This is a genomic window from Rouxiella badensis (genome assembly GCF_002093665.1).
Lineage (GTDB): Bacteria > Pseudomonadota > Gammaproteobacteria > Enterobacterales > Enterobacteriaceae > Rouxiella > Rouxiella badensis.
The window spans coordinates 1-115343 of sequence record NZ_MRWE01000014.1; the positions used below are offsets into that span (position 1 = coordinate 1).

The window sequence follows — 115343 nt, forward strand, 5'->3', positions numbered from 1 at the left end:
GAAGTGAAACGCCGTAGCGCCGATGGTAGTGTGGGGTCTCCCCATGCGAGAGTAGGGAACTGCCAGGCATCAAATTCGTTCCTTTTTCCCCTGACAAGGAAAAATACAAGGAACAAACTGATAACAGACCGATTGTCTGTTGTGAGTGAAAGAACCGGTGGAGCGGTAGTTCAGTTGGTTAGAATACCTGCCTGTCACGCAGGGGGTCGCGGGTTCGAGCCCCGTCCGTTCCGCCACTAATTTAAATTATGCCTGCTAAAATTTAGCAGGCATAATAGTAAGCAGATTTAGGGGCGTAGCTCAGTTGGTAGAGCACCGGTCTCCAAAACCGGGTGTCGCGAGTTCGAGTCTCTCCGCCCCTGCCATATAAGAACCCTTCGCGAAAGCGAGGGGTTTTTTTCGTTTTGAACCCTCTAAACACAGCTCGAAAACCTATAAAAAGTCCTCTTTCTGCTCAAATACCTCTCGTTTATTGCCTAAAAAATTCCCTGATTTTTCTTTATTTTCCATATAACGCTCACTCTGGCCTCATATTTCCCCGCCATTTCTCCTTTTTTACTCCCCAATTGTTGTGATCTTTTAGCTGAATACATGCACGAATTGATTGTTAATCATCTATGTGACCGCGCTCAACCCCCCATTCCTGCAATGGTCTAAAACTAAGTGTCATCGGGTAGAGCTCTGCTCACCGATAAAACTCGGTTTTGGCGTATCTCTATCTATGCTGCACCCTACAAGACGCAACAAAAAGTAGCTCAGACTACACGCGAGGAAATAACAATGTATAAACGTTTATTGCTGGCAGCCGCGGTCGCAACGGCATTCTGTGGAGCCGTTCAGGCGGCACCTTTGGTCGTGGGTTTTTCTCAGATAGGCTCTGAATCGGGCTGGCGTTCTGCGGAAACAAAAGTCTCTAAACTCGAAGCGCAAAAACGCGGGATCACTCTGAAAATTGCGGATGCCCAACAGAAACAAGAGAACCAAATCAAGGCGATACGTTCGTTTATCGCGCAGGGTGTTGACGCCATCTTTATCGCCCCCGTGGTCGCTACCGGCTGGACGCCAGTGCTGACAGAGGCAAAAGAGGCGAAGATCCCGGTGTTCCTGCTTGACCGCACTATCGAGGTAAGCGATCCCTCTCTCTACACCGCAGCGGTAGCCTCTGACAGCGTTCACGAGGGCAAAGTCGCGGGAGATTGGCTGGTTAAGGAGGTTGCTGGCAAACCGTGTAATGTCGTTGAGCTACAGGGCACGGTGGGGGCCAGCGTGGCGCTCAATCGTAAAAAAGGTTTTGCCGATGCCATAGCGTCAGCGCCAAATGTGAAAATTATCCGCTCGCAGTCCGGAGACTTTACGCGTAGTCAGGGTAAGCAGGTGATGGAGAGTTTTATCAAGGCTGAGCAAAACGGCAAAAACATCTGCGCCGTGTATGCACATAACGATGACATGGCAATTGGAGCCATCCAGGCAATCAAAGAGGCTGGCCTGAAGCCGGGATCGCAGATCAAGGTCGTCTCAATCGACGGCGTACCGGATATCTATAAGGCCATGCTTAACGGGGAATCTAACGCTTCGGTCGAACTGACGCCAAACATGGCAGGCCCGGCGTTCGATGCGCTGATTAAGATGAAAAAAGACGGTACTCAGCCTCCGAAGTTTATTCAGACCCAGTCCACGCTCGTGCTGCCAGACATGGCCCAGAAAGAGTATGACATGAAAAAAGACATGGGCTACTAAGCCTGTGTACCGGCTCTGACTTAGCACGGAGCCGGTTTTATCATCCCATTTTGCCCATCCAGCCGTTATCGTGCGCATGCAGTCGGGGTAGAGAGTCTCATGGATAATCTTCAGTCAACAACCTTACTCGACGTTCGCGGTTTATCCGTTGAGTTCCCCGGCGTGAAGGCGCTGGAAAAAGTCGATTTCACGCTCAATCGCGGCGAAATTGTTGCATTATTAGGAGAAAACGGCGCAGGAAAATCAACGCTTATCAAGGCGTTGACCGGTGTTTATAAACGCTCAGCGGGTACCGTGCTGCTAAACGGTGAGCCGATTGAAGCCACCAATACCGCGCATGCTCAAGCGCTGGGCATTGGCACCGTCTATCAGGAAGTGAACCTGCTGCCGAATATCTCGGTGGCCGCCAATCTGTTCATTGGCCGAGAACCTACCCGTTTTGGGCTGGTAAATCAGCGCCAGATGGATAAACAGGCCCAGGTACTGCTTACCGGCTATGGCCTTAATCTCGACGTTAGCCAGCCACTTGCAAACTATTCCATTGCCATTCAGCAGATTGTCGCCATTGCACGGGCGGTCGATCTTTCTGCCCAGGTCCTAATCCTTGATGAGCCCACCGCCAGCCTTGATGCCAAAGAGGTCAACATGCTGCTCGATATTCTGATGCAGCTGCGCGACAAAGGTATGGGTATGGTGTTTGTCACTCACTTCCTCGACCAGGTTTATCGCATCAGCGATCGCATTACCGTATTACGTAACGGCAAGCTGGTTGGAACCTCGGAAACGCGTAATCTGCCGCGCATCGAGCTGGTGCCCATGATGCTGGGGCACAGCTTTGACGAAGCGCTGCTCAAGCGCGGCGAACATCGTGCCGTGACCGGCGATCCTCTGGTTGATTTTAAAAATTATGGCCGACGTGGATTGGTCGAGAATTTTGACCTCAACGTCAAACGCGGTGAGATAGTCGGTCTTGCCGGGCTTCTGGGTTCAGGGCGTACCGAGACGGCGCAGCTTATCTTCGGCATCAAGAGTCACGACACCGGCACTGCGACGGTGAGCGGAAAGCCCGTGACGATTCGTACTCCGCGCAAGGCGGCGAAACTGGGATTTGGCTATTGCCCTGAAGATCGCAAAACGGACGGCATTATCGGCGCGGCCACGGTACGCGAAAATATCATTCTGGCTTTGCAGGCACAGCGCGGCTGGCTTCGTCCGTTGTCAATGAAGGAACAGAACCAGATTGCCGAGAAGTTTATCAAGCTGCTGGGCATCCGTACGCCGAGCGCCGAACAGGAAATCCAATACCTGTCCGGTGGAAATCAGCAAAAGGTCCTGCTTTCACGCTGGTTAGCGACGCAGCCGCGTTTCCTGATCCTGGATGAGCCGACACGCGGTATTGATGTCGGTGCACACGCCGAAATTATTCGTCTGATTGAGCAGCTGTGTGACGAAGGGCTGGCGCTGCTGGTCATCTCTTCGGAACTTGAAGAGCTGGCGGGTTATGCCGACAGGATAGTGGTGCTGCGTGACAGACGCCATATTACGCAAATCGAGCAGGATCAGATTTCGGTTCCAGCCATTATGACCGCGATCGCGGTCCAATAAGGGGATTTCCATGACGAACAGGAGTCTGCCGATGACGGGAAGGCCGCGCAAGGTCCGCTGGGTATTTCCCAAGGGGTCAATACAGGTCGGGGCATTTCTGGCTATCCTGGTGATTGATAGCCTCGTCGCACCCGGTTTTTTCAACATTCACCTACAGGATGGTCGACTGTTTGGCAGCCTGGTCGATATTTTTAACCGTGGCGCACCGGTCGCCATTTTTGCACTCGGTATGACGCTGGTCATCGCGACCGGTGGCATTGACCTGTCTGTTGGGGCGGTGATGGCGATTGCCGGGGCGACGGCCGCTACCATGACGGTACAAGGATATCCGTTGCTGGTTGTTTTGCTGGCTGCCGTCGCGGTGGGCGCCGCCTGTGGACTGTGGAACGGCTTCCTGGTGGCGGTTTTACAGATACAGCCGATCGTGGCAACGCTAATGCTTATGGTTGCCGGTCGCGGAATTGCCCAGCTTATCACTGAGGGGCAGATAGTCACCTTTGAGAATAACGGCCTGTCGCAGTTCGGGAGTGGATCGCTGTTTACGCTGCCAATGCCGGTGATCATTGCTGCTGTGATGTTGATTTTGCTGTGGTTATTAACGCGTAAAACCGCACTCGGGCTGTTTATCGAGTCGGTGGGTATCAACCTCCGCTCTTCTTATAATGCGGGCGTCAATGCGCGTCTGGTGCTGATTGCGGTCTATGTCATTTGTGGGATATGCGCTGCGGTCGCGGGAGTGATTGTGACGGCAGATATTCGCGGGGCCGATGCTAATAACGCTGGCCTGTGGCTGGAGCTGGACGCCATTCTGGCCGTGGTTATCGGTGGCGGTTCGCTGCTCGGCGGGCGTTTTAATCTGCTGCTCTCTCTGGTTGGCGCGCTGATCATTCAGGGAATGAATACTGGCATCCTCCTCTCCGGGTTTAAACCTGAGTTCAATCTGGTACTTAAGGCGATCGTGGTGTTAGCCGTGCTGGTCGTGCAGTCCCCTCGCGTATCTCTCAGCAGTGTGTTTAGGAGGAAGGAATAATGCTCAAGCGTAATCTCCCGCTGTTGATAACCGTTCTGGTTTTTATTGCAGGGTACGCATACTGTTTTACCCAGTTCCCCGGCTTCGCGTCTACCCGCGTGATTTGCGATCTGCTGACGGATAATGCGTTTCTCGGTATTGTTGCGGTGGGTATGACCTTCGTGATTCTGTCCGGCGGTATCGATCTCTCGGTAGGCTCAGTTATCGCCTTTACCGGCGTCGCGCTGGCAAAGCTGATTGGTGACTACGGGGTGCCGCCTTATCTGGCCTTTGCTATCGTGTTGGTCATGGGGGCGTTCTTTGGTGCACTGATGGGCTGGATAATCGACACCCTAAAACTCCCGGCGTTTATTATTACGCTGGCGGGCATGTTCTTCGTACGCGGTATGAGCTTTATCCTGTCAGAGGAGTCGTTGCCGATTAATCACCCGCTTTACGCCACCCTTGCTAACTATGCCTGGAAAGTCCCAGGAGGCGGGCGGTTTACCCTGCTGGCACTGGTGATGCTCTGCGTGGTGGCCGTCGGGATTATCCTCGCGCACAGAACACGCTTTGGTAATAACGTCTATGCGATAGGCGGCAACATCCACTCGGCCGGCCTGATGGGCGTCCCTGTCAGAAAGACCATCATTGCTATCTACACGCTCTCGAGCACGCTGGCCGTCCTGTCGGGGATTATTTTCTCGCTCTATACCTCGGCGGGCTATGCGCTGGCCGCGAGCGGCGTGGAACTGGACGCCATTGCCGCCGTGGTGATTGGCGGAACGCTTTTGAGTGGGGGCGTAGGCACCGTGCTGGGTAGCCTGTTCGGGGTGATGATTCAGGGTCTGATTCAGACCTATATCACCTTCGACGGGACGCTAAGCTCGTGGTGGACCAAAATCGTTATGGGGATTTTGCTGTTTATCTTCATCGCGCTGCAAAAAGGAATGGGCTCTTATTGGACCACACGGCGAGCCCGCCATCCGCAGCTTAAAACGACGTGATCGTCGCCGAAAATGCCTTAATATTGAGTATCCATCGGTATTTTAAGCAGTTGTCTGATGAGCACCTGCTGGTCGCTGTTTTGCAGCCATACGGCATACAGCGGCCTTATTACCGGCGGTACGTCGGGATAAACCGTCAACTGTGGATAGTCTTTCTCCCAGTGGCCTGGGAGGAAGGCGCATCCGCCGGTGGTCTCCAGCAGCTGACGCGTTAGATGCGCCGAGGTGGTCGTTAACACCGGTTCCTGCTCGTTTGCCTGCATTCTGCTTTCTTGCTGTGGAAAGTCTGCGCCCCATTCCAGCCTGATGTACGCCCCCTGCGCAGTTTTATCGTGTTTATTGGCGCAAAAAAGACGTAACGAAAAATTACCCAGCAGCTGGCTAGACAGTTCGTCCATCTTTGGGGGTTCGGTGGTAATGAGTAAATCGAGCTGTCTTTCATGCAGCTGTTTTACCAGCGACTGGCGCAGTGCGACCCTTGCCTCGAGGCGCAATGATTCACGCTGCTGATATAACGCCTGCAGCCACGGTGTTAAATAGGACTCCCAAAGTGACGCTGTCGCCCCAATTGACAGTTCAGTGTGCTGTAAAGAGCGCACAACCTCTTTTTTTGCCAATTGCCACGTCGACATCAGGTTTTCTGCGTAGGGCAGCAGACGCTCTCCTGCGGGCGTTAAACGTATGTTGTTTCTGTGGCGAGTGAATAAATTTGCCCCGAGCTGAGTCTCTAACTGGCGTATGCGAAAGCTCACCGCCGACTGGGTCAAATACAGAGATTCAGCCGCCCGACCAAAGTGACGAGTTCTACTGACCTCCAAAAAGGTTTTCAGTAATTCCGTGTCCACTACCATCTCCAAAATTTTTTGTCGTTAAGATTTAAATGTTTTGTTTTACAGATTGTCAAGCCTATCTAATACTCCGCGCCATAACAGCACGACCATGAATGAATTAGGAGCGTGTCAGATGGCGGAAAGCTTCACCACGACAAATCGTTTTTTTGACAATAAACATTACCCTCGCGGGTTCTCCCGGCATGGCGATTTCACCATTAAAGAAGCGCAATTGCTAGAACGTTACGGCTATGCTTTCAACGAGCTGGACCTGGGAAAACGCGAACCGGTAACCGAAGAAGAAAAGCTGTTTCTGGATGTTTGCCGCGGTACCCGCGAGCCAGCAACTGACGCTGAGAAAGTGTGGAATAAATATATTATTCGCACCCGTCGCCCGAAGAAATTCCATACGTTGTCAGGCGGAAAACCGCAGGCTGACGCGGTGGAAGATTACACCGACAGCGACGATTAACAAAACGGGGCTTGTCCCCGTTTTTTTATGCCAGATTTTTATGCAATGTTAACAATAGTCGATCCATACAACGATAGCTTAATGCTTCAGAAATATGTGCTTTTTCGATAGTCGACTGGTGATTAAGATCTGCCAGAGTCCTTGCCACTTTCAGAATGCGATGCCACGCCCTGACCGACAGTCCCAGCTTTTGTAACACACTTTCCAAAAACTCCGCATCTTCACGGCTCAATTTACAAAATTGCTGAACTTCACGGCTGCTTAAGTGGGCATTGAGTTTGCCTGCTCGACTTAACTGAATTTCACGCGCGGCAATCACTCTCCCTCTGACCTGTTCGCTGCTCTCCTCTGCGATGTGCGTTACCTGTTGATGCTGGCGACTCAGCAGCCCGGGTGGCAGCATTGGCACCTCCAGCGAGAGATCGAAACGGTCAAGAAAGGGGCCGGATAACCGACTGAGATAACGCAATATCTGCTGCGGCGGTGTGCGATTATGCTGACCCTGATAGTGTCCCGTCGGGCTAGGATTCATCGCGGCGATAAGCTGCATCCTCGCCGGAAAGTCGACCTTGGCCCGAGTGCGGGAAATGGTGATTTCTCCCGACTCCATCGGCTGTCGCAGGGCATCAAGCACCTTGCGCTCGAATTCCGGCAGTTCGTCAAGAAATAGCACGCCGTTGTGCGCCAGCGAGATCTCCCCCGGTCGCGGAATAGAGCCGCCGCCGACCAGCGCATTGAGCGAAATGCTGTGGTGCGGTGCGCGAAAAGGGCGCTGTCGCAGATAGGCCAACTGTGGCCCCGGTTGCCCCTCGTTTTGTTTGTCGGGCGAATAGACCAGACTGGCTATTGCCGCAGTTTCAAGCGCCTCTTGCTGAGTCAGCGGCGGCAGAATACCCGGCAGACGGCTCGCCAACATGGTTTTGCCGGTACCGGGTGGCCCGAGCAGCAGCAGGTTGTGCCCGCCTGCGGCGGCAATTTCCAGGGCGCGTTTTGACTGCTCCTGACCGATGATATCGCTCAAGTCACCGCTTGGAGGTTCTGGCAGCAGCTCCGCGGCTCTTTCGACCTCCTGAAGCTCCCCTTCGCCCTGTAGAAAGGCACAAACCTGCAGTAGGTGGTCGGCGACCCACACGGTATTTTGCGCCAGCAGCGTCATCTCACGTTGGTTATCCACGGGTAAAATCAGCCGTCTTCCCTCACGTTGGGCCGCGATAGCCGACGGAATAGCGCCATTAACGCCACGTAACGCACCAGAAAGCCCTAACTCGCCAATAAACTCATATTCTCCCAGCCTGTCGGTAGTGAGTTGCTCAGAGGCCGCGAGAATCGCTAATGCGATAGGAAGGTCATAGCGGCCGCCCTCTTTGGGTAAATCTGCCGGTGCAAGATTCACCGTGATACGTTTGGGCGGAAAGGTAAACCCGCAGTTGATGAGCGCACTGCGCACCCGATCTCGGGCCTCTTTGACCGTGGTTTCGGGCAGTCCGACCAGCGTTAGCGCGGGCAATCCGTTGCTAATATGAACCTCGATCGAGACGCGAGGGGCAACCACGCCCAGCGAGGCGCGAGTATTGACTACCGAGAGCGACATGCGGCCTCCCTGTGAACTTCAAAAAGCCATTATCGTAAGCCTGATGTTTTATGGTATCGGCAACCCCTTGTTTACTATCATCTGCCGCAATCTTTTTCTGCAACCAACGTCACACGACATCTTGCCTGGGAAGCGTCTCCAAACGTGTAGAAACACTCATTAACACTCGGTCTTTTTTGGATACACATTAGCTGGCTAATGATCTTGCTGGTAATTTGGCCGCCGTGTATTAATTAAACATGTGTATTTAACAATAAATAAACAAATACATCTTCTCTGTAGCAGCTTCCCCCTACCTATTCGAATAAGGTAAATCACATGTTTGGTTGGACTTCCCGACAACGCAATGTCGCCATCGCCAGCTTTCTTAGCTGGACACTCGACGCCTTTGACTTCTTCCTACTGGTCTTCTTATTAAGCGATATCGCAACCTCATATCACGTTGATATAAAAGACGTTACTTTAGCTATTTTGTTAACGCTGGCGGTGAGGCCGATCGGCGCATTGCTGTTTGGTCGCGCAGCGGAGAAGTTTGGCCGCAAACCGGTCCTGATGGTTAACATCCTGTTTTTCTCATTCTTCGAGCTGTGCACTGCGGCGGCCCCTTCACTGACCGTTTTCCTGATCCTCAGGGTGATTTACGGCGTGGCGATGGGCGGAGTCTGGGGTGTTGCATCGTCACTGGCGATGGAAACCATTCCTGACCGTTCGCGCGGTCTAATGTCAGGTATTTTTCAGGCCGGTTATCCGTTCGGTTACCTGCTGGCAGGCGTGGTCTATGGCTTGCTTTACAGCGTAGTCGGCTGGCGCGGTATGTTCGTCATCGGCGCGGTGCCGGTGCTGCTGCTGCCGTTTATTTACTTCAAAGTTCAGGAGTCGCCGGTCTGGTTGGCGGCGCGCGAGCGTCATGAAAGCACGGCGTTATTGCCGGTGTTAAAGTCCCACTGGAAACTCTGCGTTTACCTGGTGGTGCTGATGGCGGCGTTTAACTTCTTCAGCCACGGCACTCAGGATCTCTATCCGACCTTCCTCAAGGTCCAGCATGGCTTTGATGCGCACACGGTGAGTATTATTGCTATCTGCTACAACATCGCGTCGATTATCGGTGGGGTGACTTTCGGTACGCTGTCCGAGCGTATTGGCCGTAAAAAAGCCATTATCATCGCGGCGCTGCTGTCGCTTCCGGTGTTGCCGCTGTGGGCCTTCGCGGGCGGCTCCTGGACTCTGGGCATCGGCGCATTCCTGATGCAGTTTATGGTGCAGGGTGCCTGGGGCGTTATCCCGACCTACTTGACCGAGCTGGTGCCGGCCAATACGCGCGCCGTGCTGCCAGGTTTTGTTTACCAATTGGGTAATCTGATTGCCTCGGTCAACGCTACGCTTCAGGCTTACATCGCAGAAAGTCATGGTCACAATTACGGATTAGCGATGGCGATGGTCGCCGGAACCGTGGCAATAGTTATTTCGGTACTAGTGTTCTTCGGGCGCGATACTCAGGGCAAGGTTATAAATGCAGCATCAAATGCTAAAGCCTCAGATGTCGGCTCCAGAGCCTGATAACCCTGAGTTTTTTGTGATTTTTTGTACAGAAACCTGAGATGGTAACGAAAGAAAAGTGTTGTCATTGAACTTATAACTGTGATAACTCTGTAGGCAATCGTTCGTAAGAAGAATTTAAGAACCCAAAAAATGAAAGCTCTCGTCCTCGTGCTAAGCCTAGTCGTAATTCGTGTGGTGGTGATTATTATCCCACCGTGCGGGGCTGCACTTGGACGAAGAAAGGCTTACTAAACAAGCCTGAAGCTGAAAAGAACCCCCGCACCGAAAGGTCCGGGGGTTTTTTTTTAGCCAGGTAAAAATGTAGCGGAATGAGGCGGGAGAAAATATGAACAACAGCATAATATTCTGCGCTAATGACAAAAAGGCAGGGGAATAAGATGAATGGAGCACAGTGGGTAGTACAAGCGTTGCGTTCGCAAGGGGTGGATATGGTCTTTGGCTATCCTGGCGGAGCAATTATGCCAGTATACGATGCACTCTACGATGGCGGCGTGGAACACCTACTGTGTCGTCATGAGCAAGGCGCGGCAATGGCCGCTATCGGGTATGCCCGTTCTACCGGCAAGGTTGGCGTATGTATTGCCACCTCCGGTCCGGGTGCAACTAACCTGATAACCGGCCTGGCCGACGCGCTCATGGACTCTGTTCCTGTTGTCGCCATCACCGGTCAGGTAGGCTCTGCGATGATAGGTACCGATGCATTCCAGGAAATCGACGTATTGGGCCTGTCTCTGGCCTGCACCAAGCACAGCTTTCTGGTTGAATCCCTCGAGGCGCTGCCGGAAATCATGGCCGAAGCCTTCGCTATCGCCAACAGCGGTCGTCCGGGCCCGGTTCTGATCGACATCCCGAAAGACATTCAGCTCGCGGTCGGTGATTTGCCCCCCCACCTGATGCCCGTCGAGCAAGAGATGCCGCATCCAACCACCGAACTGCAGCAGGCTTACGACATGATTGCCAAGGCGCAGAAACCGATGCTTTACGTCGGCGGTGGTGTAGGGATGGCCGGCGCGGTTACTGCTCTGCGCTCATTTATTCGTGCCACGGGAATTCCGTGTGTTGCTACACTTAAGGGATTGGGCGCACCTGATGCCAACGACCCGTGTTATCTGGGTATGTTGGGCATGCATGGCACCAAAGCTGCCAATATGGCGGTTCAGTCCTGCGACCTGCTGATCGCCGTCGGTGCACGTTTCGACGACCGCGTGACCGGCAAGCTGAACACCTTCGCGCCAAACGCCAGCGTTATCCACATGGATATCGACCCGGCCGAATTAAACAAACTGCGCCAGGCGCACGTTGCACTACAGGGTTCCCTGCAGACCCTGCTGCCTGCGCTGGAACAGCCATTATCAATCAACGCATGGCGTGATGAAGTCATGACGTCGAAAGCGGCCGGCGAGTGGCGTTATGACCATCCGGGTGAAGCCATTTATGCCCCGCTGTTACTCAAACAAATTTCCGATCGCATGGATGCCAATACCGTGGTGACGACTGACGTGGGCCAGCATCAAATGTGGACCGCGCAGCATATGACCTTCTCACGTCCCGAGAACTTCATCACCTCGAGCGGTCTTGGAACAATGGGCTTCGGCGTTCCTGCCGCAGTCGGTGCACAGGTGGCTCGCCCCGACGATATGGTTATCTGCGTTTCTGGTGACGGTTCCTTCATGATGAACGTACAGGAGCTGGGTACCATCAAGCGAAAACAGTTGCCGCTGAAAATCCTGCTGCTGGATAACCAGCGATTAGGGATGGTTCGACAGTGGCAGGAACTGTTTTTTGATGGACGCTTCAGTGAAACCAACCTCTCAGATAACCCCGATTTTATTACGCTGGCCAGCGCATTCGATATCCCGGGCCAACGTATCAGCCGTAAAGACCAAGTCGACGCAGCCTTGGACGCTTTCTTTAATAGCAAAGGCCCGTACCTGCTTCAGGTATCCATCGACGAAAATCAGAATGTCTGGCCACTGGTACCGCCGGGTGCAGGCAACGAAACCATGTTGGAGAAAATGTCATGATGCAGCACAACGTCTCGATTCAGGCTCGTTTCCGTCCAGAAGTCCTGGAGCGCGTACTGCGCGTCGTTCGTCACCGTGGATTCCAGGTCTGCGCCATGAACATGAGCACGATGGTCAACGAAGAGAATATTAATATCGAATTGACCGTTGCCAGCCTGCGGTCCGTAGATTTACTGTCAGTACAGTTAAGCAAGCTTATGGACGTCGCCAGCGTCGAAGTCCAACAACACACATCACAACAAACTAACCAACAAATGCGCGCCAACGCGTAAGTAAGGAATTGAGAAATGTCTACGAAGAAAGCTGATTTTATTTGGTTCAATGGCGAGATGGTTCCATGGGAAGACGCCAAGGTTAGCGTCATGTCCCACGCACTGCACTACGGCACCTCCGTATTTGAAGGCGTCCGTTGCTACGACTCGCACAAAGGACCAGTGGTTTTCCGTCATCGTGAACATATGCAACGTCTGCACGACTCTGCAAAAATCTATCGTTTCCCGGTAAAACAGTCCGTTGAAGAACTGATGGAAGCCTGTCGCGCGGTACTGCGTAAAAACAACCTGAAAAGCGCCTACATCCGTCCTCTGGTCTTCGTCGGTGACGTGGGTCTGGGCGTTAACCCGCCGGACGGTTATGAAACTGACGTTATCATTGCGGCGTTCCCATGGGGCGCGTACCTCGGTGCAGAAGCGCTTGAAAACGGTATCGATGCAATGGTTTCTTCATGGAACCGCGTAGCGGCCAACACCATTCCAACCGCAGCAAAAGCGGGCGGTAACTACCTGTCCTCCCTGCTGGTGGGCAGCGAAGCGCGCCGCCACGGTTATCAGGAAGGTATCGCACTGGACGTGAACGGCTACGTTTCTGAAGGCGCGGGCGAGAACCTGTTCGAAGTGAAAGACGGTATTCTTTTCACTCCGCCATTCACCTCGTCTGCACTGCCGGGCATCACCCGTGACGCTATCATCAAGCTGGCGAAGGATCTGGGCATCGAAGTGCGCGAGCAGGTTCTGTCTCGTGAATCTCTGTACCTGGCCGACGAAGTGTTCATGTCTGGCACCGCGGCTGAAATCACCCCGGTTCGCAGCGTAGACGGCATCCAGGTGGGTGCGGGCAAACGTGGTCCGATTACCGAGAAAATCCAGAGCGCGTTCTTTGGTCTGTTCACCGGTGAAACCGAAGACAAATACGGTTGGTTGGATCCAGTAAACCCTGCATAAGACTAAAAATATATTCCGTGGGCGGCGGTTTCGCCGCCCACATAAAAGTATTAATTGGAGTGAATAGAGCATGCCAAAGTACCGTTCCGCTACCACGACTCAAGGCCGCAACATGGCCGGCGCCCGCGCATTATGGCGCGCCACCGGGATGACCGATGACGATTTCAATAAACCGATTATTGCCGTCGTAAACTCCTTTACCCAGTTTGTCCCGGGCCACGTTCACCTGCGTGACATGGGGAAACTGGTCGCAGAACAAATCGAAGCCTCCGGCGGTGTGGCGAAAGAGTTCAACACCATCGCCGTAGATGACGGGATCGCCATGGGCCATGGCGGCATGCTGTATTCATTGCCTTCTCGCGAACTGATTGCCGACTCGGTGGAGTACATGGTGAACGCGCACTGCGCCGATGCCATGGTCTGTATCTCCAACTGCGACAAAATCACTCCGGGAATGCTGATGGCCGCTCTGCGCCTTAACATTCCGGTGATCTTCGTTTCAGGTGGCCCGATGGAAGCCGGTAAAACCAAGCTGTCAGACAAAATCATCAAGCTCGATCTGGTCGATGCGATGATTCAGGGCGCGAACCCTAACGTCAGTGACGCCGACAGCGCGCAGATTGAACGTTCTGCCTGTCCGACCTGCGGTTCCTGCTCCGGGATGTTTACCGCCAACTCGATGAACTGCCTGACCGAAGTTCTGGGCCTGTCCCAGCCGGCCAACGGCTCACTGCTGGCGACTCACGCCGACCGTAAAGAGCTGTTCCTGTCTGCCGGTAAGCGCATCGTTAGCCTGGCTAAACGTTACTACGAAAAAGACGACGCAAGTGTGCTGCCGCGCAGCATTGCCACTAAGGCTGCATTCGAAAACGCCATGACGCTTGATATCGCCATGGGCGGCTCGACCAACACTATTTTGCACCTGCTGGCCGCCGCGCAGGAAGGCGAAGTCGATTTCAACATGACCGACATTGACGCGCTGTCCCGCAAGGTTCCACACCTGTGTAAAGTCGCGCCAAGCACGCAGAAATATCACATGGAAGACGTTCACCGCGCCGGTGGCGTGTGGGGCATCTTGGGCGAGCTGGATAGAGCTGGCCTGATGAACCGCGACGTCTATAACGTGCTGGAAATGAAATTCCCGGAAACGCTACAGCAGTACGACATCATGCTGACCCAAGACGAAGCCGTGAAGAAAATGTTCCGCGCTGGCCCGGCCGGTATTCGTACCACCAAAGCGTTCTCACAGGATTGCCGCTGGGACACGCTGGATAACGACCGCGCCGACGGCTGTATCCGTTCTATCGACCATGCGTTTAGCAAAGAAGGCGGTCTGGCCGTGCTTTACGGCAACATGGCTATCGACGGTAGTATCGTGAAAACCGCAGGCGTTGACGAAGAAAACCTGACCTTCCGTGGCCCGGCCAAAGTCTACGAAAGCCAGGACGCCGCGGTTGAGGCTATCCTCGGCGGTAAAGTCGTTGCCGGCGATGTGGTTGTTATCCGTTATGAAGGACCTAAAGGCGGCCCAGGCATGCAGGAAATGCTGTATCCGACCACCTATCTCAAATCGATGGGGCTGGGCAAAGCCTGTGCGCTTATCACCGACGGCCGTTTCTCAGGCGGTACCTCGGGTCTTTCCATCGGCCACGTTTCTCCTGAAGCGGGCAGTGGCGGTCTGATTGCCCTGGTCCAGGACGGCGACATGATTGATATCGACATCCCTAACCGCAGTATGGTGCTGGATGTGGCAGACAGCGAGTTGGCTGCGCGTCGTGAAATCGAGCTGGCCCGCGGCGACAAAGCCTGGACGCCGAAAGACCGCGTGCGTGAAGTTTCCTTCGCCCTGCGTGCCTATGCGCTGCTGGCGACCAGCGCCGACAAAGGTGCAATTCGCGACAAGAGTAAGCTGGGAGGCTAACTGCATGGCGGTATCACAACCTCTGCCCGATCAACCCTGCGGAGCAGAATATCTGCGCGCAGTGTTGCGAGCACCCGTTTATGAGGTGGCGCAGGTCACCCCGTTACAGGTCATGGAAAAAATCTCGACCCGTCTGGAAAACACCATTCTGGTCAAAAGAGAAGACCGTCAGGCGGTGCACAGTTTTAAACTGCGCGGCGCTTATTCAATGATTGCCGGGTTGACGGAAGAGCAGGCGGCGCGCGGTGTGATTACGGCTTCGGCCGGTAACCACGCGCAGGGCGTTGCCTTGTCGGCTACCCGCAAGGGGATCAAGGCGCTGATTGTGATGCCGGTTGCGACCGCCGATATCAAAGTGGATGCGGTGCGTAATTTTGGCGGCGAGGTGCTGCTGCACGGCGCCAACTTTGACGAAGCCAAAGCTAAGGCGCTTGAGCTGTCACAGGCTCAGGGCATGACCTTTGTGCCACCGTTCGACCATCCGGCGGTTATCGCCGGACAGGGCACGTTGGCGATGGAACTGCTGCAACAGGATGCACACCTTGACCGGGTCTTTGTCCCGGTTGGCGGCGGCGGTTTGGCGGCGGGCGTAGCGGTATTGATTAAGCAGCTGATGCCGCAAATCAAGGTCATCGGCGTCGAAGCCGAAGACTCTGCCTGCCTGCGTGCCGCGCTGGACGCCGGTGAGCCGGTTGATTTGGCGCGCGTCGGGCTGTTTGCCGAGGGCGTGGCCGTGAAGCGTATCGGCAACGAAACCTTCCGCCTGTGCCGTGAATACCTCGACGACGTGATAACCGTTGACAGCGATGCCATCTGCGCCGCAGTGAAAGATCTGTTTGAAGACGTCCGTGCCATCGCCGAGCCTTCGGGCGCACTGGCGTTGGCCGGTCTGAAGAAGTACGTGCAGGAGCATAATATTCAGGGCGAACGTCTGGCTCACGTGTTGTCGGGGGCTAACGTTAACTTCCACGGCTTGCGCTATGTGTCTGAACGCTGTGAGCTGGGAGAACAGCGTGAGGCCTTGCTGGCGGTGACCATTCCTGAGCGTAAGGGCAGTTTCCTGAACTTCTGCCAGCTGCTCGGCGGTCGTTCGGTGACCGAGTTCAATTATCGCTACGCGGATGCCGACAATGCCTGCATCTTCGTCGGCGTGCGTTTGACGCGCGGTCATGCGGAGCGTAAGGAAATCATCGATCTGCTGAACGACGGCGGGTATCAGGTGGTGGACTTGTCCGACGACGAGATGGCCAAGCTGCACGTGCGTTATATGGTCGGCGGTCGCCCGAGCAAGCCGCTGCGCGAGCGTCTTTACAGCTTCGAGTTTCCGGAGTCGCCGGGCGCGTTGCTGAAATTCCTGCACACGCTGGGGACGCACTGGAATATCTCGCTGTTCCACTATCGCAGCCACGGCACCGATTTTGGTCGCGTGCTGGCAGCGTTCGAGTTGACGGATCAGGAGCCGGAGTTCGAGAAGAACCTCTCAGCGCTCGGTTATGACTGTCATAACGAATCGGATAATCCTGCCTTCAGGTTCTTCCTGCAGGGATAGCGAGCAATAAAAATTAAAACAGGGACGGCGTATGAGTACTGCGTTTAATGGCTTCAGTCAGCAAGGGTTGAATTTCCTTCAGCAGGTGCGGATTGAAAACGACAAAGAGTGGTTTGAGGCAAATCGACAGGTGTACGACCAAGAACTGCTCACGCCGTTTCGGGCGTTGGTCGAGGCACTGAGTGCGACCATGCTGGCCATTGATCCGCAGTTCGAGACTCGTCCCGCCATCGGTAAAACGCTGTCGCGTATTCATCGCGACACGCGTTTCTCACACGACAAAAGCCGTTATCGCAGCCGTATGTGGCTGACGTTCAAGCGTCCAAGCAAAGACTGGAAGGACGCACCGGTTTATTTCTTCGAGTTGGGACCGGACTTGCTGCGCTATGGACTGGGTTACTACAGCGCCAACAAGCAGACCATGGACCTGTTCCGCCATACCTTACATCGCCAGCCTGAGCTTTTCCTTGAGGTAGCCGAATGTTGCCGTGCGCCGTTCGAACTGGTGGGGGAAAGTTATAAACGCCCGCTGGTGAAAGAACAAAACCCCGAGATTGCCACCTGGTACAACCGTAAATCATTCGCAGTAATGGCGACGGACCTTCACGTCGAAAAGCTTTTTAGCCCGACGCTGGTGGACGAGCTTGTCAAATTTTTTCAACGGCTTGAACCGCTTTATCACTGGTTAATGCGCGTAGAAACCCTGAAACAGGTCGATCCCGCCGATCTTTAAGCGCAAAAACGATCCGCACTACAGCTTCAGTTCCACCTGCAATAGCGACTGCCAGAATGCCTCGATCAACGGTTCATTGAGGCGTTTACGCTGCACGCACACGCCTAACGGCAGCGGTGCACCGATGGTCACGTTGTCATGCACCGCAATACGATTGCGGATCAGGTCTGGGCTGTTTTCCAGCACGACCACGGGGATTAGCGCTACGCCGCAGCCCAATGCCACCATGGACACAATCGCTTCATGACCGGAAACCGTGGCGTAAATCAGTGGGTTATTCAATTTATGCTGACGAAACCAGCTGTCGATGCGTTTACGCGCCGGTCCATGCTCGGGGATGATAAACGGAATTTGTGACCATTCCGGTGAAGTCTGCGTGACCTGCGTTCTCACCGCACAGGGCAGCGAAGGAACAATCAGCGCCATCGTGACCTCACCAATCGGTGTAAAGTCTATACTTGAAGGCAGTGTTTCAGGATGCCCGGCTATGCCGAGGTCGGCTTCGGTAGACTGTACTTTTTCGACCGCATCGGCGGCATCGCCGGTGGTCAGTTTGATTTCAACCAGCGGATGCTGGGCGCGGAAGCGGTCGAGTATCGGCGGCAGATGGCTATAGGCGGCGGTCACCGAGCAGAATAACCGCAGTTCGCCGGAGAGCGTCGGGCCATGTTGCCCCATCGCATGACGCAGCTGCTGGTACTGCAACAGCGTTTGCTGGGCGAAGATTTTTAACTGTTCGCCTGCCTGCGTGAGCTGCACCGTGCGGTTATCACGCTGAAACAGCGCCTGCCCAAGCTCTTCCTCCAGCCGCTGAATTTGTCGAGAGAGGGTCGACGGGCTGACGTGCGTCGCCTTGGCGGAACGCCCGAAATGCCGGCTTTCTGCCAGATTTAAAAACAGTTTCAGATCGCGTAAGTCCATAAGTTTTTCCCGACTATGTCATGCGTTTGCTGTGGATTATTTTACGTTGCATAAAATGCAATATCATCTTCGTAATATATCAATTTAAGCAATGCAACGCATGACATATAGTGATTTCACAGCAACCCGTCATGCTTCAAGCTGCAGATGCATTGGCTATGCTCGTTCACCCCAGTCACTTACCTGAGTAAGTCCACGGGGACTCACGAACTTGCCGCCTTCCTGCGACTCGAATCATTCAGGGCTCAACAATTTTGTACTAACAACCCCAATCGCAACGGAGTTTTACCATGGCTAACTATTTCAACACATTGAACCTGCGTCAGCAGTTGGCGCAATTAGGCAAGTGCCGCTTTATGGCTCGCGATGAATTCGCCGATGAAGCCAGCTTCCTAAAGGGTAAAAAAGTGGTGATCGTTGGTTGTGGCGCACAGGGCCTGAACCAAGGTCTGAACATGCGTGACTCCGGTCTGGACGTTTCCTACACCCTGCGTGCAGAAGCGATCGCCGAGAAGCGTGCTTCATGGCGTAAAGCGACCGAAAACGGCTTCAAAGTCGGTACCTACGAAGAGCTGATCCCTCAGGCGGATCTGGTTGTTAACCTGACGCCAGACAAACAGCACAGCGCGGTGGTTAAAGCGGTTCAGCCTCTGATGAAAGACGGTGCGGCACTGGGTTACTCACACGGCTTCAACATCGTTGAAGTTGGCGAGCAAATCCGTAAAGACATCACCGTAGTGATGGTGGCTCCGAAATGCCCTGGTACAGAAGTTCGTGAAGAATACAAACGCGGTTTCGGCGTACCTACGCTGATTGCTGTTCACCCGGAAAACGACCCGAAAGGCGAAGGCATGGCGATTGCTAAAGCTTGGGCTGCGGCGACCGGTGGTCACCGCGCGGGCGTACTGGAATCTTCATTCGTTGCGGAAGTGAAATCTGACCTGATGGGCGAGCAGACTATACTGTGCGGTATGCTGCAGGCGGGTTCTCTGCTGTGCTTCGACAAACTGGTTGCTGACGGTGTTGACGCGGCTTACGCAGAAAAACTGTTGCAGTTCGGCTGGGAAACCATCACCGAAGCCCTGAAGCAGGGTGGCATCACCCTCATGATGGATCGTCTGTCTAACCCGGCTAAACTGCGTGCCTTCGCACTGTCAGAGCAGCTGAAAGAAATCATGGCTCCGCTGTTCCAGAAACACATGGATGACATCATCTCTGGTGAGTTCTCTGGCGGTATGATGGCTGACTGGGCGGCAGACGACGTTAAACTGCTGACCTGGCGTGAAGAGACCGGCGCAACCGCATTCGAAAACGCACCACAGTTCGAAGGCAAAATTTCTGAGCAAGAGTACTTCGACCACGGCGTTCTGATGATTGCCATGGTGAAAGCAGGCGTTGAGCTGGCGTTCGAAACCATGGTGGCCTCTGGCATCATCGAAGAATCCGCTTACTACGAATCACTGCACGAGCTGCCGCTGATTGCGAACACCATCGCACGTAAGCGTCTGTACGAAATGAACGTGGTTATCTCTGACACCGCAGAATACGGTAACTACCTGTTTGCTAACGCGGCAGTACCGCTGCTGAAAGAGTTCATGACTACCCTGCAAGCGGGCGACCTGGGTAAACCTGTTGCCGCGACCGAGGTTGACAATGCTCAGCTGCGCGACGTGAATGAAGCTATCCGTGCCCACGCTATCGAAGCGGTTGGCCACAAGCTGCGCGGCTACATGACCGACATGAAACGTATCGCAGTAGCAAGCTAATACCGGTTTACGCGTTACGGTTGTACCCGATAATAAAAAGTAAAAAAGCACCGCCTTGGCGGTGCTTTTTCTTTTACTGCGTTCTGTGGAGCAAACTTAGTTGCGGTACAGAACCTTGATCAGGTGGTAACCGAACTGGGTCTTAACCGGGCCAAGAGGTTTCAGCAGTTCACCGCTGAAGACCACTTTATCGAAAGCTGGCACCATGTCACCCTTGCGGAATTCACCCAGTGAACCGCCGTCGCGCTTGGACGGGCAGTTTGAGTGCTTGCGTGCCAGTTCCTGGAAATCAGCGCCTTGTTGCAGCTGAGCCAGCAGCTCGTTGGCTTTCTTTTCGTCATCCACCAGGATGTGTAGTGCAGAAGCGGTATTCGCCATGATAAGGGACCTTTAGATAAGATTAATCAAAGACTGCTCAGGGGCGTAATGTAACATTTGCCACGTCGGATGTGGACCGCACAATGCCGTCTTACCGCTGAACCTTACACTTTTGACTGTCTTTTCTGGCGGAAGTTTCTGCTACAATCGCCGTCCCGCGTCTATCAAGTGAGCAGAATTAACCCAATGCGATTAAATCCCAGTCAACAACATGCCGTCGAATTTGTTACCGGACCCTGCCTGGTGCTGGCCGGTGCCGGCTCGGGTAAAACGCGGGTTATCACCAACAAAATCGCTCACCTGATCCGTGAATGCGGCTACCAGGCGCGTCATATAGCCGCCGTGACCTTTACCAACAAGGCCGCACGCGAGATGAAAGAGCGCGTCGCGCAAACGCTGGGGCGAAAAGAGTCGCGCGGGCTACTGATTTCTACCTTCCATACCTTGGGACTGGAAATCATAAAACGCGAATTCGCAGCACTCGGCATGAAATCCAATTTCTCGCTGTTTGACGATCAGGACCAGTTGGCGTTACTGAAAGAACTCAGTGAAAAATGGCTCGAAAACGACAAGGCGTTGCTGCAACAGTTGATCTCGACGATCTCCAACTGGAAAAACGATCTTATCGACCCGGCGGGGGCGGCGAAGACTGCGCGTTCCGAACGCGACAAGATTTTTGCCCACTGTTATAGCCTGTATCACGACCACATGCGCGCCTGTAACATCCTCGATTTCGACGATCTGATCCTGCTGCCGACGCTGCTCCTTCAGCGCAACGAGGAGGTACGGGAGCGCTGGCAGAATAAGTTGCGTTATTTGCTGGTCGATGAATATCAGGACACCAACACCAGCCAGTACATGATGGTTAAACTGCTGGTGGGCAATCGCGCTCGCTTTACCGTGGTCGGCGACGACGACCAGTCAATCTATTCGTGGCGCGGTGCGCGTCCGCAAAACCTGGTGCTGCTAAAAGAGGATTTCCCCGCGTTGCAGGTTATCAAACTTGAGCAGAACTACCGCTCGTCGCAGCGTATCCTCAAGGCTGCCAACATCCTGATTGCCAACAACCCGCACGTGTTTGAGAAAAGGCTGTTCTCCGAGCTGGCCTATGGCGAACCCTTGAAGGTGATTACCGCCAATAATGAAGATCACGAGGCAGAGCGCGTGGTGGGTGAGCTGATTGCGCACCGGTTTGTCAAAAAAACCAATTACGGCGATTACGCCATTCTGTATCGCGGAAACCACCAGTCGCGGCTGTTTGAAAAGATGCTGATGCAGAACCGTATTCCCTACCGTATTTCTGGCGGTACGTCGTTCTTCTCGCGGCCTGAAATCAAAGACCTGCTGGCTTATTTGCGGGTGCTGACCAATCCTGATGACGACAGCGCCTTCCTGCGCATCGTCAACACTCCACGGCGTGAGATTGGTGCCGCAACGCTGCAAAAGCTCGGTGAATGGGCTAACCAGCGCAATAAAGGCCTCTTCAAGGCGAGCTTCGACTTAGGACTGAGCCAGTATCTGACCGGCCGGGGACTCGAGGCATTGCAGCGATTCACTCACTGGATGGGCAATATCGCCGAACTGGCCGAGCGCGAACCCATCGCCGCCGTTCGCGATCTGATTCACGGCATGGATTACGAAAGCTGGCTGTTCGAAACCTCGCCAAGCCCGAAAGCGGCGGAAATGCGCATGAAAAACGTCAATCAGCTGTTCAGCTGGATGACGGAAATGCTCGAAGGCAGCGACCTCGATGAGCCGATGACGCTGACTCAGGTGGTGACCCGCTTCACGCTGCGCGACATGATGGAGCGCGGTGAGAGCGAAGAGGAGCTGGATCAGGTCCAACTGATGACGCTGCACGCCTCTAAGGGGCTGGAGTTTCCCTATGTGTTTCTGATTGGCATGGAAGAGGGGCTGTTGCCGCATCAAAGCAGTATGGATGAGGACAACGTCGATGAAGAGCGGCGACTGGCCTACGTCGGCATTACCCGTGCGCAGAAAGAGCTGATTTTCAGCCACTGCCGTGAACGCAGGCAGTACGGCGAGCTGATCCGCCCGGAGATAAGCCGCTTCCTGCATGAATTACCGCAGGATGATTTGGCCTGGGAAAGCGAGCGTAAAGTGGTGTCGCCACAGGAGAGGATGGTGAAGGGACAGAGCCATCTGGAGAAGATCCGCGCTCAGCTGGCCGAGGCCAAGAAAAAGGGAGCCTAAGGCTCCCTGATACGTTAATTATATTGCATGAACGTCGTTTATTTGCTGGCTTCTTCTATGAACAGCGGCCAATGGACGTAACTTTGCCAATGACTTTCCTGCTCCAGCTCTTCGGCCCGCAGCGGATGCTGTTCCAGCCATCCGTGAGGCACTAACACGTTCAACTCATCATCATTAGCCCGCAGGCGAACCGCAGGCAGCGTGTCATCACGACGACGGCTGGCGAAGATAATCGCCAGTCGCATGATGCGACACAGACGCTCGGCCTGACGCGGCGGCAGGGCGTTTTGCTGGTTAAGCAGCGGCAGATCCAGGTTATTGCTCTGGTTTTGCAGCAGCGTTGCCAGCAGTTTTTTCTGCGCCGGAGTAAAACCGGGTAAATCGAGATGACGAATCAGGTAACCTGCGTGATTCTGCGCCTGCTTGAAATCAACGCTCAGCCCAATCTCATGGATCAGACAGGCGCTAGCCAGCAGCTCACGGGCGCGGGCATCCAGCTGCCAGGTGTTTGACACCTGAACGGAAAAGTTCTCGGCAAGCGCCGCAACGCGATTCGCCTGCTCAACGTCGAGCAGATAGCGGCGTTGCAGGTTGTGCAGGGTGCGTTGACGAATGTCCTGTTCAACGGGCAGATGCAGCATGCCGTACACCAGACCCTCGCGCAGCGCGCCACCCGCCAGCATCATGGATTCAATATTCAACGTTTTGAAGATAGCAATTAGGATGGACAGCCCGCTTGGGAACACCAGTGCACGCTCAAGCGTGAGCCCTTCAATTTCGAGCTCTTCGAGCTTGCCACACTGAATGGCACGCTGTTTGAGCTGCTGTAGCTTGGAGAGGGTAATCCGTTCGTCCATCCCCTGCGCCACCATGATTTCCTGCAATGCCTGCACCGTACCGGACGCGCCAACGCAGACCTGCCAGCCGTTGGCGAGCAGTTCGGGTGCGACGGGGGTAATCATTTCAACTGCGGCTAGCTCGGCCTTGTCAAAATTCTCTTTGACCAGGCTTCGGTCGGTGAAATAGCGTTCGAGCCAGGTCACGCAGCCCATAGACAGGCTGAACAACGTGTTGGCCTGTGCGCCTGAACCGGTAACCAGTTCGGTGCTTCCGCCGCCGATATCCACCACCAGGCGCTGGTCAGGACCGCCGGTGGTGTGGGCCACGCCCTGATAAATCAGGCGTGCTTCTTCTTCACCGCTAATGACCTGAATATTACAGCCAAGAATGGTTTCAGCGGTTTTCAAAAACTCATCGGCATTTTTTGCCAGGCGCAGTGTCGCCGTTGCAACCACGCGGATCTGTTCGCGCGGGATATCCTGTAGACGCTCGGAAAATAATTTCAGGCATTGCCATCCTCGCTGCATCGCTTCGGCGGAGAGGTGACTATTTTTATCCAGCCCGGCCGCCAGACGCACTTTGCGTTTAATTCTGGCCAAAGTTTGAATACTGCCTGCCACCTCACGGACGACCAACATATGAAAGCTGTTGGAACCCAGATCGATCGCTGCATAAAGTGAGGTGGAGCTCAGCATAATTTTTTTCAGCCCGAACGTTTACGGTTGTTACGTGGTGCATTGCCACCGCGTCGTGATGAAGATGAATTACGGCGTGGGCCGTTGCCGGTGCGCGTACGTGCCAGACGTTTTGGTGCCGGCAGGTCGGTTAGAAGCGCATCACTGTTGTATTTACTGACGGGAATGCTGTGGCCGGTATAGGTTTCGATGGCCGGCAGATTCAGCGCATATTCTTCACATGCCAGGCTGATTGAGTGTCCGCTCAGGCCAGCACGACCGGTACGGCCGATGCGGTGAACGTAGTCTTCGCAGTCGTCAGGCAGGTCATAGTTGAAGACGTGGGTCACGGCTGGAATGTGCAGACCACGGGCAGCAACGTCGGTTGCGACCAGAATGTCGATGTCACCCTTAGTGAAGTCTTCGAGCACGCGCAGGCGTTTTTTCTGCGCCACGTCGCCGGTCAGCAGGCCTACGCGGTGTCCGTCGGCAGCCAGGTGGCCCCAGACATCTTCACAGCGGTGCTTGGTGTTGGCGAAGATAATGCAGCGGTCTGGCCACTCTTCTTCTATTAAGGTTTGCAGCAGGCGCATCTTTTCTTCGTTTGAAGGATAGAAAAGCTCTTCCTGGATGCGGTGACCCGTTTTCTGTTCCGGTTCGATCTCAATCGATTCGGCGTTGTTCATGTTTTCAAACGCCAGCTCTTTAACGCGGTAGGACAGCGTTGCCGAGAACAGCATGTTCAGGCGTTGAGTCGCAGGCGGCATGCGGCGGAACAACCAGCGAATATCTTTGATAAAACCGAGGTCGAACATGCGGTCGGCTTCATCCAGTACCACGACCTGGATTGCACCCAGATTAATATGGTTCTGTTTTGCGTAATCGATTAACCGGCCAGTCGTGCCGATCAGGATATCGACGCCACTTTCCAGCACTTTAAGCTGTTTGTCGTAGCCGTCGCCGCCGTAGGCCAGACCGAGTTTCAGTCCGGTGGATTCGGAGAGCGCTTCGGCGTCCGAATGAATTTGTACCGCCAATTCCCGCGTCGGTGCCATAATTAAAGCACGTGGCTGATTGGTCTGACGACCTTCAGCAGCCGGGTTAGAAAGCAGATAATGGAAAGTAGACGCTAAAAAAGCCAGCGTCTTGCCGGTACCGGTTTGCGCCTGACCTGCAACATCACGTCCTGAGAGCGTGATAGGCAATGCGAGTGCCTGAATAGGCGTGCAGTAATGAAACCCTTTCTTTTCAAGGGCTTCGACTGCTAGCGGGTGCAGGGCGAAGTCGGAAAACTTCTGTTCGGTTAAGTGTGTTTTGCTCATAGTGTGGTAGAATATCAGCTAACTATTGCTTTACGAAAGCATATCCGTTGAAATAAACATGGTGAAATAGAGTCAACCTACTGTTGGTTAATGCTACATCAACAAGGTAAAGATAAATCCTTTGGAGTAGAACATGAGCGATAAAATTATTCACCTTTCTGATGACAGTTTCGACAAAGACGTACTGAAAGCCGAAGGACTGGTGCTGGTCGATTTCTGGGCAGAATGGTGTGGTCCATGCAAGATGATTGCTCCGATCCTGGACGAAATTGCCACCGAGTTCGAAGGCAAGCTGACTATTGCCAAGCTGAACATCGATGAAAACCCGGGCACCGCACCAAAATACGGTATCCGTGGCATTCCTACCCTGCTGCTGTTCAAAGGCGGCGAAGTGGCTGCGACTAAAGTCGGCGCACTGTCTAAAGGTCAGCTGAAAGATTTCCTGAACGCCAATCTGTAATAGATTTGAATGACCTAAATCAGGCGTTTGGCGGGCTACGTGTGTTTTTCACACTGACCGCTAGACGCCTGCAAAGAAGCGTGCTAAGTTTACGCTTACTGCATATTTAAGCTTACCTGTAGTTTGATTCTAGCGTTTTATTCTGTGTTGAAAACATCTGCCTATTAAAGTTGCTTTGATAAAAACTGCTTGCGTAGAAAACGACTTGTTGAAAAACAGGTGTAATGGCGATGTGCTTTGACAATCTTACGGTTTAAAAAAAATCGGCTTTGAGACACCTTCAATTTAAGTCTGCCCTCTTTCAAGAAATAGTTCGCGAGTCAACACGCCCGTGACCTTTAATCAGAAGCTGCAAATTGAGAGTCTCTACCCTAAAAGTAATTTAAGCTGGCATGGACGTCCTTGCCATCCCCATTCACGACAGATTTTCGAGACCTACCCCGAGTTTAAGAACCCACCATTATGAATCTTACCGAATTAAAGAATACGCCGGTTTCTGACCTGATTACACTCGGCGAAAATATGGGACTGGAAAACCAGGCCCGCATGCGTAAGCAAGACATTATCTTTTCAATACTGAAGCAGCATGCCAAAAGCGGAGAAGATATCTTCGGTGACGGTGTTCTGGAGATACTGCAGGACGGATTTGGTTTCCTCCGCTCAGCAGACAGCTCCTACCTCGCCGGTCCAGATGATATTTACGTTTCTCCCAGCCAAATCCGCCGCTTCAATCTCCGTACCGGTGACACTATTTCCGGTAAAATCCGTCCGCCAAAAGAAGGCGAGCGCTATTTTGCCCTGTTGAAAGTTAACGAAGTTAACTACGACAAACCAGAAAATGCCCGTAACAAAATCCTGTTCGAGAACTTGACCCCACTGCACGCCAACTCACGTTTGCGCATGGAGCGTGGTAACGGTTCTACCGAAGATTTGACCGCACGCGTACTCGACCTGGCATCGCCAATTGGCCGTGGCCAGCGTGGTCTGATTGTGGCACCGCCTAAAGCCGGTAAAACCATGCTGCTGCAGAACATTGCGCAAAGCATTGCCTACAACCACCCAGACTGCGTACTGATGGTACTGCTGATTGACGAACGTCCGGAAGAAGTGACCGAGATGCAGCGTCTGGTTAAAGGTGAAGTAGTTGCTTCTACCTTCGACGAACCTGCATCTCGCCACGTTCAGGTAGCCGAAATGGTTATCGAGAAGGCCAAGCGTCTGGTTGAGCACAAGAAAGACGTTATCATCCTGCTGGACTCAATTACCCGTCTGGCGCGTGCTTACAACACCGTGGTTCCTGCATCAGGTAAAGTCCTGACCGGTGGTGTTGACGCCAACGCCCTGCATCGTCCAAAACGCTTCTTCGGTGCAGCACGTAACGTGGAAGAGGGCGGCAGCCTGACTATCATCGCGACCGCGCTGGTTGATACCGGTTCGAAAATGGATGAAGTCATCTACGAAGAGTTCAAAGGTACAGGTAACATGGAACTGCACCTCGCGCGTAAAATCGCCGAGAAACGTGTATTCCCGGCTATCGATTACAACCGCTCCGGTACCCGTAAAGAAGAGCTTCTCACCACTTCTGAAGAACTGCAGAAGATGTGGATCCTGCGTAAAATTATCCATCCAATGGGTGAAATCGACGCAATGGAATTCCTCATCAACAAGTTGGCCATGACCAAAACCAACGATGAATTCTTCGATATGATGAAACGTTCATAATTTTACTCTGCCCGCCAACTTGCCGCTGCAAGTGAAATGGGTATAACGTAAAAATATTAAAACGCTGCGTGAAGACGTGGCGTTTTTTACGTTTGGTCGCTACGATGTGTAGTAATGCACGGCGCACTGCGCCTTATGCACCCTAGAATCAGATAACACCGGATAGCCTCAACGGGCATCATTCATTAATTTGTCGCTGTATAAAAGCGGACAGGAAGGATCCTTCGGACGACGCACAAAACGTAATAAAATCCGAAAGCCACATAGGATATGAACGCAAAACCGCGAGGTGGTAATGACTACTGCCAAATTCAAGACCAGGCTGCCAGATAGCTTGCGCAGATTTACCATTAATGCAGAGACGTTTTAACTGTGAATTTACTCACTATGAGTACTGAGCTCGTCATTGTTTTCTTGTTTTCATTTGTCTTTTTATTTTTGGCGCGCAAAGTGGCCAAAAAGATTGGATTAGTTGATAAACCTGACTACCGCAAACGCCATCAAGGACTTATCCCCCTGGTTGGCGGTATCTCTGTCTATGCAGTGGTCTGTTTTACCTTTTTCATTACTAACATTCAGATCCCCCATAAGTTGCTTTATCTCGCCTGCGCGGGATTATTGGTATTGGTGGGTGCGCTGGATGACAAATACGACATCAGCGTAAAAATCCGCGCCTGCATTCAGGCACTCGTTGCCGTCATCATGATGATTTACGGTGATATGGTGCTGCATGACCTGGGGCGCATTATCGGTCCCTGGCAGATGTTCCTCGGCCCGTTTGGCTATCTGGTTACCCTGTTTGCCGTATGGGCTGCCATCAACGCTTTCAACATGGTTGACGGTATAGACGGTCTGCTGGGCGGGCTGTCGTGCGTGACCTTCGGCTCAATGGGCATCGTGATGCTGTCCAAAGGCTACGACTCGTTGGCGCTGTGGTGCTTCACGATGATTGCCGCCATCATTCCTTATGTGCTGCTGAACCTCGGTGTTTTTGGCCGTCGTTACAAGGTATTTATGGGCGATGCGGGCAGTACGCTTATCGGCTTTACCGTGATCTGGATCCTGCTGCAATGCACCCAGAGCACGCGCAGCTTCGCGCATCCGCCGATGACCCCCGTGACCGCGCTATGGCTCATCGCCATTCCACTGATGGACATGATTGCCATCATGTATCGCCGTCTGCGCAAGGGAATGAGTCCCTTCTCGGCGGACCGTCAGCACATCCACCATCTGATTATGCGGGCGGGATTCTCCTCGCGTCAGGCTTTTGTACTGATCACCTTGGCCGCTGCCGTGCTGGCCGCTATCGGCGTGGCCGGTGAGCGACTTCACTTCCCCGAATGGTTAATGCTTGGGCTATTTTTTGTCGCATTCATGCTCTATGGCTATTGTATTAAACGTGCGTGGCGCGTGGCGCGGTTGCTCAAACGTGTCAAAAGAAGGCTGCGTCGTCACTCCGCACAATAGCGTCGCCTTACCGTCTGCTATACCGTCACCAGGGATCACACGCCGCGTCTGACTCCGTCTGATGGCAACACAATTAATTAATCAAAATTTGGTGGGAATGATGAAGTCAGAGACGATGTCTACAGGGAACGAACTCGCCGTTGATAATGAACTGGATATTCGCGGGCTGTGCCGTGCGCTGTGGCAGGGAAAACTGTGGATTATCGGTCTGGCGCTCGGGTTTGCCCTCGTCGCGGTACTGGTTTCACTGCTGATGAAGCAGGAGTGGAGCACCACCGCCGTCACTGACAAGCCTACTGTTAACAATCTGGCGTCATACTTCTCGCAGGAGCAGTTCCTGCGCAATCTCGATGCCAAAAACACCTTTACCCCGGCGGGCGATCAGGCCTCGATTTCCGATGACGCCTACGGTGAATTCGTGATGCAGCTGGCCGCCTACGATACCCGCCGGGATTTCTGGCTGCAAAACCCTTACTACATTCAACGCAAGACCGGCGAAAGCGGAGCCGATGCCGTGCTGCTCGACAAACTGATCGGTGCGATTCAGTTCACCGCGCGCGACGAGAAGAAGATGCCTAACGACAGCGTAAAACTGACCGCTGAGACCGCCGCCGACGCCAACAAGCTGTTGCGTCAGTACGTCAGCTTCGCCAGCGCACGCGCTGCCCAGCATCTGTATGACGAAATCGAAGGTGCCTGGGCCGCACGCACGCAGTCGATGAAGGCGCAGGTTAAACGTCAGGAAGAGGTAGCGACCGCCATTTATAACCGCGAACTGAACAACACCCAGCAAGCGTTGAAGATTGCCGAGCAGCAGAATATCGACCACAGCATGACCGACGCCACGCCGGACCGCCTGCCGGACTCCGAGATGTTCCTGTTGGGTACGCCGATGCTACAGGCGAAGTTAAAGCTGCTGCAGGCCTCAGGCCCGAGTTTTGATATCGATTACGATCAGAATAAAGCGATGTTGGCTACGCTTAATGTTGGGCCCGTATTGAACGCCAAATTCCAGACATACCGCTACCTGCGCACGCCGGAAGAGCCGGTAAAACGCGACAGCCCGCGCCGCGTATTCCTGGCAATCATGTGGGGAGTTGTGGGGGGATTTATCGGTGCCGGTGTGGCGCTGGTCCGCCGTCGCGTAAAAACAGCAGAATAAAAAATAAAAAAAGATAGCGATGAATAATCGGGCGTCTTTGACGCGCCCGCTCCGCAGGAAAGCGCTGCGCCTATCAAAAGAGAGTGCCTCTGTGAAAGTATTAACGATTTTCGGTACCAGGCCGGAAGCAATAAAAATGGCACCCCTGGTACATGCTTTGGCTCAGGATTATGCCTTTGATTCTAAAGTTTGTGTGACTGCCCAGCATCGTCAGATGCTGGATCAGGTGTTAGGTCTTTTCTCCATCAAGCCGGATTACGATCTCGATATCATGAAACCGGGTCAGGACCTGACCGAAATCACCAGCCGCATTCTGCTGGGGCTCAAGCCGGTGCTTGAGGATTTTAAACCGGACGTCGTTCTGGTTCACGGCGATACCACAACCGCGCTGACTGCCAGTCTTGCCGCGTTTTATCAGCAGATCCCGATCGGTCACGTTGAGGCGGGTTTGCGCACCGGAGACATGCTTTCTCCGTGGCCGGAAGAGGGTAACCGTCGGTTGACCGGCCATCTGGCCAAGTGGCATTTTGCGCCGACCGCGCTGTCGCGTAGCAATCTCATGCGCGAAGGGATCGACGCACAGGATATTATTGTGACCGGCAACACGGTGATTGATGCGCTGCTGTGGGTGCGTAATCTGCTCAATCAGTCTCCCGAACTCAGGGCGGATGTCGCAAGGCGCTACGATTTTATTAGCCCGCAAAAGAAACTGATTCTGGTCACTGGTCATCGACGCGAGAGCTTCGGTGACGGTTTTGAGCGTATTTGTAGCGCATTGGCCGAGATAGCCAGACAGCATGCCGATGCGCAAATACTCTATCCGGTGCACCTTAACCCGCAGGTTCGCGAGCCGGTTAATCGCATCCTGCAGGGTATCGATAACGTCATCTTGATTGAGCCGCAGGACTATCTGCCGTTCGTTTATCTGATGGACAGCGCCTATCTGATCCTTACCGATTCGGGGGGCATTCAGGAAGAGGCGCCGTCGTTGGGCAAGCCGGTATTAGTGATGCGTGAGACAACCGAGAGGCCCGAGGCCATCGAAGCAGGCACCGTTAAACTGGTCGGAACGCACACCGCGAGTATCGTCAGCGAAGTGTCCAACCTGCTGAACGACGCCGATGCCTATCAACGCATGAGTCGGGCGCATAATCCTTATGGTGACGGCAGCGCCTGTGACCAAATTTTGGCGGCACTCAAGAAAACTCGAGAATTACCATGACTCTAACAACCTTTCCGAGTGTGAATAAACACCGAGCCTTTGAAACCATCTCTGTCATCGGGCTGGGCTATATCGGGCTGCCGACGGCCGCCGCCTTCGCCTCGCGGCAAAAAAAGGTCATTGGTGTCGATATCAATCAGCGTGCGGTCGACATCATCAACCGCGGCGGCGTACATATTGTCGAGCCAGAGCTTGAAGAGCTGGTGAAAAAGGCGGTAGACGAGGGCTTTCTCGAGGCAGTGACCGCCCCACGGCCCGCTGACGCCTTCCTGATTGCCGTGCCGACGCCGTTCAAGGACGGGCATCAGCCGGATCTGGATTACGTCGAGCAGGCGGTCAATGCACTTGCGCCAGTGCTCAAGAAGGGCGACCTGATTATTCTCGAGTCGACCTCACCGGTCGGAGCAACCGAGCAAATGGCGGACTGGCTCGCCGCGCTGCGCCCTGACCTGTGTTTTCCGCAGCAAGACGCGGCCGCGCCCGATGTGAATATTGCCTACTGCCCAGAGCGGGTGCTGCCGGGCAAGGTCATGGTTGAGCTCATTAAAAATGACCGCGTGATTGGCGGTATGACCCGCGAGTGTTCGGCGCGTGCCAGCGAGCTCTATAATATCTTTCTGTTGGGCGAATGCGTGGTCACTAATAGCCGCACCGCCGAGATGTGCAAGCTGACCGAAAACAGTTTCCGCGACGTGAACATCGCGTTTGCCAATGAGCTTTCGCTGATTTGTGACGTGCAGGGCATCAACGTCTGGGAGCTTATCCGTCTGGCGAACCGTCATCCGCGGGTCAACATTCTGCAACCCGGTCCCGGCGTGGGTGGGCACTGTATCGCTGTCGATCCGTGGTTTATCGTTTCTCAGCATCCTTCTCTTGCGCGGCTTATTCATACCGCCCGCGTGGTCAACGATGCTAAGCCTTTCTGGGTGGTCGACAAGGTGAAAGCAGCGGTCGCCGACTGTCTCGCCTCAACCGGTCTGCGTGCCGCCGAGGTGAAGATTGCCTGCTTCGGGCTGGCGTTTAAACCGAACATCGACGACCTGCGTGAAAGCCCTGCGGTTCATGTCGCCGAGCTGATTGCCGACTGGCATGCAGGAGAAACCTGGGTGGTGGAGCCGAACGTGCCCCATCTGCCGCCAGCGCTTGAGAACAAGGTTAAGCTCCAGTCGTTAGAGTTCGCGCTGCAACAGGCCGACGTGCTGGTGATGCTGGTCGACCATGCGGTGTTTAAGCTCATCCCCGGCCAGCAGATCAAGCAAGACTGGATAGTCGATACCAAAGGCGTATGGCGTTAAGCCAGCCTTAAGCGAAACGTGTAATGGTGAACTCTGGCCGATGGCATGAGGTTCCAAATGAACGATAATCATATCCGCGGACGACTTGACTATTTGCAGTGGGAAAGTGATTTTTTCTTCAGGCCGAGCGCTAAACTGACGCTGGATTCGGCGGGGGAGAAGCTGACGCGCGAGGCGCTAAGCGCTTATCCACTGGTTCAGGTCAAGGTCCCGGCAGACGAAAGTGATATTCTCGAGACGCTTTATCGCCTGGGATTTCGTATGGTTGAAGGGGAGATCGATTTCTCGCTCAACCTTCTCGACGGTGAAGCGTTTCCCTGTGAATATCAGGTTGCCAGCGAGGCAGATATCCTGCGGGTGAGCCAGCTGGCCGCCGGTGCGTTTCAGCTGAGCCGCTTTCGCGCGCCCTGGTATGAGCCCGATGACTCGGGACGGTTCTATGCCCTGTGGGCCGAAAAAGCCATTCTAGGTACCTTTGATACCCACTGCCTGACGCTGCTCGCCGATGACGGCCAGCTGCTGGGTTTCGTCACGCTAAGGACTCTCGAACCCGGCGTGGCGCGGATAGGCCTGCTGGCCGTGCAGCCGCAGGTGACCGGTCGAGGTATCGGTAAGCGTTTAATGCACGCCGCTAAACACTGGTGTCTGGCGCAGGGTGTAACGCAGCTCAGGGTCGCCACTCAAACGGGAAATATTGCCGCATTAAACCTCTATCGCGCCAGCGGCGGTGTTCTTTCTCATTCAGCCTATTGGTTGTACAGGTAATTTTATGATCCCATTTAACTCGCCGCCTATCGTCGGTACCGAGCTGGACTACATGCAGGCCGCGATGGGCAGTGGCAAACTCTGCGGCGACGGCGGTTTCACTCGTCGCTGCCAGCAGTGGTTCGAGAAAAACTTCCGCAGCAGGAAGGTGTTACTGACGCCATCCTGCACCGCCTCTCTGGAGATGGCCGCTATCCTGTTGGACATCAAGCCCGGCGACGAAGTTATCATGCCTAGCTATACTTTTGTCTCGACCGCCAACGCCTTTGTGCTGCGCGGTGCACGCATCGTGTTCGTCGATATCCGCCCTGACACCATGAACATCGATGAGACGCTGATTGAGGCGGCCATTACCGACAAAACGCGGGCCATTGTGCCCGTACACTATGCCGGCGTGGCCTGCGAGATGGACACCATCATGGCGCTGGCCGAGAAACACGGTCTTTTCGTCGTCGAAGATGCGGCGCAGGGCGTGATGTCGACCTATAAAGGCCGCGCGCTTGGCACCCTCGGCCATATTGGTTGTTTCAGCTTCCATGAGACAAAAAACTACACCGCCGGGGGCGAAGGGGGCGCGACCCTGATTAACAGTCCTGAGCTGGTGGAACGAGCCGAGATAATTCGTGAGAAAGGCACCAACCGTAGCCAGTTCTTCCGTGGACAGGTCGATAAATATACCTGGCGCGACATCGGTTCCAGCTATCTGATGGCAGATTTGCAGGCCGCCTATCTGTGGGCACAGCTTGAGGTGGCGCAGGAGATTAACAAGCATCGCCTCGAGCTGTGGAAACACTATTATCGGGCGTTGAAACCGTTGCAGGACAGTGGCCAGCTGGTGTTGCCGACGCTAGCGCCGCACTGTGCCCACAACGCGCATATGTTCTACATCAAGCTCAAGGATACGGAACAACGTGACGCCTTTATCGCCTATATGAAAGAGGCGGAGATCCTCACCGTTTTCCACTACATCCCTCTGCACTCCTCGACGGCAGGAGAAAAGTTCGGGTATTTCCACGGTGAAGACGTCTTCACCACCGAGGAAAGCGCCAAACTGGTTCGTCTGCCGCTGTTTTACAATATGAGCAATGTGATGCAAAAAACGGTGATTTCTACCCTGCTGAGCTTCTTCGCCTGATATGTCTCTCGCTAAAGCCTCTATTTGGACCGCCGGTTCGACGCTGATTAAAATCGGTGCCGGTCTGGTGGTCATCAAACTGCTTGCCGTCGCCTTTGGGCCGAGCGGCGTGGGACAAGCGGGGAACTTTCGTCAGCTGATTACCGTATTAGGCGTACTCTCCGGGGCCGGGATATTCAACGGCGTCACCAAGTATGTTGCTGAAAATCATCAGCATCCCGACAGGCTGAAAGCGGTGCTGGGGACTGCTTCGACCCTGATTCTCAGTTTCTCGACCCTGCTGGCGCTGGTGTTTCTGTTCGCCGCCGAGCCAATAAGCGTGGCGCTGTTCGGCCACGGCGAATACCAGTCGGTGGTGCGGGCGGTGGCGTTAATCCAGATGGGCATTGCCTATGCCAACCTGTTTCAGGCTATTTTAAAGGGCTATCGTGACGCGCAGGGTAACGCGCTGACGGTCATCGCCGGTAGCCTTATTGGCCTGCTGGCCTACTGGATTTGTTTCACAGTGGGCGGATATCGCGGGGCGCTGATGGGTTTCGCGCTGGTTCCGGCGCTGGTGGTGTTGCCCGCTGCCGCGATGCTGTTGCGCCGCCGCACGTTTGCGCTTAACTTTTTAACACCGAGCTGGGACCGCGAGCTGGCGCGTCATTTCGGCAAGTTTACCCTGATGGCGTTGATGACTTCGGTCACGCTGCCGGTCGCCTATGTCATGATGCGTAACCTGCTGGCGGAACGCGATGGATGGCAGGCGGTGGGGATTTGGCAGGGCGTGAGCAGTATTTCAGATGCCTACCTGCAGTTCATCACTGCCTCATTTAGCGTCTATCTTTTGCCGACGCTGGCGAGACTGACTGATAAAGAAGAGATAGCCAAAGAAATCATCAAGGCGCTGAAGTTTGTGATGCCGGTGGTGGCCGCGGCCAGCTTTACCGTCTGGCTGCTGCGTGATTTTGCTATCTGGCTGCTGTTCTCACATCAGTTCAGCGCGATGCGCGACCTCTTCGCCTGGCAGCTGGTGGGGGACGTATTAAAAGTCAGCGCCTATATCTTCGGGTATCTGGTGATTGCCAAGGCATCGCTGCGCTTTTATCTGCTCACAGAGGTTAGTCAGTTTTTACTACTGACGCTGTTTTCCCATTGGCTGATCCCAATACATGGCGCACTGGGTGCCGCGCAGGCTTATATGGCGACCTACATTCTCTATTTTGCGCTGTGTTGTACCTTTTTTGTTATCTATCGTAGACGAGCATGACAACGCTGATTCACGTTTTGGGATCTGATATCCCGCACCATAATTCGACCCTGCTGCACTTCTTTAACGACGTGCTGGTTCCCCGTGTGCCGCGCGAAAGTGTGCGAAACTTCATGGTGGTAAGCCGTGACCCTGCCTTGCTGCCGGTTTTTGAACACCTTGATATTCAGACGCTGAGCGACAAGAAGTCATTGGCGCAGGCGGTGATAGCCAGAGCGCAGGCCGACAGAAACTGCCGCTTCTTTTTCCACGGCCAGTTTAATCCCGGCATTTGGCTCGCCCTGCTGAGCGGAAAAATCAAGGCGCGTCAGGTGTTGTGGCACGTTTGGGGTGCCGACCTCTATGAAACCTCGGGCAGCTTAAAGTTTAGAATGTTTTATTTGCTGCGCCGCCTGGCACAGGGCCGCGTTGGCCACGTTTTTGCTACTCGCGGCGATTTAGCCTATTACCGCCATCGTCATCCGCGCGTCGCGTCATCGCTGCTCTATTTTCCGACCCGCATGGACCCCTCGTTGACGTTGGCCGCCGATGCGCCGCCTCCTGAAGGCATGCCTCGCGTACTGGTCGGCAATTCCGGTGACCCAAGCAACCTGCACATCGAGGCGCTTCACGCGCTGCATAAAGCGTGGGGAGCGGGTATCAAGGTGGTGATTCCAATGGGGTATCCGGCAAATAATCAGCCGTATATTGAGCAGGTACGCCGTGAGGCGCTCGCGCTTTTCCCGGCGGAAAACGTCGAGTTGCTCACCGAATCGATGGCCTTTGATGACTACCTGCAAATGCTCAAAGATTGCTCGCTGGGCTATTTTATTTTTGAAAGGCAGCAGGGGATCGGCACGCTTTGCCTGCTCATCCAGTTCGGTGTGCCCTTCGTGCTGAGCCGCAAGAATCCGTTTTGGCGCGACATGGCGAGTGAAAATCTGCCGGTGCTGTTTTATGGCGATCCGCTCGACGCCGCCACTCTGGCCGAGGCGCGCCGTCAACTGCTGGCCACCGATCGCCAGAAGATTCAATTTTTTAGCCCCAACTATATCGAGGGCTGGGTGCAGGCACTGGAAATAGCCACAGGAGTGGCATCATGACGCTGGCGCAGTTGGGCGGCCTGAGCGTCGTCTATGCTTTATCCCTGTTGTTTATTCTGACGCTGACCTATCTCGAGTTCCGCCGGGTTCGGTTCAGCTTTAATCTGTTCTTTTCCGTGCTTTATCTGCTGACCTTCTACTTTGGTTTTCCGCTCACCTGCCTGCTGGTGTTCCAGTTTGATACCGAGGTGGTGCCGGTGGCGTATCTGCTGCAGGCGATGCTGTCTGCGACCTGCTTCTATGCGCTCTACTATGTGGTGTACAAGACGCGGCTGCGCAAGGCGCGTGCGGGTCCGGGCCGCGAGGTGTTTGGCATCAACCGCGTCGAGGCGCATCTCACCTGGATAATCATGGCGCTGGTCGCCATCGTCACGCTAGGCATCTTCTTCGCCCACAACGGTTTCCTGTTGTTCAAGCTGACGTCTTACAGCCAGATCTTCTCGAGCAACGTATCGGGCGTCGCGCTCAAGCGCTTCTTCTACTTCTTTATTCCCGCGATGCTGGTGGTCTATTTTCTTAAGCAGAACAGCCGTAACTGGCTGTTATTCCTGGTGACTACCTTTGCCTTTGGTTTGTTGACCTACTTGGTAGTGGGCGGCACGCGTGCCAATATCATCATCGCGCTGGCTCTGTTCTTATTCATCGGCATTATTCGCGGCTGGATAACGCTGTGGATGCTGCTGCTGGCCGGTATTATGTCGGTGGTCGGCATGTTCTGGTTGGCGTTGAAGCGTTACAACCTCGACGTCAGCGGTCCGGAAGCGTTTTATACCTTCCTCTATCTGACCCGCGATACCTTCTCGCCGTGGGAGAATCTTGCGCTGCTGCTGCAAAACTACGACAAGATTCATTTCCAGGGGCTGATGCCGATTATCCGCGACTTCTACGTTTTCATCCCGAGTTGGCTGTGGCCGGGCAGGCCCTCAGCGGTCATGAATACCGCCAACTATTTCACCTGGGACGTGTTGAAAAACCATTCCGGGCTGGCGATTTCTCCGACGCTGATAGGCTCCTTGGTAGTGATGGGCGGCGCGAGCTTTATCCCACTCGGTGCGGTGGCGGTAGGGCTGATTATCAAATGGTTTGACTGGCTTTACGCTCTCGGCAAAAACGCCGCCAATCCTTATAAGGCCGCCATCCTGCAGAGCTTCTGTTTTGGTGCGGTATTCAATATGATCGTGCTGGCGCGCGAAGGTGTGGACTCGTTCTTCTCGCGGGTGATCTTTTTTGCCTTGGTGTTTGGCCTGTGCCTGATTGCCGCCAAGCTGTTGTACTGGCTGTTTGACGTGGCCGGATTGATAAAAGTGCGCACGCGGCGTTTCACCCACGTTGACCCCGTCGCGGTGGCTGAGCCGTACCTGCGCGATAAAGGATAATGATGGATTCGACTTCTGCTCCGCTCTCTATTCCCCGCTACAGCATTCGTGGCATCGATCTGTGGGGATTTCGCAACATGGACCAGTTTGGCGATTACCTGCTCTCCGAAGAGGGGGTTAAGGTCGGCACGCTGGTTGCCATCAACGCCGAAAAAGTGCTGACCGCCGAGCGCGACGCCCAGCTGCGCGCGCTCATCAAAGAGGCAGACTATAAATATGCCGACGGCATCAGCATCGTTAAGTCCATTCGCCGCAAATATCCCGAGGCGCAGGTTGAGCGCGTCGCGGGGGCAGACCTGTGGGAGGCGGTGATGGAGCGCGCCGGAAGACTGGGTACGCCGGTCTTTCTGATCGGTGGCCGCGAAGACGTTTTAGCAAAAACCGCAGACAAACTGCGCACGCGCTGGAACGTGAATATTGTTGGCAGCCAGAACGGTTTTTTCACCCCCGCCGATCGCGACGCGCTGTTTGCCCGTGTTAAATCCAGCGGCGCGAAGGTGGTGACGGTGGCCATGGGGTCGCCGCGGCAGGAAATCCTGATGCGCGACTGCCGTATAGTGTATCCCGATGCGCTCTATATGGGCGTCGGGGGGACCTACGACGTATTTATCGGCGCGGTGAAACGTGCGCCGAAGGCCTGGCAGAAACTCGGACTGGAATGGTTGTATCGCCTGCTCAAGCAGCCGAGCCGCCTGCCGCGTCAGCTCAGGCTGCTTAAATATTTGTTTTATTTCATCACCCGCCGCCTGTAAGTCACGCCCTGATGGCCCGCGATTTCGTTTGGGCCATCACAATTTGCCTTTGCCCTCCCGCCGAAATTTCGAACTGCTCCGCTATTTTGTCTATTCCCGTTTGCAACTGACTGCAAAATACGGAACCATACCGCCGTTTTATCTGCCCTGACCTTGGGAAACAACAATAATATTCCGGCAAACCCGGAAAAAAGAACAAACACAACATATTGAGAATCAGAGGACTTATGGCGAGTAGCGAAGAGAAAAAGGGGCTCCACCGAGGGTTGGAGGCGCGCCACATTGAGTTGATAGCTTTGGGCGGAACTATCGGGGTCGGACTATTCATGGGGGCGGCAAGTACGCTCAAATGGGCGGGGCCCTCCGTTTTGCTGGCGTATATTCTGGCCGGCGTTTTTGTGTTTTTCATCATGCGTTCAATGGGCGAGATGCTGCATCTCGAACCGGTGGCGGGATCCTTTGCCGTTTATGCCCATAAGTATCTGGGACCTTATTTCGGCTATCTGACCGCATGGAGCTATTGGTTCATGTGGATAGCGGTGGGGATATCGGAAATCACCGCCATCGGCGTCTATGCCCAATACTGGTTCCCGGAATTGCCCCAGTGGATACCGGCGCTGGCGGCCGTCGCCATTGTCGCCGCAGCCAACCTGGCCGCAGTAAAGCTGTATGGCGAGATGGAATTCTGGTTTGCGCTGATTAAGATAACTACCATCATTGTGATGATTGTTGTGGGTCTGGCGGTGATCTTCTTCGGTTTCGGAAATCATGGGCAGGCTATTGGCTTTGATAACCTGACCGTGCACGGCGGCTTCTTTGCCGGGGGCTGGAAGGGCTTCCTGTTTGCACTTTGTATCGTCGTCGCGTCTTATCAGGGCGTCGAGCTGGTCGGGATTACCGCCGGTGAAGCCAAGAATCCGCAGGTTACGCTGAAGCGTGCTATCAATAATATTCTTTGGCGTATCCTGATTTTCTACGTCGGTGCGATTTTCGTCATCATTACTATCTTCCCATGGAATGAGATGGGCACCCACGGCAGCCCGTTCGTGTTGACCTTCGCCAAAGTGGGCATCACTGCCGCCGCCGGTATTATCAACTTTGTGGTGCTGACCGCTGCGCTCTCGGGCTGTAACAGCGGCATGTACAGCTGTGGACGTATGCTCTACGCGCTGTCGCAAAATCGTCAGCTGCCTGCATTCTTGTCAAAAGTGTCGGCCAGCGGTGTGCCGGTGTACGGTATTGCGGTAACGATTCTGTGCCTGCTTGTAGGCTCGTGCCTGAACTACCTTATCCCTAACCCTGAGCAGGTTTTTGTTTATGTCTACAGCGCAAGCGTGCTGCCGGGCATGGTGCCGTGGTTTGTGGTGCTGGTAAGCCAGCTGCGTTTCCGTGAGGCGCATCGCGCCGCGCTGAAGAATCACCCGTTCAAGTCGATTATGTTCCCTTATACCAACTATCTGACGCTGGCATTCCTGTTTTGTGTGCTGGTGGGCATGGCAATTAACCCGGATACGCGCGTTTCTTTGCTTGTTGGCGGGATTTTTATTGCCGCTGTGTCACTTATTTATCTCGCGCTGGGGATGAATCGCCGTAGTCATTAAGGGTCTTAAAGGGTGAAAAGTACGGGTGGGGACCCTGAAATGCTTACTTTTAGTGCGTAATGGACAATTCGTAATCAAACGAAACTTTTTCAAAAAAAAGCACTAGACAGCATGACGGTTAAGCCGTAGTATCCCCACCCGCAACGGCGCTAAGCGCCCGTAGCTCAGCTGGATAGAGCGCTGCCCTCCGGAGGCAGAGGTCTCAGGTTCGAATCCTGTCGGGCGCACCATTGACCTCGGTTGGTTTTGCGCAAAGAGTTGCGGTGTTAGTTTCGGACGTGAAGTAAAGATACGATGGTGGCTATAGCTCAGTTGGTAGAGCCCTGGATTGTGATTCCAGTTGTCGTGGGTTCGAGTCCCATTAGCCACCCCACTTCTTCTTAATGAAGTGAGTGTGAGTAGTAAAGAGTAAACAGTTTTTGTGACAGTGCGAAGGTGGCGGAATTGGTAGACGCGCTAGCTTCAGGTGTTAGTGTTCTTACGGACGTGAGGGTTCAAGTCCCTCTCTTCGCACCACACGAAAGCGTTTAAACTCTGCACGTGACGGAAGACAGGTTGTAAAAGAAAGCAGTACATCGGCGAGTAGCGCAGCTTGGTAGCGCAACTGGTTTGGGACCAGTGGGTCGGAGGTTCGAATCCTCTCTCGCCGACCAATTCAAACAAAAAGCCCTGCAGAAATGCAGGGCTTTTTGTTTTCCGTTATTCCCCGTTTTGATTCCTTACCCTGCGGTACAGATCACAAAACACCCCCACCCAAAAACGTTATAACTCTTTGGCTAACAAGCACAGTTCATTTGAACGGAATCATGCGTGTCCGAAAAAAGCGATGCGCCGCCAAAGGGAATACTATGAAAATAACTAAAATCGGCCTGTTTACGGCCTGTACTCTGCTTTCTGCGCCCGCTTGGGCCGCGCCTCAGCTCAAAGATGCGGAATCTATCACCGCCGTTATCTCAGCCATGACGCCGGAAGAAAAGGCTGCGCTGGTTTCCGGCACCGGTATGAATAACGCGACCCACGTCGCGGGTGCCGCAGGTTCGACCTTTGCCATACCCAGGCTGGGTATTCCACAGATTGTTTTTGCCGACGGGCCGATTGGCGTCAGACTGGGCGCAGGCCCAACCGGCGGTGAAAAGCGCTTTGCTACTGGCTTCCCGGTTTCCGTGGCGATGGCCGCGACTTGGGATCCGGCACTCATTCAGCGCGTGGGCGGCGCGATAGGCGATGAAGCACGCGCCTATGGCGTCGATCTCATGCTCGGTCCGGCGATTAATATCCAGCGTAATCCACTCAATGGCCGCAACTTCGAATATTTCTCCGAAGATCCGTTGCTCAACGCGATGATAACCGCAGGCTATATCAAGGGTATGCAGGCAGAGGGGGTCGGTGCGGTGCTCAAACACTTTGCCGCCAACAATCAGGAAACGCGCCGCCAGACGGTAAATGAAATTATCTCGGAGCGCGCGCTGCGCGAGATTTATTTCCCTGGCTTTGAATACGCAATGGAAAACGCTCAGCCTTGGGCGGTGATGAGCTCGTATCCTTCCATCAACGGAACGCCGTCGTCGCAAAACCCGTGGTTATTGAAAGAGGTTCTGCGCAAGCAGTGGAAGTTTAACGGTTTTGTCATGTCGGACTGGTATGGCGTGACCGATCCGGTGCGTGCGCTGCTGGCCGGTAACGATCTCAATATGCCGGGCGGCTTGTCCAAAAAGGACACCCCTTTCCTGCGCCGCAATACCGACCCGAAAGACGTGGTGCTTGCGGCGCTGAAGTCGGGTGAGATTAGCCAAAACCAGATAGACGAGAATATTCGCAACATCCTCAACGTGGTCATTAAGACACAGCGCTTTAAAAATCCTTCCGCCGCAGCCCAGCCGGAGATGGCCGACCATGCGGCGCTGGCACGCGAGGCCGCCGCTGAGTCGATGGTATTGTTAAAAAATGAAGCGAACACGCTGCCCATTAAGTCCAACTTGAAGGTGGCTGCTTTTGGTCACAACGTTGAGAATTTTTACGTCGTGGGTGGCGGTAGCGCCGAGGTTAACATTGCCCCTAATCGCCGGGTAACGCTGCCGCAGGGGCTGAAAAATGCGGGACTGACGCTTATTGATGACGGTAAACAGGCGCTGGACGAGAACGCCAAAAATGACGCCATTGCCCACGCCGCGCAGCAAAGCGACGTTGCGATCGTCTCGATTGGTCGCAGCTCCACCGAGGGGGCCGACCGCTATTCAATGGCGATGCACGCCGACGAAATCGCGATGATAGACAATGTGGCGACGGCGTTTCACCAGCAGAATAAAAAGGTAGTGGTCCTGCTCAACGTGGGTTCACCGATTGAGATAGCCTCCTGGGAGGACAAGGTTGATGCAATTCTGCTGACCTGGCAGCCGGGCGAACAGGCGGGTAACGCAGTGGCCGATATCCTCACCGGCAAGGTCAATCCTTCTGGCAAACTGCCGCTCACGTTCCCTAAACGTCTCGAGGATTCGCCGAGCTACGGAAATTATCCGGGCAACGCCAAAACCGTTAACTACGGGGAGGGCATCTACGTCGGTTATCGCTATTATGATACGCGCCGCATCGCACCAATGTACCCGTTTGGTTATGGTCTGTCGTATTCTACCGTCCATTACGGGCAACTTACCCCGCAGAATTCACCCTTCAATATTGATAAGCAGGACGCAGTCGACGTCAGCATTACCCTAAAAAATACGTCCTCGGTGGCGGCTAAAGAGGTGGTGCAGCTTTACGTACATGATGATGCCTCGCGCCTCGACAGGCCGTTGCAGGAGCTTAAAGCCTTTGAGAAGGTGAGTCTGGCGGCAGGAGAGGAGAAGCGCGTCACTTTCAGGCTCGACAAGCGGGCTTTCTCGTACTTTGATGCCGACATGAATGCCTGGGTGCTGGAGCCGGGGCACTTCACGCTGCGCGTTGGCAGTTCGTCGCGAGATATTCGCGCTGAGGCTCCGCTGAGGGTCATTTCTGCCACCCCGGCGTTCTCGTTTGCCACGCCGTGGATTGACGTCCAGACCTATGAAAAAGCGGCGACCATTGTGGCTGGCGTGATAGGTGACGATGAGACCAATGCTTGGATCCAGGGGAGTCCGACGCTGGGTGAGAAACTCGACGCGTCGCTGAAGCTCAAGCCCGAATTGGCAAAAGATGAGGCGAAAAGGCAAGCGGTTAAGCAGGAAATTCTCCAGCAGATCAACGCGTTGTAACCATTTGGCGACACATGCCAATAACGCATTGTTTTATAAGTGAATTTTACTCTATTTTAGAGCAGGTAATCGGTTATCTCTCCGGCGCAGGGTTTACCCTGTCGCCGGAGGGAGACATCCATCTCATTGTTTTAAAATGATATAGGGATTGCAGATCGAGACTGTCGTTTCCAGGCGACAGTCTCCGCAGAGGCTGCGGCCGTTAACGGGGTAATCCGCAGAGTATTTTTAGGCGCTGAAAAAAAAGATAAATTATTAATTTATTAAATCATGTAGTTAATTTTTATTTTTCAATTCTTTGTGGGTTTCTTAAAAACTGGCACGCCATATGCAATAATCACCCCGTAGATGCTCATTCCACCCTCTTATGATTGCGTAGCTTCATATACCTGGGAATGATGCAGAGCCAAATTACAGTGTCTCTTGTCTATCTGACCGATAACCTCTGGGTTATCAACCAGCAGGCAAAACGTTGAGTGTGACACTACCCCTGTTGTCTAAGACCTGATTGTTTTGACACTTGTCTCTCCGGCAAGTGTTTTTTTTTTGCCTGCCGTCTGACGATAGCCAAAAAAAACGGCCCGCCTGAGGCGAGCCGTTGAGAGTAAAATCTGTTTAACTGACTATTATTGCTGAGAATTATTAATTGTCAGCATCAGGCCCTGATGGCGCATCTCGGCGGCTTCTGCCGGTTTGTGCAGCTTGTCGAGAGCATCGGCCAGCCAGGCAAAGTCATAGGCGTCAGGGCGCTGAGACAGCGCTTCCCGGAAGGCCTCGCTGGCCTGCAACCACTCACCGTGCTTCAACAAAATCTGGCCGAGCGTGCTGTTGAGCAGCGGCGTTGAACCGTTTTGCTTGATGGCCTGACGCAGGAATTTCTCGAGCTGCTCAGGATTCCCGGAGCGCAGTTTAGGCATCATCGCGACCAAACGATCGTCATACTGACGCTTCAGGCCGTCGAGGATCACTTCCTGAGCCAAGTCGTGATCGTTGCACTTAATCAGATGGGCCGCCATCGCCACTTGCAGCGCGGGCTCATGGCGAGTTTTACGGCTCTGATTTTTCCACCAGCGCTTCAGACCTTCGCTGCCTTCTTCCGACATCAGCTGATTCATCATGCCGAGGTAGGCTTTTTCCTGAACCTGCTGGAGCTGCTCGTCGTCATAGATATTAGCTTTTGCCATCGACGGCAGAATTTCCAGTACCGACGCATAGGCACCGGTGCGCATATACGCCTGTTCCGCCAGTCTCAGGATCTCTGGATGGCGAGGCGACAGACCTATCAGGCGGTCAACGCCATGGCGCGCCGCGTGGATTTCGCCCTGTGCCAACTGAATACGCACGCGGGTGATATCGACCGGCAGTTGGTCGGTATCGGCAATTTCCGCCGCACGTTCGAGATACTGATTGGTGCGCACCTCGTCACCGCGCTGCGAGGCGGCCTCGGCAGCCAGCAGGTAATTAACCATGGGCTGTTCGGCGTGATCGGCATGACTGGCGAGCAGTTTTTCCATCTGACGATGGTCGCCCTCCGCCAGTTTGATCATCGCGCGCTGCGTCTGTCTGCGCGCCTTTGAACGTTTACGGCCGACAAACCAGCCGCGTGTACGCGCGCCAGTGTGGAACACGCGGCGCAGTACCCATTCAATGAAGAACAGCACCACAAAGAGCAGAATCGCCATAATCACCAGGCCGGTGACGCTGGTTTCAACGTTGTAGTTGTCGGTCTGGATCAACACATAACCCTGATGACCGGCCAACATTGGGCCAACGACAATCCCGGCGATAACGATCAGAAACAGTATGAGAACACGTAGCATGCGTTATTCCCCCTGTTTGGTCGTGGCGGCCGGCTGTTGAAGCAGATTACGCACGCGCGTCTGCATCAGTTTTTCCAGCATCGGCTGGCTTTTCAGCTGGTCTGGAACGTCCATGGAAACAGACTGTTGGCTCAGATTGTCCAGATCGGCAAGGAACGCCTTGGTGGTTGGATCAGTGGTATCGAAATAGGCGCGAACCCAGGTCTCCACCGTTTCCAGCGACTGTTTGTAGATTTCATTCTGGTGGCGCGGTACCGCCTGTGCGGCAATCAGCAGACGAGAGCGGATATTCTCACGCAGATAGATGTCCTGATTCGGTGCCAGCAGCGGCTCGGCGCTGGTGTCGCGACGACGAATGGTGATGAAGTCGGACATGAAGTTGTGCCAGCTCTTGCTCAGGTTCTGACGCCATTCGGTCAGGGAGCCTGAAAGCTCACCGCTGTCGCTGTCCATCGGTGAATCGTCGGTGTCGTTATCCGCCAGACGCAGGTTATCGACCTGATTTGAAAGCTGATTAACCTTCAGGATGATGCCATCGAAGTCAACCTGCGTAACCACAGACAGGCTGCCGATGTCTTCATTAATGGCCTTGCGCACGTCAATCAGGCTTGGGTCATTCATGTCGGCCAGGCTGGCATCGGCGCTTTTCAGCAGCGCAGCAGCGGTGGTGACATCCTGATCGCTCCACAGTTTTCTTCCCGCCAGTTTGACCAGGAAGTCGGCCTGAGAAAGCATCCAGGTTTTGGCGTCGCTGCCTGAAATACTGGCGACTTTATCCTGCAGTATGTTCAGCTGACGGCCGAAGGAGGCCTGCTGGTTTGAGGCTTCCTGCAAGGATTTACCCTGCTGGTCGAGCAGCGAGTCGATCTGTTGTTTGTCCTGCTGCTGGCTATTTTTAAGCTCGGCAAGCTGGGCCTGCAACGCTTCATTGGCGGAAGCTTCCGCCTGGGCCTGTTGGTGTCCGTGATAATAAATGCCTGCACCCAGCGCAATCACCAACACAATGGCGATCGCACCCAGTACAGGACCCGTACGTCTTTCCTTTTGTACGGTTTCACGAGAAGCGGTATCTGGCTGTTGGGGGCTCTCAACCGCAGTATAAGTTTCATCAACCTTTGCGGAAGGATTTTTTTGTTCCGTCATCTGGGCACATCCCTTAGTCAGGTTATTTTAATGCACGGATCAGCGCATCATTATCTGCGTTCTCTGCAACCCTAATAGATTGCCAGCCAAGTTGGCGGGCAAGGGTCGCCAAACGTTCACTTACCACTATCAATGTACAGCTTAAAAGCCAGGTAGTTCGATAGTAATCAGGAACTAACGTATATAACTGTTGTAACATTTCTCCGCTGGTGACGACCAGAGTATTCACCCCTGCACGCTGCCAGCTGGAGCTTTGCTCACTGCCGTCATAGTGAAGCGGGCTGCGTCGATAACATTCACAGTAGGTAATGTTTACGCCGCGCTCTTTCAGCGTGTCGGCCAGCAGTTCGCGACCGCCGTTGCCGCGCAGTATCAGGGCATTGCGGCCTTTGAGGGACTGAAGGGCGGGTAGCTGGAGCAGCGTTTCGCTGGTTTCACCGTCTTGCGGATAGACAATAGGCAGGCTGGTGGCGCGATGCATCAGCAAACCGGTTGTTCTTCCAATAGCATAATAGCTTACAAAATCAGGCCAGTGTTGCGCATGTTGACGCACTGCGCGGTCGGCGTAGTTCACCGCGTGCTGAGAAAGGACAAAAATAAGGTCCTGCGGCACCAGTGAGGCGAGCATGCCGGGCAGCGCGGTAAGCTCGCTTCCCGGTGCAAACTCTATCAACGGCGAGTGATAGGCAACCCTGCCCAGCTGGCGCAGCCGGGCGACAAGCTGTTCTCCTGAAGGAGAGGGGCGGGTCACCAGGATAGTCATTTCGGTGCGTTGCCCTGGTAGACTTCCTGCAGGATTTCACGCGCGCCGCCGTTCAGCAGTTCTTCGGCCAGGCTAATGCCCATGCTTTCTGCTTCAAAGGCGGGACCGCGACGTTCGCCGCGAACCATCTGGCTTCCGTCCGGCGCGCCAACCAGCGCACGCAGCCAAAGCGTATCGCCTTCCAGTTCGGCGTAGCTGCCGATAGGCACCTGACAGCCGCCCTCAAGTCGGGTGTTCATCGCGCGTTCGGCGATAACGCGCAGCGTGGTTTCGCTGTGTGCCAGCGGAGCAAGCAGTTCGCGGGTGCGCACGTCGTCAAGACGACATTCAATCCCCACCGCGCCTTGTCCTACGGCAGGCAGGCACTCTTCCGCCGACAGTGCCGCCGTGATGCGAGACTCCAGGCCTAAACGTTTCAACCCGGCGACGGCCAGAATAATGGCGTGGTAATCACCGTTATCGAGTTTGGAAAGACGGGTACCCACATTGCCGCGCAGGTCGCGGATTTGCAGGTCAGGACGCTGTTGGCGCAACTGACATTGGCGTCGCAGGCTTGAAGTGCCCACGATGCTGCCCGCTGGCAGGTCAGCGAGGCTGGCAAACTGGTTAGAAACAAAGGCGTCGCGTGGGTCTTCGCGTTCGCAAATGGTCACCAGGCCGAGACCTTCCGGAAACTCTACCGGCACGTCTTTCATTGAATGCACGGCGATGTCGGCGCGGCCCTCGAGCATGGCCAACTCTAATTCTTTAACGAACAGGCCTTTACCGCCCACTTTCGCCAACGGAGTATCGAGAATAATGTCGCCTTTGGTCACCATAGGCACTAATTCAACCTGCAAATCAGGGTGAAATGCCTTGAGCTGACTTTGAACATAATGTGCCTGCCACAGCGCTAAAGGACTCTGACGTGTGGCAATTCGGATGATTTTGTCTACCATGATTTTTACCGTTTTTCTATATTGCGGACCATCCTACCACCGACTGCGGGAAGGTGTCAGCGATGGATGCCATGGGCAAGGGAGTTAGAACGGGTAAACAGGGAAATTTGTGACATGGCAGTTCAGGAAGTAAAATGTATAGAGGCGCAACAGTCATTGTGGTGCTTTACTTCCTTTACGGTCAAACAGCAAGGTGTTAAATTGATCACGTTTCCAGCAATAATCCGTCAAATACTTATTTTAAATTAAAGTTTATAAAACTAATGGCGGATTTGGATACGGGGTTGTTTCTAGACACTGGAAAATCAGGCGAAAAGTCTTGTACCTCTACATCGAGACATTAAAGCAGAGATTGGATGCAATAAATCAGCTACGCGTTGACCGCGCCGTAGTGGCTCAGGGCCCCGCTTTTCAGCAGGTCTATAGTCTGTTGCCCGTCCTCTTACATCATCATCATCCGCTGATGCCGGGCTACCTTGAAGGTAAAGTGCCCCATGGTGTCTGTATTTTCACGCCTGACGAAACCCAAACTACCTATATTAACTCTCTCGAAGAGAAATGGGGCAGCCCGTTTGAACCGGTCGTTAAAGGCGAACTGCCGATAACCGGCGTCTATTCTATGGGCAGTACCTCATCGATAGGCCAGAGCCAAACCTCGGACCTCGATATCTGGGTCTGTCATCAATCCTGGCTCGATAACGAAGAGCGCAACCGCCTGCAGCAAAAGTGCAGCCTGCTTGAGAAATGGGCCGCCTCGCTGGGCGTTGAAGTCAGCTTCTTCCTGATTGATGAAAACCGTTTTCGCCATAATGAAAGCGGCAGTTTGAGCGGTGAGGACTGCGGTTCAACCCAACACATCCTGCTGCTTGATGAATTTTACCGTACTGCGGTTCGTCTTGCAGGCAAGCGTATTCTGTGGAATATGGTGCCTGGCGAAGAAGAAGCGCATTACGACGAGTATGTCCTTTCCCTCTATTCTCAGGGCGCGTTGACGCCGAACGAATGGCTCGACCTCGGTGGCCTGAGCACGCTGTCTGCCGAAGAGTATTTTGGTGCCAGCCTGTGGCAGCTGTATAAAAGCATCGACTCGCCTTATAAGGCGGTGCTGAAAACGCTGCTGCTCGAGGCCTATTCTTGGGAATATCCCAATACCCAGCTGCTGGCAATGGACATCAAACAGCGCCTGCATCAGGGAGAAATTGTCTGCTTCGGCCTCGATGCTTACTGCATGATGCTCGAACGCGTGACCCGCTATCTGACTCAGGTTGAAGACTTTACGCGCCTTGACCTGGTGCGTCGCTGCTTCTATCTCAAGGTCAACGAGAAGCTGTCCCGCCCGCGTGCCTCGGTTGGCTGGCGTCGTGAAATTCTCACCCAGCTGGTGAGCGAGTGGGGCTGGAGCGAAGAGCGTCTGGCGATTCTCGATAATCGCGCTAACTGGAAGATTGAGCGCGTGCGGGAGGCACACAACGAGCTGCTCGATGCGATGATGCAGAGCTACCGTAACCTGATTCGTTTCGCGCGCCGCAATAACCTGAGCGTGAGCGCCAGCCCGCAGGACATCGGCGTGCTGACCCGCAAGCTGTACGCGGCGTTTGAAGCGTTGCCGGGGAAAGTGACGTTGGTTAATCCGCAGATTTCCCCGGATCTCTCCGAGGCTGACTTAACCTTTATTCACGTGCCTATTGGTCGCGCTAATCGCACCGGCTGGTATCTGTATAACCAGTCGCCGTCGATGGACTCAATTATCAGCCATCAGCCGCTGGAATATAACCGCTATCTCAGCAAGCTGGTCGCGTGGGCTTACTTTAACGGGTTGCTGACCCCGACGACGCGGCTGCACATCAAGAGCGGCAACCTGTGCGATATTTCCAAACTGCGCGAACTGGTGGCCGACGTGTCGCACCATTTCCCGATTCGTTTGCCTGCGCCGACGCCGAAGGCCCTGTATAGCCCGTGCGAAATTCGCCACCTGTCAATTATCGTCAATCTCGAGCATGACCCGACGGCAGCGTTCCGCAATCAGGTGGTGCATTTTGACTTCCGCAAACTTGACGTCTTCAGCTTCGGTGAGAAACAGCAGTGCCTGGTCGGCAGCATCGACCTGTTGTATCGCAACTCGTGGAACGAAGTGCGTACGCTGCACTTCAACAGTGAGCAGGCGGTGCTCGAGGCGCTAAAAACCATTCTCGGTAAGATGCACCAGGATGCCGCGCCGCCGGAGGCCGTTGAAGTCTTCTGCTATAGCCAGCACCTGCGTGGCCTCATCCGCACGCGTATCCAGCAGCTGGTTTCCGAATGCATTGAGCTGCGTCTTTCGAGCAAACGCCTCGAGCCGGGCCGATTCAAGGCGGTGAGAGTCTCCGGGCAGACCTGGGGTCTGTTCTTCGAGCGCCTGAGCGTGTCGGTTCAAAAGCTGGAAAACGCCATTGAGTTTTACGGCGCTATCTCGAACAACAAGCTGCACGGCCTGTCGGTGAAGGTTGATACCTCGCAGGTGCATCTGCCGTCAGTGGTAGACGGCTATGCCAGCGAAGGGATTATTCAGTTCTTCTTCGAGACCACCGCGGACGACGACGGTTTCAACATCTATATCCTGGATGAGTCGAATCGGGTCGAGGTTTATCACCACTGCGAAGGCAGCAAAGAGGACCTGGTGCGCGACGTCAGCCGTTTCTATTCGTCATCGCACGACCGTTTCACCTATGGTTCCAGCTTCGTGAACTTCAATCTGCCGCAGTTCTACCAGATTGTTTCAATCGATGGCCGCACGCAGGTCATTCCCTTCCGCAGCAACGTGCTGTCTCAACTGTGCGCGGTCGTTCCTGAGGCCGGTGCCGAACCTGCCAGCCCGGCGCAGCAGTTTCAAATCCACTGATCCGCCGTTTTTATCCTGAACGGCGCTGCGCGCGATGCCGATTTTTGATAATCGATTCCTATTGCTTTTCATGATCCACCTGCGATTATAGAGAGCTTGGACGGTGAATCGCAGATCCTGGATAAAATGAAAACAATCACAATGAAAAATCTGAACATGAAAACCGCATTACGCTGGTCTCTGGCCTCGATGGTCCTGTTTGCGCTCTCTGGCTGTGGATTAAAAGGTCCCCTCTACTTTCCTCCGGCAGATAAAGCCGATGCTAAAAAAGTCGTGGTAACCAATGACAAGTCCGGTCAGACACAGTCTCAGGGTGTTTCTCCAGACCAAAATGCGGCCAAAAACAGTGGGCAACTTTATTAATCGGCAGGCCACAGAGTAATTACGTCTGGCGATAGCCAGGGGTCAAGCGGAGTAAGATATGCAGTTCGCCAAAATGCACGGCCTGGGCAACGACTTTATGGTCGTTGACGCCGTCACTCAAAATGTTTATTTCTCTCCCGAACTGATCCGTCGACTTTCCGATCGTAACCGCGGCGTGGGCTTCGATCAGCTGTTGGTCGTCGAGCCGCCTTACGATCCTGAACTGGACTTTCACTACCGCATCTTCAATGCCGACGGGAGTGAAGTCATGCAGTGCGGTAACGGTGCCCGCTGTTTCGCCCGATTTGTGCGCATTAAAGGGCTGACCAACAAGCGCGATATTCAGGTTAGCACCCAGAACGGGCGCATGACCCTGACGGTCACGGAAGATGAGCTGGTGCAGGTGAATATGGGCGAGCCAATATTCGAACCTCAGCAAATTCCTTTCCGCGCGCCCAAGCCTGAAAAAACCTATATTTTACGCGCAGAAGAACACACCGTGCTCTGCGGTGCGGTCTCAATGGGTAACCCGCACTGCGTGTTACAGGTTGACGACGTAGTCACTGCCAGAGTAGAACAACTTGGCCCGCTGCTCGAAAGTCATGAACGTTTTCCTGAGCGCGTCAACGTCGGCTTTATGCAGGTGATCGACCGCAGCAGCGTCAAGCTGCGCGTTTATGAGCGTGGCGCTGGCGAGACGCAGGCCTGTGGAAGCGGTGCCTGTGCGGCAGTGGCGGTTGGAATACAGCAGGGTTTACTCGCTGAGGAAGTTCAGGTGGAACTGCCGGGAGGCAGCCTCGACATTCGCTGGAAAGGTCCGGGTCATCCCCTTTATATGACCGGCCCTGCCACCCATGTTTACGACGGATTTATTCATCTATGAACAATCTTGACGATCAGATTGAAAGCGTAACCGAGCTCGACGACGAACTGGTGATGCAGTATCTGCTGCAAAACCCGGATTTCTTCATCAGAAATGCGCGCAGCGTTGAGCAGATGCACGTGCCGCATCCGGTTAAAGGCAGTATTTCACTGGTTGAGTGGCAGCTCGGACGCCAGCGCAATCAGATTGCCCAACTGGAAGAAGAAATTACCCTGTTGATGGAACAGGCAACCATTAACGAAACCTTGTTCGGCCGACTGATTGAGCTTCAGGCCAATCTGGCTGACGCCACCAGCCTGCAGGATATGCTTAATCGTCTGCAACGCTGGGGTCGCGGTCTTGGTCTTGCCGGTGCCAACGTGCGGTTGTTCAGCGAAAGCTGGCGCATTGGTGCACCGTCTGACTTCACTCACCTGGCGTTGACTCGCAGCTCGTTTGAGTCACTGCGCATCCAGCGTCTGGGCGATACTCAGCACTTCCTCGGAAGCCTGAACGGGCCGGAACTGTTACTGGTGCTGCCGCAGGCCAAGGCGGTCGGCTCTGTCGCACTATCGCTGATGGGCGAAGAGGGCGAATTGGGCATGCTGATTTTCAGCAGCCGTGACCCGCAGCACTATCAGGCGGGCATGGGCACTGTGATGCTCGACCAGCTTGCCAAAATGTTGCCGGGCCTGCTGTCGCGCTGGATCGAACGCGCATGAGCCAAACTGACTCGCCACTGCTCCCCGCGGTCGAGGCATTTTTACGATTTCTGCGGGTTGAGCGACAGCTCAGTCCGCTGACGCAAAGCAGTTATCACCACCAGCTTCAGGCGTTGATAGCGATGGCCGACGACATCAAGCTGACCGACTGGGCGCAGCTCGACGCTGCCAAGGTCAGAATGTTGACCGCACGCAGCAAGCGTGCGGGTCTCGGTGCCTCCAGCCTCGCCCTGCGTCTCTCGGCGTTGCGCAGTTTTCTCGACTGGCAGGTGCATCAGGGCGTCCTTCAGGCTAATCCCGCCAAAGGCATTTCTACTCCGCGTGCGCCGCGTCATTTGCCCAAGAACATTGACGTTGACGAGGTAGGCCAACTGCTGAATATCGACCTCAACGATCCGCTCGCCGTGCGCGACCGTGCGATGCTTGAAGTCATGTATGGCGCGGGCCTGCGTTTGTCTGAGCTGGTAGGCATCAATCTCGGTCACGTCGACCTGCCCTCCGGTGAAATTTGGGTAATGGGTAAAGGCAGCAAGGAGCGCAAACTGCCGATTGGCCGCACGGCGGTGACCTGGCTTGAAAACTGGCTTGCCCTGCGCGACCTGTTTGGGCCTGAAGACGACGCGATGTTTCTGTCTAATCAGGGCCGTCGCATCTCCACCCGCAACGTGCAGAAACGCTTTGCCGAGTGGGGCGTCAAGCAGGGCGTTAACAGCCATATTCACCCCCATAAGCTTCGCCACTCTTTTGCGACACACGTTCTGGAGTCGAGTGGGGATTTGCGCGCGGTACAGGAACTGTTGGGCCACGCCAACCTTTCCACCACGCAAATCTATACCCACCTCGACTTTCAACATTTGGCGTCGGTTTACGATGCCGCGCATCCCCGCGCTAAACGAGGAAAAACCTGATGAAGTTTTACCGCCCCCTGCAGCAGATCGAGGCGATCACCTTCGATCTCGACGACACCCTCTACGACAACTATCCGGTCATCGTTCGCACTGAATCGGAAACGATGCAGTTTTTACGCCAGTATCATCCGGCGACGGCGGATATCGAATCGGCAGAGTGGCGGGCGGTACGTGCGGAACTGCTGGAGCAAGATGCCGAAATTTATCATGATGTTACCGCGTGGCGACACAAGGCGCTGTATCACACCATGCTGCGTCGCGGGCTGAGTGAGGCAGAAGCCGAAGCGGGCGCAGAGGCGACGATGCAGAACTTCGCGCACTGGCGCAGCCGCATCGACGTACCGCAGGAAACCCACGACACGCTGACCGCGTTGGGCAAAAAATTTCCGCTGGTGGCCATCACCAACGGCAATGCCAATCCCGACCTTTTCGGCCTGTCGAAGTATTTCGAATTTACGCTGGTAGCCGGTCGCGACGGGCGCGCCAAGCCGTGGAGCGACATGTATCACCTGGCAGCCGAACGCCTGAATGTGCCGCTGGCGCACATTCTTCACGTTGGTGACGACCTGACTACTGACGTCGCAGGTTCTGTGCGCTGCGGCATGCAGGCCTGCTGGATAAACCTGCGTGAAGGCAACCTGATGCACATTCCGGATGCGCGCCTGCTGCCACATATCGAGATTAACACATTGGCGTCCCTTACCACGCTGCTGTAATCTACGCAGGTAGCCATCTCGCGCAAAATACTGTATATAACAGCAGTAAACCTCCATGCGGCGTTCGAGTTTTAATCGATTTGCCCGTGGATGCATTTCTTTATCCAGACAAACGGTGCTTATGGACGTTTCTGACCTGCTCGACAGCCTTAATGAAAAACAACGCGAAGCCGTAGGCGCCAAGCGCAGCAACTTATTAGTGCTGGCGGGCGCAGGCAGCGGAAAAACGCGGGTTCTGGTGCATCGCATCGCCTGGCTGCTTTCCGTCGAGAACTGCTCGCCGTATTCCATTATGGCTGTGACCTTTACCAACAAGGCCGCGGCAGAAATGCGCCATCGTATCGAACAGTTAATTGGTACCAGCCAAGGCGGCATGTGGGTCGGCACCTTCCACGGCCTCGCGCACCGCCTGCTGCGTGCTCACCATCTCGACGCCAACCTGCCGCAGGACTTCCAGATACTCGACAGCGATGACCAGCTACGTCTGCTCAAACGCATCATCAAGGCGCTGAATATCGACGAGAAACAGTGGCCGCCGCGTCAGGCAATGTGGTACATCAACGGCAAAAAAGACGAAGGTCTGCGTCCGCAGCACGTCGAGAGCTATGGTAATCCGGTCGAAGCGACCTGGCTGCGCATCTATCAGGCCTACCAGGAAGCCTGCGATCGCGCTGGGCTGGTCGATTTCGCCGAACTGCTGCTGCGCGCCCACGAGCTGTGGCTCAACAAGCCGCACATCTTGCAGCACTACCGCGACCGCTTTACCAATCTGATGGTTGACGAATTTCAGGATACCAACAGCATCCAGTATGCCTGGATCCGCCTGCTGGCCGGTGAAAACAATAACGTGATGATTGTCGGCGACGATGACCAGTCTATCTACGGCTGGCGCGGCGCGCAGGTCGAGAACATCCAGCGATTCCTGCACGATTTCCCCGGCGCGGAGACTATCCGCCTCGAACAGAACTATCGTTCCACCAGTACCATTCTGACCGCTGCCAATGCCCTGATCGCCAATAACAACGGGCGCATGGGTAAAAATCTTTGGACCGAAGACGTCGAAGGCGAGCCGATTTCGCTTTACTGCGCCTTCAACGAGTTGGATGAATCCCGCTTTGTGGTTAACCGCATCAAGGCGTGGCAGGACAACGGCGGGGCATTGAACGACTGCGCCATTTTGTATCGCAGCAACGCCCAGTCACGCGTGCTGGAAGAAGCCCTGCTGCAAATGGCGATGCCTTATCGCATCTACGGCGGACAGAGATTCTTCGAACGCCAGGAGATAAAAGACGCACTGGCCTATCTGCGTCTGATGGCCAACCGTAACGACGACGCGGCCTTCGAGCGCGTGGTAAACACCCCGACGCGTGGCATCGGCGACAGAACGCTTGATGTGGTGCGCCAGACCGCCCGCGACCGCCAGATGACCATGTGGCAGGCCACGCGGGTGCTGTTGCAAGAGAAAGTGCTGGCCGGACGTGCGGCTTCAGCGCTGCAACGTTTCACCGAACTGGTGGATGCGCTGGCGCACGAGACCGCCGACATGCCGCTGCACGTGCAGACTGACCGCGTTATCAAGGATTCTGGCCTGTTCATCATGTATGAGCAGGAGAAGGGCGAAAAAGGTCAGGCGCGAATCGAAAACCTTGAGGAACTGGTGACGGCAACCCGCCAGTTTAGCTATCAGGACGAAGACCAGGATCTGATGCCGCTACAGGCGTTCCTGTCTCATGCGGCGCTTGAAGCCGGAGAAGGGCAGGCCGACGCCTATCAGGACGCCGTTCAGCTGATGACGCTGCACTCGGCCAAAGGGCTGGAGTTCCCGCAGGTGTTTATCGTCGGGATGGAAGAGGGGATGTTTCCGAGTCAGATGTCGCTCGATGAGGGCGGTCGTCTTGAGGAGGAACGTCGTCTGGCCTACGTTGGCGTGACACGTGCCATGAAAAAGCTGACGCTGACCTACGCCGAGACCCGCCGCCTGTATGGCAAAGAGGTTTATCATCGGCCTTCACGCTTTGTCGGTGAACTGCCGGAAAACTGCGTCGAAGAGGTGCGTTTACGCGCCAGCGTGACCCGTCAGGTGAGCCACAGGAGCATGGGCACGCCCGTGCTGAGCAATAACGACAGTGGCTTCACCCTTGGCCAACGCGTGCGTCATCCGAAATTTGGTGAAGGCACTATCGTTAATCTCGAAGGCAGCGGCGAGCACAGCCGCTTACAGATTGCCTTCCCGGGAGAAGGCATTAAATGGCTGGTAGCGGCCTACGCCCGTCTTGAGGCGGTATAGGCCTGGATGGGCTATCAGACTCGCCATTTTGAGCTCAGTTACGCGCCGAACTTTAGAACTTCACTGTGTCCCCGACCTTGGCGGTGAGATACCACGCCATGGTCGCCTGGGATTTGTCATCGCCTTCGGCCGGGCTACCCGGGAAGGTATCTTCCTCAGGTACGGGAACGTAAGGGCCCTGCTTGATCTCCAGGAATGTCGAACCGTTGTCCAGTGCGATGGCGCTATGCCAGACGCCAGCAGGAATTTCCAACGTGCGGGTTTCTTCGCCCAGCACCAAACGGTCGGTAATCTGCCCAGCAGAATTGTAAATCAATACAACAAGACGACCGGTCAGCGTACTCAATAATTCCCAGGTATGAGGGTGACGGTGAATGCGCACATAGCTCTCTTTATCCATCGTCACGGCCAGACGTTGAACCGGGTCGTTGACGTCCGGATGCAGGTTCAGGTTGGTGCGTAAACGAGGTGATTCACTTGCCTTGGCGGCAAGCTGGGTCAGGTTTTCACGGGTGATCTGCTTGGTCATTTTTTTATCCTGAAAGGTGTGCCGGAAAGGGATTACGTGGTATTTGGTTTGAGACTGAGTGTAGTCAAAAAATCCCGCTGTGGTAAGCATCTCGCGCGGCGATGGGCGGTTGAAAATTATGCCGAAATGTTGCGGAATTAGGCGCCTTGCCGGTTGACAGTCTTTTTCTTATCGGCGTAACATGCGCGCACTATTATTTATGAGGATTTTCGCCTTGGACGCACCCAGTAGATACTGGCTCAACAATCTGTTAAGCAGGTTCCACTTCTAAGGCCATCCTCATTGCTGATGGCCGCAGAGCTGGTTCGAAATGTACCTCGAAGGTATGGATTTCGAACCCACTCTAGGTGGTTGTCAGCGACCTCAAAAATGTCGCTGTGAGTCAGACCGGAATCGGGTCTGAAATATAACGGTGACCTTCACCCTGTGTTTCCCCGCTGTGCTTCAATGCGTTGTCCATACCTGTCACCATTAGGGAGAACGGGCACATGCTGAGTGCTTTTAAATTAGATAACAGCCGCTTATCCCGTTTGGAACTGGATGAAGCAGAGAGTTCGCTTTGCGATTCTCTGTGGGTCGATTTGGTTGAGCCTGACGAGCTGGAGCGTGAACGCGTCCAGAATGAGTTAGGGCAAAGTCTGGCAACCCGGCCAGAACTGGACGATATCGAAGCGTCGGCACGTTTTTTTGAAGACGAAGACGGGCTGCACATTCACTCATTTTTCTATTACGAAGATGCCGAAGACCATGCGGGAAACAGCACCGTAGCATTCACCATTCGCGACGGGCGCCTGTACACCCTGCGTGAACGTGAACTGCCTGCGTTTCGTCTTTACCGCATGCGCGCCAGAAATCAGCAGCTTACCGACGGTAATGCCTACGAGTTGCTGCTGGACCTGTTCGAAACTAAAATCGAACAGCTGGCCGACGAAATCGAAAACATCTACAGCGATCTTGAAAAGCTGAGCCGCGTAATCATGGAAGGGCATCAGGGCGACGAGTACGACGCCGCGCTTTCGACGCTGGCCGAGCTGGAAGACATTGGCTGGAAGGTACGTCTGTGTCTGATGGATACCCAGCGTGCATTGAACTTCCTGGTGCGCAAGGCGCGTTTACCGGGTGAACAGCTGGAGCAGGCGCGTGAAGTGCTGCGTGACATCGAGTCCCTGTTGCCGCACAACGAATCGCTGTTCCAGAAGGTGAACTTCCTGATGCAGGCGGCGATGGGCTTTATCAATATCGAGCAGAACCGCATCATCAAAATCTTCTCGGTGGTGTCGGTGGTGTTCCTGCCACCTACGCTTGTGGCGTCGAGCTATGGGATGAACTTCGAGTTTATGCCAGAGTTGAAGCTGACCTTCGGCTACCCGGCGGCGCTGGTGCTGATGCTGCTCGCGGGCCTCGCGCCTTATCTGTACTTTAAGAGAAAAAACTGGCTGTAAAGGTTTTGAATCCCCGGTTCGCCGGGGAAATCCCGCCCATGGCATACCCCTTGTCGCGCAAAATATGTTAAGAATATCCCTCCTGTTGATTTAACGAAGACTCGATAAATGTTGATGGAAAGGATGGCTCCTGCCGCCCAGTGGTGTTTTCTTATCGTAGCGTCGCTGATTTTAGGTTTTATATTTCAGTACTTTAATGTGCCTGCTGCGCTCCTGCTTGGGCCGATGATTGTCGGCGTCGTGATGGGGCTGTTTGGCGCCACGGTGCGTATTCCCCCGCTGTGCTTCAAAATCGCCCAGGGCGTGATTGGCTGCATGATTGCGCAGGCGCTGTCTCCCTCGATTCTTCCTCCTCTATTACACGACTGGTTTTTAGTGCTGGTGGTGCTGATTTGTACTCTGCTGGCGAGCGGCCTTTCAGGCTGGCTATTGGTTAAGTTCAGCAATTTGCCGGGGCCGACCGGCGCGTGGGGGTCTTCTCCCGGCGGCGCGAGTGCGATGGTGGCAATGGCCGGTGACTTTGGTGCGGACGTGCGTCTGGTGGCGTTTATGCAGTATCTGCGGGTGCTATTTGTGGCTACTGCTGCGGCTTTCGTGGCGCGCATGAGCCTTGGGGATCAGATGACGGGCGCGGCCGCCGTCGAGTGGTTCCCGTCTCTTGACGGGGACTTCCTGGTTACACCTGCGCTGGCGCTGGTCGGTGTCTGGCTTGCCCCCAAGCTGCGCATTCCCTCCGGGGCGCTGCTCATTCCGGCGGTGGCCGGTGCCTTTCTGCATTCGACTGGGACTGTGCTGTTACAGGTGCCTGAATGGCTGCTGGCGATTGCCTATACCTTTATCGGCTGGAGCGTGGGGCTGCGCTTTACCCGTCCGATCTTCAAGCTGGCACTGCGTACGCTGCCGCAGATGATGGCATCAATTATCGGGCTTATGCTGTTGTGCGGAGCGATGGCCTGGGTGCTGACCCAGATTCTGCATGTGGATATGTTGACGGCATATCTGGCGACCAGCCCAGGCGGGCTGGATACGGTGGCGATTATCGCGGCCGGAAGCCACGTCGATATCTCGTTTATTATGGCGATGCAGACGCTGCGCCTGCTCACCATTATCGTCACGGGTCCGGCGATGGCGCGCTTTATCTCACGCAGCGCCACCCCGGTAACCTCTTAACCCTCGGCTTTCACGGGCTTTACCGCTAAGGCGTTGTCGCTCCGCTGCTGGCGCTGAAAACGCAGTGCGTCATACACGAAGAACGCCAGACCGGCCCAGATGAAAGCGAAAGTCAACAACTGGGACGGTTTGACCGACTCGCCGTAAAATACCACCGCCAGCAGGAACATCAGCGTCGGGCCGATGTACTGGAAGAAGCCCAGGGTCGAGAATTTCAGGCGTGAGGTGGCGGCGGTGAAGAACAGCAGCGGGATAGTGGTAATGATGCCTGCCGAGGCCAGCAGCAAGTTAAGTGAAAGCGGATTATTGGCCAGATTGCTGGTCGGGCTGTGGGCGATAAAGAACAGATACACCCCCGAGGCAGGCAGCAGCCACAGCGTTTCAATCAGCATGCCTGCCTGCGCATCGACGGCAATCTTCTTGCGCATCAATCCGTAGAACGCGAAGGTCAGCGAAATGCTGATGCCGAGAATCGGCAAGGATCCAAAGACCCATAGCTGAACCAGCACTCCCGCCAGCGCCAGCACGACCGCGACCCACTGCAGACGGCGGAAGCGCTCCCCGAGGAACAGCATTCCCAGCAGCACGTTAACCAGCGGGTTGATGAAGTACCCGAGGCTGGCCTCGAGGATGTGGTCGTGGTTAATAGCCCAGATATACAGCAGCCAGTTTGCACCGACCAGCAGGGCGCTTATCAGCAGCAGAGCCACCTTTTTCGGCGTGGCGAACACCTTGCGCACCCCATTCCAGCTGCGGCTAATGGTCAGCAGCAACAGCATAAAGAAGAATGACCAGATAACCCGATGGGTCAGAATCTCTTCGGCAGGAACCTGTTTGATAAGCTTGAAGTAAGCGGGCGCAATGCCCCAGATGAAGTAGGCGATAAAAGCAAAAATAACGCCCTGACGGGTCCGTTTAGCATCCATGACAATTCCCTGATTAAGTGATGTTTTTATCCGACCAGATACGTTGCCGTGGCTGTCGCGATGTGTACGTCATTTTCGTTAACTAAATCTACACGCGCTACCGACACCTTATTACCGGCGCGGATCAGCGTGCTTTTGACAACAAAGTGCTCGCCGCGACCGGGACGCAGATAGTCAACGCGCAGGTCAATGGTGCCCATTTTAGAGAGTCGCTGGCGCAGTTCAGGCTCAAGCAGCGGATGGTCCGGTTTGTCGTGGCGAATCAGCGAGCTGTTGACGCAAACCAGGCCGGCTGCCACGTCGAGCACCGAGGCAATCACCCCGCCATGAAGAATTTTCTGTACGGCGTTACCCACCAGTTTGTTTTGATTTTTGAACGTCAGCTCGGCGTAGCCGTTATCCAGGCGCTGAAGTTCCAGACCAAGCTCGCGATTAAACGGCATGTCGTAAATAAAAATCTCACCAATTAACTGGCGAGCGGCATCGTGACTCAACGGCGTAACGGACATGAAAATTTCCTGATAATCCATGAATGGGGAGAGTGTTCGAATTCACATTAATTTTTGATTTTAGGCATCGGCATGATTGATTTCTAGCCTACTCATGCTAATCCTAAACAGCTTTTAATTTGTGTGTAGAATGGCCTGCTTTTTATTCTAAATGTATCAATAAATAACAACTGTGCCGACGAGCGGCAGAACTTTTTTGGGGTGGAGGAAGGATGCGTAATTTTTGGGCTGTTGGGGCTGCTATGTTGACAGCACCGTTACTCAGCTACGCTGATGAAGCTAAGATTCAAGATGTGCACGATGCGCCGAGCGTACGTGGCAGTATTATCGCCAATATGCTTCAAGAACACGATAATCCGTTTACGCTTTATCCTTATGATACAAACTACGTTATTTATACGTATACCAATCATATCAACAAAGAGGCTATCCAGTCCTACAACTGGGCTGACAATGCCAAAAACGACGAGCTCAAATTTCAGCTGAGCCTCGCATTCCCGCTGTGGCGCGGTATTGCCGGTGATAACTCGGTGCTGGGCGCGTCTTATACGCAGAAGTCATTCTGGCAGGTATCTAACAGCGCCGAGTCTTCGCCTTTTCGCGAGACCAACTATGAACCTCAGCTGTTCCTCGCCTGGGCGACGGACTACGAGGTCCTTGGCTGGACGCTGCGTGAAGCCGAATACGGCCTAAACCACCAGTCCAACGGCCGCGCTGACCCGACTTCCCGCAGTTGGAACCGCGTGTATGCGCGCTTCATGGCGCAGCGTGGAGACTGGCAGGTTGAGGTCAAACCCTGGTACCGTATTCCAGAAAACAAAGATAATGATGATAATCCGGACATAACCAAGTATATGGGTTATTACCAGCTTAAAATCGGTTACGCCGTGGGTGAGAGCGTGATCAGCGTGACCAGCCGTTACAACTGGAACACTGGCTACGGCGGTGCAGAACTGGGCTGGAGTTATCCGATTACCCGCCATGTTCGCTTCTATACTCAGCTGTTTAGCGGCTACGGCGAGTCATTGATTGACTACAACTACAAGCAGACTCGCGTCGGTATTGGTATCATGATGAACGATATTATGTGACCGACCGATCGGCACCAGCATAGCTCGGCACTATCTTCCTGTTACTTAAGAAGAAGTGCCGAGTGTCATCAAATTTTGGGGAAACGAGTGTCAACGGCGGCAGTGATAAATAAGGAGTTGCTGGCAGAACAGGTATTGCGCGATACCTTCGGCTATCAGCAATTTCGACCAGGTCAGCAAACGATCATAAACGCAGCCATCTCCGGCAAAGATTGCCTGGTGGTGATGCCAACCGGCGGCGGTAAGTCGCTGTGTTATCAGATTCCTGCGCTAGTGATGGACGGCCTGACGCTGGTGGTGTCTCCGCTTATCTCCCTGATGAAAGATCAGGTCGATCAGCTGATGGCCGCCGGTGTCGAAGCCGGATGCCTGAATTCAACCCAGACCCGCGAGCAGCAGCTTGAGGTGATGGCGGGCTGCCGCAGCGGTCGCATAAAAATGCTCTACATCGCCCCTGAGCGTCTGACCATGGGCGATTTCCTTGAGCAACTGCAACAGTGGAACCCGGCGATGCTGGCGGTCGATGAGGCGCACTGTATTTCTCAGTGGGGCCACGACTTCCGTCCTGAATATCGCGCGCTCGGTCAACTGAAATTACGCTATCCACAGCTGCCGGTGATTGCCCTGACGGCCACCGCCGACGAAGCGACCCGCAACGATATCGTTCGCCTGCTTGAGCTCAACGACCCGCTGGTGCAGGTCAGCAGCTTTGACCGCCCCAATATTCGCTATACCTTGGTCGAGAAGTTTAAACCTCTGGATCAGCTTTTACGCTTTGTGCAGGACCAGCGCGGTAAAAGCGGCATCATTTACTGCGGCAGCCGTGCCAAGGTAGAAGACACCGCCGCGCGTCTGCAAAGTCGCGGTATCAGCGTGGGCGCTTACCACGCCGGACTGGACAATGAACGCCGTTCCCAGGTTCAGGAAGCCTTCCAGCGCGATGACGTGCAAATCGTGGTCGCGACCGTGGCCTTTGGCATGGGCATCAACAAACCCAACGTGCGTTTTGTGGTGCATTTTGATATCCCGCGCAATATCGAGTCTTATTACCAGGAAACGGGTCGTGCAGGACGTGACGGCCTGCCCGCCGAGGCGCTACTGCTTTACGATCCGGCCGATATGGCGTGGCTGCGCCGTTGTCTTGATGAAAAACCGGCGGGGCCGCAGCAGGACGTTGAACGCCACAAGCTCAACGCGATGGGCGCTTTTGCCGAGGCGCAGACCTGTCGTCGTTTGGTCCTGCTGAACTACTTTGGTGAGGGCAAACAGGAGGCCTGCGGCAACTGTGACATCTGCCTCGACCCACCCAAACGCTATGACGGGCTGATGGACGCCCAGAAGGCATTGTCCTGCGTTTATCGCGTCGGCCAACGCTTCGGTCTGGGCTATATCGTCGAGGTGCTGCGTGGCGCGAACAATCAGCGTATCCGCGAATACGGGCACGACAAGCTGCCTATCTACGGCATGGGCCGTGAACAAAGCAACGAGCACTGGATAAGCGTGGTGCGCCAGCTTATTCATCTGGGACTGATTACCCAGAATATCGCTATGCACTCCGCGCTACAGCTTACCGAGGCCGCAAGACCGGTGCTGCGCGGTGAGGTCGAGATGCAGCTGGCGGTGCCGCGTCTGCAAACGCTGAAGATTCGCGGCAGCAATACTCAGAAAACCTATGGCGGCAACTATGACCGCAAACTGTTTGCCAAACTACGTAAGCTGCGTAAGTCATTGGCGGATGAAGGAAACGTTCCGCCTTACGTGGTATTTAACGACACTTCGCTGCTGGAGATGGCGGAACAGCTGCCGGTCAGTCCGGGAGAAATGCTGGGCATTACCGGCGTCGGCCAGCGCAAGCTTGAGAAATTTGGGCGTCCATTTATGGCGTTGATCCGCGATCACATCGATAACGACGACGAATGAGTACAATGGCCGGCCTGTTAAGAGTCGAATGAGTCAGTGTCAAAAAGGGAGCAGTAAAAATGATAATTCTGTTTTTAACCGTCGCCGCCGTGCATCTTGTTGCATTGATGTCACCGGGACCGGACTTTTTCTTCGTTTCCCAGACTGCCATGAGCCGCTCTCGCCGTGAGGCGATGATGGCCGTGTTGGGTATTACGCTTGGCGTGATGGTCTGGGCCGCGGTAGCCTTGATGGGCCTGCATCTGCTGCTGGAGAAAATGGCCTGGCTGCACCAGATTATTACCGTCGGCGGTGGCCTGTATCTTTGCTGGATGGGCTGGCAACTGCTGAAATCAGCGCGTGCTAAAAAGGCCGCCGGCACTTTGGCCTCTGAGAGCCAACCGGTGAAACTTCCTGCGCGGGGCAAAACCTTTATGCGCGGTTTGCTGACCAATCTTTCCAACCCGAAGGCAGTTATCTATTTCGGCAGTATCTTCTCACTCTTTGTAGGTGACAGCGTTGGCAGCGGCGAGCGTTGGGGCCTGTTTGCCTTGATCTGCATTGAGACACTGGCATGGTTCACCGTGGTGACCATGGTCTTCGCGCTGCCGGTGATGCGCCGTGGCTACCAACGTCTGGCCAAATGGATTGACGGCGTGGCTGGCGTACTGTTTGCCGGTATCGGCATCCACCTGATTATTTCTCGTTAACGCAGGGTCGTATTCATAAAAAAAGGGCGTGCCTCAATAGGACGCCCTTTTTTTTGAAGCATTCGCGGTCAGATTTTACGCGCCGTCGCCAACAGCAGGCCGACCATCATAAACAGCGAGCCGAAGATGCGGTTCAGCAGCGTCATCTGTTTCGGTGCTTTTATCCAGCCGGCGATGCGTTTTGCCAGCGTGGCATAGCCAATCATTACGATAATATCGACCACCACGGTCGTCACCCCCAGCACCAGATACTGCGCGACCTGCGGCTGGTGGGGAATTATAAACTGCGGGAACAGCGCGGCAAGAAACACGATGCTTTTCGGGTTGGTCAGGTTAACCAGCACCGCGCGTTTAAACAGCTTGCGGCGCGGCATGCTGCTCGCCAGCGCGTTCATGTTGATAGCGCCCGAGGTACGCCACTGGCAGATACCGAGCCAGATGAGATAGGCCGCTCCGCACCATTTTAAAATCTCGAACGCCAACAGCGACTGAGACACCAGTGCGCCAAGGCCGATGCCGACCAGCACGATATGGATCGATAGGCCTGTTTGCAGCCCGGCGATGGACGCCACTGCACCGCGATAGCCATGGCTGATGCCTGTACTCATGGTATTAATTGCGCCAGACCCCGGCGACAGGCTTAAAATTGAAGTCGTGAGCAGATAAGTCAGCCACCAGTCCAATGTCATTGTCGTTCTCCTTTGATGCTGACCGTGCAGCTTGAAATCTATTGAGATGCGTCTTTTTGTGGCACAATACGCTATTGTTTAAAATTGCGCTACAGCCCGAAAACAACATAATTTCTCCACGCTTTATTTTTGCCCTGGGACAGTCGATGTCATCAAATTACGATCGGTGGTTAACGCGTGAATACGGCTTTTCGGCCTTTGCGATGGGTCCGCTGCTGGACTTTTGGCGTACCAGAATTGAAGGCGAATTTATCGGGGTCGATAACGTCCCGATCCGCTATGTCCGTTTTTGTTCCCCCAGTCATGATAAAGTCATATTTGTGTCAACGGGACGTGTCGAAAGCTACGTAAAATATCCCGAGCTGGCCTACGATCTGTTTCACTGCGGCTATGACGTGATGATTGTCGATCATCGCGGGCAGGGGCGTTCAGGCCGACTGCTGAAAGACCCGCATCGTGGGCACGTGCAGAACTTCGATGATTACGTGAAAGACCTGTCGACCTTTTACAAGCTCGAGATTGCGCCACGCAATTACGCCAAAAAGTTTGCGCTGGCGCATTCGATGGGCGGGGCGATTCTTGCGCTGTTCCTGGCGCGGGAGCCGAAAAACTTTGACGCCGCGGTGCTGTGTGCGCCGATGACCGGTATTTACCTGCGCATGCCGAGCTGGCTGACACGAAAAATCCTTAACTTAGCCGAACGCCGACCGATGTATCGCGATGGCTACGCCATGGGTACCGGCAGCTGGCGGCCTCTGCCGTTTGTGGTCAATCGGCTGACCCACAGCCGCGAGCGCTATCGCCGTAACCAGCGTTTTTACTCTGATTATCCTGAGTTACGGGTAGGTGGACCAACCTACCACTGGGTGCGTGAAAGTATTCAGGCCGGTATGCAGATTCTGCAGGAAGCCAAAAAAATCACCACCCCGGTGCTGTTATTGCAGGCGAGTGAGGATCACGTTGTCGATAACCGATCCCACACCGCTTTTTGTCAGGCCATGGCCGTTGCCGGGCATCCTTGTGAAGGGGGTAAACCGCTGGTCATCGAAGGCGCACGCCATGAGATCCTGTTTGAGCGGGACGCTATGCGGGCAAAGGCGCTAGACGCCACCATGCGCTTTTTCGCGCGCAAGACGTAAACCGCGGCTCGCCGCGCACAACTCCATCAGAGGTTAGAACCTAACGCTATGTATCATGTTGTTGCTTCCGATTTAGATGGCACACTGCTGTCACCCGATCATACCCTGAGCCCTTTCGCCAAAGAGACCCTGCAGCTGTTGACCCAGCGTGACATTCACTTTGTTTTTGCCACCGGACGCCACCATATCGACGTTGCGCAGATGCGCGATAATCTGGGGATCAGTGCCTACATGATAACCTCCAACGGCGCACGAGTGCACAACACCGAAGGCGAGCTGATTTTCAGCCATAATCTGGCACCTGACATCGCCGAAGACCTGTTCGCGATTGCGCACGACAACCCAGACATTCTGACCAATGTTTATCGCAACGATGACTGGTTCATGAACCGCGATCGTCGCGATCAGGAGGACTTCTTCAAGGAGTCGATTTTCAAATACCAACTCTATCAACCGGGTCTGCTTGAGACCGACGGTATCGCCAAGGTCTATTTCACCTGTGACGATCACGAGAAGCTGATCCCGCTCGAAGAGGCGATCATTGCACGCTGGGGCGACCGCGTTAACGTAAGTTTCTCGCTGCCGGTCTGTCTGGAAGTGATGGCCGGTGGGGTGTCGAAAGGGCACGCGCTTGAAGAGGTCTCAAAACTGATGGGCTATACGTTGAAAGACTGTATCGCGTTTGGTGATGGTATGAACGACCTTGAGATGTTAAACATGTCAGGCAAAGGCTGTCTGATGAGCGGTTCATTGCCGCGTCTGAAGGCCGCAATGCCTGAGGCTGAAATCATTGGTTCTAACGCCGACGATGCCGTTCCCCACTATTTGCGCAGAATGTATCTGAATAACGACCGCTAACGCGTACTGTCAGAAGCATCAAGGGCCGCCCGTTGTAAAACGGGCGGCCCTTTTGCTGAAAATTCCTGACCGGCTTTAACTCATGCCGCCTGGTGTTTTCTCACTGAGCAGGGGCAAGACACGCGAAAGAGGGCCTTGGACGTGTTGATAACTCTTTACTGCACCTTCAGCGTAGCGATAATCGCTTCGGCGTCGGTCTGGGCCTGCTGCTGGTTGTCAGCTGGCATCGTAATTTGCATGGTCATCAGCTGGTTATCGATCTTCGCCAGCACGATAGACGAATACGCTTTCTGACCCGCAGCGTTGATCACGCTGTCGTACTGCTGCAAGGTCTGCCCGTTAACCTGAATGGACTTGTTGGTAACCACTTGCAGATTGGTGTCGCGGTCGCGTTGCTGCTGTTCCAGACGGTTTGCCACAACTTCCAGAGAGTCCGGCGTTGAGTCACCCAGAATGACGATCACCGCTTTCTGCCCGGTTTTATCCGCGTAAACGTGCATATTGTTGGCCTGAGTGCCGAGCTTGCCGCTCTGGTCGCTCATTCCCTGCGGCAGTGAGAACGCCAGTTTGCCGTTAAGCAGGCTTACCTGTTGCGTTGTCGTCGCCGCTGCCGGCGTAGCCCCTTTGTCTGCCGAAGCAGTTTTATCGTCGGTTTTGCCATCGCAAGCTGCCAAACCGGCAACCAGCAGTGTTATTCCCATAAACTTGGCTAATTTGTGCATAGGGCTTCCTTTAAGTTTCACGCACTCTACACCCAACGGGACCGCCAACGTGCGGAACGCGGTTAGGTAATTGACTTCACGGCCTTTATGGCAACCTATTCAAGGCCGAAAAGCAAGTCAGATATTGGCGGCTTTTGTGTCGTCGTTAAACGCTACAGCATCGCTTTTACCTGAATGAGCCAGGCGCTTAAGCAGGACGTTCAGCAGCATACCGTACATCGGCAGGAAGAAAATCAGACAAATGAGCAATTTAAAGCTGTAGTCCACCAGCGCAATCTCGACCCAGTGCTGCGCCATGAAGGCATCGCTACTTTTATAGAACGCAATAAAGAAGAAGGCCAGCGTGTCGCTAATATTGCCCAAAAACATTGCTGCCGTCGGTGCCACCCACCAGCTGTTACGCTGGCGAAGACGGTTAAACACCTGTACATCAAGGATTTGGCCGAGTACGTAGGCCATAAAGCTGGCGGTTGCGATGCGGGCAACCATCACGTTCAGGCTGCTGAGCGACGCAAATCCCTGCCAACTGCCCTGATAAAAGAGCGCGGAGATGAAATAGGAGATAACCAAAGCGGGCACCATCACCGACAAAATGATCCGTCGCGCCAGCGGTGCACCAAAGATGCGTACCGTTAAATCAGTGGCGAGGAAAATAAACGGAAAGGTAAACGCGCCCCAGGTGGTGGTAAAACCAAAGATCGATACGGGTAATTGCACCAGATAGTTACTGGAGGTAATGATGGCGATATGGAAAAGCGAAAGCCATACCAACGCGGAAAACCGCTGTTGAGCTGTAAACGAATACATAAATTGTGACCTTTTTAGTGTTTGGGGTGAGGGAACCCAATAACTTCATTAGACGTAAAGCGTAAATTTTGCACTGAAAACGGTGATTTTACTACCGCGGCGCGCATACTATACGTTTGCGCAACAAAAGGCTATCACCATTGAAGCACCAACTGCGCCTTGCTCAGATTAATTTGCGGGGTAAACTGTCGCGGCTTAAGGTGTTGCCCGTAAAATGGGCTGAAAAGAACTGAAAGAGAGTAAAAATGAGCGATGTATTTAACGATGCCGACCACCAACTGGACGCACTGGGCCTGCGCTGCCCTGAGCCAGTCATGATGATCCGTAAAACCGTGCGTAAGATGAATGACGGTGAAACGCTGCTGATCCTGGCTGACGATCCGGCTACCACTCGTGATATTCCGGGCTTTTGCCGTTTCATGGAACATCAGCTGCTGGCGTCAGATACCGAACATCTGCCTTACCGTTACCTGCTAAAAAAAGGCACGGGCGCATAATTACGCCAGTGCCCTTTATTATCGACAAGCCTTTCCGCCTGATTATTTTATGATTTTTTCCTGAGCAGGCGCAGCGCGTTGGCGGTGACCAACGCCGTAGCGCCCGAGTCTGCCAGCACGGCAAGCCAGAGGCCCGTCAGACCAAGCAGCGTTGTTACCAGGAACACGGCCTTCAGGCCAAGGGCGATAGAGATGTTCTGACGAATGTTGGCTCGCGTCGCCCGCGAAAGGCGAATCATCTGCGCCAGACCGCTCAGGCGATTGTGCGTCAGCGCGGCGTCTGCCGTTTCCAACGCCACATCGGTTCCGCTGCCCATCGCAATGCCAATCCGTGCCGCTTTCATCGCAGGCGCATCATTAATCCCGTCACCGACCATCGCCGTCACTCGCTGCTGACTTAGCTGCGTCACAGCCTGTACCTTATCGGCGGGCAGCAACCCAGCCTTGAACTCGATACCCAGTCTTGCGGCGATACTTTGCGCCGCAAGCGGGTTGTCACCGGTCAGCATCACCGTTTCAATACCCAGGCTTTTCAGTTCGGCCAGTGCGCTAATGGCGTCGTCGCGCAGCTTGTCCCGCATCGCCAGCAGGCCGAGCGCGCGAGTATCTTCCAACACCACCACCACCGTTTTACCGGCGGACTCCAGCGCGGTAATTTGCGCAACGACGGCGGGAGACAACGTCGACTCCGAGAGAGACTTAGGCGCTGAAACCAGAATGCGTTTGCCGTCTATCCAACCCTCAACCCCGATACCTGCAAGTGCACGGCGGCGTTCGGCGGAGGGCGGGTTAACGTCGGGAGCGGCTGCCAGAATGGCCTTCGCCAACGGGTGATGCGAGCCGACCTCAACCGAGGCGGCTAGCATTAGCAGTTGTTCTTGCGCAATATCGGCCAGTGTAATCACGTCGGTGACCTCGGGTTTTCCTTCGGTCAGCGTACCGGTCTTGTCCAGCGCGATAGTTTCTACCAACGCTAGCTGTTCGAGCGCGGCGCCGCCTTTTATCAGCGCACCCTGACGAGTGGCCGCGGCGAGACCCGAGGTGATCGCGGCGGGCGTGGAGATAACCAGCGCACAAGGGCAGCCAATCAACAGCAGCGTCAGACCACGGTAAATCCAGGTTTCCCATGGCAGGCCCATCGCCAGCGGTGGAATAAGGATTACCAGCAGTGCCATGAGCATAATGACCGGCGTGTAGTAGCGGCTGAAGCTATCGAGGAAGCGCTCGATTGGCGCACGGCGTTCTTCCGCCTCTTCAATCAGTTGAAGGATGCGGTCAATCGCGCTTCGGCCTGGCGCAGAGGCAACGCGCAGTTGCGCAACGTTGTCGACGCACAGGCTGCCCGCTGGAATTTTCTCATCCGGTAGGCGTTCGACCGGCATCGATTCACCGGTTAACGCACTTTCATCGAAGCTGGCGGCGGCCTGCATCAGCACGGCATCCACCGGCAGGCGGCTTCCGGGGGCAACCTCGATAATATCGCCTGGACGCAGACTGGCGACCGATACTGTTTGCATGCCGTCAGCCACTTTCTTACGGGCGTTCTCGGGGATGAGTGCCATTAAGGATTTTACCCCGCTTCGTGCGCGGCTGGCGGCAAAGGCTTCGAGTTTCTCTCCGACCATAAACAGCAGCAGAACCATTGCCGCTTCGGCGGTGGCACCAATGAACAACGCGCCGATGGCGGCAATACTCATCAGCGTTTCGATAGCAAATGGCGTTCCGCTGCGCGTCTGTCGAATTGCCTGACGTAGCACTGGCCACAGGCCGACCAGCGTGGTGGCGGTAAAGGCGATTTTCCCCCATTGAGGAGAGAGTTGTGCCAGTGCTGTGCTGAGTAGCATCAGGATAATCAGCGTAATCAGAGGGGCATATTCTTTCAGGCGGGAAGGGGAAGCCTGAGTTATCTCTGATTTTCTCAGGGTGAAGCCAGCGGCCTCAACGGCCTGAGCCACCTGTGAGGAAAAACTTTCCGCAGAGACGCTTTGCGCCGCATCAACGACCAGCTTTTCGGTGGCGAACAACACTTTGGCATGGCTAACGTTGGCCAGGCCACTGACCGCGTTCTCTATTTTACGGGCGCAGCTCGGGCAATCCATACCGGACACCAGCCAGCTATAACGCTGGGTGCCAGGCAGGGCTGCGCCCAGATTGCCGGGACCTTCTTCGTCCCCGCTTCCGCCGTCGTCTGTATCACTGCTACAGCATCCGTCTTGAGTATGTGAGTGCCCACTGGGTTGGCTGGTGCTGCAGCATGACGCCGCCGCTAGCGGGGCAGATTCACTGCAACATCCTGCCGAATGTGGGTCTTCATGCTTGATTTTGCTGATTTTTTTGAACGTTGTTGCGTGAGGCGCAGAGGAGCGGCAGTTCGCGCCACAGCTTGAAGAGTGTTGATGCTGTTGTGTTGACATATTACCTCCCAAAGAGCGTTGTTGAGCTCTGATTTCAGGAGTGTACACCCTGGAGTTAACTCCAGGGTCAAGCGTGAAGTGACGAATTTATCTGCGATTACAAATACAGCGACCGGACTATCAGGAAGTGTCCGCCGAAATAACAGGCGGCGACAATAGCGTCGGCGGCGCGGAATTTAAAACGGTAGTGGCTCAGCAGCCAAACAATGTTGGCGACCAGTAGCAGGATGGAGCCGCAGAGCAGCGAGAAGGCCAAATCGGTGCTGCGATAGAAGTACTGCTCGCCGGCGACCCACACCATCAGTAGCGTCATGGCGATAAACGTTATCACCGCCCAGCGCATTTCCTCCAGTCGGCTCCAGATAATCGCCAGCAGAACCGCACCGACCACCACCAGTACGGCAGGCAGTGGCCAGAAGAAGGTAAAACTCATCTGACTGGCGAAGCTCAGGGTATAAAGCAGGTGTGACAGGAAGAATGCCCCGATGGCGTACAGGTAACGCTCTCGTGGCAGGAGCAGCAACGCATCGGCAACCAGCGTCGCGAGCAGGCCAAGCACAATCAGATATCCATTGGTGCCTATCACCGGCGCTTGCCAGGCCAATAACAACAGAAGCAGCAGAGTAACAGGTTTAAACACCCATCCCTGCCAGCGTGGACCGCGATAGCGGGCGTCGACATAAAGCCAACCTGAAAGGAATACAGCAATAAACGGCCAACTCATTGTTTATCCTTATTTAGAAAAAGTAAGCAAAGCGCTGCCAAAACGATGAAGCCATTCCGGCTTCGCCACATACTTTCAGTGTAGGAGAGGCGGAGGGGGGCCGACAATCTTAAAAAGGGCTTAAAATTGGAGCGAAGAGGTTAGCAAAGGTGTTCAGCGAGGTTTGTTTAACCTTGGTATAGCCAATAGCACCGCGCAACGGGGTGCGCGGTGCTGAAAGGTGGGATTACTTCTTCGGTAGCGGTGGCTGCTTCTTCTGCCAGGCCAGCAGTTCGAACACGCCGAACAGGAAGATGCGCAGCTCCAGCCAGCCGCCAATCTTCGGCTGATCTTTAGCCTGCGTGGCTTTGAGTAGCATCACTTGAATACCGTGCATGAAGAACATGAACACCATCGCTACGTCGAGGAAGTATCTCATCGGCTTAGGGAACGGATGCACAATGTTCGACAGTAAAAAAATCCAGATGCAAAGCATCAACAAACGACCCAAATTAATCAACATCTGACTGCTCCTGTGGCGAGGCGTCCGCGTCAGGCGTGACGTCGCGATGATATAAGCGATAGGCAACCTGCCCGGCAATTTTTTCCCGGTGTAAGCGCCAACCTGCGGGCACGTTAAGGGCACCATGTTCTACTTCTGTTTCAACATAAATCCAGGCTTCGTCGGCTAGCCAATCCTTGGCATCTAGGAGTCCCAGGGTGTCTTGCAGGATGCCTTTACGAAACGGCGGATCGAGAAAGACCACGTCATGTGGGGTACCGCTTTTAGCCAGCCAGCTCAGGGTATTGACGTTAATCACCCGGCCATTGTGTGCATTGAGTAACGCCAGATTACGCTCCAACTGCTGCGCGATCGGTTTCTCGAACTCCAGCAAGGTGGCACTGCCGGCATAGCGCGACAGCGCTTCGATTCCCAGTGCGCCGCTGCCTGCGAAGCAGTCCAGGCATCGCGCCCCCTGAATTACCGGAGCCAGCCAGTTGAATAAAGTTTCTCTGACGCGATCGGTGGTCGGTCGCAGTCCTGGGCTGTGAGGCACCGGCAGCTTGCGTCCACGCCATTGACCGCCAATCAGGCGGATTTGGCCTGCAGCTGGGGTTTGCGGTTTCTTTGCCATAGTATTTTGATTGTAAATTCTGGTTGTAAAAATGTCTGCACGGCCGTGAGGAACACGGTTTGGAGGGCTATTCTACCGGTGTGAAGCCCCCGAGGCTACCGCCGTGTCGCGGTTATCACGGCATACTGCCGCGTAGTTGATTGTATGAGCAGTGAATTCATCACACAGGCGTGTTGCGTTTAAGGGAAAGTGATAGACTGCTAGGTTATTACCCTATTGATAATCCGTTCGTCGGGAATTAACGGCGTGGAGTGAAGTTGTAAAATGGCAAAAGAGAAAAAACGCGGTTTTCTTTCCTGGTTTGGACGTGGTCGCAAGGAAGAAGAACAGCCGCAGGAAGTAGAAAAGGTTGAGCAACCCGTTGAGCCGGTAGATAGGACCGACGCCGAAGCGCCCGCCGTTTCTGCCGAACATCACGAAGAGCAGCACGAGCAGGCTGCGGCAGAGGTGCATTCCGGTGACGGGGACACGGCTGAGGTCGTGGAAGCCAGTCTGGAAGATGAGCCGCATGAAAGCGTGACTAAAACTGCGCACGCAGAGCCTGAAGTTGTCGAGCAGGCGGTGCACGCTGAGCCTGTCATTACCGAGCACGTGGTTGAAGCCGAGCCGGTAAAACAGCCTGAGCAGGCGTCCGTTGAACTGGCGCACGAAATCGTCGACCTGACCGAACAGGTGGCTGCCGCAGACGCTCAGCCGGAAACTGTTTCAGAGCCAGAGCCAGAGCCAGAAGTTGCCGCTGTTGAAGAGCCGCCATTACCGGTTGCGCTTGAGCCGTTGGTCACGCTGCCCGCTGGCGAAGTCACAGCGACCGAGCAGGAACGCCCGACCAAAGAAGGCTTCTTCGCCCGTCTTAAACGCAGCCTGATTAAAACCAAGCAGAATCTGGGCTCGGGTTTCATTGGCCTGTTCCGCGGTAAAAAAATCGATGACGACCTGTTCGACGAACTCGAAGAACAACTGTTGATTGCCGACGTCGGTGTTGAAACCACGCGCAAAATCATTACTTCACTGACCGAACACGCCAGCCGCAAGCAGTTGAAAGACGCGGAAGCGCTGTACGGTAAGCTGAAGGAAGAAATGTCCGAAATTTTAGCTAAAGTTGATAAGCCACTGGATGTAAGCGGCAAAACGCCGTACGTCATTCTTATGGTTGGCGTTAACGGCGTTGGTAAGACAACCACCATCGGTAAGCTGGCTCGTCAGTTCGAGGCTGAAGGAAAGTCGGTGATGCTGGCAGCGGGGGACACCTTCCGTGCCGCAGCCGTTGAACAGCTTCAGGTCTGGGGACAGCGCAACAATATTCCGGTCATCGCCCAGCACACCGGCGCTGATTCTGCTTCCGTTATTTTCGATGCAATCCAGGCGGCCAAGTCGCGCAAAGTCGACGTGTTGATCGCCGATACCGCCGGGCGTTTGCAGAATAAATCTCATTTGATGGAAGAACTTAAGAAGATTGTCCGCGTCATGAAAAAACTGGACGAGGACGCCCCTCATGAGGTTATGCTGACGCTGGATGCCAGCACGGGGCAGAACGCGGTCAGTCAGGCAAAACTGTTTAATGAAGCAGTCGGCCTGACCGGAATTACGCTGACCAAGCTCGACGGTACGGCCAAAGGCGGCGTTATCTTTGCTATCGCCGACCAGTTTGAAATCCCTATCCGTTACATTGGGGTGGGTGAAGGTATCGAAGATTTAAGGCCGTTTAAGGCTGACGATTTTATTGAGGCACTTTTTGCCCGAGAGGATTAATACGGATGATTCGCTTTGAACAGGTCAGTAAAGCTTATCTAGGCGGGCGACAGGCGCTGCAAGGCGTCGATTTCCATATTCGGCAGGGTGAGATGGCGTTTTTGACCGGCCACTCTGGCGCCGGTAAAAGTACGCTGCTGAAGTTGATTTGCGGGATTGAGCGCCCGAGTGCCGGCCATATTTTGTTTGGCGGCCACGACATCAGTCGGCTGAAGAGCCGCGAGGTGCCGTTCCTGCGCCGTCAGATAGGTATGATCTTCCAGGATCACCATCTGCTGCTCGACCGGACCGTTTACGACAACGTTGCCATGCCGCTGATTATTGCCGGTGCCAGCGGTGAAGATATTCGCCGTCGCGTATCGGCCGCGCTCGACAAAGTCGGGCTGTTGGATAAGGCAAAAAATTTCCCTATTCAACTTTCCGGTGGTGAGCAGCAGCGTGTCGGCATCGCGCGTGCCGTGGTGAATAAACCCGCCGTGCTGTTGGCCGATGAACCGACGGGTAACCTGGATGAAGCGTTGTCGGAGGGGATTTTGCGGTTGTTTGAAGAATTTAACCGTGTTGGCGTCACCGTTCTTATGGCGACCCACGACATGGGGCTGATTGCCAGCCGTCGTTACCGTACGCTGACCCTGAGTCAGGGCAGAATGGCCGGAGGCGCTTACTATGGCGAATAGTCCAAAGCCGGTCAGAAAGCCAAAAAGCACGCCAGAGTCAAAGACCAAGGCGCTGCAAGGCGGGTTCCGAGAGCAGTGGCGCTATGCGTGGAGCAACACCGTTCGCGACATGCTGCGCCAGCCGTTGGCGACGCTGCTGACTATCATGGTCATTGCCATTTCGCTGACCCTGCCGAGCGTTTGCTATCTGGTTTGGAAAAACGTCAGTCAGGCCGCTGAACAATGGTATCCGACGCCGCAGCTGACCGTTTACATCGATAAATCGCTGGACGACGACGCGGCCATGAACGTGGTGAAAGCGCTGAAGGCCGAAGCGGGCGTAGATAAGGTCAACTATCTGTCTCGTGAAGAAGCGATGGGCGAGTTCCGTAACTGGTCTGGCTTTGGCGGTGCAATGGATATGCTCGAGCAGAATCCGTTGCCGGCGGTGGCGATTATCACGCCAAAAATGAATTTCCAGGATTCCAAGACGTTGAATACCCTGCGTGACCGCGTCGCCGCTGTTCAGGGCGTTGACGAAGTGCGCATGGACGACAGCTGGTTTGCAAGGCTGGCCGCATTGACCGGGCTGGTGGGGCAGATAGCCGCGATGATTGGTATCCTGATGGTGATTGCCGTGTTCCTGGTCATCGGCAACAGCGTGCGTCTGAGCATCTTTAGCCGCCGCGATACCATCAACGTGATGAAGCTAATCGGCGCCACCGATGGCTTTATCCTGCGGCCTTTCCTCAACGGGGGGGCGTTGCTTGGGTTTAGTGGCGCACTGCTTTCACTCATCCTGTCGGAAGCGCTGGTGCTGCGTCTTGAAGCGGTTGTGGCCCAGGTGGCCTCGGTGTTCGGTACGACCTTTGACCTGCACGGCCTTGGCTGGGACGAAAGCCTGTTGTTATTGTTGATCTCGGCGATGATCGGCTGGGTAGCCGCGTATTTGGCGACTGTTCAACATTTACGACGATTTACACCACAATAAGAATCTTTTTGGTATACTCTTCCCTTGTAGCTGCGGGTTGTGCTGCAAGGGAAGATCCCCATATTAATAGTCTGCTCCAAAGGATCCTTGTAATTTAGGGTCTTATATTCATCTTCCCCTTTAAGCACAATTTCCCAATCATTTCCCCTGTACCTCGCATAAAGTCATTGGGCCGAGAAGGCGCTAATGAATGAACTTTGAGCGAGAATCAGGGTCAAATCAGCAGCAAATGTGAGTGGTTCTGCGTTGTACTGAAATCCGTGGTATTCAGTCCACGGCAACGTTGTGTAAAACCTTCTTACGTCACATTAGAGAGGCTTTAATGACCAAAGAAATGCAAACTTTAGCATTAGTACCCCAAGGTAGCCTGGAAGCCTATGTTCGGGCCGCCAATGCCTATCCTATGCTTACCGCAGAGGAAGAAAGGGCACTGGCTGAACGGCTGCATTACGAGGGCGATCTGGACGCAGCTAAACAGCTAATCCTGTCTCACCTGCGGTTTGTCGCTCATATCGCTCGTAATTATTCAGGCTATGGTCTGCCTCAGGCTGACCTTATCCAGGAAGGTAATATCGGCCTGATGAAAGCGGTTCGCCGTTTTAATCCGGAAGTCGGCGTACGTCTGGTTTCCTTCGCCGTGCACTGGATCAAAGCAGAGATCCATGAGTACGTGCTGCGTAACTGGCGTATTGTGAAAGTCGCGACCACCAAAGCACAGCGTAAGCTGTTCTTTAACCTGCGCAAAAACAAACAGCGTTTGGGTTGGTTCAGCCATGAAGAAGTTGAACACGTTGCCCGCGAACTGGGCGTGACCAGCAAAGACGTGCTGGAGATGGAATCCCGCATGGCGGCACAGGACATGACCTTTGACCCTACGCCGGACGAAGAGCCGCGTGATGGTCAGGCGATGGCTCCTATGCTGTACCTGCAGGATAAGAGCTCCGACTTCGCCGAGAGCATCGAAGAAGACAACTGGGAATCCAGTGCAGCCGACAAGCTGACCTTCGCGATGGAAGGCCTCGACGAACGTAGCCAGGACATCATCCGCGCGCGCTGGCTCGACGATGATAACAAGTCAACGCTGCAGGAACTGGCCGATAAATACGGTGTATCTGCCGAGCGTGTTCGTCAGCTTGAAAAGAATGCGATGAAGAAACTGCGCATGGCTATCGAAGCCTGATGCAGCAAAACTAAACGCCTGCCCGTTGAGTCAGGCGTTAGGCTAAAAGGCGACCATCACGGTCGCTTTTTTTATGCCTTTAATTTATGCCAGTTGCCGTTATGGAGCGTAAAACCACAGGCCTGCATAAAGGCCGCCAGCACCGGGTCGTTTGACTCGGCCTGCATCGACAGCGCCGTAATAGCCGGCAGCTGTGCCTGTAAATCCTCAAGAAGATATAGCCCTACGCCGCGACGTCGCGTGACTTCACGCACGCACAGATCGCTGAGTTCCGCCTGAGTCTCCACAACCGAGACCTTAACGGCTCCCAGCAGTCGTGCGTTGAAACGAGCAGCAAAAATCATACGTTGTTCATTCATCCATCGCTGCCAGTCGGCGGGCTGCTGCTGCGGCCAGATCTTGGCCAAATCGATTTCATCTTGCGCAGTAAGCTGGTCGAGTTTTTCTATGGTTAATTTCATGATGAGGCACAGATAACAAAGGAAAAAGGACTGAAACAGTTTACCGGATAACCCCAACATCGTGGCGTAACTTTTTTTGAACAATAACAGGTCGAAAATATTTTCACTGCTGTCGTATGAAATATAAACGGCGGGATACGTTTTATTAAGCAGTTTTAACCGCTGGCACCCTTCCATTTTGCCGTATTTTTACCCCTATAAAATTCTGATTACACCTCATGTTTCTGGATGTGTGATTTGATTTGCAGAAGAAAATACCTGTTTAATAACGTGATAAATAAGCGTTTTATTAGAGAATAAGACCAATAAAAGCCGCTAACTCATTATTACTTATGGCGAAAGCCCTGGGTGAGCATGTTTTAAGCAGGTGGCGGGACAACATCACAACATAATCAAATGGGGTAGTCAGGATGAAATTAGCAAAGGGTAAGACGTGGTTGGCAGCCTGTGTGGCGTTGGCAATGAGCCACTCGGCCATGGCGCAGGACATTAAGGTCGCCATTGTTGGTGCAATGTCAGGACCGGTCGCCCAGTACGGCGATATGGAATTTACCGGCGCCAAACAGGCGATTGCGGATATTAATGCCAAAGGCGGCATTAAAGGCAATAAGCTGGTTGGCGTGGAGTACGACGATGCCTGTGACCCGAAACAGGCGGTTGCGGTCGCAAACAAAGTGATCAATGACGGCATTCGTTATGTCATCGGCCATCTCTGCTCTTCTTCGACTCAGCCTGCTTCTGACATTTATGAAGACGAAGGCGTCATCATGATCACGCCAGCGGCCACCAACGCCGACCTGACTACGCGTGGCTACAAGATGATCCTGCGCACCACCGGTCTCGATTCCGATCAGGGGCCTACCGCCGCTAAATACATTCTGAATACCATCAAGCCACAGCGTATCGCGGTGGTTCATGACAAACAGCAGTACGGTGAAGGGCTGGCGCGCTCGGTTCAGGACAGCCTGAAGAAAGCCGGTGGCAACGTGGTGATGTTTGAAGGCATCACCGCCGGAGACAAAGATTTCTCTACGCTGGTGGCACGCCTCAAGAAAGAGAACGTCGATTTCGTCTACTTCGGTGGTTATTACCCAGAGATGGGGCAGATCCTGCGCCAGTCAAAACAGGCAGGTCTGAACGCACGCTTTATGGGGCCTGAAGGCGTCGGTAACTCTTCACTCTCCAACATCGCCGGTGCTGCCTCTGAAGGGATGTTGGTAACACTGCCGAAACGCTACGATCAGGTGCCCGCCAACCAGCCTATCGTTGACTCTCTGAAAGCCAAGAAGCTCGACCCGACCGGGCCTTTTGTCTGGACCACTTATGCCGCCCTGCAGTCGCTGACCACCGGCATGACCCGCAGCGGCAGCATGGAACCCGCGGATATCGTCAAAAATCTCAAGTCGGCACCGGTTGATACCGTGATGGGGCCGTTGAGCTGGGACGAGAAGGGCGACCTGAAAGGCTTCGAGTTTGGCGTATTTGAATGGCATGCCGACGGCACCTCTACGCCGGTTAAGTAATATTTTAAGCCTCTCCCGTCTTAGCCTTTGAAGCCGCGCCCGCGAAAGCCGTCGCGGCTTCAGGCCTCCAGGCGAAAGCAATCTAAGGTGTAGAGTATGTCTGAGCAGTTTCTCTATTTTATTCAGCAGATGTTTAACGGCGTGACCTTAGGTAGCACCTACGCGCTGATAGCCATCGGCTATACCATGGTTTATGGCATCATCGGCATGATTAACTTCGCCCACGGCGAGGTGTACATGATTGGCAGCTACGTCTCGTTTATCGTCATCGCAGCACTGATGATGATGGGTATCGACGCCAGCTGGCTGCTGATAGGTGCAGGGTTTATTGCCGCCATCGTGATTTCCAGCGCCTACGGCTGGAGTATCGAGCGCGTGGCCTATAAACCGGTGCGTAATTCCAAGCGCTTGATTGCCCTAATCTCCGCGATCGGTATGTCTATTTTCCTGCAAAACTACGTCAGCCTGACTCAGGGCTCGCGCGACCTGGCGTTGCCGAGTCTGGTGACCGGCCAATGGAAGCTTGGCGAGGCTAACGGCTTTGCCGCGACCATTAGCACCATGCAGCTGATTATCTGGGGGGTGACCTTTATCGCGATGCTGGCCCTGACGCTGTTTATCCGCTATTCCCGCATGGGGCGCGCCTGTCGCGCCTGTGCCGAAGACCTCAAGATGGCGAGCCTGTTGGGGATAAGCACAGATCGCGTCATTTCATTGACCTTCGTGATTGGCGCACTGATGGCAGCGGTCGCAGGCGTATTGCTCGGCCAGTTCTATGGCGTGATTAACCCATATATCGGTTTCATGGCCGGAATGAAGGCCTTTACCGCTGCCGTCCTGGGCGGTATCGGTAGCATTCCGGGCGCGATGATAGGTGGACTGATCCTCGGTGTGGCCGAAGCACTGACCTCCGCTTATCTGAGCACCGAGTACAAAGACGTGGTCTCCTTCGCGCTGTTGATTGTCGTGCTGCTGGTGCTGCCGACCGGGATTCTGGGCCGCCCGGAGGTCGAGAAGGTATGAAACATCTCAATCTGCTCAATGCGCTGATTTCGGCGCTGGTGTTGCTGGTGCTGGCCTCTTTTATTATGGGGCTGCAACTGAGCCTTGAGGGCACCAGACTGGTAGTGCACGGTGCCGACGTGGTGCGCTGGTACTGGATTGCGGCCGGCTGTGCGGTGGTGTTCGTCTTCCAGCTGTTTCGCCCACTGCTGCAAAAAGGACTGAAAAAGGTCTCCGGCCCCAGTTTTGTTCTGCCGAGCTTTGACGGTTCGACGCCGAAGCAGAAATGGCTGGCGCTGCTGCTGATTATTGCCGCCGTGGCCTGGCCGTTTATCGTTTCGCGCGGCACCGTGGACATCGCCACCCTGACCCTTATCTACATCATGCTAGGCCTCGGGCTGAACGTGGTCGTCGGCCTGTCGGGGTTATTGGTGCTGGGTTACGGTGGGTTTTACGCCATCGGTGCTTACACCTATGCGTTGCTGAACCATTACTACGGCATCGGTTTCTGGGAGGCGCTGCCGCTGGCAGGTTTGGTTTCGGCAGCCTTTGGTTTTCTGCTCGGCTTTCCGGTCTTGCGCCTGCGCGGCGATTATCTGGCGATTGTCACCCTTGGGTTCGGTGAGATAGTGCGTATTCTGCTGCTTAATAATACCGATATCACCGGCGGTCCGAACGGCATCAGCCAGATCCCGAAACCCACACTCTTTGGACTCGAATTTAGCCGTACGGCGCGCGAGGGCGGTTGGGACACCTTTAGCCATTTCTTCGGCCTGCGTTATGACCCCAGCGATCGCATCATTTTTCTCTATCTGGTCGCCTTGCTGCTGGTTATCTTGACGCTGTTCATCATCAACCGTTTGCTGCGGATGCCGCTGGGGCGTGCGTGGGAGGCTCTGCGTGAAGACGAAATTGCCTGCCGTTCGCTCGGCCTCAATCCGACCCGCATCAAGCTGACTGCCTTCACTATCAGCGCCGCCTTTGCCGGATTCGCCGGGACGTTATTTGCCGCGCGGCAGGGCTTTGTCAGCCCTGAATCCTTTACCTTCGTCGAGTCGGCCTTCGTGTTGGCCATCGTGGTACTGGGCGGCATGGGTTCGCAGTTTGCGGTGATCCTCGCGGCAATTCTGCTGGTGGTATCGCGTGAGCTGATGCGTGACCTCAACGAATACAGCATGCTGCTGCTCGGCGCGCTGATGGTTTTAATGATGATTTGGCGTCCTCAGGGGCTGCTGCCGATGAAACGTCCACAGCTCAAACTGAAAGTGCTGGATAAAGGCGAGAGCGGCAAAGGAGAGCAGGCATGAGTCCCCAACCTTTACTGAACGTTGAAGGTCTGTCGATGCGTTTTGGCGGGCTGCTGGCGGTTAACAACGTCGGATTACAGCTCAATCAGGGAGAAATCGTCTCGCTGATTGGTCCGAACGGTGCGGGTAAAACCACGGTATTCAACTGCCTGACCGGATTTTATCGCCCAAGCGGTGGCAGCATCAAACTACGCGACAGGAACATTGAAGGCCTGCCGGGGCATAAGATTGCCCGTCTCGGCGTGGTGCGTACTTTCCAGCACGTGCGGTTATTCCGCGAGATGACGGTGATTGAAAACCTGCTTGTGGCTCAGCATCAGCACCTCAAAAGTGGCGCCCTCGCGGGCCTCCTGAAAACCCCTGGCTTTCGTCGCGCCGAGGCGGAGGCGCTGGACCGCGCGGCCGACTGGCTTGAGCGCGTCGGTCTGCGTGACTTAGCCAACCGGCAGGCGGGGAATCTGGCCTATGGCCAGCAGCGCCGCCTTGAAATCGTGCGCTGCATGGTGACTCGCCCAGAGATCCTGATGCTCGACGAGCCCGCTGCGGGTCTGAATCCTCGAGAAACGGAGGCGCTGAACCAGCTGATCGCCGAACTGCGGAGTCAGCATCAGGTTTCGGTGTTGCTGATTGAACACGACATGAAACTGGTGATGGGGATTTCAGACCGCATCTACGTGGTGAATCAGGGAACGCCGCTGGCACAAGGTACGCCGCAGGAAATCCGCAACAATCCAGACGTTATTCGTGCGTATTTGGGCGAGGGATAAGAGATGTTGTCATTTAATCAGGTTTCGACCCACTACGGTAAAATCCAGGCGTTGCATCAGGTGAGCCTGCACATCAGCGCCGGGGAAATCGTCACGCTGATTGGCGCAAACGGTGCGGGTAAAACTACGCTACTCGGTTCGCTATGCGGTGAACCACGGGCCTCGCAGGGTTCCATTGTGTTTGAGGGGCAGGATATTACCCAATGGCCGACGGCGCGGATCATGCGCGGTGATATTGCCATTGTGCCGGAAGGGCGACGGGTTTTTTCACGCATGACGGTGGAAGAGAATCTGGCGATGGGCGGTTTCTTTGCCGCACGCGACCAGTATCAGCAGCGGCTGGAGCGGGTATTTACGCTTTTTCCACGGCTGAAAGAGCGCCGTGCACAGCGCTCGGGAACCCTGTCAGGCGGCGAACAGCAGATGCTGGCTATTGGGCGGGCACTGATGAGCCAGCCGCGCCTGCTGCTGCTCGACGAACCCTCGCTCGGCCTCGCGCCTATCATCATTCAGCAGATTTTCGACACCATCCAGCAGCTGCGTGAAGAGGGGATGACCATCTTCCTTGTCGAGCAAAATGCCAATCAGGCCTTGAAGCTGGCGGACCGGGGCTACGTGCTGGAAAACGGTCATGTCGTGCTGGAAGATACCGGCCGAGCCCTGTTGGCCAATGAGGCGGTGCGCGCCGCCTATCTCGGTGCGTGATAAAGATCGTTGATTCAATAAAAATCTGTGTTAAATCTAATAAACCGCACGGCAAGCGCTTTGCGGTTTTTCTTTTATCTATAAATTAACTTTGCGTACATTCTTATAAATCTTTGCACACCACTCAGGAACATTAAATGAACACAGAAGGTTTGCTCGCCGCCCGTATGGTCAGGCTCAAGAGTTCGGCTATCCGGGAATTGCTGAAGCACAGCAAGATGGAGGGCGTTATTTCGCTGGCGGGAGGCATTCCTTCTTCAGCATTATTCGATTTTGAAGGCTTGGCGAAGGCCACTCAAATTGCGATTACCGAGCAGCCAGAGCATGCGTTCCAGTATGGTCTGACCGAAGGCAGCCATGGCCTGCGCTCACGTATTGCCGACCTGTGCAAAGATCGCGGCATTGTGGCGACCGCCGAAGATATCGTTGTGACCGCCGGTTCTCAGCAAGCGCTGGACCTGGTGATGCGTGCGGTTGTCGATCCTGAAGACGTGTTCGTGGTTGAGCGTCCTACCTATCTGGCGGCATTGCAAACGTTGGAGCTTGCTGAAGCTCATCTGCTGTCTGTGGGTTCCGACGGCGACGGCATGAAGGTCGACGAGCTGGCAGAGATTCTTAAGACACGCAAGATCAAGGGCGTGTATCTGGTGCCAACATTTGGTAACCCGAGTGGCGTAACGCTGAGCCTTTCACGCCGTGAGCAGCTGGTGAAACTGGCAGCCGAGCATCAGTTCCTGATTGTTGAAGATGACCCCTACGGTGAACTGCGCTTTACCGACGAACGTTTGCCGACCCTGTTCGAGATTTCTAAAACGCAGTACGGCCATGCCAACAACATCATCTATACCTCGACGTTCTCCAAGATTCTGGCACCCGGCCTGCGTCTGGGCTGGGTCATTATGCCGCAGTGGCTGCTGAACAAAGTCGCGATTATTAAACAGGCGGCAGATCTGCACGCCAGCTCACTGTCGCAGACCGTGGCCGAAAACTACCTGGCGCTGGGTCGTCTGGATAAACAAATCGAAACCATCCGTGCCGCCTACAAGCAGAAATATAACGTGCTGGCCGAGCTGCTGGAACGTGAATTGGGCCACGTGTTGACCTTTGAATATCCGAAAGGCGGCATGTTCCTGTGGGCTCGTTTCCGTGAACCGCGTAACTGCACCGAGTGGATGAAGAAAACGCTGGAGCAGGGCGTCGTGTTCGTGCCGGGAGAGTTCTTCTTCTCCGATAATCCGGACTACTCGACCTTCCGTATCTCCTTCGCGACCGCCACTGAAGAGCAGCTGCACGAGGCCGTTGCCCGTCTGAAGCGCGCGCTGTAAGTGATAAAATCAGAGTAAATCGAGGCGCATTGTTCACACAATGCGCCTCTTTTTTTGCCATCTTCCCGTCATCTTCGTTTCACCCTGCTGTCACGTTATTGTCATTTATTGGTTATTTTTCTGTCATTTATGCATGTCATGTTAGCTCCCGAATAAAAAAGTTTATTAACTTCCATTATTTCTCTGCAATTTCTAACACCAGCAGATTTTCAGGAGACAGGCATGTTTATCAATTTAAAAAAATCGGCTCTGGGTGCAGCACTCATGCTGGCTTTCAGTGCCAACGCGCTAGCCGTGACGGAGATCCCTTTCTGGCACTCAATGGATGGCGAGTTAGGTAAAGAAGTTAACTCTCTGGCCGATCGTTTTAACCAGACGCATCCTGACGTAAAAATTGTTCCTGTTTACAAGGGCAAATACGACCAGAACCTGGCTGCTGGCATCGCGGCTTACCGTACCGGTAATGCCCCGGCGATTTTGCAGGTTTACGAAGTAGGTACGGCGACCATGATGGCGAGCAAGGCCATCAAACCGGTTTACCAGGTCTTTGCAGACGCGGGTCTGAAAGAAGACGTCTCCCAGTTCGTGCCGACGGTTTCCGGTTACTACTCTGATTCTCAGGGACGCCTGCTTTCGCAGCCGTTCAACAGCTCCACGCCGGTGCTGTACTACAACAAAGATGCCTTCAAGAAGGCCGGTCTTAATCCCGACCAGCCGCCAAAAACCTGGCAGGAGCTAGAGCAGGACACCGCCAAGCTGAAAGAGGCCGGGATGAAGTGTGGCTACGCCAGCGGCTGGCAGGGCTGGATCCAGATTGAAAACTTCAGTGCCTGGCACGGCCTGCCGGTAGCAACCAAGAATAACGGTTTCGACGGCACCGATGCGGTTCTGGAATTCAACAAGCCGGAACAAATCAAACACATCCAGTTCCTTGAAGACATGAATAAAAAAGGTGAGTTTACCTATTTCGGTCGCCAGGACGAGTCTACCGCCAAGTTCTATAACGGCGACTGTGGAATGACGACTGCGTCTTCCGGTTCACTGGCTGACATTCGTCAGTATGCCAAATTCAACTATGGTGTAGGTATGATGCCGTACGACGCCGATGTGAAAGGCGCACCGCAAAATGCCATCATTGGTGGCGCAAGCCTGTGGGTCATGAAAGGCAAAGATGCGGCGACCTACAAGGGCGTGGCTGAATTCCTGCAATTCCTGACAACACCGGCGATCGCCGCCGAATGGCACCAGAAAACCGGTTATTTGCCGGTCACGACGGCGGCCTACGAGCTGACCAAACAGCAGGGCTTCTATGATAAGAACCCAGGCTCCGACGTGGCAACGCGTCAAATGATGAACAAACCACCGTTGCCGTTCACCAAAGGCCTGCGTTTGGGCAACATGCCACAGATTCGTACCATCGTGGATGAAGAGCTGGAAGGCGTGTGGAGCGGTCAGAAAACGGCTAAGCAGGCGTTGGATGAGTCCGTTCAGCGCGGCAATCTGCTGCTGCGTCGTTTTGAAGCCTCTGTGAAGCAATAACGAACGTCTTTTAACCGGGCAGAGTGCGCCATTCTGACACTCTGCCCCTGTTTTTGGCGACGTTCGCAGCCGTTTGTCTTCTGTTCTCCGCCTTATATTTCGATGAGTCATTCATATGAGTTCACACCGTCCCGGGTTTGGCTGTAGCTGGCTGCCCTATGCGCTGGTTCTGCCTCAGTTATTGATTACGGCGATCTTTTTCCTGTGGCCCGCCGGTCAGGCACTGTGGTATTCGGTGCAAACCATGGATCCTTTCGGTATCTCCAGCGAGTTTGCCGGTCTGACCAACTTTCAGCAGCTGTTCCAGGATCCTTACTATCTTGCCTCGTTTTACACCACGCTGAAGTTCAGCTTTATGGTGGCGTTCTTCGGGCTGGCGATTTCGCTGCTGCTGGCAGCCATGGTTGACCACGTTATTCGCGGCAGCCGTCTGTATCAAACGTTGCTTATTTTGCCTTACGCCGTTGCGCCCGCCGTGGCCGCCGTACTGTGGATGTTCTTGTTTAGCCCGGGGTTAGGGTTGATCACCCATTTCCTAGGCACGCTCGGCTATAACTGGAATCACGCGCAGAACAGCGGGCAGGCGATGTTCCTCGTGGTACTGGCGTCCATTTGGCAGCAGGTGAGCTACAACTTCCTGTTCTTCCTGGCGGCGCTACAGTCAATACCGCGTTCGTTGGTCGAGGCCGCGGCGATTGACGGTGCCGGTCCAATACGTCGTTTCTTTAATCTGGTGTTGCCGTTAATTTCGCCGGTCAGCTTCTTCCTGCTGGTGGTTAATCTGGTATACGCCTTCTTCGATACCTTCCCGGTTATCGACGCCGCCACGCAGGGTGGTCCGGTGCAAGCCACAACGACGCTTATCTACAAAGTATATCGCGAAGGATTCACCGGTCTTGACCTCTCAAGCTCCGCCGCGCAGTCGGTGGTACTGATGGTGATGGTGGTTGCCCTGACATTTATTCAGTTCCGCTTTGTCGAGCGTAAGGTGCGTTACCAATGATCGAGAACAGAAGAGGCCTCGATATTTTCTGTCACGTGGTGCTGATTATTGGCGTGCTGCTGGTGCTGTTTCCGCTGTATGTCGCCTTTGTCGCCGCGACGCTGGACAACAAGCAAATCTTTACCGTGCCGATGAGTCTGGTGCCGGGCGGGCATTTTTTTGAAAACATCCGCACCATCTGGACGCAGGGCGCGGGGGGAAGCAGTCCGGCGTTTGGCCCGCTGCTGTTGAACAGTTTCATCATGGCGATGGCGATTACCGTCGGCAAAATTTCCATTTCGATGCTGTCGGCCTATGCCATCGTGTATTTCCGTTTTCCGCTGCGTAACCTGTTCTTCTGGCTGATTTTCATGACGCTGATGTTGCCGGTTGAGGTCCGTATCTTCCCGACCGTGCAGGTGATAGCCAACCTGCATATGCTCGACAGTTACACCGGCCTGACCCTGCCGCTGATGGCCTCGGCAACCGCAACCTTCCTGTTCCGCCAGTTCTTTATGACGCTGCCGGACGAGCTGCTCGAGGCCGCGCGAATTGACGGTGCAGGCGCGATGCGATTTTTCTGGGACATCGTCCTGCCGTTGTCGAAAACCAACCTGGCAGCGCTGTTTGTTATCACCTTTATCTACGGCTGGAACCAATACCTGTGGCCGATCCTTATCACCAGCGATGCCTCAATGGGCACGGCGGTGGCAGGAATCAAAAGCATGATCTCCTCGGGAGACGGCTCGACACAGTGGAATCAGGTGATGGCCGCGATGATCCTGACGTTATTGCCACCCCTTGCGGTGGTGCTCCTGATGCAGCGCTGGTTTGTGCGCGGTCTGGTAGACAGTGAGAAGTAATTAACTATGGCAAACTTAAAATTACAGGCAGTGACCAAGTCCTATGACGGGCAGAATCAGATTATTAAAACTATCGATCTGGACGTCGCCGACGGCGAATTCATTGTCATGGTCGGCCCGTCGGGTTGCGGAAAATCAACCCTTCTACGCATGGTCGCCGGGCTTGAACGCACCACCAGCGGCGATATTTATATCGACGACGTCCGCGTCACCAACCTCGAGCCGAAAGATCGCGGCATCGCGATGGTGTTCCAGAATTATGCGCTGTATCCACACATGAGCGTGTACGACAACATGGCTTACGGCCTCAAGATTCGCGGCTTCGGCAAGGCGCAGATTCAGGCACGGGTGGAAGAGGCAGCGCGCATTCTCGAGCTCGGTCCGCTGCTAAAACGCAAACCGCGCGAGCTTTCCGGCGGACAACGTCAGCGTGTGGCAATGGGCCGTGCCATCGTGCGTGAACCTGCCGTTTTCCTGTTTGATGAACCGCTGTCGAACCTCGACGCCAAGCTGCGCGTACAGATGCGTCTCGAGCTACAGCAGCTGCATCGCCGCCTGCGCACCACGAGCCTTTACGTGACGCACGATCAGGTGGAGGCCATGACCCTGGCCGAACGCGTTATCGTGATGAACAAAGGTATTGCCGAGCAAATCGGGACGCCGTCCGAGGTGTATCAACGTCCGGCGAGCCTGTTTGTGGCCAGTTTTATCGGTTCTCCGGCGATGAACCTATTACCGGGGCAGTTGACTACTGACGGAACTTCGCTGGTGATGGAGGGCGGCTACGAGCTGCCGCTGCCGAAGGCGCGACCGGAATGGGGCGGCCGTGAGTTGACCGTCGGCGTGCGACCGGAGCATATTCAGCTGACGGAAGACCCGCAGCACGGCATTCCGATGGAGCTTAAAAACCTTGAGCTTCTGGGCGCAGATAATCTGGCACATGGCGTATGGGCGGGCAGCGGCGTGGTGGTGAGACTTTCGCATGAACATTGTCCGTCGGCCGGTACGCAATTACGTTTGGTTTTGCCCGCGCACGCGCTACACTTTTTTGATTCGAAAAGCGGATTACGGATGGAGTGAACATGACAGTATGGCCTTATCCAAAGATCGTGGCCCATCGCGGCGGCGGTTCATTGGCGCCTGAAAATACCCTTGCTGCAATTGATACTGGCGCGCGCCTTGGTCACCGCATGATTGAGTTCGACGTCAAGCTGGCGCAGGGGGGGGAAATCTTTCTGCTGCATGACGACACGCTAAACCGAACCAGCAATGGCTGGGGCGTGGCGGGGGAGTTAGCCTGGGACAAGCTGGTGCAGCTTGATGCCGGTAGCTGGTATAGCACCCACTTTAGCGGCGAGAAATTGCCGCTGTTGTCTGAGGTGGCGGCCCGCTGTGCCAAATACGGCATGATGGCAAATATCGAGATTAAGGGCACGACCGGCCTGGCGTATGAGACCGGAGAGAAGGTGGCACAGGCGGCACGCGAGCTTTGGCATGGGCAGGCGGTTCAACCTCTGCTTTCCTCGTTCGATGTGCCTTCGCTCGAAGCCGCACAGGCAGCCGTACCAGAACTGCCGCGCGGTTTGCTGTTAGACAAGTGGGACGAAAACTGGCAGGCGTTGACCACCCGCCTGGGCTGTGTCTCATTGCATATCAACCACAAAGAGTTGACTGAAGAACGTGTTCAGAGCCTAAAACAGGCCGGTCTGCGTATTCTGGTTTACACCGTCAACAGCCCTGAAAGAGCATGTCTGCTGCTCGGCTGGGGAGTGGATTGCATCTGTACCGACCGCATCGACCTCATCGGTCCGGACTTTGGCAGTTAAGTCTATTTAGTGGGTGAACAAGTCCCTTGGTATCAAATTGAGTGTCAAATTTAACATCAGGGGACTTGTTAATTGCTTTAGATTTGCGCCAAGGGCTATGGGGTCTGATTCAGTTTCTGCTGTAGCCGCTGTTGATTATTATTTATCTGGCTTTGCTGCAAACGCTGCTGATCGTTTAGCGTCTGGGAGCGCAGCTGCAGCTGTTGTTGCTGCTGGGTGAACATCTGATCCTGCTCAAGCTGACGTTGGTGCAGCTGCTGATTATTCAACATCTGCTGCTGCATCCTCTGCTGGGCAGGATTATTCAGCAACTGTTGTTGCCTTTCGATAGGCGTCTGGGTGACGGCGGCGAGCGCGCCCGTGGTCATCGCCGACAGTAACAGAGCGCTCAGAACTTGATGAAAGCCTTTCATGGTCGATACTCCTGCAGGTTATTTCTTCTCTTAAGTTTACTCCATCGGCAGACCGGTAGAGCAATTTTCGGATACGCCCTGAATCGCCACTCCAGGCTGCGCGTTTAGCGGGTTTTCGGCGAAATACGCCGCCAGATAGTCGATAAATGCCCGTAATTTGGGGGTGACGTGTTTACTCACCGGCCACAGAGCCCAGTAACCATTTTCGGCCGCGGGCAGGTGAGGCAGAACCTGCGTCAATTTCCCCTCCTGCAAGAGGCTGCGCGCCTGGTATTCCGGCAGACAGGCTATTCCCAAACCTTTCAACGTGGCGTCGATAATGACCCGGTTGGTGTTGCATACCATCGCGGCGGGCAGCTCCGAGGCGTCAGGCACGCCGGTCCACTGCTCGATGCGTCCGGTGCTGGGGTATTTATGCAGCAGGCAGGCATGCTGCGCCAAATCTGACGTATGGCGCGGGGTTCCGCGCTGGGCAAGATAGTCCGGCGAAGCTACGATGACACGCTGATAGCCGCCGAGAAAGCGCGACTTGAGCCGTGAATCTACCGGAGTACCGGTACGGATAACCGCGTCAAAACCCTCTTCGATGATATCGACCATGCGGTCGGTCATATCGATATCGAGCGTAATCTGCGGATAACGCTGCATAAATCCGCCGACCAGCGGCAGCACGATGACGTCGACAAACGGCAGGCTGATTTTCAGTTGACCCTGCGGCGCAAGGTGGCTTTCCATCAGTTCAAGCTCCGCGCTTTCAACCTCGGCCAGAATGCGGCGGCAGCGTTCGAGGTACTGTGCGCCCTCGGTGGTCAAGGTCATACTACGGGTGCTGCGATAAAACAGCTGTGCTGAAAGACGTGACTCGAGGCGAGCAATGCTTTTACCCACCGCCGAAGAGGAAACGCCCAGCTGTTTGGCGGTTTCAGAGAAGCTTCGCGTCTCAGCGACCTGCACAAATATTTCGATACCGCTCAGCTTGCTCATGGTGAAATCTCGTCATTAAGGAGTTTTTTGTCCGATATGTTTGGAATTTTAGCCTATTTTTCTTATATGCGATGTTCTTTATCCTGCGTGTCACGCTGATAGCCATCTTCAGCGCTTTCACTACAGGAAAAATCGATGTCGCAGTCTTTACCTTCTGAAAACAGTATTAACAGGTTAAAAATGCCCGCCCAAGCCGCGTCGCCGTGGCGAATTTTACAAACCGCGTGGATAGTCGTCGCAGTATTTATGCTGTCTAACGCGCCTACGCCACTGTATATCCATTGGAAAAAGCAGTTTGATTTTACTTCCGGCACGCTGACTCTGATTTTTGCCTGTTATATTTTGGCGCTGGTGATAACCCTGCTGGTCGCCGGGCAACTCGCGGACCGGCTGGGCAGGAAGAAGATTATCCTGCCGGGACTCATGGCTTCGGTACTGGCCTGTGTGTGTTTTATTGATGCGGGATCGGTCTATGCGCTGCTGGTCGCGCGTTTCCTGACCGGAGTTGCGGTGGGCATTACCGTGACGGCGAGTATGGCTGCGGTGGTGGACGCCGGAGGAGAAAGCCGTAAGCGGCAGGCCGCGCTGGTGGCATCGATTGCCATGGTAACCGGCGCAGGGCTGGGGCCGGTGATGAGCGGCGCGGTAGTACGCTTCCTGCCGCATCCGGTATTTATCGTGTTTGCCATCGAACTGTTGGTACAGCTAAGCGCGATAGCTATCGCAATACGTTTGCCGGCCAAAGTGAAACGCTTAAATGAAACGCCGCGTCCGCTGCGCCTGCCGTCGATTGCGTCGAAGCATATTTTTCATCTGGTTTTGGGCGTACTGTTCTTCGCGCCGGGGCTGACCTCAACCTCGCTGATGCTGTCACTGGGGCCCGTATTGCTGAATCATTTTTCGGGTGCGGGAAGCCCGGTGGTGGCGGGGGTTATGGCCTGCGTGATGTTTATGGTCGCGGTGGGAAGCCAACTGCTGTGCCGCCAATTGCCAACGACCCGCGTGTTCTATTTCAGTGGGACGGCACTGATGATTACGATGCTGTGTCTCGTTCTGGCGCTCCATGGGGGAGGCGAGATAGCCCTCTTCCTCGCCGCGCTGGCTGCCGGGGCTGCGCAGGGTCTCGGGCAACTCGGAGGACTCACGCTGCTGTCGGTGAATATCTCCGCTGACCGCCGTGCAGAAGCCAATGCGTTGCTCAATATTGGCGCCTATATTCCGGCGGGCTTACTGCCCGTTGCGACAGGTTATCTGATTGATATAAAAGGTTTCACGATGAGCTTCACGCTCCTCGCCGCTACCCTGGCCGCCGTGGGCATTGTGGCGCTGAGCGTCGTCACCGCAAGGCGTAAACAGCAGCCTGATTAACCTCAAGCCTCTGGCGGCAGGGAAAGCGTTTTTAGCGATGACGCCGCGCCGTTGGGGCGTGAGGCATCGCGCACAAAAGGCAGGTGATCGTAGGCGTGCTGGCGTGCCGAGCGGATAAACGCCTCGGTCACCGCCTGGCGCTGTTCTCCGTCGCGAACGGCAGCGTAGAGGCGGCTCCAAAGGCCATCACCCAAGGTTTTGGTGACCACCAACCCTTGTTTCTCAAAGCTTTCTACTACCCAGTGCGGCAGTGCAGCAATCCCCATGCGCGCCGACACCATCTGGATGAGCAGCAGGGTGTTATCCACGTTTTTCAGCGCTGGACTGACGCCCGCCGGTTGCAGGAAGTGACGCCAGATATCCAGGCGCTGACGCTGAACCGGATAAATCATCAGGATCTCGCTGCTCAAATCCTCCGGTGTAATGACGTCTTTGTTCGCCAAAGGATGGTCCGGTGCTAATACCAGACGTACTTCATAATCAAACATCGGCGAATAGTGCAGGCCGCTGCGCGGCAGAATGTCGGAGGTCAGCACGATGTCCAGCTCACCCTGTTGCAGGGCGGGCTGTGGGTCGAAGGTCACGCCAGACTTAAAGTCCATCAGCACCTGTGGCCAGCTCTGGTGGAAGGTGTCGAGCGCGGGCGTCAGCCACTGAATGCAGCTGTGGCATTCAATCGCGATGCGCAGAGTAGCCTGTTGCGGTTCGTGGCAGGCCTGTAACGCCTGCTGAATCTGCGGCAGTACCTGTTCCGCCAACTGCAGCATGATTTCACCCTGCGGCGTAAAACGCAGCGGCTGGCTTTTACGCACAAATAGTCTGAAACCGAGACGCTGCTCAAGGTCGCTAAATTGATGCGACAGGGCAGATTGGGTCTGGTGTAGCTGTGCCGCTGCGGCGGCAAGAGAGCCGGTATTTCGCAGAGCTTGCAGCGTCCGCAGGTGTTTCAGTTCGATCATGAGAGTCCTTCACTGTCACTGTGAATAATTTGCGCTTGTGGAATATACAGTACCTGCGGATTATGGATGTGTAAACATCTGGATGGCTAAATGGGGACTTAAAGATGACGATATTGAATCACACTCTGGGTTTTCCACGCGTTGGTTTGCGTCGTGAACTGAAAAAAGCGCAGGAAAGCTACTGGGCTGGCAACATGACTCAAGAAGAACTGCTGGCAACGGGCCGCGAGCTGCGCGCCCGACATTGGCAGCAGCAACAGCAAGCTGGCGTGGATCTGCTGCCGGTTGGCGATTTTGCCTGGTACGATCACGTTCTTACCACCAGCCTGCTGCTGGGTAACGTTCCGGCGCGTCACCAGAATGATGATGGTTCAGTCGATCTCGATACTCTGTTTCGCCTGGGTCGTGGCCGGGCACCGACCGGCAAACCTGCCGCCGCTGCCGAAATGACCAAATGGTTCAACACCAACTACCACTACATGGTGCCTGAGTTCACTCAGGGTCAGCGGTTCAAACTGACCTGGACTCAGCTGCTTGACGAAGTTGACGAAGCGCTGGCGCTGGGTCACAAGGTTAAACCGGTGCTGCTGGGGCCATTGACCTACCTGTGGCTGGGAAAAGTAAAGGGTGAACAGTTTGACCGTCTGTCGCTGCTCGATGATATTCTGCCTGTTTATCAGCAGGTTTTGGCTGAACTGGCTAAACGCGGTATTGAATGGGTGCAGATTGATGAGCCGGCTCTGGTTCTCGAACTGCCGCAGGCGTGGCTGGATGCCTACAGACCGGCCTATGCCGCGCTTCAGGGTAAAACTAAGCTATTGCTGACCACCTATTTCGACAGCATCGGACACAATCTTGAGACCCTCCGCCAGCTGCCGGTGCAGGGGCTGCATATCGACGCCGTTGCCGGTCACGACTCTCTGAACGCGGTTGCCAATGCGCTGCCAAAAGACTGGGTGCTGTCACTGGGAGTGATCAACGGCCGTAACGTTTGGCGTGCCGATCTGAGCACCTGGTTCGACCGTCTAAAGCCGCTGGTTGCTGGTCGCAACGTCTGGCTAGGAACCTCATGTTCACTGCTGCATAGTCCTATCGATCTGAGCGTTGAAACGCGTCTGGATGCAGAAGTGAAGAGCTGGTTCGCATTTGCACTGCAAAAATGTGCCGAGCTGGCGCTGTTGACCGATGCCCTGAACAACCCAAGCGCAGAAGCACAGGCTAAGCTGGCCGAATACAGCGCGCCAATCCGCGCGCGCAAAAACTCTACCCGCGTACATAATGCTGCCGTAGGCAAGCGTTTGGCGGCAATCAGCGCACGGGAAGTCGACCGTCCAAGCGCCTATCCACAGCGTGCAGAATCACAGCGTGCACGCTTTAATCTGCCCGCCTGGCCGACCACTACTATCGGTTCATTCCCGCAAACCACCGAAATCCGTGGCCTGCGTCTGGACTTCAAACAGGGCCGCCTGGACCTTAAAAACTACCGTATTGGCATTAGCGAGCACATTAAGCAGGCTATCAACGAGCAGGAACGCCTTGGTCTCGACGTACTGGTGCACGGTGAAGCTGAACGTAACGACATGGTCGAATATTTTGGCGAACACCTCGACGGCTTTGTGTTCACCCAAAACGGTTGGGTGCAGAGCTACGGTTCTCGCTGCGTTAAACCCCCGGTCATTATTGGCGACGTAAGCCGCCCAGAAGCGATCACCGTCGAGTGGGCCATATACGCACAGTCTCTGACCGAAAAACCGGTTAAAGGCATGTTGACCGGTCCTGTGACTATCCTGTGCTGGTCGTTCCCGCGTGAAGACGTGACGCGTGAAACCATCGCCAAACAGATTGCTCTGGCGCTGCGTGACGAAGTGGAAGACCTGGAAAAAGCCGGTATTGGCATCATCCAAATCGACGAACCTGCGCTGCGTGAAGGTTTACCTTTGCGTCAGTCCGAGTGGCAGGCTTATCTGCGCTGGGCGGTGGACGCCTTCAAACTGAATGCCGCGATTGCTCGAGACGACACGCAAATTCACACGCACATGTGTTACTGCGAGTTCAACGACATTATGGACTCCATCGCGGCACTGGATGCCGACGTCATTACTATCGAAACCTCTCGTTCAGACATGGACCTGCTGGAATCGTTTAAAGAATTCGAATATCCAAACGAAATCGGACCAGGAGTTTACGATATTCATTCCCCGAACGTGCCAAGCGTTGAGTGGATTGAAGACCTGTTGCGCAAGGCCGCAGACCGCATTCCTGCTGAGCGTCTATGGGTTAATCCAGACTGTGGTCTGAAGACTCGCGGCTGGCCTGAAACGCGTGAATCGCTCGCAAACATGGTCAAAGCCGCGCAGCGTCTGCGCGCCGCTAACGTTTAAGCTGTGGTCGCAGCGTGAATATACCGGGCGCTTCGGCGCCCTTTTTTTATGCCACTTTCCTCGCCATTAGTATTTTGTAACCTCTTTATCACCGCCCCACGAGCCGCAACATGCCACGCCTGAGGCTGAATTGGTTCAGCGGATTGCCGTTTATTGCGACCCTCTTTTCGTCTATTGGCTAGGCTTAAGGAAGTGAAATCTTTTCTCGATTAACTTTCTGACGACGTAAGGAGACAAAAATGAGTCGATTTAAAGATAAAGTCGTGGTGGTCACCGGTGCGGGTTCTGGCATGGGGGCCGCAACCGCCCAGCGCTTTGCCGCTGAAGGGGCCATCGTGGTGTTGGTAGGGCGTACCGAAATCAAACTGGCCAAAGTGGCCAACACGCTCGAAACCACTAATTACTACGTCCACGTCGCCGATATCTCCAATCCGCAGGAGGTCGAAAGGTTGGCGCAGGTTGTGCTCGACAAGTTTGGACGCGTCGACGTGCTGGTCAACAACGCCGGTGTTGTGGTGCAGGGCAAGGTGAACGAAGCCAGCATCGAAGACTGGAAAAAGATTATTGATATCGATGTCGGCGGCGTGTTCTATGCCACTCGCTTCTTTATCGAGGCGCTGAAGAAAAGCAAAGGCAATATCGTCAACGTGTCTTCTGTTTCGGGGCTTGGTGGGGACTGGGGGATGAGCTTCTACAATGCCGCCAAAGGTGCCGTGACCAACTTCACGCGTTCTCTGGCGTTAGACCACGGTGCCGATGGCGTTCGTGTCAATGCTGTCTGTCCTAGCCTGACGCTGACCGACATGGCCGGTGACATCAAAGAAAACAAAGTCTTATTGGCGAAGTTCGCCGAACGTATTCCGCTGGGACGCGGCGCAGAGCCGGAAGAAATTGCCTCGGTGATTGCCTTCCTTGCCAGCGATGACGCTCGATTCGTGACCGGTGTGAACCTGCCGGTTGACGGCGGTCTCAGTGCCTCTAACGGTCAGCCCAAACAGGCCTGAATCGTATAAACTCAGAGAATACTCAGACTTTTAAGCAATGAGTGATAAGAAAAAGGTCCCGTTAGCGTTTGCCGACGGGGCCTTTATTTTGTCTTTTAAAAATGGCGAAAAAACGGCTTATTTCACGCCGTATTTGGCAAACCACGCCAACATGCGCTGCCAGCCATCTTCCGCCGCTTCCGCGTTATAGCTTGGGCGGTAATCTGCGTTGAACGCGTGGCCAGCATCAGGATAAACCACGATTTCCGCATTAGCATTCGCCGCGCGGATTGCCTGACGCATGCTTTCAACTGTGTCCAGCGGAATACCGTCATCCTTGCCGCCATACAGGCCAAGCACTGGCGCAGTCAGGTCAACGGCCTCATCGACCGGATGCGTCGGCGTCGACAGCGTTTTATTGCCGACCAGTTTACCGTACCAGGCAACGCCGGCCTTCAACTGAGGGCTGTGTGCCGCGTAGAGCCAGGTAATACGGCCGCCCCAGCAGAATCCGGTAATAGCCAATTTACTGGCATCGCCACCGTGCTGCGCCGCCCAGTGTGCGGTGTGGTCCAGATCGGCCAGTACCTGCTGGTCGGGAACCTTACTCACCAGATTATTCAGCAGCTCGCCAATATCGCTATATTCAGAAGGATCGCCCTGGCGGAAATAAAGCTCAGGCGCGATCGCCAGGTAGCCTTCTTTCGCCAGACGACGGCACAGGTCACGAATATGTTCGTGAACGCCGAAGATTTCCTGTACTACGATAACGATGGGCAGCTTACCGGTATATTCTGCGGGCCTGGCCAGATAGGCCGGCAGATTCTCTCCCTGAGAAGGGATAGTGGTCTCACCCGCATGCAGGCCTTCAGTATCCGTGTGAATAGTCGAAGCAGATACAGGCGTAACGGCAGGGGAGAAACTGTCAGGTGCTTGTTTTAGTTGTATTAAGTCATCTTTCTTCATTGCAGTCTCCATACAGGGTAAGCACTTTGTTTTCACGTAGAGTTTCAGATTTTAAACTATAAGCCATAAAGGCAGCACATCAACAACCATAGTCTGTCCTCTCGTTTAGCCTTGCGTAAAAAATGCTTGGCTGAGCGAAAATTAATCTGATTGTCATGCGGATAACAGGGTTTTATTGCCATAAATGCGCATTCATGACTAGATTGTTGTGATGTAAATCACATTGTGTATGTAATAAATGAACGTAAAGATGCCGCTTAGCGATTTCAATCACAAAATGAAGCGGCAAGGCACGATAAAGTGACAAGGTATTTCATCAGCAACGTTATGAATCAATAACGGCTTGACCGAATAAAACATCACCCGAATTAAAAGGAGTTTATTTATGTCTCAGTCTGACGTTTTCCATCTTGGCCTGACCAAAAGTAGCCTGCAGGGGGCGACGCTGGCCATTGTTCCGGGTGACCCTGAGCGCGTTGAGAAAATTGCGAGACTGATGGAGAATCCGGTTCGTCTGGCGTCACATCGTGAGTTTACGTCTTGGCGTGCGGAGCTGGACGGCAAGTCCGTCATCGTCTGCTCTACCGGCATTGGAGGACCTTCAACTTCAATTGCAGTGGAAGAGTTGGCCCAGCTGGGCATTCGCACCTTCCTGCGCATTGGCACCACCGGCGCTATTCAGCCCCATATCAACGTCGGTGACGTATTGGTCACGACGGCAGCTGTGCGCCTCGACGGTGCCAGCCTACACTTTGCCCCAATGGAGTTCCCTGCGGTGGCCGATTTCACCTGTACGACCGCGCTGGTCGAGGCTTCCAAAGCCGTGGGCGCGACCGTGCATATCGGTGTGACTGCCTCCTCCGACACCTTCTATCCAGGACAGGAACGTTACGATACCTATTCGGGCCGCGTGGTTCGTCGTTTTAAAGAATCGATGAAAGAGTGGCAGGAAATGGGCGTGATGAACTACGAAATGGAATCGGCAACGCTGTTGACCATGTGTGCGAGCCAGGGCCTGCGCGCTGGGATGGTCGCTGGAGTTATCGTCAACCGCACCCAGCAGGAAATTCCTAACGCCGAAACGATGAAGCAAACAGAAAGTCATGCGGTGAAAATCGTGGTCGAGGCGGCTCGTCGTCTGATCTAATACTGAGAAAGACCTGATTTGTTCATGATCAAAGTCTGAGTTATAGCAAAATACGGGTCGCCAATTGGCGGCCCTTTTTTATCTCGGGCCGGCTATCTGGTATTGTCATGACATTCACTATTAGATTTTTCAGAGGCCCTTATGTCGGCAACCATTTTACTTCACCCTTCACTGGCTCTTTTACAGGGCGGCGTCAATTTCCGTGACCTGGGCGGCAACACTGTCGCTGATGGCCGTCGGGTCAAACACGGTTGGCTTTATCGCTCGGGTGCCCTGGATGGCCTGACAGAACAAGACATAGGCTATTTAAGCAAGGTCCCGGTCAAACATGTTCTGGACTACCGTGATGAGGAAGAGGTCGAGGCGCAACCGGACGTTCTCTGGACTGAATGCGAGTATCACCACGTCCCCGCGAACCCGCCGAGCGACGAGGTCAGCGCTAATCTGGTCGGCCTGAACCTTGAGACCCTATCCGAGTTTGATCCTCAGACCTTTATGCTGGATCTTTATCGCCGCCTGCCGTTTAACAACCAAGCCTATAAAAAGCTGGTGAGCCTGCTGCTTCAGCCGGGCGGTGGGGCTATCGTGCAACACTGTGCCGTCGGTAAAGACCGGACAGGTATCGGTTCTGCGCTGGTGCTTCTGGCGCTGGGTGCAAGTATCGACACCGTAAAAGAAGATTACCTGCTGACCGACACCACGCTGGCACCCTTCCGTGAAGCGCTGCTCGACCGACTGTCGACCAATCTGCCGCCTTCTGCGCTGAAGAAGTTCGAATACGTGCTTTCGGTGCGTGAAAGCTTCATTGATGCGGCGTTGGAAGCCATTACCGAGCAGTATGACACGCTCGATAACTGGCTGGAGAAAGAGTACGGTTTAACCGCCGAAGTTCGTGAAGAACTGCGCGCGCGTTATCTGGAATAGCCCTTCCGTTAAGCTCCGGTTGTCATTGGATAACTTTTAATGGAATGACATCAAGACAAAACGGCACAGCGTTTTTAAAACACGGGCGGTGATTTTGAGCATTAGCGAAGTTATTCATTACGTGACGGAATTTGTCCGTCAGCATCAGGCTTGGGCAGTGCCTATCGTATTTTTCCTGGCTTTTGGCGAGTCACTGGCTTTTCTGTCTCTGCTGCTTCCGGCCACGGTTATCCTGCTTGGCCTGGGAGCGCTTATCGGTGAGGCGGGGATCCCCTTCTGGCCGATTTTTGCCGGCGCGGCGGCCGGAGCCTTCTTTGGTGACTGGCTATCTTACTGGATTGGTTCGCATTATCGAGACAGCGTGCCGCATATCTGGCCTTTTAAACGCCACCCTCAAATGCTTGAACGCGGCCACGCCTTCTTCGAGCGCTGGGGTATGCCTGGCGCCTTTATAGGCCGTTTCTTTGGTCCTCTGCGAGCGGTTGTACCACTGGTTGCCGGAATTTGCGGTATGCCACAGCGCTATTTTCAGCTGGCGAATTTCACCTCGGCGTTGGTCTGGGGGTTCGGGATCCTCGCACCCGGAGCCTTTGGTATTAAATGGCTGGGCCAGTTCTTCTGACCGCCAGCGTTATGAAAGAACGTCTTTCTTGCCTTCTTCCTGGGAGGCATCTCCCAAAGCACCGACGTAAGAATCAAAAGCATCTGGACATCCATACAGTATGCATTTATTTTGACCTGCAAGAGACTCAGACAGAGGAAAAACCGTGGATATCAGCATTATTTACGCGGTAGGCGCGGCCTTGGTCGGCCTTTTGCTGGGCTGGTTGATTGCCAGTTTACGTCAGCAGCAGCGGCAGGCCGACAGCGAGACGCGCTACAGATTGCTGCAACAGTCACAGACGCAGCTGGCCAGCGAGAAAGATGCCCTGCAGCGTGAAATTGCGCTGGCAAAACAGCAGCAGCGCGAAGGCGAGATAGAACTGCGCAAGCTTTACAGTGCGCAGGCCGCCAGCAGCGAAAAACTTCAGCTTCTGACGCATTGGCAAAGTGAATGCGAACAGCTTAATCAAGAACTGCGGGCTCAGCGTGAAATAAACAGCGCACAGGAAGCCGAGCTGCGGGAAGTCTCGACCCGGCTCGACGAAACCCGCATGGCGGCCGAAGAGAAACAAAGGCTGCTGATCAACAGTGAGCAGCGTCTTAATAGCCAGTTTGAAAACCTCGCCAACCGCATCTTCGAGCAGACCGGACGCCGTGCCGACGAGCAGAATAAGCAGAGCCTGGACAAACTGCTGTTGCCGCTGCGCGAACAGCTCGACGGATTTCGTCGTCAGGTGCAGGACAGCTTTGGGCAGGAGGCGCGGGAGCGTCACACGCTAACCCATGAAATTCGCAGCCTGCAACAGCTCAACGCCCAGATGGCGCGTGAGGCATTGAACCTCACTAAAGCGTTGAAGGGCGACAACAAAACGCAGGGCAACTGGGGTGAAGTTGTGCTGAGTCGCGTGCTCGAGGCTTCGGGGCTGCGCGAAGGCTATGAATACCAAACGCAGGTCAGCGTGCAGACTGAAAATAACAACAGAATGCAGCCCGACGTGGTGGTGCGCCTGCCGCAGAGTAAAGACGTGGTCATTGATGCCAAGATGTCGCTGGTGGCCTACGAACGCTATTTCAACGGCGACGACGACGCCGAACGTGAATCCGCGCTGGGCGAGCATATTGCTTCGATCCGCGGCCACATTCGTATGTTAGGCCGCAAAGACTATCAGCAGTTGCCGGGCCTGCGTAGCCTCGATTATGTGCTGATGTTTATTCCCGTCGAACCGGCCTTTTTGGTGGCTATCGACCGCGAGCCGGAACTGATCGGTGAAGCACTGAATCACAATATCATGCTGGTCAGCCCGACGACCCTGCTGGTGGCGCTGCGAACCATCAGCAATCTTTGGCGCTACGAGCATCAGAGCCAGAACGCCAAGCGCATTGCCGACCGCGCCGCACGCCTCTACGACAAGCTGCGTCTTTTCGTTGACGACATGCAGTCGATGGGGCAAAGCCTCGATAAGGCGCAGACAAGTTATCGTCTCGCAATGAACAAACTTTCCCAAGGCCGTGGTAATCTTATCGGCCAGGTTGAGGGCTTCAGGGCCTTAGGTGTCGAAGTTAAACGGCCTATCAGTCCCTCGCTTGCCGAGCAGGCCAGCGCGGAAGACGACCCGCAATATCAGGCCTCTCTGGAAGAACTGGACGACGCGCGTGATGGTGAAGACAATTCGCCTCTTTCGACCGAAACCGCACCGCCGGATGACGATGCGCATCGGCCGCTCGACGCGATGGCCGCGTCCTCAAAACATTTTTGATTTGTTTTGCTCATAGAGTGAACAATAATTCCGTGCCTTGAACACCGCGTGCGGCGCTAAACGCATCGGTGATGGGGCTTTCCCCGGGGTTCTGATACACTTTCCCCAGGCGATATACTGAATAAGCAGGCAGAAACATGGAAAAGCAGACGCAGGAAAATGTAGATTCTCCAGAAACTACACACTTTGGATTTCGTACCGTAGCCAAAAACAACAAAGCAGAGATGGTCGCTGAAGTCTTTCACTCTGTGGCCGCGAAATATGACCTGATGAATGACCTGATGTCATTCGGTATTCATCGTATCTGGAAGCGTTATGCTATCGACTGTAGCGGTGTGCGTCGCGGCCAGCGCGTTTTGGACCTGGCGGGCGGCACCGGTGACCTGACGGCCAAATTCTCCCGTCTGGTTGGCGAGCAGGGCGAAGTCGTGCTGGCAGACATCAACGATTCCATGCTGAAAATGGGCCGCGAGAAGCTGCGCAATAACGGCATCGTGGGCAACGTCAGCTACGTTCAGGCAAACGCTGAAGCGCTGCCTTTCCCAGACAATTACTTCGACTGCATTACCATCTCCTTTGGCCTGCGTAACGTGACCGAAAAAGAGAAAGCGCTGCGCTCGATGTTCCGCGTGCTGAAGCCGGGCGGTCGTTTGCTGGTGCTGGAATTCTCCAAGCCTCTTCTTGCTCCACTGAGCAAGGCTTATGACACCTATTCATTCCACATTTTGCCAAGAATCGGCGAGCTGGTTGCGCAAGACGCAGAGAGCTATCGCTACCTGGCAGAATCTATCCGTATGCATCCGGATCAGGAAACCCTCAAAGACATGATGTCTGACGCGGGCTTTGAGAACGTGACTTATAACAACCTTACCGGCGGCATCGTTGCGCTGCACCGAGGTTTCAAGTTCTGATATGGAAATGCCGATGTTGTTGACTCCGTTATTAACTGCTGCCATCGAGACCGCCCTTAATCAATTGTTGTTTAAGGATCGCAGTATGAAGGCCGCGAGGCTTCGTCTGGCTGGCAAGGTCTTACGTATCGAACTGCAGGAACTGAGTTCACCGCTGACGCTAATCTTCAGTGAGCAAAAAATTGACGTGGTAGGCCAATGGGATGGTGAGGCAGACTGTACCGTCATCTCACGCCTGTCCGTGCTGCGTAAATTGCGTGACCGGCAGCAGCTGGCTCCTCTGATTCGCAGCGGCGACTTAAACGTCGAAGGCGACATTCAGGTGGTGCAGCAATTCTCGGCTCTGATGGACATGTCCGAGTGGGAACCCGCTGAATTGCTGGCACCTTACATCGGCGACATCGCCGCGCAGGGCATTAGCCAGGCGATAGCGGGAGGCTTCCGCTTTCTGACGTCTGGCGTTAAAAAGCATCAGGGACAGATAGCTCAGGCACTCACTGAAGAGTGGAAGCTTGCGCCGGGCGCACTAGAAGCTGCCTGGTTTAACGATGAAGTTTCTGCCGTTGAACGTCAGGCCCTTGCGCTGGAAGCCCGCATTAACAAACTACTGGGAGGGAATTGATGACTCCAGGTGAAATGCGTCGCCTGTATCTGATTATTCGGGTATTTCTCACTTATGGCCTCGATGAACTGATCCCCAAGATTAAACTGACACTGCCCCTGAGACTGGGGCGTTATCTGTTCTTCTGGATCCCTTTTCGTCACAAAGATAAACAGCTTGGTTCGCGTCTGCGTCTGGCTCTCGAAGAACTTGGCCCGGTCTGGATCAAATTCGGCCAAATGCTCTCGACGCGCCGCGATCTTTTCCCGCCTGACGTAGCCGATCAGCTTGCTCTGCTGCAGGACCACGTCGCTCCGTTCGACGGCGCACTGGCTCGTAAACATATTGAGCTGGCGCTGGGTGGGCCTATCGAAACCTGGTTTGACGATTTTGACCAGAATGCGCTGGCCTCGGCCTCTATTGCGCAGGTTCATACGGCAGTTCTCAAAGAGAACGGCAAAAAAGTGGTCCTCAAGGTTATCCGCCCTGACATCATGCCGATTATCAAGGCCGATACGCGTCTGATGTCGCGTCTTGCAGGCTGGGTATCGAAGCTGTTGCCAGACGGTCGTCGTCTGCGACCGCGTGAAGTGGTTAGAGAGTACGAAAAGACGCTGCTGGATGAGCTGAACCTGCTGCGAGAAGCAGCTAACTCTATTCAACTACGTCGCAACTTTGAAAACAGCCCAATTCTGTATGTTCCTGAAGTGTACTCGGATTACTGCCGTGAACGGCTGCTGGTAATGGAACGCATCTACGGTATCCCGATTTCCGACGTGGCTGCGTTGGAAAAGCAGGGCACCAACATGAAAGTGTTGGCCGAACGCGGCGTTCAGGTATTTTTCACCCAGGTATTTCGTGACAGCTTCTTTCACGCCGACATGCATCCGGGTAACATTTTTGTTAGCTATGAAACGCCTGAAGATCCTTGCTACATAGCTATAGATTGCGGCATAGTTGGATCGCTTAACAAAGACGATAAGCGTTATCTGGCCGAGAACTTTATTGCATTCTTCAACCGTGACTACCGTAAGGTTGCCGAGCTGCATGTCGATTCTGGCTGGGTACCTCGTGACACAAACGTTGAAGAGTTTGAGTTTGCTATTCGTACCGTATGTGAACCCATTTTCGAAAAGCCGCTAGCAGAAATTTCTTTCGGTAACGTATTGTTAAACCTGTTTAATACCGCCAGACGCTTCAACATGCAGGTGCAGCCGCAGCTGGTCTTGCTGCAAAAAACTCTGCTTTACGTTGAAGGCCTTGGAAGACAACTCTATCCACAGCTCGATCTCTGGACCACGGCAAAACCTTTCCTGGAAAGCTGGATCCGCGATCAGGTTGGCCTGCCGGCAATGGTTCGTGCGTTTAAAGAACGTGCTCCATTCTGGATTGAGAAGCTTCCCGAGCTTCCCGAGCTGGTATATGACAGCCTTAAACAGCATCAACTTATGCAGCACAATATTGAAAAACTGACTAATCAGTTACAAACGCAGAATGAACGTCAGGGCCAATCGCGCTATCTTTTCGGCGTTGGAGCAACGTTGCTCATCAGCGGTACGGTATTAATGCTGGGCAAGGTTGAGATTTACCCTGTATGGCTGATTGCTGCGGGGCTGGTCTCATGGATTATCGGATGGAGACGAACCGGACAGACCGAGTAGCCGATAAAACAAAAATGAAGTTATGCGTCGCCTCTGCGGCAGTCATTAATTCCAGCACTCAACGACCGGGAGCCAAAGGCTCAGGTACGGCGAGTGCTTAAAAATTGAGGTAAATACCATGGGTGCATTTAGCCTAACGCACTGGCTGGTCATCGCGGTCATCGTGGTGCTGCTGTTCGGTACCAAGAAATTGCGTGGCCTCGGTAGCGACCTTGGCGCATCGATCAAGGGCTTCAAGAAAGCCATGAACGACGAAGATACGACCAAGACGCACAAAGACACTGAAATAAACGGGTCTGATGCAGATTTTTCGGCCAAGTCTATCAATAGCAGCAAGCCGGAAACGAAAGCAGAAGAAACTAAGAGTCAAAACAAAGAGCAGGTATAAGCCGTGTTCGACATTGGGTTTAGTGAACTGCTGTTGGTATTCGTTATTGGTCTGGTCGTGCTTGGGCCGGAGCGTTTACCTGTAGCGGTAAGAACTGTTGCGGGCTGGATCCGTACACTACGATCGATGGCAGCATCGGTGCAAAATGAACTGAATCAGGAGCTGAAACTGCAGGAACTGCAGGACAGCCTGAAGAAGGCAGAAGAGGCCGGATTAAAGAATTTGTCGCCTGAAATCAAATCGTCTATCGATGATTTGAAAGAGGCGGCTTCTTCGATGAAGCGTTCAATTCATGAGAACCTCAGCCCGGCTGACCAGGCAATTGCCGACGCGAAAGACGGAAACACGATTCATAACCCCGTGCTCAAAGATGCCGAGGCGCACTTCGATGAAGGCGTCTCTCCTGCATCGGCGGCACACGTTGCTGAATCTCCTGCGGCGAAACCTGCTCCTTCTTCACAACCAACGGGTGAACGCTAAACATGGCTGTTGATGATACACAACCGCTTATCAGCCATCTGATAGAACTGCGTAAGCGTCTGCTGAATTCTATTATTTGCGTGATTGTGGTGTTTTTGGCGCTGGTTTACTTCGCCAATGATATTTACGACCTGGTTTCTGCTCCATTGATCAAAGTGATGCCATCAGGCGCCAGTATGATTGCGACGGACGTGGCATCGCCATTCTTTACGCCTATCAAGCTGACTATGATTGTTTCGGTGTTTGTCTCGGCTCCCTTCATCCTTTATCAGGTGTGGGGTTTCGTGGCACCGGCGCTTTATAAGCACGAACGCCGTTTGATGATGCCACTGCTTATCTCAAGCTCCTTCCTGTTTTATCTCGGCATGGCGTTTGCCTACTTCCTGGTGTTTCCGCTGGCTTTCGCATTCTTTGCGAAAACCGCACCGGCTGGAGTAGAGATTGCGACGGACATTAATAAGTATCTCGACTTCGTGATGACCATTTTTATGGCCTTCGGCGTGTCTTTCGAGGTGCCTATCGCTATCATCTTGCTGTGCTGGACCGGCGTAACCAATCCTCAGGATTTACGCAAAAAACGTCCTTATGTGCTGGTTGGTGCCTTCGTGGTCGCTATGCTGCTGACGCCACCAGACGTCTTCTCGCAAACTCTGCTGGCGATACCGATGTATTGCCTGTTTGAGATTGGCGTGTTCTTTGCCCGCTACTATGTGGGGAAAGGTCGTCGTGATAATCAGGACGAAGACGTGGACAGCGAATCTGATGCGTCCTAAGCGATAAAACAAGATTAACAAACCGCCCCGATGGGCGGTTTCTTTTTTGAGAGACAGTATGTTTGAAATTGGCCTGAATTTAACCAGTAATCAATTTGATAAAGACCGTGCAGAGGTTGTGGCGCGCGCCAAAGAGGCGGGGCTGAGCGGCATGCTGATTACCGGCACCTCGCTCGAAGAAAGCCAGCAGGCACAGACGTTGGCGGCGCAATACCCCGATTATTGCTGGTCAACGGCGGGCGTGCATCCTCATCAGGCGAGTCAGTGGGACAGCCGCGTTGAGCAGGCAATCCGCGCTTTAGCCGCCGAAGCCAACGTGGTCGCCATTGGCGAATGCGGTTTAGACTTTAACCGCAACTTCTCAACGCCTGCCGATCAGGAACGCGCCTTTACGGCACAGCTTGCCTTGGCCGCCGAGCTGTCGCTGCCGGTGTTCCTCCACTGCCGTGATGCACATCCGCGTTTTGCCGAGCTGCTCACGCCCTGGCTGCCAAAGTTACCGGGTGCCGTAGTGCACTGTTTTACCGGCAGCCAGCAAGAGCTTGAACACTATTTATCGTTGGGCTTGTCGATCGGTATAACCGGTTGGGTATGTGACGAGAGACGCGGGCTGGAGCTACGCGAGATGCTACCGCTGATCCCAGTCGATCGCCTGCTTCTGGAGACAGATGCGCCGTACTTATTGCCGCGTGATTTGGAAAACAAGCCGAAGAATCGCCGTAATGAACCCTGCTTCCTGCCGCACATTGTCAGGCAGGTGGCGCTGTGGCGCGCTAAAGATGAGGACCCGGTATGGCTTGCGCAAATAACCGACGACAACGCGCGTCGGCTATTTAAAATTTAAGCCGTAGCTGAGGCAGAAGAGCGGGATGTGTCAGATTTTCTGAAATTCAGTATTGCTGATGCTTTGTCTCACCTGTTTATTTAGCAGGTTTAACAGCAGGTGAGAACGCCTTTCGCCATCAGGTTCGGTATAGATAGCCTGCAGGCCTTCGAATGCTCCGTCGATGATAAGAACAGTATCGCCTTCGTGCGGCGTCTCGGGATCCCTAACGTCGGACGGAGGTTCATTGATCAGTTGTTCAATAACCTTAGGGTGGACCGTGGCAAGCTGATTTCCAAAACGGACAAAATGGCTAACACCGCGGGTCGCACTAATGGTCGTGGTATGGATTTTTTCAGGATCAAATGCGATAAACATATAATTCGGAAATAGAGGTTCATCCGCCATCGTTCGGCGACCGCGCACCATTTTTTCCAACTTGATCGTGGGAACCAGACATTGAACGTGTTGACGCTCAAGATGTTCCTGGGCACGAAGATGTTGACCTCGTTTGCAATACAGTAAGTACCAGCTTTCCATTTTTCATTTTCCTCGTGACGAACACGTTGAGAATAACAAAAGCTTTAAGGGATAAATAGCCGCGCGTGCGGCCCCCCATTGGTAGTAATGATAACATTCAACAAGATAACCATCTTCGGAGAAAAGTCATGGAGTTGTTCCTACTCAGCAACGGCAAACTTTCGGGCGATAGCCAGCTTCTCGGCTATGCGCACCAGCAGATCAAGGCGATGTTTGAGGCTCGCAACATCACTTCTGCGGTGTTTATTCCTTACGCCATTATTCGCGGCGACTACGATGAACGTGCTCGCGACCTCGAGCAGTCGTTGGGCATCAAGGTAGAGAGCATCCATCATTCTGCCGTGCCGTCTGAGGCTATCGAACAGGCGCAGTGTATTCTGGTCAGTGGGGGCAATACCTGGTTTTTGAACCAGATGCTGCACGAGAAAGGTCTGATTGTGCCGATTCAGCGCGCGGTGCGTGAACGCGAAGTGCCTTATCTCGGTTGGAGCGCGGGCTGCAATGTCGCCACGCCAAGTATCCGTACCACCAACGACATGCCGGTACGTTCTTCCGTTGTCCTGCCTGCGTTGAGCCTGTTCCCGGTGCAGATCAATCCTCATTACATTGACGCTCACATCAGCGGTCACATGGGTGAAACGCGAGATGAGCGCCTCGCCGAGTTCTGTGCGGTGAACCCGACCGAGTCGGTTGTTGCCCTGCGCGAAGGCAGCATGCTGCATGTTTCAGGCAATGAGCTGAGCTATTACAGCGCTAAAGGCGAGGGCTTCAAGGTCTTCCGCCATGGACAGGAAACGCAGGAATATCGGGACACGCGAGCACTTTCTGGCCTTGTTCCCTTTACCTGTGTTTAATAGATTAGTCAGCCTTACGGGCCTGAAATAATCCTGCTGGTCGTTCAGTTTTGGTCCATTAAAATTGAAAAAAGCAGCCACGGCGGCCGACAGGCTTTATACTGCCCTCTAAATTTGGTGATAAAACATTAATGACGTGCCTCGTATGAAATATCGTGACCTGCGTGACTTCCTGTCTTTGCTTGAAAAGAAGGGTGACCTCAAACGCATCAGCCAGCCCGTTGATACTTACCTCGAAATGACTGAAATCGCTGACCGTACGCTGCGTGCGGGCGGACCGGCGCTGCTTTTTGAGAATCCGAAAGGCTATAACATGCCGGTGCTGTGCAACCTGTTCGGGACTCCCGAGCGTGTTGCTATGGGCATGGGGCAGGACGACGTCAGCGCGCTGCGCGACGTGGGCGAGTTGCTGGCCTTCCTGAAAGAGCCTGAGCCACCGCGTGGGTTCCGTGATTTCTACGACAAGATGCCCAAGTTCAAGCAAGTGTTGAATATGCCCACCAAATGCCTGAGCTCTGCGCCTTGTCAGGAGGAGGTCTGGGAAGGGGATGATGTTGACCTGGGGCGTATCCCCGTCATGCACTGCTGGCCTGAAGATGCCGCGCCGCTTATCACCTGGGGCCTGACGGTGACTCGTGGTCCGCACAAGCCCCGTCAGAATCTGGGCATTTATCGCCAGCAGGTTCTGGGCAAAAACAAACTGATTATGCGTTGGCTGTCGCATCGCGGCGGCGCGCTGGACTTCCAGGAGTGGTGTCAGCAGAACCCGGGCAAGCGTTTCCCGGTTTCTGTTGCGCTTGGCGCTGACCCGGCGACCATCCTCGGTGCCGTGACGCCGGTTCCTGACACACTTTCTGAATACGCTTTCGCGGGCCTGCTGCGTGGCAACAAGACGGAAGTGGTCAAATGTATTTCTAACGACCTTGAAGTCCCTGCCAGCGCGGAAATCGTGCTCGAAGGTTACATTGAGCCGGGCGAAATGGCACCGGAAGGCCCTTACGGCGATCATACTGGCTACTATAATGAAGTAGATAGCTTCCCGGTGTTTACGGTCACGCACATTACTCAGCGCAAAGACCCCATCTATCATTCGACCTTTACCGGTCGTCCACCGGATGAGCCTGCGGTATTGGGACTGGCGCTGAATGAGGTCTTCGTTCCAATCCTGAAGAAGCAGTTCCCGGAGATTGTCGATTTCTATCTTCCGCCCGAAGGTTGCTCATACCGTCTGGCCGTTGTGACGATGAAGAAACAGTATGCCGGACACGCCAAGCGCGTCATGATGGGCGTCTGGTCCTTCTTGCGGCAGTTTATGTACACCAAGTTTGTTATTGTGTGTGACGACGACGTGAATGCGCGCGACTGGAAAGACGTTATCTGGGCCATTACTACTCGCATGGATCCAGCGAGGGATACGGTTCTGGTTGAAAATACGCCTATCGACTATCTTGATTTTGCTTCCCCGGTTTCAGGGCTGGGTTCCAAAATGGGGATGGACGCCACCAACAAGTGGCCGGGTGAGACACAGCGCGAATGGGGACGTCCGATTGTAATGGACCCTAAAGTGCGCGATCGCGTTGACGCTATCTGGGACGAGCTGGGCATTTTTGATAACGTCAAGCCGGGCAAATAAACTCTCGATGACAAACGGCGCTCGGCACTGTTTGTCATCACTGATTCAATGATGACCCTCAGAGGGAACGCATGACAATAATGAGCTGTAAAGTGTCCTCAGTTGAGGCCATAACCGACACCGTATATCGGGTTCGCCTGCAACCTGAATCATCTTTTTCATTTCGTGCCGGTCAATATCTGATGGTCGTGATGGATGAGCGCGACAAGCGTCCGTTCTCAATCGCTTCGGTACCTGACGAAAAAAACTATCTCGAGCTACACATCGGGGCTTCCGAGATGAATCTGTATGCGATGGCAGTGATGGATCGCATTCTGAAAGAGCAGACGATTAACGTCGACCTGCCGCACGGCGATGCCTGGCTGCGTGAAGATGGCGATCGTCCGCTGGTGTTGATTGCCGGCGGTACCGGATTCTCCTACGTGCGTTCCATTTTGGTGACGGCGCTGAAGCAAAAGCCTGAGCGCGATATTTCCATCTATTGGGGCGGTCGTGAGCTGAAGCACCTGTACGACTTGGGTGAGCTTGAAGCGTTGAGCGTGGTACACCCGAACCTGAAAGTGATCCCGGTTGTTGAGCAGACGGAAGAGGGCTGGCAGGGCCGGAACGGCAACGTACTGAGCGCGGTATTGCAAGACTTCGAATCGCTGAGCGAGCATGACATTTACATCGCCGGTCGTTTCGAGATGGCCAAAGTAGCCCGCGAACGTTTCTGTGCCGAGCGCGGTGCGCTTGAAGACCGCATGTTCGGCGATGCGTTTGCCTTTATCTGATTTGCCAAAAAATCGGTAAAAAAACCCGCCCCTTGATAAGGGCGGGAAAAACATCAATTGCACACTTTCAACCTTGTCTTGCACTGAAACCTTTCTTCTATACCCGCTCAAAAACGGTTGCTATCCCCTGACCCAATCCAATGCACATGGTTGCCACGCCAAACTGCGCGTCTTTGCGTTCCATCAGGTTGAGCAGCGTGGTAGAGATACGTGCGCCCGAGCAGCCCAGCGGATGCCCCAGCGCAATCGCGCCGCCGTTGAGGTTCACCTTGTGATCTATGCTCTCCAGCAAGCCGAGATCTTTAATGCACGGCAGCGACTGGGCGGCGAAGGCCTCGTTCAGCTCGAACAGGTCGATGTCCTGCACCGAGAGTCCGGCACGTTTCAACGCCAGCCGCGTTGCCGGAACCGGACCGTATCCCATAATCGACGGGTCACAGCCCACTACGGCCATCGCACGGATTTTTGCCCGCGCCTTAAGGCCCAGGGAGGCCGCGCGTGACTCGCTCATGATGAGCATTGCCGAAGCACCGTCCGAAAGCGCGGAGGAACTGCCCGCCGTCACCGTACCATTGACCGGATCAAATGCCGGACGCAGCGCCGCCAGCGACGCCGCAGTGGTTTCAGGGCGGATGACCTCGTCGTAGTCCAGGCCAATCAGCGTGCCGTCGGCATTGTGGCCGTAGGTTGGGATGATTTCATTGGCAAAATGTCCGGCAACGGTTGCCGCATGCGCGCGCTGGTGCGAACGGGCGGCGAATTCGTCCTGCATTTCGCGGCTGATATTGTGCATCTTGGCGAGCATCTCGGCGGTCAGGCCCATCATGCCCGCTGCTTTTGCCACCGTGCGGCTGAGGCCGGGATGAAAATCAACGCCGTGATTCATCGGGACATGGCCCATGTGTTCCACGCCGCCGATCAGGCTGATGTCCGCATCGCCGACCATAATGGTGCGTGCCGCATCGTGAAGGGCCTGCATCGATGAACCGCAGAGCCGGTTAACCGTGACCGCCGGTACGCTGTGTGGGATCTCGGCCAGTAGTGCCGCATTGCGCGCCACGTTGAAGCCTTGTTCCAGCGTTTGCTGCACGCAGCCCCAATAAATGTCGTCGATTTCTTTCGGGTCCAGCGCTGCATTACGCGTCAGCAGGGCGCGCATCAGATGCGCAGATAAATCCTCGGCCCGCACGTTGCGGAAGGCTCCGCCTTTGGAGCGGCCCATCGGCGTGCGAACCGCATCCACTATGACTACGTTTTCCATGATTCCGCTCCTTATGCCTGACGGCCCATGTTGATATCAGCCAAGGGTACGGGCTGTGGATAATAGCTTTCATTCATCTCAGCTTTGCGGCGCAGGCCGTCGGGCGCCTGATAGAGTGGGCCGAGATGGGCGTAGTGTTCGGTAAGCTGCAGGTATTTTGCAGTGCCTAGGGTATCCAGATAACGGAATACGCCGCCGTGGAACGGAGGGAAACCAATACCGTAGACCAGCGCCATATCCGCTTCGGCCGGACTGGCTATAATCCCTTCCTCAAGGCAGCGCACGACTTCGTTAATCATTGGGATCATCATCCGCGCGATAATTTCTTCAGGGCTGAAGGTCGTCGGCTTCGCATCAGCCTGTGCCAACAGCGTATTCACCTCGGCGTCCTGATCTTTACGCGGTTTGCCCTTGCTGTCTTCGCTGTAGCGATAGAAGCCAAGCTGATTTTTTTGCCCAAAACGTTCAGCGTCAAACAGGATATCAATCACATCTCGATAGTCTTTGGCCATCCTGTCCGGGAAGCCGTTGGCCATGACCGCGTGGGCGTGATGCGCGGTGTCGATACCTACCACGTCGAGCAGGTAAGCCGGGCCCATTGGCCAGCCAAACTGTTTTTCCATCACTTTATCAATCTGAATGAAGTCCGCGCCGTCACGCATCAACAGGCTAAAGCCGGCGAAGTAAGGGAACAGCACGCGATTGACGAAGAATCCTGGACAGTCATTTACCACGATAGGCGTTTTGCCCAT

The 115343-nt window shown here is 54.5% G+C and carries 103 protein-coding genes, 6 tRNA genes and 1 pseudogene (1 of these 110 running past the window's edge); 82 read left to right on the top strand and 28 right to left on the bottom strand.

The window, feature by feature from the left end; all coding sequences use genetic code 11:
• The first annotated feature begins 159 nt into the window (after positions 1-159).
• From BS640_RS09965 to yjfF, 6 genes are all read left to right on the top strand, one after another.
• Positions 160-236, top strand: a tRNA-Asp gene (locus BS640_RS09965).
• A gap of 53 nt (positions 237-289) precedes the next feature.
• Positions 290-365, top strand: a tRNA-Trp gene (locus BS640_RS09970).
• Between the two features lie 415 nt (positions 366-780).
• Positions 781-1737 carry a galactofuranose ABC transporter, galactofuranose-binding protein YtfQ gene (gene ytfQ, locus BS640_RS09975; protein WP_017494217.1) on the top strand — a complete coding sequence of 319 codons (957 nt, stop codon included), beginning with the start codon at positions 781-783 and terminating at the stop codon, positions 1735-1737.
• 99 nt (positions 1738-1836) lie between these two features.
• Positions 1837-3342 carry a galactofuranose ABC transporter, ATP-binding protein YtfR gene (gene ytfR, locus BS640_RS09980; protein WP_017494218.1) on the top strand — a complete coding sequence of 502 codons (1506 nt, stop codon included), beginning with the start codon at positions 1837-1839 and terminating at the stop codon, positions 3340-3342.
• Positions 3343-3352: 10 nt separating this feature from the next.
• Positions 3353-4372 (top strand): galactofuranose ABC transporter, ATP-binding protein YtfT, encoded by a 1020-nt coding sequence (gene ytfT / locus BS640_RS09985; protein WP_139802806.1) that lies wholly within the window; start codon positions 3353-3355, stop codon positions 4370-4372.
• Complete coding sequence (gene yjfF / locus BS640_RS09990) at positions 4372-5358, top strand: galactofuranose ABC transporter, permease protein YjfF (protein WP_017494220.1); 987 nt, start codon at positions 4372-4374, stop codon at positions 5356-5358. Before ytfT ends, yjfF begins: the two co-directional genes overlap by 1 nt.
• A 17-nt stretch (positions 5359-5375) precedes the next feature.
• Here the strand turns inward: yjfF and hdfR are convergent, their stop codons facing one another.
• The gene (gene hdfR, locus BS640_RS09995) at positions 5376-6203 is read right to left on the bottom strand and encodes an HTH-type transcriptional regulator HdfR (protein WP_017494221.1); all 828 of its coding nucleotides are present in this window, start codon (positions 6201-6203) and stop codon (positions 5376-5378) included.
• Positions 6204-6321: 118 nt separating this feature from the next.
• Between hdfR and BS640_RS10000 the strand changes: the two genes are divergently transcribed.
• Entirely contained in the window at positions 6322-6660 is a 339-nt protein-coding gene (locus tag BS640_RS10000) for a MaoP family protein (protein ID WP_017494222.1), read from the top strand.
• Positions 6661-6685: 25 nt separating this feature from the next.
• Here BS640_RS10000 and BS640_RS10005 read toward each other — a convergent pair whose 3' ends face one another.
• Positions 6686-8251 carry a YifB family Mg chelatase-like AAA ATPase gene (locus BS640_RS10005; RefSeq protein WP_084912499.1) on the bottom strand — a complete coding sequence of 522 codons (1566 nt, stop codon included), beginning with the start codon at positions 8249-8251 and terminating at the stop codon, positions 6686-6688.
• Positions 8252-8569: 318 nt separating this feature from the next.
• On the opposite strand from BS640_RS10005, the gene BS640_RS10010 reads away from it, so the two are divergent.
• The 8 genes from BS640_RS10010 to BS640_RS10045 all read left to right on the top strand — a co-directional run bounded on the left by BS640_RS10010 (position 8570) and on the right by BS640_RS10045 (position 17258).
• Positions 8570-9808 carry an MFS transporter gene (locus BS640_RS10010; protein ID WP_017492496.1) on the top strand — a complete coding sequence of 413 codons (1239 nt, stop codon included), beginning with the start codon at positions 8570-8572 and terminating at the stop codon, positions 9806-9808.
• Between the two features lie 132 nt (positions 9809-9940).
• Positions 9941-10042 carry an ilv operon leader peptide gene (gene ilvL / locus BS640_RS10015; RefSeq protein ID WP_081601417.1) on the top strand — a complete coding sequence of 34 codons (102 nt, stop codon included), beginning with the start codon at positions 9941-9943 and terminating at the stop codon, positions 10040-10042.
• A 146-nt stretch (positions 10043-10188) separates the two neighbouring features.
• A complete protein-coding gene (gene ilvG / locus BS640_RS10020) occupies positions 10189-11835 on the top strand; it encodes an acetolactate synthase 2 catalytic subunit (RefSeq protein WP_026110614.1) in 1647 nt (548 codons plus the stop codon).
• Positions 11832-12107, top strand: coding sequence for an acetolactate synthase 2 small subunit (ilvM, locus tag BS640_RS10025; protein ID WP_017492498.1), 276 nt, complete (start codon positions 11832-11834; stop codon positions 12105-12107). Before ilvG ends, ilvM begins: the two co-directional genes overlap by 4 nt.
• Positions 12108-12122: 15 nt before the next feature.
• Complete coding sequence (locus BS640_RS10030) at positions 12123-13055, top strand: branched-chain amino acid transaminase (RefSeq protein ID WP_017492499.1); 933 nt, start codon at positions 12123-12125, stop codon at positions 13053-13055.
• Between the two features lie 70 nt (positions 13056-13125).
• A complete protein-coding gene (ilvD, locus tag BS640_RS10035) occupies positions 13126-14976 on the top strand; it encodes a dihydroxy-acid dehydratase (protein WP_026110615.1) in 1851 nt (616 codons plus the stop codon).
• Between the two features lie 4 nt (positions 14977-14980).
• The gene (ilvA, locus tag BS640_RS10040; RefSeq protein ID WP_017492501.1) at positions 14981-16525 is read left to right on the top strand and encodes a threonine ammonia-lyase, biosynthetic; all 1545 of its coding nucleotides are present in this window, start codon (positions 14981-14983) and stop codon (positions 16523-16525) included.
• A 31-nt stretch (positions 16526-16556) separates the two neighbouring features.
• Positions 16557-17258: a DUF2461 domain-containing protein gene (locus tag BS640_RS10045; protein ID WP_084912500.1), complete on the top strand. Its 702-nt coding sequence runs from the start codon at positions 16557-16559 to the stop codon at positions 17256-17258.
• 18 nt (positions 17259-17276) lie between these two features.
• Here the strand turns inward: BS640_RS10045 and ilvY are convergent, their stop codons facing one another.
• On the bottom strand, positions 17277-18179 hold the full coding sequence (gene ilvY, locus BS640_RS10050; RefSeq protein WP_017492503.1) for an HTH-type transcriptional activator IlvY: 903 nt from the start codon (positions 18177-18179) through the stop codon (positions 17277-17279).
• 290 nt (positions 18180-18469) lie between these two features.
• Here ilvY and ilvC point away from each other — a divergent pair, with 290 nt between their 5' ends.
• Positions 18470-19945: a ketol-acid reductoisomerase gene (gene ilvC, locus BS640_RS10055; RefSeq protein WP_017492504.1), complete on the top strand. Its 1476-nt coding sequence runs from the start codon at positions 18470-18472 to the stop codon at positions 19943-19945.
• 96 nt (positions 19946-20041) lie between these two features.
• On the opposite strand, the gene ppiC is transcribed toward ilvC, so the two are convergent.
• Complete coding sequence (ppiC, locus tag BS640_RS10060) at positions 20042-20323, bottom strand: peptidylprolyl isomerase PpiC (RefSeq protein WP_017492505.1); 282 nt, start codon at positions 20321-20323, stop codon at positions 20042-20044.
• Between the two features lie 186 nt (positions 20324-20509).
• Between ppiC and rep the strand changes: the two genes are divergently transcribed.
• The gene (gene rep / locus BS640_RS10065; RefSeq protein WP_084912501.1) at positions 20510-22537 is read left to right on the top strand and encodes a DNA helicase Rep; all 2028 of its coding nucleotides are present in this window, start codon (positions 20510-20512) and stop codon (positions 22535-22537) included.
• 38 nt (positions 22538-22575) lie between these two features.
• Here the strand turns inward: rep and gppA are convergent, their stop codons facing one another.
• Both gppA and rhlB read right to left on the bottom strand, forming a co-directional pair.
• Entirely contained in the window at positions 22576-24072 is a 1497-nt protein-coding gene (gene gppA, locus BS640_RS10070; RefSeq protein ID WP_017492507.1) for a guanosine-5'-triphosphate,3'-diphosphate diphosphatase, read from the bottom strand.
• Positions 24073-24080: 8 nt separating this feature from the next.
• Positions 24081-25373: an ATP-dependent RNA helicase RhlB gene (gene rhlB, locus BS640_RS10075; RefSeq protein ID WP_017492508.1), complete on the bottom strand. Its 1293-nt coding sequence runs from the start codon at positions 25371-25373 to the stop codon at positions 24081-24083.
• Between the two features lie 133 nt (positions 25374-25506).
• Between rhlB and trxA the strand changes: the two genes are divergently transcribed.
• The 18 genes from trxA (at position 25507) to BS640_RS10165 (ending at position 43891) form a co-directional block, all read left to right on the top strand.
• Entirely contained in the window at positions 25507-25833 is a 327-nt protein-coding gene (gene trxA, locus BS640_RS10080) for a thioredoxin TrxA (RefSeq protein WP_017492509.1), read from the top strand.
• Between the two features lie 462 nt (positions 25834-26295).
• The gene (rho, locus tag BS640_RS10085) at positions 26296-27555 is read left to right on the top strand and encodes a transcription termination factor Rho (protein ID WP_017492510.1); all 1260 of its coding nucleotides are present in this window, start codon (positions 26296-26298) and stop codon (positions 27553-27555) included.
• 372 nt (positions 27556-27927) lie between these two features.
• Complete coding sequence (gene wecA, locus BS640_RS10090; RefSeq protein WP_026110617.1) at positions 27928-29022, top strand: UDP-N-acetylglucosamine--undecaprenyl-phosphate N-acetylglucosaminephosphotransferase; 1095 nt, start codon at positions 27928-27930, stop codon at positions 29020-29022.
• Positions 29023-29119: 97 nt separating this feature from the next.
• Positions 29120-30184 (top strand): ECA polysaccharide chain length modulation protein, encoded by a 1065-nt coding sequence (gene wzzE, locus BS640_RS10095; RefSeq protein ID WP_084912525.1) that lies wholly within the window; start codon positions 29120-29122, stop codon positions 30182-30184.
• A 91-nt stretch (positions 30185-30275) separates the two neighbouring features.
• On the top strand, positions 30276-31406 hold the full coding sequence (gene wecB / locus BS640_RS10100; RefSeq protein WP_084912526.1) for a non-hydrolyzing UDP-N-acetylglucosamine 2-epimerase: 1131 nt from the start codon (positions 30276-30278) through the stop codon (positions 31404-31406).
• On the top strand, positions 31403-32701 hold the full coding sequence (wecC, locus tag BS640_RS10105; protein ID WP_017492514.1) for a UDP-N-acetyl-D-mannosamine dehydrogenase: 1299 nt from the start codon (positions 31403-31405) through the stop codon (positions 32699-32701). The genes wecB and wecC overlap by 4 nt, the downstream gene beginning before the upstream one ends.
• A gap of 57 nt (positions 32702-32758) precedes the next feature.
• On the top strand, positions 32759-33466 hold the full coding sequence (gene rffC / locus BS640_RS10110; RefSeq protein WP_084912502.1) for a dTDP-4-amino-4,6-dideoxy-D-galactose acyltransferase: 708 nt from the start codon (positions 32759-32761) through the stop codon (positions 33464-33466).
• Positions 33467-33470: 4 nt separating this feature from the next.
• Positions 33471-34601, top strand: coding sequence for a dTDP-4-amino-4,6-dideoxygalactose transaminase (gene rffA, locus BS640_RS10115; protein ID WP_017492516.1), 1131 nt, complete (start codon positions 33471-33473; stop codon positions 34599-34601).
• 1 nt (position 34602) lies between these two features.
• Positions 34603-35853 carry a lipid III flippase WzxE gene (gene wzxE, locus BS640_RS10120; protein WP_084912503.1) on the top strand — a complete coding sequence of 417 codons (1251 nt, stop codon included), beginning with the start codon at positions 34603-34605 and terminating at the stop codon, positions 35851-35853.
• Positions 35850-36935 (top strand): TDP-N-acetylfucosamine:lipid II N-acetylfucosaminyltransferase, encoded by a 1086-nt coding sequence (locus tag BS640_RS10125; RefSeq protein WP_084912504.1) that lies wholly within the window; start codon positions 35850-35852, stop codon positions 36933-36935. The genes wzxE and BS640_RS10125 overlap by 4 nt, the downstream gene beginning before the upstream one ends.
• Positions 36932-38311, top strand: a complete 1380-nt coding sequence (gene wzyE, locus BS640_RS10130; RefSeq protein ID WP_084912505.1) for an ECA oligosaccharide polymerase — start codon at positions 36932-36934, stop codon at positions 38309-38311. Before BS640_RS10125 ends, wzyE begins: the two co-directional genes overlap by 4 nt.
• A gap of 2 nt (positions 38312-38313) precedes the next feature.
• On the top strand, positions 38314-39063 hold the full coding sequence (wecG, locus tag BS640_RS10135) for a lipopolysaccharide N-acetylmannosaminouronosyltransferase (RefSeq protein WP_017492519.1): 750 nt from the start codon (positions 38314-38316) through the stop codon (positions 39061-39063).
• A 227-nt stretch (positions 39064-39290) separates the two neighbouring features.
• Complete coding sequence (gene thrP, locus BS640_RS10140; protein WP_026110621.1) at positions 39291-40664, top strand: bifunctional threonine/serine APC transporter ThrP; 1374 nt, start codon at positions 39291-39293, stop codon at positions 40662-40664.
• A gap of 153 nt (positions 40665-40817) precedes the next feature.
• Positions 40818-40894 (top strand) — tRNA-Arg (locus BS640_RS10145).
• A 67-nt stretch (positions 40895-40961) separates the two neighbouring features.
• A tRNA-His gene (locus tag BS640_RS10150) sits at positions 40962-41037 on the top strand.
• 56 nt (positions 41038-41093) lie between these two features.
• Positions 41094-41180: transfer RNA gene (locus BS640_RS10155), tRNA-Leu, on the top strand.
• 60 nt (positions 41181-41240) lie between these two features.
• A tRNA-Pro gene (locus tag BS640_RS10160) sits at positions 41241-41317 on the top strand.
• 195 nt (positions 41318-41512) lie between these two features.
• Entirely contained in the window at positions 41513-43891 is a 2379-nt protein-coding gene (locus BS640_RS10165; RefSeq protein ID WP_084912506.1) for a glycoside hydrolase family 3 C-terminal domain-containing protein, read from the top strand.
• A gap of 626 nt (positions 43892-44517) precedes the next feature.
• Here the strand turns inward: BS640_RS10165 and hemY are convergent.
• Genes hemY through hemC form a run of 4 tightly spaced genes read right to left on the bottom strand, consistent with a single transcriptional unit; the run spans position 44518 to position 48555 of the window.
• Positions 44518-45711 carry a protoheme IX biogenesis protein HemY gene (gene hemY / locus BS640_RS10170; RefSeq protein ID WP_017494351.1) on the bottom strand — a complete coding sequence of 398 codons (1194 nt, stop codon included), beginning with the start codon at positions 45709-45711 and terminating at the stop codon, positions 44518-44520.
• Positions 45712-45714: 3 nt separating this feature from the next.
• Positions 45715-46854 carry a uroporphyrinogen-III C-methyltransferase gene (gene hemX / locus BS640_RS10175; RefSeq protein WP_084912507.1) on the bottom strand — a complete coding sequence of 380 codons (1140 nt, stop codon included), beginning with the start codon at positions 46852-46854 and terminating at the stop codon, positions 45715-45717.
• Between the two features lie 22 nt (positions 46855-46876).
• Positions 46877-47617, bottom strand: a complete 741-nt coding sequence (gene hemD, locus BS640_RS10180; protein WP_084912508.1) for a uroporphyrinogen-III synthase — start codon at positions 47615-47617, stop codon at positions 46877-46879.
• The gene (hemC, locus tag BS640_RS10185) at positions 47614-48555 is read right to left on the bottom strand and encodes a hydroxymethylbilane synthase (RefSeq protein ID WP_017492340.1); all 942 of its coding nucleotides are present in this window, start codon (positions 48553-48555) and stop codon (positions 47614-47616) included. The genes hemD and hemC overlap by 4 nt, the downstream gene beginning before the upstream one ends.
• Before the next feature lie 319 nt (positions 48556-48874).
• Between hemC and BS640_RS10190 the strand changes: the two genes are divergently transcribed.
• The 7 genes from BS640_RS10190 (at position 48875) to uvrD (ending at position 57291) form a co-directional block, all read left to right on the top strand.
• Positions 48875-51433, top strand: coding sequence for a class I adenylate cyclase (locus BS640_RS10190; RefSeq protein ID WP_084912509.1), 2559 nt, complete (start codon positions 48875-48877; stop codon positions 51431-51433).
• A 156-nt stretch (positions 51434-51589) separates the two neighbouring features.
• Positions 51590-51796, top strand: a complete 207-nt coding sequence (lptM, locus tag BS640_RS10195; protein ID WP_026110589.1) for an LPS translocon maturation chaperone LptM — start codon at positions 51590-51592, stop codon at positions 51794-51796.
• Positions 51797-51854: 58 nt separating this feature from the next.
• Positions 51855-52679, top strand: a complete 825-nt coding sequence (dapF, locus tag BS640_RS10200) for a diaminopimelate epimerase (RefSeq protein ID WP_017492343.1) — start codon at positions 51855-51857, stop codon at positions 52677-52679.
• Entirely contained in the window at positions 52676-53380 is a 705-nt protein-coding gene (locus BS640_RS10205) for a DUF484 domain-containing protein (RefSeq protein ID WP_017492344.1), read from the top strand. The genes dapF and BS640_RS10205 overlap by 4 nt, the downstream gene beginning before the upstream one ends.
• Positions 53377-54288 carry a tyrosine recombinase XerC gene (gene xerC / locus BS640_RS10210; protein WP_017492345.1) on the top strand — a complete coding sequence of 304 codons (912 nt, stop codon included), beginning with the start codon at positions 53377-53379 and terminating at the stop codon, positions 54286-54288. The genes BS640_RS10205 and xerC overlap by 4 nt, the downstream gene beginning before the upstream one ends.
• The gene (yigB, locus tag BS640_RS10215) at positions 54288-55004 is read left to right on the top strand and encodes a 5-amino-6-(5-phospho-D-ribitylamino)uracil phosphatase YigB (protein WP_017492346.1); all 717 of its coding nucleotides are present in this window, start codon (positions 54288-54290) and stop codon (positions 55002-55004) included. The genes xerC and yigB overlap by 1 nt, the downstream gene beginning before the upstream one ends.
• Positions 55005-55125: 121 nt before the next feature.
• The gene (uvrD, locus tag BS640_RS10220) at positions 55126-57291 is read left to right on the top strand and encodes a DNA helicase II (RefSeq protein WP_084912510.1); all 2166 of its coding nucleotides are present in this window, start codon (positions 55126-55128) and stop codon (positions 57289-57291) included.
• A gap of 52 nt (positions 57292-57343) precedes the next feature.
• Here uvrD and BS640_RS10225 read toward each other — a convergent pair whose 3' ends face one another.
• Complete coding sequence (locus BS640_RS10225) at positions 57344-57820, bottom strand: WbuC family cupin fold metalloprotein (RefSeq protein WP_017492348.1); 477 nt, start codon at positions 57818-57820, stop codon at positions 57344-57346.
• 488 nt (positions 57821-58308) lie between these two features.
• On the opposite strand from BS640_RS10225, the gene corA reads away from it, so the two are divergent.
• A complete protein-coding gene (gene corA / locus BS640_RS10230; protein WP_017492349.1) occupies positions 58309-59262 on the top strand; it encodes a magnesium/cobalt transporter CorA in 954 nt (317 codons plus the stop codon).
• A gap of 123 nt (positions 59263-59385) precedes the next feature.
• A complete protein-coding gene (locus tag BS640_RS10235; protein ID WP_390896437.1) occupies positions 59386-60432 on the top strand; it encodes an AbrB family transcriptional regulator in 1047 nt (348 codons plus the stop codon).
• Here the strand turns inward: BS640_RS10235 and rarD are convergent.
• Both rarD and BS640_RS10245 read right to left on the bottom strand, forming a co-directional pair.
• Positions 60429-61358 (bottom strand): EamA family transporter RarD, encoded by a 930-nt coding sequence (gene rarD / locus BS640_RS10240; RefSeq protein WP_084912511.1) that lies wholly within the window; start codon positions 61356-61358, stop codon positions 60429-60431. The genes BS640_RS10235 and rarD overlap by 4 nt on opposite strands.
• A 26-nt stretch (positions 61359-61384) precedes the next feature.
• Complete coding sequence (locus tag BS640_RS10245) at positions 61385-61867, bottom strand: thioesterase family protein (protein ID WP_017492352.1); 483 nt, start codon at positions 61865-61867, stop codon at positions 61385-61387.
• Between the two features lie 212 nt (positions 61868-62079).
• Here BS640_RS10245 and pldA point away from each other — a divergent pair, with 212 nt between their 5' ends.
• The 3 genes from pldA (at position 62080) to rhtC (ending at position 65567) form a co-directional block, all read left to right on the top strand.
• Positions 62080-62958, top strand: coding sequence for a phospholipase A (gene pldA, locus BS640_RS10250; RefSeq protein WP_026110591.1), 879 nt, complete (start codon positions 62080-62082; stop codon positions 62956-62958).
• A gap of 87 nt (positions 62959-63045) precedes the next feature.
• A complete protein-coding gene (recQ, locus tag BS640_RS10255) occupies positions 63046-64878 on the top strand; it encodes an ATP-dependent DNA helicase RecQ (RefSeq protein ID WP_026110592.1) in 1833 nt (610 codons plus the stop codon).
• Between the two features lie 59 nt (positions 64879-64937).
• On the top strand, positions 64938-65567 hold the full coding sequence (gene rhtC, locus BS640_RS10260) for a threonine export protein RhtC (RefSeq protein ID WP_017492355.1): 630 nt from the start codon (positions 64938-64940) through the stop codon (positions 65565-65567).
• Positions 65568-65635: 68 nt separating this feature from the next.
• Here the strand turns inward: rhtC and rhtB are convergent, their stop codons facing one another.
• The gene (gene rhtB, locus BS640_RS10265) at positions 65636-66256 is read right to left on the bottom strand and encodes a homoserine/homoserine lactone efflux protein (RefSeq protein WP_084912512.1); all 621 of its coding nucleotides are present in this window, start codon (positions 66254-66256) and stop codon (positions 65636-65638) included.
• Positions 66257-66402: 146 nt separating this feature from the next.
• Here rhtB and pldB point away from each other — a divergent pair, with 146 nt between their 5' ends.
• Together pldB and yigL are read left to right on the top strand one after the other, a co-directional pair.
• Positions 66403-67395 (top strand): lysophospholipase L2, encoded by a 993-nt coding sequence (gene pldB, locus BS640_RS10270; protein ID WP_026110593.1) that lies wholly within the window; start codon positions 66403-66405, stop codon positions 67393-67395.
• 48 nt (positions 67396-67443) lie between these two features.
• Positions 67444-68253: a sugar/pyridoxal phosphate phosphatase YigL gene (gene yigL / locus BS640_RS10275; protein WP_017492358.1), complete on the top strand. Its 810-nt coding sequence runs from the start codon at positions 67444-67446 to the stop codon at positions 68251-68253.
• A gap of 155 nt (positions 68254-68408) precedes the next feature.
• Here the strand turns inward: yigL and BS640_RS10280 are convergent, their stop codons facing one another.
• Positions 68409-68975 carry a DcrB family lipoprotein gene (locus BS640_RS10280; protein ID WP_017492359.1) on the bottom strand — a complete coding sequence of 189 codons (567 nt, stop codon included), beginning with the start codon at positions 68973-68975 and terminating at the stop codon, positions 68409-68411.
• Between the two features lie 117 nt (positions 68976-69092).
• A complete protein-coding gene (locus tag BS640_RS10285; RefSeq protein ID WP_017492360.1) occupies positions 69093-69782 on the bottom strand; it encodes a 7-cyano-7-deazaguanine/7-aminomethyl-7-deazaguanine transporter in 690 nt (229 codons plus the stop codon).
• Between the two features lie 245 nt (positions 69783-70027).
• Between BS640_RS10285 and tusA the strand changes: the two genes are divergently transcribed.
• Entirely contained in the window at positions 70028-70279 is a 252-nt protein-coding gene (gene tusA, locus BS640_RS10290) for a sulfurtransferase TusA (protein WP_017492361.1), read from the top strand.
• Between the two features lie 47 nt (positions 70280-70326).
• Here tusA and BS640_RS10295 read toward each other — a convergent pair whose 3' ends face one another.
• The 4 genes from BS640_RS10295 to rsmD form a co-directional block, all read right to left on the bottom strand.
• Positions 70327-72693 carry a zinc/cadmium/mercury/lead-transporting ATPase gene (locus BS640_RS10295; RefSeq protein ID WP_084912513.1) on the bottom strand — a complete coding sequence of 789 codons (2367 nt, stop codon included), beginning with the start codon at positions 72691-72693 and terminating at the stop codon, positions 70327-70329.
• Positions 72694-72790: 97 nt separating this feature from the next.
• Positions 72791-73417, bottom strand: coding sequence for a lysoplasmalogenase (locus BS640_RS10300; RefSeq protein ID WP_017492363.1), 627 nt, complete (start codon positions 73415-73417; stop codon positions 72791-72793).
• 226 nt (positions 73418-73643) lie between these two features.
• Positions 73644-73919 carry a DUF1145 family protein gene (locus BS640_RS10305; RefSeq protein ID WP_017492364.1) on the bottom strand — a complete coding sequence of 92 codons (276 nt, stop codon included), beginning with the start codon at positions 73917-73919 and terminating at the stop codon, positions 73644-73646.
• Positions 73909-74532 (bottom strand): 16S rRNA (guanine(966)-N(2))-methyltransferase, encoded by a 624-nt coding sequence (rsmD, locus tag BS640_RS10310; RefSeq protein WP_017492365.1) that lies wholly within the window; start codon positions 74530-74532, stop codon positions 73909-73911. Before rsmD ends, BS640_RS10305 begins: the two co-directional genes overlap by 11 nt.
• 264 nt (positions 74533-74796) lie before the next feature.
• Between rsmD and ftsY the strand changes: the two genes are divergently transcribed.
• From ftsY to rpoH, 4 genes are all read left to right on the top strand, one after another.
• Positions 74797-76281 (top strand): signal recognition particle-docking protein FtsY, encoded by a 1485-nt coding sequence (gene ftsY / locus BS640_RS10315; protein WP_084912514.1) that lies wholly within the window; start codon positions 74797-74799, stop codon positions 76279-76281.
• A gap of 5 nt (positions 76282-76286) precedes the next feature.
• Positions 76287-76958 carry a cell division ATP-binding protein FtsE gene (gene ftsE / locus BS640_RS10320; protein ID WP_017492367.1) on the top strand — a complete coding sequence of 224 codons (672 nt, stop codon included), beginning with the start codon at positions 76287-76289 and terminating at the stop codon, positions 76956-76958.
• Complete coding sequence (ftsX, locus tag BS640_RS10325; RefSeq protein ID WP_017492368.1) at positions 76948-77928, top strand: permease-like cell division protein FtsX; 981 nt, start codon at positions 76948-76950, stop codon at positions 77926-77928. The genes ftsE and ftsX overlap by 11 nt, the downstream gene beginning before the upstream one ends.
• 322 nt (positions 77929-78250) lie before the next feature.
• Positions 78251-79108 carry an RNA polymerase sigma factor RpoH gene (gene rpoH / locus BS640_RS10330; protein WP_017492369.1) on the top strand — a complete coding sequence of 286 codons (858 nt, stop codon included), beginning with the start codon at positions 78251-78253 and terminating at the stop codon, positions 79106-79108.
• Positions 79109-79179: 71 nt separating this feature from the next.
• Here the strand turns inward: rpoH and panM are convergent, their stop codons facing one another.
• Positions 79180-79569 (bottom strand): aspartate 1-decarboxylase autocleavage activator PanM, encoded by a 390-nt coding sequence (panM, locus tag BS640_RS10335; RefSeq protein WP_084912528.1) that lies wholly within the window; start codon positions 79567-79569, stop codon positions 79180-79182.
• 410 nt (positions 79570-79979) lie between these two features.
• Here panM and BS640_RS10340 point away from each other — a divergent pair, with 410 nt between their 5' ends.
• The 11 genes from BS640_RS10340 to ugpQ all read left to right on the top strand — a co-directional run bounded on the left by BS640_RS10340 (position 79980) and on the right by ugpQ (position 91408).
• Positions 79980-81092 (top strand): branched-chain amino acid ABC transporter substrate-binding protein, encoded by a 1113-nt coding sequence (locus BS640_RS10340; RefSeq protein WP_026110595.1) that lies wholly within the window; start codon positions 79980-79982, stop codon positions 81090-81092.
• Between the two features lie 96 nt (positions 81093-81188).
• A complete protein-coding gene (gene livH, locus BS640_RS10345; protein ID WP_084912515.1) occupies positions 81189-82115 on the top strand; it encodes a high-affinity branched-chain amino acid ABC transporter permease LivH in 927 nt (308 codons plus the stop codon).
• Positions 82112-83401 carry a high-affinity branched-chain amino acid ABC transporter permease LivM gene (locus tag BS640_RS10350; RefSeq protein WP_084912516.1) on the top strand — a complete coding sequence of 430 codons (1290 nt, stop codon included), beginning with the start codon at positions 82112-82114 and terminating at the stop codon, positions 83399-83401. Before livH ends, BS640_RS10350 begins: the two co-directional genes overlap by 4 nt.
• Positions 83398-84168, top strand: coding sequence for a high-affinity branched-chain amino acid ABC transporter ATP-binding protein LivG (gene livG / locus BS640_RS10355; RefSeq protein WP_017494415.1), 771 nt, complete (start codon positions 83398-83400; stop codon positions 84166-84168). Before BS640_RS10350 ends, livG begins: the two co-directional genes overlap by 4 nt.
• Before the next feature lie 3 nt (positions 84169-84171).
• Positions 84172-84873, top strand: coding sequence for a high-affinity branched-chain amino acid ABC transporter ATP-binding protein LivF (livF, locus tag BS640_RS10360; RefSeq protein WP_017494414.1), 702 nt, complete (start codon positions 84172-84174; stop codon positions 84871-84873).
• A gap of 137 nt (positions 84874-85010) precedes the next feature.
• On the top strand, positions 85011-86198 hold the full coding sequence (locus BS640_RS10365; RefSeq protein ID WP_084912517.1) for an aminotransferase-like domain-containing protein: 1188 nt from the start codon (positions 85011-85013) through the stop codon (positions 86196-86198).
• Between the two features lie 222 nt (positions 86199-86420).
• The gene (ugpB, locus tag BS640_RS10370; protein ID WP_017492576.1) at positions 86421-87737 is read left to right on the top strand and encodes a sn-glycerol-3-phosphate ABC transporter substrate-binding protein UgpB; all 1317 of its coding nucleotides are present in this window, start codon (positions 86421-86423) and stop codon (positions 87735-87737) included.
• 115 nt (positions 87738-87852) lie between these two features.
• Complete coding sequence (gene ugpA / locus BS640_RS10375; protein ID WP_017492575.1) at positions 87853-88740, top strand: sn-glycerol-3-phosphate ABC transporter permease UgpA; 888 nt, start codon at positions 87853-87855, stop codon at positions 88738-88740.
• Positions 88737-89582, top strand: a complete 846-nt coding sequence (gene ugpE, locus BS640_RS10380) for a sn-glycerol-3-phosphate ABC transporter permease UgpE (protein WP_017492574.1) — start codon at positions 88737-88739, stop codon at positions 89580-89582. The genes ugpA and ugpE overlap by 4 nt, the downstream gene beginning before the upstream one ends.
• Before the next feature lie 6 nt (positions 89583-89588).
• Entirely contained in the window at positions 89589-90662 is a 1074-nt protein-coding gene (locus BS640_RS10385; RefSeq protein WP_017492573.1) for a sn-glycerol-3-phosphate import ATP-binding protein UgpC, read from the top strand.
• A 2-nt stretch (positions 90663-90664) separates the two neighbouring features.
• Positions 90665-91408, top strand: a complete 744-nt coding sequence (gene ugpQ, locus BS640_RS10390; protein WP_017492572.1) for a glycerophosphodiester phosphodiesterase — start codon at positions 90665-90667, stop codon at positions 91406-91408.
• A gap of 95 nt (positions 91409-91503) precedes the next feature.
• On the opposite strand, the gene BS640_RS10395 is transcribed toward ugpQ, so the two are convergent.
• Positions 91504-91821 carry a hypothetical protein gene (locus BS640_RS10395; RefSeq protein WP_017492571.1) on the bottom strand — a complete coding sequence of 106 codons (318 nt, stop codon included), beginning with the start codon at positions 91819-91821 and terminating at the stop codon, positions 91504-91506.
• A 36-nt stretch (positions 91822-91857) separates the two neighbouring features.
• Positions 91858-92805 (bottom strand): LysR family transcriptional regulator, encoded by a 948-nt coding sequence (locus tag BS640_RS10400; RefSeq protein ID WP_017492570.1) that lies wholly within the window; start codon positions 92803-92805, stop codon positions 91858-91860.
• A gap of 135 nt (positions 92806-92940) precedes the next feature.
• Here BS640_RS10400 and BS640_RS10405 point away from each other — a divergent pair, with 135 nt between their 5' ends.
• Entirely contained in the window at positions 92941-94173 is a 1233-nt protein-coding gene (locus BS640_RS10405) for an MFS transporter (RefSeq protein ID WP_017492569.1), read from the top strand.
• 2 nt (positions 94174-94175) lie between these two features.
• On the opposite strand, the gene metR is transcribed toward BS640_RS10405, so the two are convergent.
• Positions 94176-95132: an HTH-type transcriptional regulator MetR gene (gene metR, locus BS640_RS10410; RefSeq protein WP_017492568.1), complete on the bottom strand. Its 957-nt coding sequence runs from the start codon at positions 95130-95132 to the stop codon at positions 94176-94178.
• A gap of 104 nt (positions 95133-95236) precedes the next feature.
• Between metR and metE the strand changes: the two genes are divergently transcribed.
• Both metE and budC read left to right on the top strand, forming a co-directional pair.
• The gene (gene metE, locus BS640_RS10415; RefSeq protein ID WP_084912518.1) at positions 95237-97513 is read left to right on the top strand and encodes a 5-methyltetrahydropteroyltriglutamate--homocysteine S-methyltransferase; all 2277 of its coding nucleotides are present in this window, start codon (positions 95237-95239) and stop codon (positions 97511-97513) included.
• Between the two features lie 239 nt (positions 97514-97752).
• Entirely contained in the window at positions 97753-98517 is a 765-nt protein-coding gene (gene budC / locus BS640_RS10420) for a meso-2,3-butanediol dehydrogenase (protein ID WP_017492566.1), read from the top strand.
• 117 nt (positions 98518-98634) lie between these two features.
• On the opposite strand, the gene BS640_RS10425 is transcribed toward budC, so the two are convergent.
• Positions 98635-99462, bottom strand: coding sequence for a dienelactone hydrolase family protein (locus tag BS640_RS10425; RefSeq protein WP_017492565.1), 828 nt, complete (start codon positions 99460-99462; stop codon positions 98635-98637).
• 385 nt (positions 99463-99847) lie between these two features.
• Between BS640_RS10425 and udp the strand changes: the two genes are divergently transcribed.
• The 11 genes and pseudogenes from udp to tatD all read left to right on the top strand — a co-directional run bounded on the left by udp (position 99848) and on the right by tatD (position 109551).
• Positions 99848-100609 carry a uridine phosphorylase gene (gene udp / locus BS640_RS10430; protein ID WP_017492564.1) on the top strand — a complete coding sequence of 254 codons (762 nt, stop codon included), beginning with the start codon at positions 99848-99850 and terminating at the stop codon, positions 100607-100609.
• 141 nt (positions 100610-100750) lie between these two features.
• Positions 100751-101533: a tyrosine-protein phosphatase gene (locus tag BS640_RS10435; protein WP_084912519.1), complete on the top strand. Its 783-nt coding sequence runs from the start codon at positions 100751-100753 to the stop codon at positions 101531-101533.
• A 94-nt stretch (positions 101534-101627) separates the two neighbouring features.
• Positions 101628-102155, top strand: a complete 528-nt coding sequence (locus BS640_RS10440) for a DedA family protein (RefSeq protein WP_084912520.1) — start codon at positions 101628-101630, stop codon at positions 102153-102155.
• Positions 102156-102300: 145 nt separating this feature from the next.
• A complete protein-coding gene (gene rmuC / locus BS640_RS10445; protein ID WP_017492561.1) occupies positions 102301-103893 on the top strand; it encodes a DNA recombination protein RmuC in 1593 nt (530 codons plus the stop codon).
• A gap of 137 nt (positions 103894-104030) precedes the next feature.
• Complete coding sequence (gene ubiE, locus BS640_RS10450) at positions 104031-104804, top strand: bifunctional demethylmenaquinone methyltransferase/2-methoxy-6-polyprenyl-1,4-benzoquinol methylase UbiE (protein WP_017492560.1); 774 nt, start codon at positions 104031-104033, stop codon at positions 104802-104804.
• Between the two features lie 13 nt (positions 104805-104817).
• Positions 104818-105426 (top strand): ubiquinone biosynthesis protein UbiJ, encoded by a 609-nt coding sequence (ubiJ, locus tag BS640_RS10455; RefSeq protein WP_017492559.1) that lies wholly within the window; start codon positions 104818-104820, stop codon positions 105424-105426.
• Positions 105426-107066 carry a ubiquinone biosynthesis regulatory protein kinase UbiB gene (ubiB, locus tag BS640_RS10460; protein ID WP_017492558.1) on the top strand — a complete coding sequence of 547 codons (1641 nt, stop codon included), beginning with the start codon at positions 105426-105428 and terminating at the stop codon, positions 107064-107066. Before ubiJ ends, ubiB begins: the two co-directional genes overlap by 1 nt.
• 118 nt (positions 107067-107184) lie before the next feature.
• A complete protein-coding gene (tatA, locus tag BS640_RS10465) occupies positions 107185-107454 on the top strand; it encodes a Sec-independent protein translocase subunit TatA (protein ID WP_017492557.1) in 270 nt (89 codons plus the stop codon).
• 3 nt (positions 107455-107457) lie between these two features.
• Positions 107458-107907: pseudogene (gene tatB / locus BS640_RS10470) on the top strand (Sec-independent protein translocase protein TatB); the annotation flags it as partial.
• Between the two features lie 29 nt (positions 107908-107936).
• On the top strand, positions 107937-108707 hold the full coding sequence (gene tatC, locus BS640_RS10475; protein WP_017492555.1) for a Sec-independent protein translocase subunit TatC: 771 nt from the start codon (positions 107937-107939) through the stop codon (positions 108705-108707).
• Positions 108708-108765: 58 nt separating this feature from the next.
• Complete coding sequence (tatD, locus tag BS640_RS10480) at positions 108766-109551, top strand: 3'-5' ssDNA/RNA exonuclease TatD (RefSeq protein ID WP_017492554.1); 786 nt, start codon at positions 108766-108768, stop codon at positions 109549-109551.
• Positions 109552-109581: 30 nt separating this feature from the next.
• Here tatD and rfaH read toward each other — a convergent pair whose 3' ends face one another.
• The gene (gene rfaH, locus BS640_RS10485; RefSeq protein ID WP_084912521.1) at positions 109582-110070 is read right to left on the bottom strand and encodes a transcription/translation regulatory transformer protein RfaH; all 489 of its coding nucleotides are present in this window, start codon (positions 110068-110070) and stop codon (positions 109582-109584) included.
• A 128-nt stretch (positions 110071-110198) separates the two neighbouring features.
• Between rfaH and pepE the strand changes: the two genes are divergently transcribed.
• From pepE to fre, 3 genes are all read left to right on the top strand, one after another.
• Positions 110199-110924, top strand: coding sequence for a dipeptidase PepE (pepE, locus tag BS640_RS10490; RefSeq protein WP_017492552.1), 726 nt, complete (start codon positions 110199-110201; stop codon positions 110922-110924).
• Between the two features lie 145 nt (positions 110925-111069).
• Positions 111070-112557 carry a 4-hydroxy-3-polyprenylbenzoate decarboxylase gene (gene ubiD, locus BS640_RS10495; protein ID WP_017492551.1) on the top strand — a complete coding sequence of 496 codons (1488 nt, stop codon included), beginning with the start codon at positions 111070-111072 and terminating at the stop codon, positions 112555-112557.
• 71 nt (positions 112558-112628) lie between these two features.
• The gene (fre, locus tag BS640_RS10500) at positions 112629-113330 is read left to right on the top strand and encodes an NAD(P)H-flavin reductase (RefSeq protein WP_026110626.1); all 702 of its coding nucleotides are present in this window, start codon (positions 112629-112631) and stop codon (positions 113328-113330) included.
• A 97-nt stretch (positions 113331-113427) separates the two neighbouring features.
• Here fre and fadA read toward each other — a convergent pair whose 3' ends face one another.
• Together fadA and fadB are read right to left on the bottom strand one after the other, a co-directional pair.
• The gene (gene fadA / locus BS640_RS10505; RefSeq protein WP_084912522.1) at positions 113428-114591 is read right to left on the bottom strand and encodes an acetyl-CoA C-acyltransferase FadA; all 1164 of its coding nucleotides are present in this window, start codon (positions 114589-114591) and stop codon (positions 113428-113430) included.
• Positions 114592-114602: 11 nt separating this feature from the next.
• On the bottom strand, positions 114603-115343 hold the final stretch of the coding sequence (gene fadB / locus BS640_RS10510) for a fatty acid oxidation complex subunit alpha FadB (protein WP_084912523.1). The gene runs 1449 nt beyond the window's last position; 741 of the gene's 2190 nt are visible here — the last part of the coding sequence; the start codon falls outside the window, past its right edge; the stop codon is at positions 114603-114605.

What these genes read in the sequence shown, in the direction of transcription:
- ytfQ (WP_017494217.1), top strand. Translation starts at nt 781, where the DNA reads ATGTATAAACGTTTATTGCTGGCAGCCGCGGTCGCAACGGCATTCTGT.
- ytfR (WP_017494218.1), top strand. Translation starts at nt 1,837, where the DNA reads ATGGATAATCTTCAGTCAACAACCTTACTCGACGTTCGCGGTTTATCC.
- ytfT (WP_139802806.1), top strand. Translation starts at nt 3,353, where the DNA reads ATGACGAACAGGAGTCTGCCGATGACGGGAAGGCCGCGCAAGGTCCGC.
- yjfF (WP_017494220.1), top strand. Translation starts at nt 4,372, where the DNA reads ATGCTCAAGCGTAATCTCCCGCTGTTGATAACCGTTCTGGTTTTTATT.
- BS640_RS10000 (WP_017494222.1), top strand. Translation starts at nt 6,322, where the DNA reads ATGGCGGAAAGCTTCACCACGACAAATCGTTTTTTTGACAATAAACAT.
- BS640_RS10005 (WP_084912499.1), bottom strand. Translation starts at nt 8,251, where the DNA reads ATGTCGCTCTCGGTAGTCAATACTCGCGCCTCGCTGGGCGTGGTTGCC.
- BS640_RS10010 (WP_017492496.1), top strand. Translation starts at nt 8,570, where the DNA reads ATGTTTGGTTGGACTTCCCGACAACGCAATGTCGCCATCGCCAGCTTT.
- ilvL (WP_081601417.1), top strand. Translation starts at nt 9,941, where the DNA reads ATGAAAGCTCTCGTCCTCGTGCTAAGCCTAGTCGTAATTCGTGTGGTG.
- ilvG (WP_026110614.1), top strand. Translation starts at nt 10,189, where the DNA reads ATGAATGGAGCACAGTGGGTAGTACAAGCGTTGCGTTCGCAAGGGGTG.
- ilvM (WP_017492498.1), top strand. Translation starts at nt 11,832, where the DNA reads ATGATGCAGCACAACGTCTCGATTCAGGCTCGTTTCCGTCCAGAAGTC.
- BS640_RS10030 (WP_017492499.1), top strand. Translation starts at nt 12,123, where the DNA reads ATGTCTACGAAGAAAGCTGATTTTATTTGGTTCAATGGCGAGATGGTT.
- ilvD (WP_026110615.1), top strand. Translation starts at nt 13,126, where the DNA reads ATGCCAAAGTACCGTTCCGCTACCACGACTCAAGGCCGCAACATGGCC.
- ilvA (WP_017492501.1), top strand. Translation starts at nt 14,981, where the DNA reads ATGGCGGTATCACAACCTCTGCCCGATCAACCCTGCGGAGCAGAATAT.
- BS640_RS10045 (WP_084912500.1), top strand. Translation starts at nt 16,557, where the DNA reads ATGAGTACTGCGTTTAATGGCTTCAGTCAGCAAGGGTTGAATTTCCTT.
- ilvY (WP_017492503.1), bottom strand. Translation starts at nt 18,179, where the DNA reads ATGGACTTACGCGATCTGAAACTGTTTTTAAATCTGGCAGAAAGCCGG.
- ilvC (WP_017492504.1), top strand. Translation starts at nt 18,470, where the DNA reads ATGGCTAACTATTTCAACACATTGAACCTGCGTCAGCAGTTGGCGCAA.
- ppiC (WP_017492505.1), bottom strand. Translation starts at nt 20,323, where the DNA reads ATGGCGAATACCGCTTCTGCACTACACATCCTGGTGGATGACGAAAAG.
- rep (WP_084912501.1), top strand. Translation starts at nt 20,510, where the DNA reads ATGCGATTAAATCCCAGTCAACAACATGCCGTCGAATTTGTTACCGGA.
- gppA (WP_017492507.1), bottom strand. Translation starts at nt 24,072, where the DNA reads ATGCTGAGCTCCACCTCACTTTATGCAGCGATCGATCTGGGTTCCAAC.
- rhlB (WP_017492508.1), bottom strand. Translation starts at nt 25,373, where the DNA reads ATGAGCAAAACACACTTAACCGAACAGAAGTTTTCCGACTTCGCCCTG.
- trxA (WP_017492509.1), top strand. Translation starts at nt 25,507, where the DNA reads ATGAGCGATAAAATTATTCACCTTTCTGATGACAGTTTCGACAAAGAC.
- rho (WP_017492510.1), top strand. Translation starts at nt 26,296, where the DNA reads ATGAATCTTACCGAATTAAAGAATACGCCGGTTTCTGACCTGATTACA.
- wzzE (WP_084912525.1), top strand. Translation starts at nt 29,120, where the DNA reads ATGATGAAGTCAGAGACGATGTCTACAGGGAACGAACTCGCCGTTGAT.
- wecC (WP_017492514.1), top strand. Translation starts at nt 31,403, where the DNA reads ATGACTCTAACAACCTTTCCGAGTGTGAATAAACACCGAGCCTTTGAA.
- rffC (WP_084912502.1), top strand. Translation starts at nt 32,759, where the DNA reads ATGAACGATAATCATATCCGCGGACGACTTGACTATTTGCAGTGGGAA.
- rffA (WP_017492516.1), top strand. Translation starts at nt 33,471, where the DNA reads ATGATCCCATTTAACTCGCCGCCTATCGTCGGTACCGAGCTGGACTAC.
- wzxE (WP_084912503.1), top strand. Translation starts at nt 34,603, where the DNA reads ATGTCTCTCGCTAAAGCCTCTATTTGGACCGCCGGTTCGACGCTGATT.
- BS640_RS10125 (WP_084912504.1), top strand. Translation starts at nt 35,850, where the DNA reads ATGACAACGCTGATTCACGTTTTGGGATCTGATATCCCGCACCATAAT.
- wzyE (WP_084912505.1), top strand. Translation starts at nt 36,932, where the DNA reads ATGACGCTGGCGCAGTTGGGCGGCCTGAGCGTCGTCTATGCTTTATCC.
- wecG (WP_017492519.1), top strand. Translation starts at nt 38,314, where the DNA reads ATGGATTCGACTTCTGCTCCGCTCTCTATTCCCCGCTACAGCATTCGT.
- thrP (WP_026110621.1), top strand. Translation starts at nt 39,291, where the DNA reads ATGGCGAGTAGCGAAGAGAAAAAGGGGCTCCACCGAGGGTTGGAGGCG.
- BS640_RS10165 (WP_084912506.1), top strand. Translation starts at nt 41,513, where the DNA reads ATGAAAATAACTAAAATCGGCCTGTTTACGGCCTGTACTCTGCTTTCT.
- hemY (WP_017494351.1), bottom strand. Translation starts at nt 45,711, where the DNA reads ATGCTACGTGTTCTCATACTGTTTCTGATCGTTATCGCCGGGATTGTC.
- hemX (WP_084912507.1), bottom strand. Translation starts at nt 46,854, where the DNA reads ATGACGGAACAAAAAAATCCTTCCGCAAAGGTTGATGAAACTTATACT.
- hemD (WP_084912508.1), bottom strand. Translation starts at nt 47,617, where the DNA reads ATGACTATCCTGGTGACCCGCCCCTCTCCTTCAGGAGAACAGCTTGTC.
- hemC (WP_017492340.1), bottom strand. Translation starts at nt 48,555, where the DNA reads ATGGTAGACAAAATCATCCGAATTGCCACACGTCAGAGTCCTTTAGCG.
- lptM (WP_026110589.1), top strand. Translation starts at nt 51,590, where the DNA reads ATGAAAACCGCATTACGCTGGTCTCTGGCCTCGATGGTCCTGTTTGCG.
- dapF (WP_017492343.1), top strand. Translation starts at nt 51,855, where the DNA reads ATGCAGTTCGCCAAAATGCACGGCCTGGGCAACGACTTTATGGTCGTT.
- BS640_RS10205 (WP_017492344.1), top strand. Translation starts at nt 52,676, where the DNA reads ATGAACAATCTTGACGATCAGATTGAAAGCGTAACCGAGCTCGACGAC.
- xerC (WP_017492345.1), top strand. Translation starts at nt 53,377, where the DNA reads ATGAGCCAAACTGACTCGCCACTGCTCCCCGCGGTCGAGGCATTTTTA.
- yigB (WP_017492346.1), top strand. Translation starts at nt 54,288, where the DNA reads ATGAAGTTTTACCGCCCCCTGCAGCAGATCGAGGCGATCACCTTCGAT.
- uvrD (WP_084912510.1), top strand. Translation starts at nt 55,126, where the DNA reads ATGGACGTTTCTGACCTGCTCGACAGCCTTAATGAAAAACAACGCGAA.
- BS640_RS10225 (WP_017492348.1), bottom strand. Translation starts at nt 57,820, where the DNA reads ATGACCAAGCAGATCACCCGTGAAAACCTGACCCAGCTTGCCGCCAAG.
- corA (WP_017492349.1), top strand. Translation starts at nt 58,309, where the DNA reads ATGCTGAGTGCTTTTAAATTAGATAACAGCCGCTTATCCCGTTTGGAA.
- BS640_RS10235 (WP_390896437.1), top strand. Translation starts at nt 59,386, where the DNA reads ATGGCTCCTGCCGCCCAGTGGTGTTTTCTTATCGTAGCGTCGCTGATT.
- rarD (WP_084912511.1), bottom strand. Translation starts at nt 61,358, where the DNA reads ATGGATGCTAAACGGACCCGTCAGGGCGTTATTTTTGCTTTTATCGCC.
- BS640_RS10245 (WP_017492352.1), bottom strand. Translation starts at nt 61,867, where the DNA reads ATGTCCGTTACGCCGTTGAGTCACGATGCCGCTCGCCAGTTAATTGGT.
- pldA (WP_026110591.1), top strand. Translation starts at nt 62,080, where the DNA reads ATGCGTAATTTTTGGGCTGTTGGGGCTGCTATGTTGACAGCACCGTTA.
- rhtC (WP_017492355.1), top strand. Translation starts at nt 64,938, where the DNA reads ATGATAATTCTGTTTTTAACCGTCGCCGCCGTGCATCTTGTTGCATTG.
- rhtB (WP_084912512.1), bottom strand. Translation starts at nt 66,256, where the DNA reads ATGACATTGGACTGGTGGCTGACTTATCTGCTCACGACTTCAATTTTA.
- pldB (WP_026110593.1), top strand. Translation starts at nt 66,403, where the DNA reads ATGTCATCAAATTACGATCGGTGGTTAACGCGTGAATACGGCTTTTCG.
- yigL (WP_017492358.1), top strand. Translation starts at nt 67,444, where the DNA reads ATGTATCATGTTGTTGCTTCCGATTTAGATGGCACACTGCTGTCACCC.
- BS640_RS10280 (WP_017492359.1), bottom strand. Translation starts at nt 68,975, where the DNA reads ATGCACAAATTAGCCAAGTTTATGGGAATAACACTGCTGGTTGCCGGT.
- BS640_RS10285 (WP_017492360.1), bottom strand. Translation starts at nt 69,782, where the DNA reads ATGTATTCGTTTACAGCTCAACAGCGGTTTTCCGCGTTGGTATGGCTT.
- tusA (WP_017492361.1), top strand. Translation starts at nt 70,028, where the DNA reads ATGAGCGATGTATTTAACGATGCCGACCACCAACTGGACGCACTGGGC.
- BS640_RS10295 (WP_084912513.1), bottom strand. Translation starts at nt 72,693, where the DNA reads ATGTCAACACAACAGCATCAACACTCTTCAAGCTGTGGCGCGAACTGC.
- BS640_RS10300 (WP_017492363.1), bottom strand. Translation starts at nt 73,417, where the DNA reads ATGAGTTGGCCGTTTATTGCTGTATTCCTTTCAGGTTGGCTTTATGTC.
- BS640_RS10305 (WP_017492364.1), bottom strand. Translation starts at nt 73,919, where the DNA reads ATGTTGATTAATTTGGGTCGTTTGTTGATGCTTTGCATCTGGATTTTT.
- rsmD (WP_017492365.1), bottom strand. Translation starts at nt 74,532, where the DNA reads ATGGCAAAGAAACCGCAAACCCCAGCTGCAGGCCAAATCCGCCTGATT.
- ftsY (WP_084912514.1), top strand. Translation starts at nt 74,797, where the DNA reads ATGGCAAAAGAGAAAAAACGCGGTTTTCTTTCCTGGTTTGGACGTGGT.
- ftsE (WP_017492367.1), top strand. Translation starts at nt 76,287, where the DNA reads ATGATTCGCTTTGAACAGGTCAGTAAAGCTTATCTAGGCGGGCGACAG.
- ftsX (WP_017492368.1), top strand. Translation starts at nt 76,948, where the DNA reads ATGGCGAATAGTCCAAAGCCGGTCAGAAAGCCAAAAAGCACGCCAGAG.
- rpoH (WP_017492369.1), top strand. Translation starts at nt 78,251, where the DNA reads ATGACCAAAGAAATGCAAACTTTAGCATTAGTACCCCAAGGTAGCCTG.
- panM (WP_084912528.1), bottom strand. Translation starts at nt 79,569, where the DNA reads ATGAAATTAACCATAGAAAAACTCGACCAGCTTACTGCGCAAGATGAA.
- BS640_RS10340 (WP_026110595.1), top strand. Translation starts at nt 79,980, where the DNA reads ATGAAATTAGCAAAGGGTAAGACGTGGTTGGCAGCCTGTGTGGCGTTG.
- livH (WP_084912515.1), top strand. Translation starts at nt 81,189, where the DNA reads ATGTCTGAGCAGTTTCTCTATTTTATTCAGCAGATGTTTAACGGCGTG.
- BS640_RS10350 (WP_084912516.1), top strand. Translation starts at nt 82,112, where the DNA reads ATGAAACATCTCAATCTGCTCAATGCGCTGATTTCGGCGCTGGTGTTG.
- livG (WP_017494415.1), top strand. Translation starts at nt 83,398, where the DNA reads ATGAGTCCCCAACCTTTACTGAACGTTGAAGGTCTGTCGATGCGTTTT.
- livF (WP_017494414.1), top strand. Translation starts at nt 84,172, where the DNA reads ATGTTGTCATTTAATCAGGTTTCGACCCACTACGGTAAAATCCAGGCG.
- BS640_RS10365 (WP_084912517.1), top strand. Translation starts at nt 85,011, where the DNA reads ATGAACACAGAAGGTTTGCTCGCCGCCCGTATGGTCAGGCTCAAGAGT.
- ugpB (WP_017492576.1), top strand. Translation starts at nt 86,421, where the DNA reads ATGTTTATCAATTTAAAAAAATCGGCTCTGGGTGCAGCACTCATGCTG.
- ugpA (WP_017492575.1), top strand. Translation starts at nt 87,853, where the DNA reads ATGAGTTCACACCGTCCCGGGTTTGGCTGTAGCTGGCTGCCCTATGCG.
- ugpE (WP_017492574.1), top strand. Translation starts at nt 88,737, where the DNA reads ATGATCGAGAACAGAAGAGGCCTCGATATTTTCTGTCACGTGGTGCTG.
- BS640_RS10385 (WP_017492573.1), top strand. Translation starts at nt 89,589, where the DNA reads ATGGCAAACTTAAAATTACAGGCAGTGACCAAGTCCTATGACGGGCAG.
- ugpQ (WP_017492572.1), top strand. Translation starts at nt 90,665, where the DNA reads ATGACAGTATGGCCTTATCCAAAGATCGTGGCCCATCGCGGCGGCGGT.
- BS640_RS10395 (WP_017492571.1), bottom strand. Translation starts at nt 91,821, where the DNA reads ATGAAAGGCTTTCATCAAGTTCTGAGCGCTCTGTTACTGTCGGCGATG.
- BS640_RS10400 (WP_017492570.1), bottom strand. Translation starts at nt 92,805, where the DNA reads ATGAGCAAGCTGAGCGGTATCGAAATATTTGTGCAGGTCGCTGAGACG.
- BS640_RS10405 (WP_017492569.1), top strand. Translation starts at nt 92,941, where the DNA reads ATGTCGCAGTCTTTACCTTCTGAAAACAGTATTAACAGGTTAAAAATG.
- metR (WP_017492568.1), bottom strand. Translation starts at nt 95,132, where the DNA reads ATGATCGAACTGAAACACCTGCGGACGCTGCAAGCTCTGCGAAATACC.
- metE (WP_084912518.1), top strand. Translation starts at nt 95,237, where the DNA reads ATGACGATATTGAATCACACTCTGGGTTTTCCACGCGTTGGTTTGCGT.
- budC (WP_017492566.1), top strand. Translation starts at nt 97,753, where the DNA reads ATGAGTCGATTTAAAGATAAAGTCGTGGTGGTCACCGGTGCGGGTTCT.
- BS640_RS10425 (WP_017492565.1), bottom strand. Translation starts at nt 99,462, where the DNA reads ATGAAGAAAGATGACTTAATACAACTAAAACAAGCACCTGACAGTTTC.
- udp (WP_017492564.1), top strand. Translation starts at nt 99,848, where the DNA reads ATGTCTCAGTCTGACGTTTTCCATCTTGGCCTGACCAAAAGTAGCCTG.
- BS640_RS10435 (WP_084912519.1), top strand. Translation starts at nt 100,751, where the DNA reads ATGTCGGCAACCATTTTACTTCACCCTTCACTGGCTCTTTTACAGGGC.
- ubiE (WP_017492560.1), top strand. Translation starts at nt 104,031, where the DNA reads ATGGAAAAGCAGACGCAGGAAAATGTAGATTCTCCAGAAACTACACAC.
- ubiJ (WP_017492559.1), top strand. Translation starts at nt 104,818, where the DNA reads ATGTTGTTGACTCCGTTATTAACTGCTGCCATCGAGACCGCCCTTAAT.
- ubiB (WP_017492558.1), top strand. Translation starts at nt 105,426, where the DNA reads ATGACTCCAGGTGAAATGCGTCGCCTGTATCTGATTATTCGGGTATTT.
- tatA (WP_017492557.1), top strand. Translation starts at nt 107,185, where the DNA reads ATGGGTGCATTTAGCCTAACGCACTGGCTGGTCATCGCGGTCATCGTG.
- tatC (WP_017492555.1), top strand. Translation starts at nt 107,937, where the DNA reads ATGGCTGTTGATGATACACAACCGCTTATCAGCCATCTGATAGAACTG.
- tatD (WP_017492554.1), top strand. Translation starts at nt 108,766, where the DNA reads ATGTTTGAAATTGGCCTGAATTTAACCAGTAATCAATTTGATAAAGAC.
- rfaH (WP_084912521.1), bottom strand. Translation starts at nt 110,070, where the DNA reads ATGGAAAGCTGGTACTTACTGTATTGCAAACGAGGTCAACATCTTCGT.
- pepE (WP_017492552.1), top strand. Translation starts at nt 110,199, where the DNA reads ATGGAGTTGTTCCTACTCAGCAACGGCAAACTTTCGGGCGATAGCCAG.
- ubiD (WP_017492551.1), top strand. Translation starts at nt 111,070, where the DNA reads ATGAAATATCGTGACCTGCGTGACTTCCTGTCTTTGCTTGAAAAGAAG.
- fre (WP_026110626.1), top strand. Translation starts at nt 112,629, where the DNA reads ATGACAATAATGAGCTGTAAAGTGTCCTCAGTTGAGGCCATAACCGAC.
- fadA (WP_084912522.1), bottom strand. Translation starts at nt 114,591, where the DNA reads ATGGAAAACGTAGTCATAGTGGATGCGGTTCGCACGCCGATGGGCCGC.